This is a genomic window from Thalassoroseus pseudoceratinae (assembly GCF_011634775.1).
Classification (GTDB): domain Bacteria; phylum Planctomycetota; class Planctomycetia; order Planctomycetales; family Planctomycetaceae; genus Thalassoroseus; species Thalassoroseus pseudoceratinae.
In genome coordinates, this window is the sequence record NZ_JAALXT010000005.1 from 288,358 (window position 1) to 403,700 (window position 115,343).

Below are 115,343 nucleotides of genomic sequence, written 5' to 3' on the forward strand. Positions count from 1 at the left end.
CAGCTTCGGTACAAGTTCACTCCTGGCGAAGTCAACACGTACCAAACAACCAACAAGACCAAGCAAGAAGTTTCGGTAGCCGGGCAGGAAATTAGCAACACCGTCGATATGACGATCACCGCGACCCGTGGGGTCGAACGCAAAACGGAAGATGGGCTTTTCCGCGTCAAATCGACCAACAAACGCATCCGAGTTCAAGGCGATTTCGGTCCCGCCGGCAAATACAAGTTCGACTCCGAAGCGTTGGAACCGGAAACCGGTTCGATTCTCTCGGATTCGCTCAATCCGGTGTTCGCTAGCCTTGGTAGCGTTGAAGTCAGTTTCACCGTATCCGATCAAGGGGAAGTTCGCGACGTCTCCGGTTATGAAGAAGCCTTGGCAGGAATCGTCAAAGACGGACCAGCCGCCGCGGCATTCAGTGGCGGTGGTTCCAACGAAGCCTTCAAGTCCAGCCTGTCCGACACACTTCCACGTTTGCCGGAAGAGGCTGTCAAAGTTGGTGACAGCTGGGAGTTGCCTTACGATCTTACACTGAAAGGCTTGGGAAAGTTCAAAGGCACGCGGACTTACACACTTGACGAAGTAGCCGAAAAGGATGGGCGCCAAATCGCTACCATTTCGATGGATTTGGAACTGGAAGGCACGATCGAGCTCAAACAAGGACCGGCGAAAGTCACGGGCACATTCGAGGTTTCCGATTCGGATGCGAAATACCATTTCGATTTGGAATCCGGTCGCATCGCCTCTTCGGAATTGAAGTTCACGATCGACGGAAAATTGAACACAGACATCAACAACCAAACCATCATGACGGAATTATCGCAAGAACAAACCACGACGACGAAGCTGATGGAAAAAGCCGAATAAGCAGCGGATCCTTTGACCGTTTTGAAAATCCACACCCGGAACGTCATGATAGGCGTTCCGGGTTTTTCGTTGCCTGAAACTGAAAGTGGATTCCCCATGCATGCGCTCGGTTCGTTGGTTAGCACTTTGCTGGTGGTGTGTTGGTCGACTTTCGCATTCGCGGCCGATACCAAGTCGTCGCCAAATTTCGTCATTGTGCTCGCGGATGACATGACCTACACCGATCTCGGATGTTTCGGCAACTCAGATGTCCACACGCCGAACTTGGATCGGCTCGCGTCGGAGGGCATGAAGCTCACACGGTGTTTCTCTCCCGCGCCGATGTGCGCTCCAACTCGCTCAGCGCTTTACACGGGTTTATTCCCGGTCCGCAATGGAGCCCACCCGAATCACAGCCGTGTCCGCGACGGTGTTCGTAGCTTGCCTCATTTTTTGAAGCCGTTGGGTTATCGAGTCGCGTTGGCTGGCAAACGTCACATCAAGCCGATGAAGTCCTTTCCGTTTGAATACCTTGGCAAAGGCAAGCAACTTGACTTCCCGGCTATTCGCGAATTCGTGAAACGCGATTCTTCGCAACCGTTTTGTTTGGTTGTCACGTCGAATCACCCGCACGAACCGTGGTCGAACGGAGACCCTGCCCAGTACGACGCCGATGAATTGACCGTCCCACCGTATCTCGTCGACACCCCTGCCACACGCGACGCCCTAACGAAGTACTACGCCGAGATCACCGCGTTCGATCAACAGGTCAAACGGGTCTTGAACATCTTGGAACAAACTGGCAATACGAAGTCCACGTTGGTGAGCGTCTTCACGGAGCAGGGGTCGAGTTTCCCACACTGCAAATGGACCTGCTATGACACCGGCTTGCAAGCCGCCGGAATCGTACGTTGGCCGGGAGTTGTGAAACCCAATTCTGAATCGTCCGCGTTGGTGCAGTACGTGGATATCCCTCCCACGTTGATTGCTGCCGCCGGTGGCGATCCGTCCGAATTTGACTTCGATGGCACTAACTTTCTGCCGGTCCTCAAAGGGGACCGTTCAACGCACCGGGAGTACGTGTATGGCGTGCAAACATCGAAAGGCATTATCGCCGGTCCCGACGCCTACGGAATTCGATCCGTTCGCGATACACGGTACAAACTCATTTGGAACATCAACCACGACAACAAATTTCAGAACATCATCACGGATCGACATCCCGTATTTCAGGAATGGAAACGTCAAGCGGACGACGACAACCAATTCGCCTTGGAACGAGTTTCCAACTATCAGAAACGTCCGGAGTTCGAGTTCTACGATTTAGAAACCGATCCGTTTGAATTGAAGAACCTCGCCGATGCAAGCGAGTACCAAGCCGAAAAAGAGCGTTTGCATCGGCAACTCGACCAATGGATGAAACAACAAGGCGATACCGGCAACGAAACCGAATTAGACGCGCTCAATCGACAAGGGCGGAAAAAATAAGAACCAGTGGCCGCAACTCAGACATCGAGTTTCAACCGCATGGCGCAAGAAGACCGCCCGAACCCTCAATGGAAAATTAGGAACCCTACATGAGTGCCCCCGTCACGAAGCACGGTTTGGCGACAATTCTCGGCATCTGCTTACTTGCGACATTGCTGAGTTGCACCGCCGACGCTGCAACCGCAAAGCCGCCGAACTTTATCGTCGTGTTTTGCGATAACCTCGGCTATGGCGATATCGAGCCGTTCGGTTCGACACTCCATCGCACCCCCAATTTGAATCGGATGGCTCGCGAAGGGCGGAAGTTCACGCACTTCTGTGTCACCGCCGGTGTCTGCACGCCATCGCGGGCCAGTCTGATGACAGGCTGTTATTCGCAGCGAATCGGTCTGCACACGAATCCCCGCGACGGTTGGGTGTTGCGACCGGTCTCCCGATACGGTTTGAACCCGAACGAAAAAACCATCGCCGAAGTCTTGAAGCCTCAGGGATACGCCACCGGAATGGTCGGGAAATGGCATCTCGGTGACCAACCACCATTTCTCCCAACGCGACAGGGGTTCGATTGGTTCTTCGGTGTGCCATACTCGGATGACATGACCGCACGCGTCTGGGAGAAAGACGGCTCAAAATGGCCACCGTTACCATTGATGGACAATGAAACCGTCATTGAAGCCCCCTGCGATCGCAACGGGCTCACGAAACGCTACACCGAACGGGCGATGGAATGGATCGCCGAGCACAAGGATCAACCATTCTTCCTGTACTTCCCGCAGGCCATGCCCGGCAGCACCCGCACGCCGTTTTCGAGTGACGCATTTCGCGGAAAGAGCAAGAACGGACCGTGGGGGGATGCGATCGAAGAACTTGATTGGTCCATCGGACAGATGCTCGATCAACTGGTGGAACTCGGGATTGCGGAGAACACGCTCGTCATTTGGACGTCCGACAACGGTGCCCCGATCAACCGGGATTTGGATGACCTCAGTCGCGGTTCCAATCGCCCGCTGCACGGTCGCGGTTACACCACCAGCGAAGGTGCGTTCCGCGTGCCAACGATCGTGTGGCAACCCGGCGTCGTTCCGGCGGGAACCGTATGCGACGAAATCGCCACCACAATGGACCTACTCCCCACGTTCGCCCATCTCGCGGGAACGCAACCGCCGCAAGATCGCGTAATCGACGGGCATGATATCTCCGATCTCATCACCGGCGAAGCGAACGCGAAAACACCTTACGAAGCGTTTTATTATTATCAACAAGAGCAGTTGCAAGCGGTGCGGTCAGGTGAATGGAAGTTGTTTCTCCCATTGGACTCATGGCAAAGTCACCCGCACTTTTCGAAGAATCGGCCTGCAAAACCGTTGCTGTTCAATGTGGCCAAAGACATGGGTTGTGACAAGAATGTGGCGAGCGAACATCCGGAAATCGTGGCTCGATTGACGAAACTTGCCGAAGAAGCTCGTCAGGAACTCGGTGACACCAACCGTCCTGGTGCCGGTGCTCGCCCACGTGGTCAAATCGCTGCTGAGAAAGTCCGACCGATTTTGCTCCCTGAAACCACCGCAAAACCGACACCGAAGAAGTAGCTCATGTTTCGATGGCGTAAGCCGAGTGACGCGGAGATTGCCCGCTTCATCACCGACCAAGCCGATGCTCAGTGGAACTACACGGACGTGGGTTCCACTCGCGAGCACAATCCGCCTGCGGGGTTCATCGTCGATCACACACGGGTGAAAATCGGTGAGGGGCAAGCTGTCTACGAGGCGGCCTGCCACGCCCTGCGGCAATGGCGGCAGTTCCAACTGGGTTGGGTGTCGCTGCACCACTCCGAGTTCCCCCCGGAACCAGACCGCGTGGTGGCAGTGTTGGCACACACGCTGAGTCTTTGGGTTCTGAACGCCGCCCGTATCGTTTATGAATTGGAAGAGGATACACCAGTAAAACGCTACGCCTACGCATACGGCACGCTACCAAAGCACGTCGAACGGGGCGAGGAACGTTTTCAGATTGACTGGGACCCCGCGACAAACGCCGTCCATTACGACATCCTCGCGTTCTCACAACCACGCCACATTCTCACCAAGATCGGCTTTCTCTACACCCGCCGCAAACAAAAGCAATTCGCGAGAAACTCCGTCCAGGTCATGCAACAGACGGTCGCAAATGCCCCCACAAGAACGTAGATTCGCCCCGCCGCAATGTGCCACGAGAGTTCATTAGTCTACGAGTTTGCTCCGCAGAGTCGGCCGTCGAGGTTGGGCGGAGTCTCGGTGACTCTCGCTTCGGATTCACTGGAAACCCTCACGCGAGCATGCCCAATCATCGCGGTGATCAACAAACCGAGCAAACAGTAGGTCGGCAGGTGATAACTGTCGAGCAGGTACGTGCCCGTCTTGCCGATGAACGTGCGATTGAGCACCAATACCGTAAACACATACGCCGCCAGCAGAATGCCACTGACCTTCGGTAGCGATCGATTCGCGAGTTGACCGCGGAGCAGCAAATACAAAATCGGCAACACACCGACGCAGTGTTGGCCCCAGGTCAGCGGTGAGTACAACAAAATCATCACCGAGATCGCCGCCGCTTCCCAGAGCAACCGTGGATCATTTCGATCACTCGCGGATCGCCGGAATTGCCAAAACACACCACCCGCTAGTGTCAGCAAAATGAGTTTAATGGCCCACGCTGCTTGGTTGGGCGGAAGACTCAAGAAGTCCACGTACGCCGGGTGATCGATACGGGCATCGTGACCGGGGGGGAGCGTCATCAAGTACCGCCCCAACGCGGGCCGAAGAGCCATGTTTTGCAGCGGTTCTTCACCGAGCACACCTTGCGAAGGGTCCGTGTTCACCAACCCTCGGGAGGCGTTTTGAAACCAGACTTTGTGGACCAATGCGAAACTGTCCCACCCCATGATCAACATCGGTGAAAGCATCAACGCCGCCGTCACCGTGAGTGAACTCGCGACGATCTTCCATTGTCGTTTCCACGCAAACCAGACGATGAACAGTGCGGGCGTCATTTTGAGTGCGACTGCGAACCCCAGACAACTCCCACCGAGCACATCGCGTTTTTTCGTCCACAAATGGAATGACAACCACGCCAGCGTGACCAGTAACAAATTGACGCCGCACTCGAGCACATCTCGAATCAAAAACCGCGACGCCATCAATGTAGCGAATACCATCAGCCAGAACGCTCGGTCTTTGTCGATCGGCCAATGCCGGTCCGATAGTTTGCCGAGTGTGCGTGTCAGTCTCCAAAATGCCAACAGAAACAATGGCACCAACACCACCTGAGCAGCTCTCACGGGAAGAACCGTCAACGGAGCATGAGCCAACGCCCAGAACGGCAAGTAAGGCAAATCGGTGTTGAATTCGCCGTAAAGATATTCCCCGGCAACCAACCGCCGACCGAATTCCCAGTGGAGTTTGAAGTCACCGACTTCCTTGCTACCCACCCGCACCCACTGCACCGCAAACGCAATGAGTCCGAGCGTGATGACAACCGTCTTCCATCGCGCCGCCGCTTTCTCGGAGTGCAAACGAATCGGCGGAACCAAACGGAGCGACATGAGGGATATCCTTATCGACATTGATTGACCGTCATCCTGCGGCCATCGAAATCATTTGAAAATCGGCAGTGAAAATAATACCACCGAAGTCTACTTACCTTCCGGATAGAACGGAGTCGCATCGAAAGTCCCGCCGTTCGATTTCTTTTCCACTGCTCGCGTCGCGGAACGTGGACCGGTTTCCGTGAGTTGTCGTCCGCTGACTCGCGTCAATTTGATTACGGTGGCTTCGGGTTCGTTGCCATGGAGTTTCAACGTCACTTCAGTCGGAGATTCAACCACTGCCACACCGACCAACGTGCCATTCGCCGCCAAACCACTGAGTTCCACGTTGAACGCGTTGGGGTGATGCTTGCGTGGCTCGAGTGTTAGCCCAACTTCAAATGGTATGCTCTGATGGGTGGCGACACTCAGACCTTTCAGCTGATACATATTGACGAAAGTGCCATCGTTGGAGTTTTCGAATCGTGTGGTAAATGCGATCCAACCGGTTTCGGCACCTTGTTCGCTCACGGCCTCCCCGTCACTCAACGGCATCTTGCGAATCTCGTACGCGAAAAACCCCATCAATTGCGTTTCGGGGGCTTCGACGGCGTGAATCACCACATCCGCATTTGATTTCTTCGGCGGTGCGGCTGAGGCGACAATCGGCATGCCGCACAAAAGAACGGCACTCAAACCCAAGCTGCTGTGAAGTAATGTTGGCAACATCGGTCGAGTTCCTTGTTCCAAAGAGCATGATAGATCGAACCGAATCGTGAGATATTGCGAAAGCTAGGCGGAACGCGAAATGCTGTCAACGTGAGTTGGTCGGTGACTGTTCGAGCATTGCAAATCTCTCTATCATCGGACTCACGAAATTGGCCCCTAACGAAGGAATTACGAGATGCAGTTGGAAGGCAAGAACGCGTTAATCACCGGAGCGTCAAAAGGCATCGGCGGGGCCATTGCCATCGAATTGGCCCGACGCGGTGCGAATGTGGCGATCAACTACCACTCCGACACCGCAGGAGCCAACGCCGTCGCCGAGGAAGTGCGGAAGCTCGGTCGCCAAGCGTTGCTGCTGCAAGCGGATGTTTCCGAGCAATCGGTCGTCGAAGACATGGTCGCCCAGACGGTCGCCGAGTTCGGAAGTCTCGATCGGTTTGTCTCCAACGCGGTGTATTCCGATCGCGAGCGTATGATCGATGCGAAGATGAAGGGTTTTCGCCGTACGATCGACGTCACGATGTGGGGCGCGTTTTACGGCGTGCGGGCGGCGTCCCAGCAGATGGTCAAGCAAGGCGGAGGCGGAGCGATTTGCGTCGTCAGTTCCCCACACGCGGTGATCCCGATTCCCACCGCGATGGCCTACAACATGGCCAAAGCCGCCATCGATCACATGGCTCGCACGGCGGCGATCGAACTAACCGAGCACAAGATCAACGTCAACATCGTGCATCCCGGTTGGATCGACACCCCCGGCGAACGCAAATTCTTCTCGGAAGAACAGATTCAAGAAGGTGCGAAAGGACTCCCCTGGGGGCGGCTCGGCCAACCCGAGGAAATCGCCAAAGCGGTCGCGTATGTGCTCAGTCCCGACGCCGAATACATGACCGGCAGCACCCTCACCATCGACGGCGGCGTCTCCCTCCCCTGGTGGAGCAACCGCGACGAAGGCGCGATGTAGTGTTGGGGCCAGTGGCCAGGAACGAGAGGCCATAGCCGGAAATCGTTGAGTGCCACCCCGCCGTATTCAACATCCCTATGAATGCTCCAACGCCGAAAAATATTCCTGTTAGATCAAATCCAGTTATTGGATTGGCGTGAGTATAAAGATTTTTGTGCAGTTACCTATTCAGCAGCACGGAATGTAAACGAGGGGTAATCCCCCAAACGTTATGTCATCATCGCCCATATCTAGAACCTTCATCCTGTCTTCATGGACCGTGAGATATTCTTGATGCCGATACAATTCTCCTCGAGATCTAAGAAACCAATTTGAATATGTCACGAAAAAAACTCGGTTAGGCACAACATTGAAGAAAACAGGGTCAAGTACTAACTCATCGTAATTCTGGTCTGAATCATCAGCCATTGCGCTCCACTCGATATCGCAATGACGATGAATAAAGATGTCTACAAGCATCTCTTTTGCTCTGTCCAAAATCGCGGGTGAAGGTTGAACGTCCAGGAGTCGCTCGACCACATCACACGTGATTTTCTCGCCTCGTTCTGCGGCGTCAAAGAGCTTGGCTTTCGTGATGAGATCAAAATTCCTGGCAACTGGGTCCAGAATCTTTGCCGCCCTATTCAGATTGAACCTTCTGAGGGCTTGAATCTCTGCGTAGGCGTGAACAAGGCCAGTTTCGATGACGACTTTTAGTTCGCGAAACTGTTCTGCCAATCTGTTTTGGTACTCTTTGAGTACCTCATCATATTTTGGCATTCGATCGTACATCACTGAATTCCACGGGAGGGAAATTGTCCACCCGAGCAATCCTCAATCTTGGTCACTCACGCGGCTCGTCGTTGCGGGCGATCGGTGCGGGGTTCTTTGGTGAAGTCTCGCACGCCGCACTGAGAGTTGGTGAGCGTCAGATTCGGATTGTAGAACGGATCGCGGCCGAGTTTCTCGCCCCACTTATTCAGCATGGTTTGCTGTTCACGTTGCCAACGGGGATTGTCGGATTTGTCGGTGCCGCGTGAGGCGGATTCGTGGTGATAGAGTTCCACCTGCGGACTGTAGACGATCCGATAACCGGCTTCCCGCACCGACAAGCAGAAATCGACATCGTTGTAGGCGACCGCAAGACGTTCGTCGAACCCGTCGACTTCGTCCCAGACCTTCCGCGTCACGGCGAGACACGCCCCGGTGACGGCCGAGTAATTGCGAGTCGTCTTCAGCATCCCGAACGGACCGGGGGCATCGTGCGGTTGGAATTTGAGATGGTGAAACGCCGGTTTCGGTCCCGGTCCGTCACCTCGCATGATGATCCCGGCGTGCTGAATGGTATCGTTCGGGAAATTCAACTTCGCCCCGACAATGCCGACTTCCGACTGATCCAACCACGCGACAATCACATCCAACCAATTCGGGGCAATGATCGTCATGTCATTGTTGAGCAGCACCAGATACGGGCTGTTGCTCGCTGCCACGCCCGCATTGACCACGCGTGAGAAATTGAATTCCCCCGGCACGGGCACCATGCGGATTCGCACATCGCTGGCCCAGGATTCGAACAGCTCAAGCGTTTCCGCTTCGCAGCTATCGTTGTCGGCGATAATGACTTCGAGATTCGGATAAGCCGTCTCCGCGAGCACACTTTCGACACACGCCTTGAGCAACCCGGCTCGATCACGAGTGGGAATGACAATCGACACACGATCGCGTCGCTGCGGACGCACATGGAGCGCATGCGTGTTCGGCAGATCGGTCGGCTCCACAGTACCAGTCATGTAGCGTCTGGTGAGTGCCGACTTCGCAACCTTTCGAGCATCCCGACTCATCTCGTCCGAAGTTTGCATCGGATCGCCGCTGCCGTGAACGTCATGTCGGTGATAAACGATCTCCGGCACACGCACGACCGAACGTGCCACCTCGCCAACTCGCAACAACAAATCGTATTCCCACGCCGCTCCGGCTTCCGCACACGGGCCGCCGATTTTCCGCACGCAAGCCGTCCGCATGAGTGTCAAACGACTTAGGTAATTCTGTGACAACAGTAGTTCCGGCGACCAACTCGGTTTGTGCCACGGACTGTGTTCGCGATTGCCTTTGCTGATGCGGTTTTCGTCGCCGTAGATTAGATCGCACTCGGCATTCTCACTGATCGCCTCCGCGAATTCGATGAGTGCATCTGGCGAGACTTCATCACCGATCTCGACAAAACCGACGAAATCCGCGTTGCTCCCCGACAAGAGTTGATCGGGAGTGTGACCGGTTTGAATGTCGAGCCAGGGATAGATGATCTGTTTCAAAGACCGCTGGGTTTGCTTCCAAGCGGCCTTCTGAGATTGGTCACCCAAGACGATCAACTGCACCGACGGTGCATCGCGGAGCGAGTCGGCACGTTGTTGCAGTTCGATTTTTTCGGCGGATGTGAGTGTGCGACGCGGTGCGGCGTCGGCAGTCATGCCCAACCGATGTTTGACACTGGCGGAAACACGTCGCTTCACATAACCCACACCACGGGGAACGACCGCAAGTCCGTGTTGCATGGTCGCCGACTTGAGACGCGAAGCGGCTCGCCGGAGTCGGCTAGGGTTTGGGGTGGAATCCGTCATCCGATGTTTTCTCCCTTCCCCAGCATGGGGTGCCACTGCCCGCTCGTCCAACAGTGTTTCCAGAGACTCGCGGTCGGCTGGTGTCTTGCACTGCTAGGTAAACTAACAATGCAGGAAATTGCATATGGCGACGACAATCTCTCGCAGCCCTCGGTGCAATCAGGGCTTGGGCGACATGCCCACAGCTTAGTGTGGGCATGGGCCAGCGACGTTCGATTATCCATTCATGCCCACTTAAAGCCGAGGGCATGCCATCCGGTTCCTCACCGTGATGCAACTTCCTGTAGTGACATTCGTCAACTGAGAGTTGTTCGATCACTCGATCGAAAACCCATTAGGCAGCGCGGCGACCGAGAATCCGGTTGATCGCTTTGCCAGGATTGCGAATCGCTTTGCCAACGAGTTGCTTCATCCGACCGATGCCCATCGGTGCCGGCGGAGCAGCTTTCGCGACTGGCTCCTCGACCACGGGTTCCGGCATGGCAGCGACAGCGGCTTCCCAGGCGTCTTGACTGAAGGCGTCTTTGAGCGATTCCTTCAAGTGGCCTGCGCGAATTCCGGAAAGAACTTCCTTCGCATCGACCGCACCCGCAGCAACGGCGGCTCGGTAATCTTCTTCCCAGACGTGACGCAGCGGGTTTTCGTCGTTCTTCCACGGCTGCGTTGGCACGACGGTGTAGTGCGTCAGTTTACTGACGTCTTTTTCCCACCACTCCAAGCAATTCCACTCTGGCGGAATGCGGTCGGCGATTTCATTTTCGGGGACAATACACATCTCAAAGAGCAAATCTTGATAAGTGTATTTCTCGTCATCCATGCCCTTGATGATCTCATCGATCTTCCAATCCAAGCGTTCGCAGTCGAGCAACATCACGCTCATTTGACGACCGGGATGGAAGTGCTGACCCGGTTTCTGCCAAGCCTTCGGCGTTTCCGGTTGGTTGGTGCAAAGGATGCGTTGTTCGTTGAACGGGATGTCCCACAATTCTGCCAAGTCGGTGAAGACTTGCATGTCCGCATCGGTGTAGAGACCCCGACCGCGATACCCACAGAGTTCCGGAATCACGAAGCGAGCGAACGAAAAACCGGTGCGGCCGCGGTTCTTGTGATGCTTGGGTTTCGGGATCGGCAGGTTGAGCATCGGATGCACCGTGACCGGTCGCGTGGCGAACTTGCGGATGGAGTATTCCAACACCCGCGTGGCGACCATTTGCGATTCATCGGTGCCGACAAACACCCGCATCGGTTCGGACAGCGGAGCGTAATCGATGCCCCATTTCTTTGAAATCGCGTTGATCTCGGCGGTTTGGTTGTCGAAGCTGCCGTGTCCGTTGGCGAGCATCGTCTTGGTTTCGAGATCGGCAAATGCACCGCTGTAACCGCGTCCGCCGTCGACACCCAGCGAGCGAACTTTCTTCACACCGGCTTGGCCGAGGATATTCAACGCCGCTTCGGCACTGAAGAATTTCGCCTGAATCGTCGGCGAGTTGTCCTTCGGTTTCGCGGACGAAAGGTTGTACCAGACGAGCCGGTTTTCTTCGTCGAGTTTCTTCAGAACCGGGATTTCGGCAACGAAGTCGGCCAGGGTTTTCGAAGTCGGATCATTTTTGACATGCGGATGCCAAGGCATGACCAGATATTGACAATTGTTGTAAAGTTCGTCGGCACAGTCTTCCGCGACGTCGGCGTCAATCATGTGAGCGACGTCAACTTTGGTCTGTCGAACGACGTGATTCAGCGACAGCGTGTTGTATTCGGAGGCATCGACGTTCTTGAATTCCGAGAAAGTCGGGCCTTTGCCGAGAATCAACCAGGGTTTCTGGTGAACGGCGAACGATTCCATCCATTGGGTCAATTCGATCACGGCAGCCTCCTGCTGACTCAAGAAATCTCGCGATTTTGGCATCACGCCGCCGGAGTCCCCCCAAGCGGCCAACTGGAAAATCGCGGGATACTAGGAATCTTTCAGGATTGGATCAACCCGAATTTCACGATACAGGTGATACGCCCCAGAACGAAGCGATGGGCATGGCGAGCACGGCGTCCACGTCCCTCCGTTGATGATGTCGTGCTACTTGAGTGGTTCTCTGCAAATATGAATCAGATTGCATTGGATTTGTGACAGAAGTCAAGAAACTAGAATTCGACAAATACACATCGAACGATTCGATAAATTGCTCAACCGTCCTGTGAAAAACGACGAACCTGCTGAACAGGTTTTCTCTCCTTCTCTCCATAATTGGTAGGTAAACAGCTCTTCAAAAGCGGAATTACAACAATGTTGTACGACAACTGTCCTGAATGTAGTAGTGATCATGTAATGGCGACGTTAGATTCAAATAGCGTACTCTACGAATGCCAGAATTGTGGTTGGATGACCGTCGCGATGTCTCCGTTTTGCCTTGATGCGTGGAGCGTACGCATCCATCAAGCTTTGGCGCCGATAGACATTCTGCAATCAATGCTGGCTGACGAGGATACTGTTTCTTTTCTGAAGCCGCGGCTGAAAGGAATCTCCTATCTATCCAATACTGCTGCATGGTGCTTAAATGATTCGGCAAGTGACGAATACTTGCGCGGAGAGATGGACATCGCGAGGGATGTCTACATGCGGCAGATGGTTGTACTTGCTGCAACTTACACTCAACTTATAGTGACAGATTTTTTTCGTCACGTTTTTCTCGCGCAACCGGACCGAATGCATCAAGTATTGCCACCAGACAACAAGAAATTTGCTCAGGTGCCGCTTGCTGATGTGGTTCAGACGGGCTCAAGAGAAGAGCTACTCTCAACGCTTGCTGACCAAGCTGCATCGATCATAGGGGCTGGTGAACCCGACAAAATAATGAAACGACTCTTGGCCGAGTGTAACATCAAGACAAAGTTGTCGTTGGTTGAGGACTTGAAGAGCCTGAAAGAACTGCGAAATCGAATTGTGCATGACGATACCAATGAGAAAATCACCTTTGAACAGATCCATTCGATGTTTGGGCTTCTCTTAGCTCTCCTATACGTTCTCTCACTAGTAGCAGATAAGTACGGCCTTGCTTGTTGGGACGAAACTGGTTTTGTCCATGAATTTGAAGAGAAACTGAAGAACCGGTGCACATGAACGATATGGCGTGCGGGTGGCACGCCCTAGAGCGAACCGATGGGCACGGCGAACACGGAACCCACGCCCTTCCCATTGGTCATCGGGTTTCACCCGAGCCGATCAAGCTGAGTTTCCTCACCGTTGATCTTCGGGAATGTTGACGAAATACGCTTTGCCATCGTCGGCGGGCATCACGAGGTGGGTGCCGTCGGGCGAGAGACGACTGAGATACGTCACCTGTGGGAAATCCTGCGAGTAAACCGGTGCGGGATTGCCCGGCAACCAGACGTGTAGTCCGCCCGCGTAACCGGTGGTGATCAGCCGCGTACCGGATTTGTTAAACTGCACGGAGTAGATGTCGTCCTTGTGGCCGCTGAATTCTTGGAGCGGATCGGGGTTATCGGTGTCCCAAAGAAACACGGTGCGGTCGTTCCCCAAACCCACACCACCGGCGGCGATTTGTCGACCGTCGTCACGGAAGGCGACGGCGTAGATCGCATGTCGCGGACCGTTGTACCGCCGAACTTCCGCGCCGGTTTCGACATTGAGCAGCCGCACGGTTTTGTCGCCACCGCCGGTCAGCAGATGCGTGCTATCGGGGCTGAAAGCCAGTGCGTAAACCGCTTCGTCTTGTGTGGAAAGCGTCTTGATTTGACTCTTCTTTTCAAGGTCCCACAGCCGCACGGTTTTGTCGGCCGAGGCGGATGCAAGGTATTTGCCGTCCGGCGAGAACGCGAGCCCGTAAACACCCGCCGAATGCCCCCTTAAGTCGGCCACCTGACCGGTGGCGGCGACGGACCATGCCTTGATCGTGCCATCCGCACTCGACGTCCACGCGGTTTGGTTGTCCGGTTGGAAGACGATGCTGGTCACGGTCTTTCCATGCCCGGACATGATCTGAGCGGGATCGCGTGACGGTGGTTCAGCGGGTTGCGGGTTGAGCGGCGAGGGATCGAAACTGCGAATCTTGACGTCCGCTCCAACCGCGATCAGTTTTTTACTGTCTGGGCTGAACGCCAACTGCGTGGTTTCGGTTGGCGTAGTGTTTTTGAACTGCATCTGTCGACTGTTCGCATCCCAGAGATAAAGATGCTGACCGGCACCGGCGGCGACTTGTCGACTGTTGGGACTCATCACCACACTGGTCACTGTTCCTTCAAAGCCCTCGAACTTGCGAATCTCACTGCCATTGCCGGCATTCCACATGACGAGCCCGCTGTTCGGCCCCGTTGTGAAATGGTAGGAACTGTTGGGGGAAATCGAGAACGCATCGATCCGCTCTTCATCTGCTTGATGCGTGAACGTGACGGAGACCATGTCCTTGTGCAGCAAGTTGTCAGCACCGCTTGTAATCACGGTGCGATGATCATTCGCAAGAACGGCATCGGTGACGGCTTGGGAATGATGCACGAAGTGTTGCAACGCATTACCGGTTTTCGATTCCCATACTGTCGCTCGATCGTCATCGGTGGAGACGAGACGTTGACTGTCCCGACTGAAATACACCGAATGAACTGGCTTGCCAAACCCGGGAAACGTCTGCACGAGTTTTCCATCGCCAAGGTTGTAGATGCGAATCGCTCCGTCATCGCCCGCCGCCGCAATCTGAGAACTGTTCCACGAAACACCAACCGCATGGACCGGCGTGCCGACATCAATTTTGCGTTGTTCTTTCCCGTCACTCGTACTCCACACGCGAACGGTCTTGTCGACGCCGCCGGTGACGATCGTCTGACTGTTCGGCGAGTAAGCCACTCGCGTGACACGGCCTTGATGCCCGGTGAGTGTGCGGAGTTCGCTGGCGTCTTCGGTCTTGAAAATCTTGACGACACCGCTGGCATCCGCGGACGCCAACTCCTGCCGATTCGGATGCATACTCACCGAAGTAATGGCAGCGGCTTGGGCGGGGTATTCTTTGATCAAATTTCCGTTGTTCGGGTCGAACAGCCGCGCGATCTTGTCGACCGATCCGGTCACGAGTTGAGCACTATTGCTGCTGTAGGCGATCGTCGTCACTGGTTCTTTCAAGTCTTTAAGAACCTGGAGTTCCTTGCCATCACGTTGATTCCAAATTCGCACGGTCTTGTCATCGGCGGCTGACGCGATTCGATCACCGTTTGGATTGATTGCGATCACTCGCACAGTTCCCTCATGCCCGGTGAACTCGCTGTGTTCGGGGAACTTATTCGGCCACCGCTTGACGGTTCCGTCTTGCGAAGCACTCATTAAGTACGAGTTGTTGGAAGCGAAGCTGAGCCCGACGATTTTCGTTGAGTGGGCTCCGATGACACTTTGCAGGTCGCCATTGTCGGCATTGAACACGCGAATCACGCCGCTGGTGTCGGCGGAAGCCACTTGCTGCGAGTCCGAACGAAATGCCACACGCGTGATTGCGGCCGTGTGGCCCGTGAATTCGTGCAATTGTTTCAGAGTGCCATCGTCGACCACTTCCCAGATTCGGACAATTTTGTCTTGCCCGCCGGTCACCAGTCGTTTGCCATCTCCGTTACGATCAAGTGCCACGACTCCGCCGCCAGGTACGTCTTGTGAACGAATCGCCGAGCGTTTGGGCACGTCCCACAACTTGATATAACGATCCCCCGAACCGGAGGCGAGTTGCGTGCCGTCCGGAGAGGCCGCGATACACAACACGATTCCGGAATGGCCTTCCATCGTGCGGACCGCTTCGCGTGTGTTGGCGTCCCAGAGTTTGCAAGTGTCGTCAAACCCAGCGGTCGCGATCCATTGACCATCGGGGGTGAAGGCGACGGCGTACGCGATGCCATCATGCCCGGCCAACGGACCGCGTTCAGGCTCCGCCGCCGTTCCTGATCCGCAACACGTCCAGACCGCGAACAGAACTGCCATGCTGCATCGTCGATGGACTGAGTGAGCACTCATCGTCATTCCTCACAAGGATCGTGCATTGCCAGCTTCATCACGCATCGTGGCAGACGGCTTGCGAGTCGTCAACGGTTCAAGGATAGTTGATGCGATCTCGAAATATCGCCGATTGAACTTGTGTGCCACGGTTGTGTCAGCCGTGCTATACAGGGGATGCGTTCGGGGTCATCGCACTGACGAGACGCCAGTGGCACACGAATCAGAATTTTCATCGGGCCGCTAGGACGTCCGAGTCGCTTGGGCGAGTTGTTCGATCGTCTTTCGCAAGAGCGGTTCGCCGCCGAACTCCATCCCGAGTGCACGGATTTTTTCGGTGACGATTTGGTTCTTGGGGGACTTTGGTTCGCCATGAATTCGGCTGGAACTACCGGTGAGTTCCTTGGCAAGCGTCGCCACTTCGTATTCGGAGACGTAGCGATCGTAACAGCTGAACGCTTCGCCGATGATTTGATCCTCGTCGGCATTCAGTAACACGTCGATCGCTTTGGCGACATCGCCAGCGTGCACTTCCTTGCCACCACCTTCACAGCGGACGTCTTTGCCAGCCACGATCCGTTTGATGAGCGGGAACCATTTGCTACGGGCGACGTCTTGCATAACGCCATAAACGCCGGTCGGTCGGACCGCACAAATCGGGAAACCTTCGCCGAGTCCAAAGCTATGCACGAACTTTTCGATGGCGGCTTTGTGAGCACCGTAATGACTGGTCGCCCACAACGGGTGGGCTTCGTCGAGCGGGCGATCGTCGAGGATTTTTTCATGGACCGCACACGTCGAGACAAACACGAAGCGTTTTGCATCGGCTTCGCGAGCGGCTTGGATGAGCTGCAAGCTACCGATGATATTCTTCGTCGCGAAGTCGATCAGATCGCCCTCGCCACCACGGAAACCACCACCAGGATGATACAACGCGGCATGCACGATCGCCTCGCAACCACTGACGAACTCGGTTTCCGCACCGCCAGCGAGTTCGCCTTCGACCCATTGGACCGAGTCGGCAACGGACTTCAAACCGCTGCGGTCACTCGTCGGGCGAAACCAACATCGACAGGTGTGACCGGACTCAACGAGTCGACGAACGATGTACTGACCGATAAACCCTGTCGCACCGGTGACGGCTATCTTCATCGTTACCCTTTGTTGTCATGTGTCACATCGGCACCGCAATCGTGACACTCGGTTTCATCCGGTTCGAGAGATGAGCCGCAATAGTCGCAATTTCGCGGCGGCTTGGGTTGGCTGGCTTCCAACTCTTGTTTCATCCGCTGTTGCGCGAGCCGAAAGATCTGCCCCGATGTTGAGAACGTGCGGAACGACATGTAAATGATGAAACCAAACACAACGACGAAAAGAATCGGGAAGATACTAAACATCAGATTGAACATACACACTCCCCGTAATTCAGATTTCAACGCTCCCGAAAAGGACGGTCGAACGGAACGCTCCCCTCGACCGTGCATCGTCTCAATTTGCAAACGCCAGTTTGACCTCTTCGGATCACAGAAATCTGAATTCGAGAGATCAGCGGATGGCATGTCCCAAGCGTTCTTGTTGGTCGCGAGATCGGACGCGTTCCCAACGACTTTGTTGCCGTCCGCTATTCTCCATCCTCCGTGTTTTTTTCGGTCGATTCTTCAATCTCCACGCCGGCGGGTGTCATGACGGGTGGGAGTTCGATTTCGGTTTCGTCGTAATCGCCGACCATCCAGCGGGTGAGCATGTCGAGATCATGCGGGGAAAGCCGATCGGGCGTGTACGCCGGCATTTGATTTGAGTCGCCGTAGTGGTTGCCACTGCCGGGGTTGGTGATGAAGTCCTTCAGCCACTCAACCGAACCGTATTTGTGCAACGACGGGTAACCATAGGAGTCGGCTTCGTCGAGTGTCTGGTGATGACAGTCGAAGCAACTGTAAGAGAGTCCGTCCGCGTCGCCAGTCACGATGGCTTCCCCACGGGCGGCAAGTTTTTCGTCGATTGGTTCCAAGTCTTTCCGTTCGGAAATCTTGGCGAAGTATTCGACGATGGCTTGCACGTCTTTTTCGTTACTGCTGAGGTACTCGTGATTCTCCGCAAGATAATCACTCATCTCCGATTCACCTGGACCGGGGACGGAGCCTAAATCGTCATCGGCTTTGGCTTGCTGGTACCACCCGGCATTCTTGAGCGGGGCGAAAACCTCGTCGTAGTTGAGCAGGATATTCGTCGTCCATTCACGTGTGCCGAAGTCGCCCAGGTCGGCAGCGGTGGGCGGCGTGAGAATTTGTTTCACGTCGTCGCCATCGGCAACCGTGGAGAGCACGAACCGTCGGCGACCATCGTGACCGTTCCAACGGTGACACGCCGCACACTGCTTGGCGAAGATTTTCGGCCCTTGTGTGAACGGATCGTTCGCGAGCAGCGAGACAGCTCCCTCGACGGGAATCTTCCGAGGCAATGCAGCGAGTTCCTGCACACGTTCGCCGTCGATGTGAGCATCCTGCAACGCGAGTTGGTGTTCGATGTCGTTCTTGTCTTCGTACATCGCCAAACCGGTCAGAAAGACAATGCCGACTACCACCAGCCACATATAGATCTTGTTGAACATGTGACCGCCCTTGATATGGGCGATCAAAGGCATTGCAATCAGGATTGTGAACAGGAAACCGGGAAAGTAAATTGCTCCGAACGCCAAACCGAGATGCTCAACCCATTCGTATCGCAGGAAACGGAACAGGAACAAGTAGTACCATTCCGGACGGGCAGCCGAGTATGGTTCGGACGGATTCGCCGGCGCACTGAGTTCCGCTCCGAAGTAAACGGCGAAGAACACGACCGTCGCCAACACCGCCAGACACGCCACGGCATCTTTGAGGACTTGATCCGGCCAGAAGGTTGTTGTCGGTGCGTGGTCCGGGTCGGCGGGGGTGATGCCGTGTCGCCGGAAGACGTACAAGTGCAGCCCCAAAAACGCAATCAGCAACACCGGTAACACGCCGACGTGCAACGCAAAGAACCGGGTGAGAGTTTGGTGTCCGTATTTCGGTCCACCTTGGATAACCGTTTGGACTTCATTCCCGATCACCGGCGTCGCACCGGCGATCTTCGTCGAGACTTGCGTGGCGTAATATCCCTTCTGATCCCATGGCAGCAGATACCCCGTCAACGAAAATCCGAAGACAAGCAGCATCAGCACCAAACCGAGCCAGAAGTTGATCTCGCGCGGGGCTTTGTAGGCACCGTCGATGATGATTTGCATCAGGTGCAAGGCCATCAACACGACCATCGCTTGGGCGGCGAAGTGGTGAATGCCGCGGACGAGATGACCGAGGTACATCACGTTGTTGATGTAGTACACACTTTCCCAAGCCGTGCTGGCACTCGGGCTGTACGCGGTCCACAGGAAAATCCCCGTGATGAACTGCACGGTGAACGTGTAGACCAACGTGCTGCCCCAGACATATCGCCACCGCGAGCCGCCGGGAATGCGTTCGTAGAGCGCTTCATGCACCAAGTGACGAGTGCCGACGCGGTGATCCAACCAGTCAGCCAACCGTCCGAGAAGGTTCTTACTAGTCATACGGGAATCTTTTCTTCAGTAGCCGCTCGGAAGTCTTGGTAGTGCACCCAGATTTCGGTTTTGTTGCGAATTTCCGCTTCCAGGACATCCATCGCACGCGGCGGAATGTCGTTCTTCTTTTGGCCGTCCAAGTCGAAAGCGCTCGTGTGACAGGGACAGAAGAAATCTTGGGTGGTGGGGCGGTAATCCACGCCACAACCGAGGTGCGGACAGGTCGCGTTGAACACAATGACCTGGTCACCAATTTTGCGAACATAGACCGAGCCGATTTGCTGATGTAGGAACTTGTTCCACGCATCAACACGGTCGGCAAAAACCGTCACTCGTTGAGGAGTTCCGTCGGCGGGCAGGGCGTCGACTGTGGTTTCGAGTTTGATGAACTCATCGTCGCCGCCGTCTTTTCCCCGTCGCAAGAGAGGATCAAGGAAGAACAGCACGCCGGCAATGAGCGGAGTCAACACCGCGACCGCACCGGCACCAATGGCGATGACCGCCTTCATGAAGAACCGTCGCGGTTCGTCATTCGCAAGCGGATCAACCGTGCCTTGGGTTTCGGTTTCGACTTTGGCACTCGTCGGGTTCTCGGAAGTTGGTTCATTCATCGGAGCAACTGTCCTGAACGGTGAGGTTTTTGAGGCAATTTGTCTCAGGGGGAGTCTGGCGGGGGTTCGTGGGTTACGGCGAACATTCCATCGCTTTGAGGAATGCCGCACGCATGGTGGCAACGGCTTCGTCAAGAGTTCCCTGCAAAACCGCGCCCGCAGCTTGTTTGTGCCCGCCACCACCGAAGGGTTCGGCCAAGGCTGCCACATTCAAGTCACGTTGACTACGTAAACTAAATTTGATCGTCTTGTTGAGTTGTTCGATCGCAATGAACGCAGCTTGCGTTCCGGCGATTTTCAACGTCTCGTTGACTAAGTCTTCGGTGTCGACAGGTGTCGATTCCGTAGCTTCGAAATCTTCCTGTTTCACTTGAATCCAAGCCAACCGGCCTTCGCATTCGAGCTGCACGCGAGAGAGAACACGTGCCGCCAACCGCACTTTACCGATCGAATTTTGCTCATACAACTGTTGATATATTAAATGTGGTTGCGCGCCTAAGTCAATTAAACGGCTGATAACCCGCATGGTCTCAGCGGTGGTCGATGAAAACCGGAACCATCCCGTGTCGGTCGCGATCGCACAAAACAATGGCACGGCGACTGAAGGCGGAACGCGATACCCCAACGCTTCAGCCATGCGGAAAATCAATGCACCGGTCGCTTCGGCGGAGGTATCTTTGAATTCGACGGCATTCAAATCATCCGCACTCATGTGGTGATCGATAACGACCCGTTTCGCTGATGACTGCCGAAGTGCTTTGCCGACATCGACCAACTGCACCCACGCGCTGGTGTCGACGATGATATGCACTTCGGTATCCAAAATCTGATCAACCGTAAAGTTGCGACCGATCTTGTTGACCTTCCCTTGCGGGTCGAGAAACTCCAAGTGTGCCGGAGTTGCCGACGGATTAACGATTCGCACCGATTTGTCTTGATCTTCAAGAATCGCCGCGAGCGCTAACTCCGAGCCGAGTGCATCGGCATCGGGGCGAACGTGGCTTGAGATCAGAAACCGTTGGTGCTGATCGATAATTTCTCGCAACGGTTCCCAATTGACGCTCATACTCAAAGACCTACTTTCTTCCCATGAAACCGCAATTCAGCGTGCATCCTAACGCGACAAATAACGTTCCGCCATGCTCTGCGTTTGAGCGATGTCTTTCTTGAGTTGATCTCGCAACTCCTCGGGACCGGCGAACGTCTGTGTTCCACGAACCCGACCGAGCAGATCAACCGCCATGACACGGTCGTACAAATCGCCTTGAAAACCGATGAGATGGACCTCGAGTTTCCGCGTGTTCTCTTGAAACGTGGGATTCGATCCCAAGTGGATCGCCGCCGGGTAAGCGTCTTCACCGACTCTGGCGATCCCCGCATACACGCCGTCCGCCGGGTAAAGCGTTTCGATCTCCGCAAGATTCGCCGTCGGCCAACCAAGCGTGCGACCGCGTCCGGCTCCTTTGACGACTCGCCCTTCCATACGATACGGATGCCCCAACATTTCTACCGCCTCGGCAACATCTCCGGCAACAAGCAGTTTCCGAATGCGACTTGATGACACCATCTGATCGTCATCCAAGACCGGTTCCACGATGTCCAAACTTCGCCCGGACGCCTCGCACAATTCGCGAAGCGTGTGGACATCACCTTTGCGATCGCGACCGAAAAAGAAGTTTGGCCCTTCCACCAAGCCACGGGCATCGAGTTCGGTTTCGACGATTCGCGAGAAAAAATCTTCCGGCGAAAGTGACAGCAATTCCTGATCGGTCGGATACGCAATCACGGTGTCCACGCCGTAATGCGTCAAGAGTTCGGCTTTGCGTTGGATGTTGCTCAATCGCGGCGGCATTTGTCCGGGACGAAGCAATTCAATCGGGTGCGGATTGAACGTCAGCACGACGGCGGGCACACCATCGGCCTGGGCACGACCAGTGAGAGTGGCGATCATGCGTTGATGCCCGCGGTGCACACCATCAAAGTTGCCGATCGCCACGTAACCGCCACGATACGGTGCGGAATCTCCAAAGCCGTGAAGCAGCGTCATGCGAATCGGTCAGTGTTCGAGGATGGAAAATTGCGGGTCGTGAATCGTCGTCGGTAACATGCGTGGCACACGAAGGGGAGTTAATCATCGTCGAGTTCCAAACGGTGTTCGATTTCCTCCAACGTCACCAGCTCGCCGGTACCGGCTCCCGGACAATCTTCACAGACCTGCTGCCACGTCTGTTCGGATTCGAGATTACTCTTCCAAAACGGCCATGTCCGGCATTGCATGGGGCGAACCGGATAAATCTGGCAGCGTCGCGTGGCACCGTCGAAGAACGTACAATCGCCGTTCGCGAATTCCGTCAGCGACACACGACCACCATGCAACCGCGTATGGAACAACCGAATCTCGCCGATAGTTTGTTCGCGGTAATCCGCGATTTGTTGAAGTTCCTCATCGGTCACCCAGACCACTCCGGGATCGCCGGTGCAGCAATCACCACAACCGGTGCAAGTAAATTGCAAACCGTTCTTGTACCAGGGATCCGCGGGCGTTTGTTTTTCGTTCATACCGAGAGTTTAGAAGAGTCGTACCCACCCGGCAACTTGCCCACCCAATTGAATTTTCCCATTCGCCATCACGCCCATGAGTACACCCAACGAACACGAAAACACGCCCCCGTCCGAACCACCGCCGTTGCGACCTGGGCAACTTACCGATGAAGGAAAAGCTCGGATTTTCCCATGTGAGCAATGCGGAGCCGATCTCGAATTTCACATTGGCGTCGGACAGTTGCAATGTCCGTACTGTGGACACACGAAGGAAATCGAACTCGATTCGGAGAAGACCGTCGAGGAACAAGACTTCCACGCCATGCTGGCGAAGTTGGCCGAACAACACACCGAAGCCGTCACCTTGACGGGGGCCGATACGCATGAAATCCGCTGCGATTCCTGTGGCGGCACGGTGGTGTTCATCGGCACGCTCACCAGCCAAGACTGCGCGTACTGTGCCAGCCCGATTCAACGCGAGAACGTGCACGACGCCGTCGATCGTGTCCCGGTTGATGGCGTGTTGCCGTTCCGAGTCGAGAAGAAACAGGCGAAATCCAATCTGAAGGCGTGGGTGGCATCGTTGTGGTTCGCACCGAACAAGTTCCGAAAACGCGGTGTGAAGGGTGATTTCTCTGGCGTCTATTTGCCGTTCTGGACCTTCGATGCTCTCACGTTCAATCGTTACGAGGGCCAACGCGGTGATGATTACACCGTCGAAGTCGGCGATGGTGACGACAAACGCACTGAAACCCGCACCGATTGGACCTATGTTTCCGGCAAGTTCCAACGCTTCTTCGATGATTGCATCATTTGTGCGTCGGGTGGGCTGCCTCGAAAGATTCTCGAAGAACTCGAACCGTGGCCGCTGGACCAGTTGGTGCCGTTCAATCAACCGATGCTCGCCGGTTTGCTCGCACGGACGTACGACGTGGAACTTTCCCCCGGTTTCGAGCTGGCGAAAAAGCAAATGGAAACCGCGATTCGGCAGGAGACGAACAGCCGAATCGGCGGTGATCATCAACGCATCGACAAGCTCGAAACCCGCTACGATGCGATCACCTACAAACATCTGCTGTTGCCGGTGTGGTTGTTGGCCTATCGCTACAACGAGAAAACTTATCAAGTCGCGATCAACGCCTGTACCGGTGAAGTGCAAGGCGAACGCCCGTGGAGTTGGGTGAAAATCACGTTCGCGGTGCTGGCGGGGCTTGCCGTCGCAGCGGGTTTGGCGATAGCGTTTCAAGGATGAACACGACCGCCGAAATCGAATCCGACTCCCAAGCCCAAACCATTCGCCGTCTCAGTCGTTGGGTGACTATCGCCACTGCGGCCTTGTTGATGGTGACGTGGAAACTCTGGACGCCGCAAACCATCTTCCCACAGATTCCGTTCTTGGAACTTCTGACGGGAACACCGGGATGGGTCGATTGGGTGCTGCTGTTCGGAGTGGTCGGGGCTTTGGTGGTGACGTTATTTTCTCCGCCACCCGATCGGTTCGGAAGACTCGCGATGGGCGTGTTCGCGGTCTGTCTCACGGGATTAATTTCCCTCGATCAACACCGCCTGCAACCGTGGGCGTGGCAGTTTCTGCTGATCGCGTGGTTGCTCATCACGGTTCCCAACAAGTCGGGACTACACTGGTGTCGCTGGTTGACCGTGAGCATTTACGCCTGGTCCGCCGTTTCGAAATTGAACTACAGCTTTCTGCACGAACACGCAAATTTGTTTCTCGGCGTGATCGCGGATTGGACGGGAACGAAACTCGCCGATTGGCCGGACACAGTGCAAATGCTCGCGGCGTGGGTGTTTCCGCTGGGTGAATTACTCGTGGCGTTGCTGTTAATTCTGTGGCCCCATCGCCGAATCGGATTGTGGGCAAGTTGGCTCATGCATGGCACACTCATCGCCCTCGTGGGCCCGTTCGGACTGCAACACGAATGGGGCGTGCTGCTGTGGAACGTCTTTTTCATCGGGCAAAACGCGTTGTTGTACCCGAGACGCACCGGAGATGCATTTGGCCATCAGTTCATCAAAGAACTGCGACCGCGAGAGTTCGTTGCGTCGATCCCCATCGTCACGGCATTGGTCCTACCGCTGACATCCTTACGTGGATGGTTCGATGAGTGGCCGAGTTGGGCCGTCTACACCGGACGGGCGGAGCAAGTGCGTGTGGAGATTCGGGAGGATGTCCGTGAATCAATCCCGAAAGACCTTCCCATCTCGGATGCTTCAACAGGGGACACATTGGACTTTCAGCCGTGGCGATCGGTCAACCTGGGCCGGTGGTCTCTGGAGACGTTGGAAACGCCGATTTATCCCCAATCCCGATTTCGACTCGCCGTGGCAGCAGCCATCTCGGAACGTCTGCCGGACGAGTTTGGCATTCGTGTAACAGTCCGAAGCGCAACCGATCGCAAATCCGGAGCGAGATGGACAGAAACCTACCGCGGACGTGAAGCGATCGAACAGTTGCTCGACCGCTTTTGGCTCAACACCCAAGCTCGGCGGATTTGGTCGCCGTAGATCCGTTGGTCAGGCTGTGCAACATTGGTCAGTGGAGCAGACAGCAATGTTTGCCCCAGCGGATGCATTCCGCCAATCAATGTTCGCCGCAGAGGACTTCCAACCATTGGAAGGTGCCGGCCGGCGCGGGGAATTCATGGGGAACGAAACGGGTCGGAATGTCGATATACATCCCGCCGCCGTACGAGGTGAACTGCTCGCTTCGCCCGAACACCGCGTCGGTTTGGCCGTAGCCAATGAAGCCCATCACACCGGCTCGCACATCGTTCGGCAACGCAATGCCGGTCCAAAATCGCATGTCGAAATTGACCAACGTACCATTCTCACTGGGAACCGCGCGGAGCACGTATTGATCATCACTCGGCCGCAATCCGTTGGCTTCGATATCCGCACTCAAATTACCGATATTGAGCGTGGGAGACAGCCCGAAGTCCCAACGTGTGCCGCTGGATTCAAAATACCGCGTGACTTCCAAAGGCAACCCGATGGTCCCCGCGTACAACTGAGCTTCATCAACTCGGAAGTTGAACACGCTGGTTTCAAACGGGCTAAGAGCCTGACCATTCAGGTTCACATCGTCTTCGCCGTCCATTGAACCGTAGGTGAATTCCGTGCTGAACCCGTGACGAGCAAACCAACATCCCCCAAGCTCATGCCAGGGTTTCCAAAACGTCGTCCCGACGTGAAACCCGTTCATGCCTTCGAAGGTGTTGTCCCAAAGGTCACTGTCGAATTCCCGATAGAACGGCGTGATGACAAACCGCCCCTTCTTCTCTTCCAATTCGTGCGGGTACTCGTGGTGATGATGGTGAGCGTGGTGATGCTCCGCGTGGTGCGGTTCGTGAATCGGCTCGTGGAGTTCCTCGCCATGATGTGGCTCGAAGACTTCCTCAGGCGGATGTTCTCCCCAGTCGTTCACCGAAGGTTCCGGAACGATGGGCGATTCAGTCTCGTAGTCCGTCGGGAACGAGACGCTCGCGTTGCCGACGGGGGTATCCGTAATCGGTGCGAGAGTTTCCTCCGCCCGCACAACTCCAGCGGTCGAGATGAGTGTCAGCAGACAGACCATCTTCTTGAGCGATGTCGATTGCATGGAGGCCCTCGCTTCTCCCATAGCCGTTTCGAGCAGGTCCGGTTGGCTATCGGCGGGGAATGCCTGGTGGAATTCAATCACCCACGGGGCTTTCCAAATTCGCCACGAACCCAAAGACCGTGATCCGGTCCCAAACACCGAAGCGGTGTTATCGACTTTATCGGTTGTTGGGGTTGCTTCGGTCGAGCCTGTTCGGTCGCTCAGGCCAAGGAAATGGGAATCTTTGAAGCGATGTCAAGCCGAATTGCGATCGAGACCAATTCGGGAAGGGGTCACGGTCAACGCGGACTTTGGACCAAGCTGATTGAGTCGATCGGAGATCTCGGCTACCAGATCTTGCAGCGAACCATCTGCCCCAAAAGCTTGATCCCAAAGGGCTTGTGACTTCTGTGTTCCACTGAATTCGGTTTGACCGTTGGAATCGACCCGAAGTTGGAACTCGTCTGACGAACGGAACAGTGACGCCAATCGCTCTTGCAGTTGACTCGCAAAGCTCCGGAGTTCACCGCGTAAGAAATTTTGGGAAAGCGATTGACCGGCTGGCAACAAATCGGCTGCGGTCGCGGTGTTCGTGGGGGATGACTCGGTTTTCGCTTGGGATGCGGTCGCGGATTGCAGAAGTTGCCCGAACCCACGTCCCAGCGCAACAGCGGCTCCACCGGCAACTTGCCCGGCAAGCATCGCAGGACCGATCAACCCGATCGGAGGCAGACTCATGCACGATTCCCTGAAAAAAAAGAAGCTGACGTCATTCGATCTATCGACGTCAGCGTCCTTCAATCTTCGCACGAACCGTGCCGGTAAAATCGTGATTACCGATTTTCTACTTGGCCGCTTCTTTGCTTTTCTTCAGCAATTTGGAAAGTCGGCTCTTGGTGCGAGCGGCGGCATTGGGGTGAATCAGCCGTTTCGCAGCGGATTGATCCAGCTTTTTCACAGCTGCACGGAAGGCTTTGTCAGCGGCTTCCTGATCATCTCCGGCAGCTGCCAGACGGACTTTCTTCACGTATGTACGTAGTTCGCTCCGTTGAGCACGGTTGCGAGCTTGACGCTTCTGGCTTTGACGCAGAGCTTTCTTGGCGTTAACTGAGTTCGGCATAATTCATCGCAATTTCGAGCCAACAGTTGATTTGGTACAGGAAAGTCACGCAGTTTAGTCATCAGTGACTCGGTTTGCCAGCCCTGCGGACAACTTTTTTCTGGTTCGGGAATTGGTTATGCTCCGGAATTGATATCTATCGGCTAATTTTTGCGTTCGATGAAAGGGCCTCCATCATGGCGGCGGATCAATCTCGGCATACACAGTATCAAAATCCGTTGATCTCACGGTATGCGTCGCGGCAGATGAGCGAAGTTTGGAGTGCCCAACGTAAACACTCCACGTGGCGGAGGTTATGGGTCGCGTTGGCCGACTGTGAACGTGAACTCGGTTTGGATATCCAGCAATCTCAAGTCGAAGAACTCGCTGCGGCTGTCGATGATATCGACTTCGAGCGAGCCGCGCATCACGAACGCGAACGCCGACACGATGTGATGGCCCACGTCGAAACCTACAAGGAACGTTGCCCGAACGCAGGTGGTATCATCCACTTAGGTGCGACGAGTTGTTTCGTCACCGATAATACCGAACTCCTGCAAATCCGCGAAAGTCTCCAGTTAATCCGCGGACGACTGGGCTCTGTCATCCGTTCGCTCGCGGACTTCGCCGATCAACACAAGTCATTGCCCTGTCTTGGTTTCACTCACTTGCAACCGGCTCAACCGACGACGGTCGGCAAGCGGGCTGCGTTGTGGTGTTACGACTTAGTCTTGGACTTCGAGGAAATCGAACACCGTCTGGACCGGCTCCGTTTCCGAGGCGTCAAAGGCACGACCGGCACGCAAGCCAGCTTCTTGCAGCTTTTCGACGGCAATCATGCGAAAGTCGAGCAACTCGACCGAATGGTAGCCGCTCGGATGGGGTTCGACACGACTTATGCGGTCACCGGGCAAACGTACTCGCGGAAAGTCGACGCCCAAGTGCTGGCCGCTCTCAGTGGGATCGGGCAATCCGCTCACAAAGCCGGGTCCGACTTGCGATTATTGCAAAGCCGAAAGGAACTCGAAGAACCGTTCGAAACCAAACAGATCGGTTCTTCCGCGATGGCCTACAAACGCAACCCGATGCGAGCCGAGCGGATGTGTGCCCTGTCGCGGTTTGCGATGAGTCTTGGCCCGAATGCCGAACAAACGATGGCCACGCAATGGATGGAACGCACGCTCGACGACAGTGCAAACCGGCGGCTTTCGTTGCCGCAAGCGTTTTTGGCGATCGATGCAGTGCTGATTCTCTACGGTGATATTGTCAAAGGACTCACGGCATATCCTTCGGTGATTGCGCGACATCTGGCCGAAGAACTTCCGTTCATGGCGACCGAGGAAATCATGATGGCCGGCGTGCAAGCGGGTGGTGATCGGCAAGATCTCCACGAACGCATTCGCGTCCACTCACACGAAGCAGCCAGCCGCATTAAACAAGGCGACGGCGTGAACGACTTGCTCGAACGTCTCCAAAGCGACCCCGCGTTCGCGAAAGTCCAATTCGACGACGCCCTCGATCCGCAACGGTATATCGGACGAGCCCCGGAACAGGTCACTGCTTTGCTAAATGATGTCATTCGCCCATTGTTGGCAGGTTTGAAGGATTCCCTCACCGACGACGCCGGTGTCACTGTATAAAGAGGTGAAGCAAAGTGTGCCACGGCTCTGTGAGCCGTGGCACACTGAGACTGGTTTCTTCCGACTTTCCGATCAAGGAGCGAATCGATGACACGCGGGATGGCAATACTATTCGCCGGGTTACTGTTGGCGACGGCCGGAGTGATGTGGGCATCGGAAGCCGACGAATTGCGAGAAAAGGCGGAGCAACTGCAACGTGAAGCCGCCGAACTCCGAGAGCGTGGCAAGTTTCGAGAGGCGTCCCATCATCGGGAGCAAGCCGAGCGGTTGGTGCATGAGGCGGAACATTTGCAGCACCGTGACCACGAAAATCCCCAAGTGCGTGACTTTCATCGACAACTCGAACGATTGCACCGTGAACGTCGCGCGGCAACCGAGGCGGAAGATGGGGAACTCGCAGAGCGAGTGGAACGTGAAATCCATCGTATCCAGGGCGAGATTCGGAAGTTAACTTCTCGCGAAAAGCATCGTCAGCATCATCCGACCAGGATCAACGAACTTCGCGAACATCTCGAGCGGATGGCGATCGAACAACGTGAAGCGGCGGAATCCCGCGACAAAGAGCGAGCTGAAGACATTCAGCGCGAAATCATGCGAGTCCGCGAAGAACTGGAAGAATTGACTTCTCACCACAAACATACGGAACATCGTGAACTCGGTCCGCCGGAAAAGCGGTTGGACCACATGCGTGCGGCCATCGAACATTTGGAACACGCGGGTCTGGGGGAAATCGCCGAACACGTCAAGGAACGAGCCGAAGCCACCGAGCGGGAACTTCACGAGCATCGCCAACACCATGAGAACGGCGAACTTCGTGAAGTCATGGAGCAACTCCGCGATCTCCGTGAGGAAGTCCGTGTTCTTCGGGAACAATTGGAATCCATCAAAGAAAAACGATAAGTTTTCCGATTCCCTGCCGGTTCGATCTGGAAATTTGAGCATGGGGCCTGGTAACATAACTGAATGTTGATCCGTCCAGACCGGGCGGATTTCAACTCCTACCACCTCTCACGCTGGGATTTCCGGATGAATTCCTCGCCGTTCCTGCCAGTCGCCGCGATTCTCCTGGGATCGATTTCCACGCTCTTTGCGGACTCTCCATCACCGGCAACTGCACAGAAACCGTTGCACTTGCGAATCGATCGCCTCAGCGGTGTGGCTAACTCGGATTCCCCAACCACAGGGCAACGCTGCAATGATGCCGAATTCCTTCGGCGAATCTACCTGGATTTGGTTGGTGTCATCCCGAGCGTCGAAGAAGCCCGTGCATTCCTGGAAGACGCGTCACCTACACGTCGGCAAAACCTTGTCGACCGTCTGCTGGCTGATCCCCGGCACACTTGGCATTTGGTTGACACGTTTGATGTCATGCTGAACGAACGCCGTACCGGGAATTACGTCACGAATGCCGAATGGCGGAACTGGCTGCACAAGCAGTTTGAACAGAACACGCCGTTGGACCAGATCGTTCGCACAATTTTGTCAGCAGATGGCACCGACGAAGCCACGCGACCGGCAGCGAAATTTCTGCTCGTGCGGAAGTTGGACTCCGACCTCGTTACCCGCGATTTGGGACGGATTTTGCTCGGTCGCGACATGCAATGTGCCCAGTGTCACGACCATCCAATTGTCGTCGACTATTTGCAGCGGCATTATTTCGGCCTCTCGGCTTTTGTGAGCCGATCGTATGTGTTCAATGACAAAAAGAAGAAACGCAACATCATCGCTGAGAAAGCGGAAGGTAAAACGACGTTCGCCTCGGTTTTCACAAACGAAAAGGGTGAGACTGGCCCGCGAATCCTCGATCTTCCGCCCATCACCGAACCCGAAACGGAGAAGGAACCGTACCAAGTTAAACCTAGCAAGACCGCCGGGGGCGTGCCGAAGTATAGCCGTCGTCGGCAACTCAGCGACGCGATCACCGACCCGGCAAACGTCGCATTTCGACAGAATTTCGCGAATCGGTTGTGGGCAATGATGCTCGGTCGCGGATTGGTGGAACCGCTCGACATGCACCACAGTGAGAACCCGCCGACAAACCCGAAACTCCTCGATCTGCTCGCGGATGAGCTTCATCACAATGGTTATAATATCCGTTTGATGATCCGAGAAATCGCGTTGTCGGAAGTCTATCAGCGATCAAGCAAGTTGCCGGAAAACGTGCCGATGGACAGTTTGCAACCGATGGCCATCGCGGAGTTAGAACCCCTGACGCCGGAACAACTCGCTTGGTCGACCCTGGAAGCGGTGGGTATGTCGGCGACTCAACACACCAAAGCCAGCGAACAGGCCAAGAAGAACAAGTCAAACGCAGCAACCGAACTTCGCAAGTTGCTCGGTTCTCAGGCGGGTGTACTGGTGAAAACCTTTGCTCCGAAGTCACCGACGGCCGGTTTCGATGCCACCGCCGAACAAGCGTTGTTCCTGATGAACGCGGCGACTTCGCAAAATTGGCTTTCCCCACGGACCGGAACCCTCGTCGATCGGCTGGAGAAAACGAAGGACGTTTCCGCGATGGCGGAAGAGTTGTTCCTGAGCATGTTTTCTCGATTCCCCACCGACGAAGAAATCCGCTGGGTGGCCGAGGCCATCGAAAACCATCCGCAAGAACGGCTCAATGCGATTCAAGAACTCGTGTGGGCTACCATGACCTCCGCTGAATTTCGACTCAACCACTGACCTTCCGGACCAAATCTCCCGCCCATTGGAGCTCCGCTATGCGACGCAACACCGGATGCCAGCCCCTCGATCATCAACTGTCTCGCCGAAGCTTCCTCGCTGGTTCCGCATTGGCGGGCACGGTGGCTGGTGCCGGGCAAGCCATCCCCGCGTTGGCTGGTGAGCAAATCGAGCAAAAGCACAAACAGGTGTTGCAGGTCTTTCTGCAGGGCGGCGTTAGTCAATTGGAATCATGGGACCCGAAACCCGGCACGAAGTACGGCGGTCCGTTTGGTGCGATTCCCACGTCTGTGCCCGGCGTGCACATTTCCGAACTGCTGCCGGAAACCGCTCGGCAAATGCATCATTTGTCGATCGTGCGAAGCGTGAACATCAAAATCAACGACCACGGGCAAGGTCGGATGTTCATGGAGAAAGGCCGCCGTGCGGGGGACTACCCGTATGTCGGTTCGGTGGCGGCGAAGTACCTCGGCCCTGAGGACTCACAGTTACCGAAGTTTATCACCATTTCCACCCGCGGACTCCGGGACCAATCGGCGGCGTTTCTCGGAGCGCGATATTCTCAGTTGAAGCTTTCTGGAGCCAAAGCGCCGGACAATCTCACTCTGCCGAAAGGCATCGACAACAGTGCCGAACAACGTCGGCAACAACTGCGACTCGCCATGAACGACCGGTTCGCCAGCGGACGTCGGAAAGCGGAAATCGAAGCTTATAACGCCTCGTTCGAGCAAGCTCAACGAATGGTCAAGCGACGTGACGTGTTTGTGGCGGAGCCGAGCGCCACGGACCTCGAACGCTACGGTCGACATGAATTCGCTAAGAACTGTGTGCTCGCTCGCACGCTGCTGGAAGAGGGCGTGACGTGTGTGAAGGTGTCCCATCATGGATACGACACGCACGCCGAGAACTTCAACTTCCACCTCGAACAACTCGGCGAATTTGACCGCCCGTTTGCCACACTCCTGAACGATCTGGCTAATCGGGGAATGCTGGAACACACGTTGGTCATGGTCTATTCGGAGTTCGGCCGCACGCCGAAAATCAATGTTCGTTACGGTCGGGATCACTGGGGAACCGCTTGGTCGGTGGCGCTCGGGGGGTGTGGTATCGTGCCGGGTGCGGTCGTGGGAAAAACGAACGCAGAAGGCACCGCCGTGGCCGATCGGGAAGTTGACGCGGGACATCTCTTCCACACTTATTTCTCGGCACTTGGGTTGGATACCGCCGCCGATCATGATGTGCCCGGCCGATCGATTCCAATCGGTGATCCCGCTGCCGATCCAATCAAAGAACTGTTGGCGTAATCGAAATTTGTCGCCAAGACTTCGCACGGCTTCCGAAGCCAGGACACACTTTCCTCCACAATTGTTGCCGTTTTGGGGTGTCACATTATGACGAATCAACCCGCCATCGCTCAGTCGCGACCTGCAATCGCCGAGCCATCTGTGCGTCCCAAGCAAACTCGTGAACTGCAATCGTTCAAGCATGATCGTCCGCTGACGACTTGCCGAGTTGACTCGCAAGCCCGATTCGCATTCGCGGGTGCGGAAGATTTCTTCGTGCACCGTTGGAACCTGCAAACCGGCGAGAAAACCACACTGGAAGGGCCGCAAAGTTGGGTGCGGTGTATCGACATCTCACCGGACGATGAAACCATCGTCGCGGCCGACTGGCGAGGGCGGCTGTGTTGGTGGCGAACATCCGACGCAAGCACGAAACCGATCCGCACGGTGCAAGCCCATCAGGGGTCGTGTCGCTGGGTGCGGTTCAGTCCTGACGGCAGCCAACTCATCACGTGTGGCAACGACTTGCTAATCAAACTTTGGCAGGCTGACGGCACGCCCATCGCGGAGTTTGCCGGTCATGAGCGGTATCCGTATGCGGTCGTGTTTCATCCACAACGCGCGGAACTCGCGTCTCAAGACCTGCTCGGCAACGTGAAGATTTGGGACATCGAAAAACACGCCGAGAAAAAAACGATTCCGGTGAAGGTGATGACCGGCTATGACAAAGTCTTTGCCGCCGACATGGGGGGCCCACGTGACCTGCAATTCGATCCTGCCGGCGAGCGTCTTTTGTGTACCGGCATCACGAATGTGAAGAACGCGTTTGCTGGAGTTCAAGACCCCATTCTCGTTAGTCTCGACCTGAACACCGACGAACTTAAACCGATGAAAGTCGCCAAGAACTTTCAGGGAATCGCCTGGGGCGGACGATTTCACCCCGCCGGTTTCGTGATGGGCTGCGGAGCGAACCGCACTGGCAAAGGAGCGATTTGGTACTGGGAAGTTGGTCAAGATCAGCCGTTTCACACGCATGATCTCAAGTCTGCCGCCCGCGGAATGGATCTCACGCAACACCACCAAACCGCCGTCATTGCACACGCCGATGGCTCCCTGAAAACGTACTCACTCGTTCCCAAGACCGCCTGAAGTTGATCGAATTCCGGTTCAATGTCCGGAATTCTCATTGCGGCCAGAGCTGTCGGAAAGGTGGCGTTTCGCGAATCGCACGACGTCGCGACGTTCAATCAACCCGACGAGTGTCGGAACGTCTACTGAAGCAACCACGAGAATGACACCATCAGGGTTCTTCTCGAATGCACGCAGGGCATCGTCGATCGACTGTTCCGGCAACAACTGCGAACGCGGGGGAATGCACAAGTCCTCTGCTCGCACCAATGAAGCGACTGCGGGATCGAACAGGTTCGAGCGAATATCCCGATAACGAATTGTCCCGACGACATCGCAATCGTTGTTCACCACAGGGTAAACGAGATCCCGGCTATGCTCGATAAAATCGAGCACTTGCAGAAAATCGGCCGATGAAGGAATCGACTTGACGTTCTGCCGCATCAAGTCGTGAACCTTCAATTCGCCTTGCTGACGCTTCGCGAGTGGGTCTTGCCCCAGGGAACGCCGGAAATGCCGGATCAAATTGGTCATCGACTCCCGCCAGCTGGGTCGGTCTGGATGCACCAAATGAGCGACCGGAACTTCCCCGGCCCGCACGATCGCCCAGCGTGTCAACAACGGACCGACGACTTCGAAGAACACCACGGTTCCCACAACAATCGTCTTCAAATGATCGCCGAGTTCGGGATCACGAGCGGCGGCAACTTGAACTAATCCAATCGCGGCACCGGCTTGCGCGATGAGCGTGGCTCCCAGCCAATTTTGCACCGACTGCGGTTCGCCCCGCATCCAGGCCACCGCCCGCACGCCGAGATATTTGCCAAGACATCGCATCACGATGTAGGTGGCTCCAATCGCGCCGACCGCTTTGAGAGCCATCAGGTTCAGTTCCGCACCGGCGGACACAAAGAACAACACATAGAGCAAGGACGAAATCGGCGACAATCCCGCGACAATTTCTTTGGCTCGCGGCGACGTATTGGCCAATGAAACGCCCATCGCCAGGAAGGCCAACAGGTAGGGCATGCCGGTTTTCTCGCAAAGCCCCAGCAGCAACAACGCCGCCGCGAATACGGCCAGATTCCGTTTTCGCTCGGCCACCCGAGTCTCGGCCAAACTGACCACGATCCCTGCCACAGTTCCCAGCGTGACCGAACCAACCAAGTCGATCGCGAGCCATTGCAGTCGACTGCCCATATCGACATTTCCACGACCGCCAATCATGTTCGCCGCCACGAACAGAACTTCAAACGCCACAATCGCAACGAAGTTATTCAACGCAACCAGCAAATACGTGTAGGCTGTTACGGGGCCGTCGGAGTCGTAGTCTTGCAGGACGACAATGGTGGTCGCTGGAGCGGTTGCCAACGCCAACCCACCGAGCAGCAGAGCCGCTTCGGGCGATTCGCCGATGAGATACGTCCCTAGCGCGACCAGTCCAAAAGTACAAACGATCTCGCCCAATGAAAGCGGCACGGCGGCCTTCATGATGCGTCGAAAGGACACCAGGGTGAAGCGACTGCCAATTTGCATCAACACAATGGCCAATGCCAAATTCAGCACCGGTTCTAATTCGTGCAAATGCTCGTGGGGAATCCAATCAAGTGCGGATGGCCCAAGCAATAGGCCCATGACGATAAACAGCGTGACCCTTGGAGTTCCAATCCAACCGGCAATCACTCCACCGATCAAACCGGCCGTCAAGAGTATGCCGAGGCTAATTGTCAGTAGCAACGCGTTTCCCTCCGCAATTGACTCAGGTGTATCGTTTGGTCACTACGCTGAGCACAAAACATCGGTTGTAGAGCGTCTACGTGGAACTCAAGTGTTCCAGGGGGAAACAGTTTACGGTTTCCCCGTCACTTCTCCTAGCCTTTCCGAAAGCATCCCACAAATTATCAGAAGTTGATTTCTGAACGTCCGCGGTCGTACGTCTTCACGCGACGCGTCCGCCTGGATAATTTGAGTGACACCCGTTACGGTTTGTGGTTCCAATTGTGGTTCAAACGCCATTTTTCATCCTCAAGTCTCCACGGAGTTATTCCTGTGTACCGTCAACTTACGTTTTTCGCCGCCAGCCTTGTGTGCTGTGTGCTGACCGCTCGGTTTGCCCATGCCGACGACGCTTACAAAGTCGTTGTGGAAGATGGAAAACACGCCGACATTGTGGGTCCGAATGGTAACCCCCTGGTGCGGTACGTGTTCGTCCGTGATACCTCAAGTCCCGAACGCACGTTCGACACCGCCAAGGTCTTCGCCCACGTGATGGCTCCCGGCGGAGACGAAACTATCACCAAGGGACCGGGCGGAAAATTCCCGCATCACCGCGGAATCTTCATCGGTTGGAACCGCATCGATCATGGCGGCAAACGGCACGACTTGTGGCACGTTCGCAATACCGAACAAAAGCATCAGGACTTTGTGACCACCCAAGGTGACGAAGACGGCGGAACCATCACCAGCAAGATCGACTGGATCGGCACCGATGGCAAACCGCTGATCAAAGAACAACGAACTTATCAGGTAGTTCACTCGCCCGAGGCGTACGCCGTGATTGATTTCGTCAGTAATCTCACCGCTGTGAATGGCGACTCGACACTCGACGGCGACCCCGAACACGCCGGCGTGCAGTTCCGCCCGTCGCAGAAAGTCGCCGACAACAAATCGGCCAAGTACACGTTCCACGAAGATGACATCGACCCCAAGAAGCACAAGGATCTCCCGTGGGTCGCATGTACGTTTCGCATTGGCGATCAAACCTGGACGGTTCAACACATGAACCATCCATCGAATCCCAAAGGTGCAATTTGGTCGGCGTACCGGGATTACGGCCGTTTTGGTCCTTTCCCGAAATTCAAAATTGCTGATGGCGACACTAAAACGCTGAAATTCCGATTCCGCGTAACAAAGGGTGAAGCCCCGTCACGATCGGAATTGGCCAAGCAGTACGAAGACTTCGCGAAGTAACACCGGATTGCTGTCGATGCCGATCATGCTCATAATGGGAGCATGATCCACAACCGCATTCCGACGACAATTGCTTTCTTTCTCGGCTTTTCGGTTTCCGTCCTAAGTGGGGCGGAGACCCCTTCTTTCAATGCCGATGTTCGTCCGCTGTTGGCAGCGAAGTGTTTCGCGTGTCATGGTCCCGATGAAGAAGCCCGCGAGGCCGACTTGCGATTGGACCTGCGGGATCATGCGGTCGCCGCAGGTGCGATCACCCCGCATCAACCCGACGCGAGTGAACTTCTTGACCGCATCAATTCGGACGATGAATTCCTGCGGATGCCGCCGCCCGAAGCTGGCGAACCGCTGACCGTCAAAGAGCGAAACATTCTTCGCGAGTGGATCGCCTCCGGTGCCAAGTACGAGCAACATTGGGCTTTCGTTCCGCCGGTCCGACCTGATGTTCCGGAGATCGACAATCCCCGTTGGCAGGCGTGGTCACGCAATCCAATCGACCGATTCGTACTCAACCGGTTATTGACGAACGAACTTTCGCCATCGCCTGCAGCTGATCGCTACACGCTCGTGCGACGGGTGTATCTTGATTTGATCGGTCTTCCCCCAACACCGGCCGAAGCGGATGCGTTCGTGAACGACGCCGATCCGTCCGCGTATGAGCGACTCGTGGACCGATTGCTCGCTTCGCCAAGATACGGTGAGCACTGGACGCGTCCCTGGTTGGATTTGGCGCGATACGCCGACACGAACGGATACGAAAAAGACCGCCCACGTTCGGTTTGGCCTTATCGGAATTGGGTCATCGAGGCTCTCAACGCCGATAAGCCGTTCGATCAGTTTACGATCGAACAACTCGCCGGTGACATGCTACAAAACCCAACGACCGACCAACGGATCGCCACCGGGTTTCATCGGCAAACAATGCTCAACGAGGAAGGCGGGATCGATCCGTTGGAGTTTCGGTTCTATGCAATGGTCGATCGTGTGGCGACCACGGGAACCGTGTGGATGGGACTGACGCTCGGGTGTGCTCAGTGTCACACCCACAAATACGATCCCATCACTCACACCGATTACTACCGTTTCATGGCGTTACTCAACAATGCCGACGAACCCGATCTTGCCGTGCCGATCTCGCGAATTGTCGAACGAAGGCAAACCATTCAGAACCGCATCGACAAGTTGGAATCGAAACTGGCAACGGAATTTCCCTCTGAAAAAATGAGTCTGCAACAGGCTCTCGAAACATGGATAGAACAAGAACGTCAAACCGCGACCGATTGGACCGTGCTTCTACCGAGTTCCATGCGGACAAATCTGCCGAAGCTTGAACAACTCGACGATGGTTCCATTCTCTCAACCGGTGATATCACCAAACGGGATGTGTTCCAGTTGGCGTTCGATCTCAAAGGTTTTGACCAACCGATCATCGCATTGCGTTTGGAGGTCTTGCCGGACGAGCGACTGCCGGCTCGAGGTCCTGGTCGGGCGTATTACGAAGGCCGCAAGGGCGATTTCTTTCTCAGTGAAGTGACGGCTCAAAGCGATGGCCAACCGATTGCGTTCGGTTCCGCGTCGCATAGTTATGGCAAGATCAGTGTCGGCAGCGGATCGGCGGATGCGGCGAACGTCATCGACGGCGAAGGCTCAACTGGATGGTCAACCTCCGGCGGTGAAGGGGAACCGCATCAACTGGTGCTGATTTTCGAGGAACCATGGAATCCCAGCGGAACACTCGAAATCCAAATGCTCTTTGAACGCCATTTCGCCGCGAGTCTGGGACGATTTCGAATCTCCGCCACCACCGACACTCACGATGTCCAAGCCAAAACGCTGCCCGTTGATGTCGAGCGAATTCTAGCCAACGATCCAACGACTTGGACGGTTCACGACCGTCAAATGCTTCGTCAACAATTTCTTCGCGAAACACCACTCCTGGCAGACGCTCGCAAACCAATTGATACTTTGCGAAAGCAGTTGCCGGATTTGCCGGTCACGCTCGTGATGCAAGAACGCGATCCCGAAAATCCACGCGCAACGCATCGGCATCATCGTGGAGAATATCTCTCGCCCCGTGAACCGGTCTCGCCGGGCGTGCCGAGCATCTTTGCAGAGAACTCCGGCAATCAGCCGAATGACCGATTGTCGCTGGCCCGATGGTTGGTCAGCGATCGCAACCCATTGGCATCACGGGTGACGGTCAATCGTGATTGGCGGGAGTTTTTCGGTGCGGGTTTGATGCGAACCAACGGCGACTTCGGCACACAATCCGAACCGCCAACTCACCCGGAATTGCTCGATTGGTTGGCTCGCGAGTTTGTCGATGGGGGATGGTCCCGCAAGCGGTTGCATCGGTTGATCGTCACCAGTGCGACGTATCGGCAGGCGTCCGAACTCACCCGCGAAATGCAGGAACGCGATCCTGGCAATCGTCTGCTCGCTCGTGGTCCGCGATTCCGTGTGCGAGCGGAAACGGTTCGTGACATCATGTTGCAAGCCAGCGGGAGGTTGTCATCGAAGATGGGCGGCCCAAGCGTGTACCCACCGCAACCGAACAGCGTGACGGCTTTAGCGTATGGAAATACCAGTTGGACACCGTCACAGGGCGATGATCGTTATCGACGTTCGCTGTACACGTTCCTCAAACGAACCGCTCCGTTCGCGGCGAATGCGGTCTTCGATGCCCCGTCCGGGGAAACGTGTCTTGCTCGACGCGACCGCAGCAACACGCCGTTGCAAGCTCTCACGTTACTGAATGACGAGATGTTCCTCGAACTTTCTCGGGCACTTGGGCGTGAGGTTGTTCGCACTCATCCGCAGTCGCCACATGACGCCGCGACACGAATCTTTCGACGGCTCCTCACACGACCGCCAACGGATGCGGAATTGCAATTGTTGCTCGACTATTACGCCCAGCAATTGGCACGGCTGCAGCGAGGTGAACTCGATGCCGCCAGTATCGCAGCCGATCCCCAAGCCACGCCAGAAATCGCAGCATGGATGATGGTGGCCCGAGCCGTTATGAATCTCGATGAGGTGATTACAAAGTCATGAGTCCAACGCTTTCCGAACTTCAGAAAACTCTTGACCGTCGGCACTTTCTAAGCAATTGCGGCGTGGGTATTGGCCAACTCGCGCTGGCGTCGTTGATGGCAAACTCCACGACCGCCGGCCCGACAAATGCCAAACCACCGCACTTCGCCCCGAAAGCGAAACGAGTGATCTACTTGTTTATGGTGGGGGCTCCCAGTCAATTGGAGTTGTTCGACCACAAACCGAAGTTGGCCGAGTTGGAAGGGCAACCGATTCCGCCGTCCGTGATCGAAGGACAACGCTACGCCTTCATTCAACCAGACGCCGCCGTGCTCGGACCACGATTCCAATTCGCGAAACACGGTGAATCGGGCGCGGAACTCTCGGAAATGTTGCCGCATTTGGCGACGGTGGTGGATCGCATTGCGTTCGTGAAGTCCGTGCACACCGATTTGTTCAATCACGCGCCGGCTCAACTATTTGTGAACACCGGCAGCGGAATTCCCGGTCGGCCGGCGATGGGTTCGTGGCTGAGTTACGGACTCGGTAGCGAGACTGAGAATCTGCCCGCGTTTGTAGTGCTCAAGGGTGGCGGCACTGTGAGTGGGGGAGCTGCATTGTGGAGCAACGGGTTTCTGCCGGGCGTTCACGCGGGTGTTCCGTTTCGCAGCCAAGGCGATCCGATTTTGCACATCTCCACCCCCAATGGATACGACCGAAAAGCCCAGCGAGACACACTCGACCTTGTCGGAAAGCTGAATCAAACGCAACTCGATGCGGTCGGCGATCCAGAAATCCGAACCCGCATCAACGCCTACGAAATGGCGTTCCGTATGCAGACCGAAGCCCCGGATCTCGTCGATTTCACTCAAGAAACACAAGCCACGCTCAACGAATACGGTGCGAACCCGACGGACGGCAAAGCAGCGTACGCAAACAATTGCCTGCTCGCTCGTCGATTGGTGGAACGGGGCGTTCGATTTGTGCAGGTATACCACGGGGGGTGGGATCATCACAGCAACGTGGAGGGCGGTGTCCGCAGGCAGGCTCAACAAACCGATCAAGCCTCGGCGGCACTCATTCGCGACCTCGATCGACGTGGGTTGTTAGAGGACACGCTTGTCGTGTGGGGCGGCGAATTTGGACGCACGCCGATGGTCGAAGCCTCCGCCGCTCTCGGACGCAAACAGGGACGCGATCACCACCCGCAAGCGTTCACGATGTGGTTCGCTGGTGGCGGTGTGAAACCAGGAATCACAATCGGCCGAACCGACGAACTCGGTTTTCACCCCGTCGAACGTCCCGTCCACATGCACGATGTGCAAGCCACGATTCTTCAACTCCTTGGCCTCAATCACGAGAATCTGACCTTCCGTTCTCGCGGTCTCGACTTCCGTCTCACCGGCGTGGAGAAACACCACCCGGTCAGCGAGCTAATTGATCGCTAATCTGTCACTCCCATTCCAGGGCAGTTGATGCTCATTCCATTCCGAGCACACCGGTTTCAAGGATTGTACCAATCGGGGTACTAATCCTTACGGATTTTGATCCGAAAGCCCCATCAACCCCGACCAACATGTTGAAAAAAAACAACAATTTCAAAGGCTGCCGCAACATCCATTCGATGAGATATTCCGTATCTCATGTAAACACTGGAACTTAAGTCCACCACCCCCGGACGACAACCCTATTTGATACTAAAACATATGTCCCCTGGATTCTGCTTGCAAAGAGTTGTAACGCCTGTATAAGGTAGACCCTAACTCTCTCTTCTTTTCGCGAAATTATCCATTTTCTCTTGCGAGTTCGAGATTTTTTCGTCTCAGCGTCTCTTTCTGCACACAGGTGGCTTCGTGTATTTGCGTCATTGGCTCGAGCAGCTCGCCCAATCTAGCTTCGGTCGCGTGCATCGTCTTCGTCAGAGTTCACAACGATTAATTCGTCGCCACCCGGTTTCGAATTCGCTGCCCAACGCGGTTGAGGTCTTTGAAGACCGCACATTGCTATCGGCTGTTGCGGTTGGTTCGTTTGAGGGTTCGCTGAACGGTGAAGTCGCGGCCCCGTTGGAGCAAACGGCCTCGAACAACGACATCCAATTGGAGTTCACCGAAGACACGGGTTGGGGCGAGCATCACTACGTGTCTTCCAACTTCGGGTCCGATCCATTTTCCGGGATCGACGTGAATGCGCTCATCGGAGCCGACACGTTCTACGACGCTGGTTTCACGGGCAGCAACGCGATTGTCGCCAACGTCGAGGCCGGTCATGTTTGGAACCAGCATGAGACACTTGGCGGCGTGACCACGTTGGTCCAAGAAACGAACAATGCCGGTCCGCAGACGGGTGATGTCGACAAGCACGCGACTTGGGCGGGTCAGCTGATCGCTGGGGAATCGTTCGACCTGTCCGATGGTCGGGAATATCAACGCGGCGTCGCCTACGGAGCGGAAATGTTCTCGGGTTCGATCGCAACCCAATGGAACGGCAGCCCATATTCCTTGAGTTTCTCGTTCAATACCAGCACGTTCATCGCCCCTTATCGGGATTTCATGGTGACCGGTGCCGGCCCGTTGAACCAAACGGTCGACGTCATCAACAGTAGCTGGGGAAACAGCGACACGACCGGCGCGGCTTTCGGCACGTTCTCGCGAGGGATCGATGCACTCGTCAACCAATCCGGCAAGACCGTGGTCTTCTCGGCCGGCAACAGTGGACCGGGAGCGAACACCGTTGGCGGGCCAGCGGCTGGTTACAATGTCATCTCAGTCGGTGCATTGGGATCGGATACCGACAATCCGCCGTATCAAACGGTGAGCAGTTTCAGCAGTCGCGGCGCGAATGACCTGTTCATTCCGAATGATCCAACCTCGCAAAGCGGTACGACGCTTTCCGAAGTGCGGTCGACAGTCGACATCGTTGCTCCCGGTCAGAACATCACCGCGGCTTTGTACGGCGGTGCAACGGGTGGCAACATTGGCGGTACCGACAATCCGCAGTCGAATTTCTATTCCTTCAATATCGCCGGAACGAGTTTCGCCGCCCCCACAGTTGCCGGTGGGGCAACGCTGATTGCCGACGCTGCCCGCACGGTCCTGGGCACCTCGACGAACGCCCTCGATGGGCGAGTCAACAAAGCCATTCTGCTGAACTCGGCCGACAAAATCCCAGGTTGGGACAACGCACAATCCGATGTGAATGGCGTAATCACCACCACGCAGTCGCTCGACCTCGACAGCGGGGCCGGTGCGATGAACCTGACAACCGCCTTCGATCAATTGCTCCTTGGAACCACGGACCTCCCGGGGTTGGGTGGTGGAACGGTCGACGTCATCGGTTGGGACTACGGTGCCGTCGGCCAAGCGGCGAGTACCGATTACATCATCGGCGATTTTCTGGAAGGCGGCACGGAATTCACCGCGACCCTGTCTTGGTTTGTCGATCGCAGCATCAACTTGGGCAACAACTCCTCTACGGAAGATAGTTTCGACGATTTGGACCTCGAAGTTTGGGAAGTCGTCAACGGCACACCCACAACGAAGGTTGCCGAGTCCATCAGCGATTACAACACGGTGGAACACCTGAACTTCACCGTGCCCGCGACCGGCCAATACATGATTCGCACGGTCTGGGACGAAGAACACTGGGATTTCGTCGCCGACACCAACACGGAACTGTACGGCTTGGCGTGGTCAGGGACGGCGGCGATGATCGTCGACGACCACGGAGACAATGCGATCGAAGCCTCCTCTGTCAACGCAGCTACGACGACTGCGGGAGAGCTCGAAATCTCCGGTGACCAAGACTACTTCAGCTTCAACGCTCAAGCTGGTACCGAATACACATTGAGCACGACTCTGCTCACGTTGCCCGACTCGACGCTCACCCTTTACGACACCGACGGCGTCACGGAACTTGAATTCGACGACGATGGCGGCACAGGTCTGGCATCGGAAATTGTCTGGACGGCTCCAGCCGACGGCATTTACTTCGCTGCTGTTCAAGCTGAAGATAATGTGTCTACAGGAACGTTTGAGTTCAATCTCGATGCCGTCACCAACCTGTCCGGTGTGGTTTGGGACGACGTCAACGGCGACGGTGTGTTCGATGCCGACGAGAACCCACTGATTGGATGGGAAGTTTATCTCGATACCAACGACAACGGTGTGTTGGATGGGGGAGAACAAACACAAACCACCCTCAGTGACGGATCATACATCTTCACCGATCTTCCCTCGGACACCTACACCGTTCGAACCGTTCTGCAAGCCGGATACGAACGCACTTCACCCGTCAGTACCAGTCCTGTCAGCACCGTCGTGTGGGAGCCGTTAGGACCAGGGCCGTCACTGTTTGGTCAAGTCGAGAACATCGCGGGAGGTGATGCGGTCGTGGGAGCAATTCACACGGCTGCGGCTCATCCAACCAATCCCGACATCCTTTATATCGGCAGCACCAACGGCGGGATTTGGCGAACCACCAATGCAACCGATCCGTCACCGGACTGGACACCACTAATCGACGACCAGGAATCGTTGTCGATCGGTGCGTTGGAATTTGATCCAACCGATCCCACGGGGAATACGCTTGTTGCCGGGATTGGCCGTTTCAGCAGTTTCGGTCGAATCGGTGGTGAACGAACCGGCCTGCTGCGGACAACCGATGGCGGCGACACCTGGACGAGTTTGGACGGCGGAGGCCTACTCGACGGAAAGAACATTTCCGGCGTGGCGGCGAGAGGAAACACGATCGTCGTTTCCGTGAATGTGGCAGACGCCTTCACCTTTGGCAACGTTGGCATTTTCCGTAGTGTCGATGGCGGTGCCACGTTCACACAGATTGCCGTCGGCGACGGGTCCGGAACCGGATTGCCCGGCGGCGTCTCGTACGATCTGGCCGCCGACCCAACCGACTACTCAGTCCTTTACACCAGCGTTGCATTCTCGGGTATCGTGAGTGGGCAGGTCGGCGTTTACAGGTCCACAGATACTGGAGCGACTTGGACAAAAGTCAGTAACTCCACGATGGACGCACTCATCGAAGACGGTTCCAACGGAACGGGAACCAGCAACCTGGAAATCGCCGTTGGAAACAGTGGCGAAGTCTATGCGGCGATCATCAATACCGGCGATCTCGCAGGTTTCTTCCGGTCGGGTGATGGTGGAAGTACCTGGGTCGCCATGGACATCCCTTCGACCAACGAAAACGGAACCGATGTCGGCCTGAATCCACGGGGCATCAAAGGTCCCGATGCCAGTGCGGCTCCCTCGGAAATTGCCGGCGGCCAAGGCAGCATTCACTTCTCTTTGCGACCCGACCCAACGGATTCCAACATCGTGTATGCCGGTGGGGACCGACAACCCCGCACATTCGGTGATGCCGGCACGTTCCCGAATTCGATCGGTGCCACAGACTTCACCGGCCGACTTTTCCGTGGAGATTTCAGCCAACCCTCGGGAAGTCAATGGGTGCACTTGACCCACTCCAACACGTTGGGCGCCGCTGGCGGTGGTACCGCGAGCAGCAGCGCTCCGCACGCGGACTCGCGGGAAATCGTCTTTTCGGCCAATGGTGATTTGATCGAAGTCGATGACGGCGGCGTTTATCGTCGCACGGATCCCCGGTCGAACACCGGCGATTGGTTCTCACTCAATGGCAACTTGCAGGTGACCGAAGCCCACGACGTCGCTTGGGACAGCGTGTCGGACATCGCCATGACCGGCAACCAAGACACCGGCACCACCCAACAAGAATCGACCGGCTCATTCACCTGGGTTAGTGTTTCGACCGCCGACGGTGGTGATGTCGCCATCGACGATACAAGTACCCCCGGACGATCGTTCCGCTATTCCAGTTTCCAAAACTTGGGTGCCTTCCGCCGTCGTGAATACGATGCGAACAACAACCTCCTTGACGAAACCTTCCTGCCGGGCATCAGTGATGTGCAATTCGTCACACCGGTTGTGCTGAACGCGGTGGATGCGACGCGACTGGTCATTGGTGGTTCTGGAACCATCTACGAATCTTTGAATCAAGGAAGCTCCAATACGGCCGTTCCTGGCAGTACCGGAGTGAACGCTTTCGATGGAAAACCGTTGGTCTACGGTCATATCACCAATCCCGATTTGATCGTCGCGGGTGACGGCAGCACTGTGAGTATTCGCACAGGAGCTCCGGGTTCCTCGATGGCAACCACGACAACCGCGTTCCCCGGTGGCACTGTCCGTGACATCGTGCTCGATCCGACCATTGCCAACACATTCTTCGTCGCCGACTCCGATCAGGTCTTCATGACGACCGATCTCGGTGGCAATTGGACCGAGGTCACCGGTAACTTGGCAGGAATCTCGGGGGTCGATTTCCACGATGTGGAATACATCGAAGGCCCCGCGACTGACCTGCTGGTTGTCGGAACCGGGGAAGGCGTTTTTTACAGCACCGCCATCACCGGCTTTACGGTTTGGTCGGAACTGTCAACCGATCTGCCGACCGTTGACGTCTTCGATATGGAATATGACGCAGCGGACGACGTGCTTGTGGTCGGGACGCTCGGGCGGGGAGCTTGGATCCTCCGAAACGTCTCCACCACATTCGGCGTCAGCACGAAGACTCCTGAAGATGGTTTCTGGACCGTTGATCTCGTCGACGGGAACTCAATAGCCGAAGTCGATTTTGGCAGCCGCCTGATTGAACTCCCGGAAATCACGATCACCGTGTCTCCCGACAGTGTCCTTGAAGACGGTGTGACCAATCTGGAGTACACCTTCACGCGGTCCGGTGTGAACACGCAACCGCTGACCATTGATTTCAGTGTCGGTGGGGATGCCGTATTCGGCAACGATTACACGCAGACCGGAGCAGCCACCTTCGCAGACAGCCTAGGATCGGTGACCTTTGCGGCTGGCGTCTCCACGGTGACAGTGACGATCGACCCGACCGCCGAACTCGCTGTCGAGTCGAACGAAGATGTGGTGCTGACGCTTCTGCCGGGAACGAACTATACGGTCGCAACCCCGAGTGCAGCGACCGGAACGATCGAGAACGACGATACCGCCACCATCACGATCACGGAACTCAATGCCGACCGCGATGAACGCAATAGTGGCATCACCAGTTACACATTCAGCGTGACCCTCGATGGCGAAGTGGAGGGTGGGTTCGATCTTGCGTACAGCACCCAAGACGATTCCGCCACCGTCGCCGACCAAGATTACGTCGCCCAAACCGGCACATTGAACTTTGCAGGAACGGCGAATGAGTCGCAGACGCTTAGCGTCCTTGTGCGGGGCGATACCGATGTGGAAACCGATGAAGTTTTCCAGGTCATCCTTGGGGCCATCAGCGGTTTGAACCCTGGGTTTGATCCCGCGGATATCAGCATTGCCAACGGAGGAATGGCCGAAGGCACGATCGTCAACGACGACTCTGCCACTCTGTCGTTCGCGGCGGTTTCGGCATCAAAAGATGAAGGGGATGCCGACACCACCGAGTTCACGTTCGAAGTCACTCTTGAGCAGGCCGTCAATGGCGGGTTCAATGTGGCTTACACCACCGACGACGGAACCGCCACCATCGCGGACGGCGACTACGTTGACAACGATGGCACGTTGACCTTCGTTGGGAACGAAGGCGAGGTGCAGACGATCACGGTGGAAGTCAACGGAGACTTGACGGTCGAAGCGGATGAGATGTTCCAAGTTGCATTGGGCATGCTCAGCGGATTCAGTGGCGGTATTTCGGCCAACAGCGTCGTCGTCGTGGATGGTACGCAGACCGGGACGATTCTCAATGACGATATTGGCCGACTCACGATCGACGACATCAGCCAGAACGAAGATGACGGCCCGATGACGTTCACCGTCTCGCTCGATCGGTTCGCCGACCAAGATGTGACCGTCCGATATGCCACGTTCTTCGGAACTGCGGATACCGACGACTTCACAACCGCCAATGGCAGCGTGACGATTGCCGCCGGCTCGAACTCGGCAACGTTCGATATTGGAATCACCGCCGACACGATCGTGGAACTCGATCAGGAATTTGAGGTTCAGCTTTCCAATGTGGATGCCGCGGGTCGTGACGTCATTATTGGTGACGGTCGCGGTGTGGGCACGATCGTCAACGATGATGCGGCCTTGATTTCTATCGCCGATGTCGCTGCCAACGAGGATGACGGCACAATCACGTTCACCATCTCGCTGGACCAAGCGGCGGACGCGGATGTGTCCGTGGACTTTGCCACATCCCCCGACACCGCTGATCTGAACGACGTCCCATCGCAATCGGGCACCGCCACGATCGTGGCTGGAGCACTATCGACGATGGTGACGCTCGATCTCACACCGGACCAGGTCGTGGAACTCGACGAGCGGTTTTTCGTCGACCTCTCCAATGCCCAGTCGTCCGGACGAAATGTTTCCATCGGTGATTCGCAAGGAATCGGGACGATTCTCAATGACGACACCGCGAACCTCATCATCGGCGACGCCACACAATTCGAGAACGATCCCAACACGATTTCGTTCTCCGTTTCGTTGAATCGTATCGCGGATGCGGATGTGACGATCGACTTCACGACGCAACCCGATTCCGCCGACAACACCGATTTCACCGCGAGCACGGGAACTGCCACCATTGCGGCAGGTCAGTCTTCGACGACCATTGAAATTGAAATTCTCGATGATGACATTGTCGAATTGCACGAGCAATTCTTTGTGCAACTGTCCAATGTCCAAGCCGACGGACGGGACATAGTGGTGGCCGACAACCAGGGTCTTGGAACCATCGTCAACGACGATACGGCTCGTATTTCGATTGACGATGTTTCCATCTTCGAACGCACTGCGGGCGTTCAGGAACTCAACTTTACCGTCACGTTAGATAAAGCGGTTGATAACGCGGTGTCTGTCGAATTCAGCACAGCCGACAAGTTCGCCGAAGTGGCCGATAACGATTACCAAGCCAGCTCGGGCACGCTGGATTTTGTCGGCCTCGCTGGCGAAACGCAGACGATCACCATCGCAGTGAACAGCGACACGAAGTTCGAAGCCGATGAATCGTTCGTGTTGGATCTTCTGGACGTGCAATCCAACGGGCGATCGGTTGTCATCTCCGACGCACAGGGTGAGGGAACGATCCTGAATGATGATTTACGATCGAACTTGGCAACGTTGCGTTCCAATTCGATCCCGGCGACTTCGATCAATGGAAACGATTTCACCGAGTTCTTCAGCGGAAACTTCGATGGCATCCCCGCGTCGTTGGAAACCGAGGATGACCTGTTCTTCTGGAATCCGACCACCGGAGCCAACCGATTAATCTTCGGCAACGGCACCCTGCAGGACAACCCGTTCCCCGTGTCGGCCCTCAACGGGAACGACTTCACAGAGGTGTTGATCGGCGACTTCGATGAAGACGGCAGCCACGATTTGTTCTTCTGGAATCCGGTCACTGGTCGAAACCGTCTGCTCCACACCACAGTCGCAACGAACGATTTGGGAGCCGGTTTCGAAACGAATGTCATCCCTTCGACCGCCATCAATGGCAACGACTTCACCTCTGCAGTTGTCGGAAACTTTGACGGCGGCGGACCGGATGATTTGTTCTTCTGGAACCCCGTTACTGGTCGAAACCGTCTTACCCACTTCGTGACCGAGTCGGTTGGTAGTGACACGGGGCTGATCGGAATTCAAACCAATGTGGTTGATACAACACTGATCAATGCCGATTTTGAATCGTTGCACGTGGGCCAATTCGAAGAAGGTGGCTTGGACGAGATCGTCTTCCTCAACCTCGAGACCGGCAAGAACCGGCGAATTTCCTTTGCCATCGACACACCGGGCCAATCGACCGTCATGGACGGTTTCGTGGACAGCCTCAATGCCCAATCCGGCTTCAACGGTTCCATGTTCCAGTCCGTTGTCGTAGCTGACCTCAATGGTGACGGGTTGGACGATATCTTCCTGTGGAACTCTGTCACCGGTGAGAACCGCACGGCTTTGACGGATATCCGCAAGTCCGCTAGCCCGGTCTTTGTGGACAACGTCTTCCGACCGCAATCGATCAACAACGAGTTCAGCCGTGTGATTCGCTTGGTCGACGATGTCTTCACGGAAGCCGGTGCCGACGACTTGTTCTTCTGGAACCCAACAACCGGATCAAACCGAACCGGCGGCATCTAGAGCGTATTGGGGTGTGCTGCATCCACGACGGAAGCGAAGAAGTCACTGGTTTCTGAGCTTCCAAGTGGCAGCACCCACTACTTGGAAAAGACGACTGATCGAAAGATGAGCCTTCCGTTCACAAGATGGGAGGCTTTGTCGTCTCAGCGATTCCAGCCGTGCGAATGAACGTATCAACCGCAAGCTGTAGAACCAGATCGGCGACCCCTGAGTGAATCGGCCATTGAGACCAGATTTGAGGCCATTGTATCTGCAATGGACGCGAAGAAGCTGTGGTTTCTATTGAGCCGCTCCGCTGCGATCAACAGTCAACAGTTCTAACTGTGATCGACGGAGTGAACTTGGCGACCGAAGATCATGCGGCCAGCACTTGATTGCAGCACGCTGGTGACAATTACACCGATTTCTTTGCCGACCATGTTTGCGGCGTTCTCACAGACGACCATCGTGCCATCGTCGAGATAACCCACGCCTTGCCCCACGGACTCACCTTCCTTGATGACTTTGATCTGCAACCGTTCGCCAGGAATGTAGCGTGGCTTCAACGCGTTGGACAGATCGTTAAGGTTGATCACGTCCACACCTTGCAAGTTGGCGACCTTGTTCAAGTTGTAGTCGTTCGTGACGACCCGGCCACCATTCTGCTTGGAAAGGGCGATCAACCGTTGATCCACTGGTCCGGTGGCGTCACCCGACTCATGTGCGTCCAACATTTTGACATCGACATGCGGGCTGTTTTGCAGCTTGCTCAGAACGTCGAGTCCCCGACGCCCTCGGGTTCGGCGTTGCTTGTCGTTGCTGTCGGCGATTTCCTGAATCTCATGCAGAATGAAATCGGGCACGACCAACTGCGAGTCCAAAATCTTCGTATCCATAACGTCGGCAATGCGGCCGTCGATCAGAGCGGAGGAGTCGAGAATCAGCGGTTTGCCACCTTTGAGTTCGCGAGAGAATTCGACATAAGGAATCACGAACCGGAAGTTGTCGCGAGTTTGCAGCAGCAAGGTCACGCAGACATAGGGAATCATCAAGGTGGCGAGCATTGTTACCAAGCCTTCGGCTCGCGCATCGCCGCCCAACAGCGGTGCCAACGCTTGCATCAACAGCACGCTGAGAATGAAACCAATAATCAACCCGAAATACACCGACGAAATGATCTTGATATCTTTGCGGGGAATCAGCAAATCAATCAGGGTCGCTAGTTGGGTAATTGCGAGCAGCACCAAGAACCAAATGAACGGCCTTGCCGAAATGATCGGGTGGGGCGCGCCTTGGCTGATGTACGTCGCAATCGCTCCGGCACACGCCAGTAGAAAGACGATCCGTACAAACAACAATAACATCGTGTTCACTTGCCTTGAAAAATCGAAGTGTGTCGCCTCAACCGTATGCCCGCTTGAGACTTACTCAAATTAGCGATCATAGAGAGAACGAATCGGATTTGCTAGCGGATGTTGGCTTGCTCCGACGCTGCACTGTAGCCGGAACCAAGCACTCTAAACAAGCGATCCCCAGCCGTTCCGTCAATAAGGGATGTTTCAGAGACGTTCGTCGTTCAACTTTATAACGGAATTAGCGGTTCGCGTTCTGGAATTTGGGATTCTTCCACGGGATTGAAGAGGAATCACGCACGCCACGCCATCATCCCATACCGACCGGTTGTAGCGGACATTTGGTGGCCACGAAAGATTGCACGCGACCGTCATCAAATTCAATGGTGACTTTCCCCCATCGTCCGCCGCCGTCGGCTTTTGTCACGGTACCAAGTCCGTATTGGGGATGCCGAACCTGCTGACCGACGGAAAACCGGGGCTTTGTGTCGGCGCCACTCGACAACAATTGCGATCCGGTCATCAGTTTCGGCAACTTCTTCGGTTGGGGTTTCTGTTGTGGTTGCACCGCCTCAGACGCGATCGGTTCGGATTGAGTTTCCTCAGATACCGGTTCCGGAGGATTTTCCGCAAAGTCGTCGGTTGGCAGTTCCTGAGTGTATTCGTCGTCGGGGAAATCATCGTACAACATCGACTTCGGTTCTTCGGCGAGCGTGCGTTCGTTGACGTCGATCTCACTGAGAAACTGGCTGCGAATCGTCATCAGTCGCCGCCCACGAAAGTCACGTTGCCGAGTGTGCGTGAGAATCAACCGCTGTTCGGCCCGTGTGATGCCGACGAAAAACAACCGGCGTTCTTCCTCGATCGCCCGTCCATTGTTGTCTTCTTGCAGCGAGCGTTCGTGCGGCAGCAGGTTTTGCTCAACGCCCACGATGAACGCAATCGGAAACTCCAAGCCCTTCGCCGCGTGCAGCGTCATCAACGTGACCGTGCCGGAAGATTCATCGAGCGAGTCAACCTCGTTGACCAAGCTCGTCACTTCGAGAAAGTTTTCGAGCGATCCGTCCGCTTCCATCGTGAGATCATACTGCCGCGCCGCTGTGAGCAATTCTTGCACGTTGGCGGCACGTTGTTGATCGTCTTCGTTGTCACTACCTCGGTACAGATCGAGATAGCTCGTCCGTTCCAAGACCCGCACAAGAAGTTTCTCGACCGGTCCCACGGAAAGATCGGTGAACTCCTCGATCATTTCGGCAAAGGCGTAAAACGATTTCACGGCTCGGCTGGTGAGTCGCGGGACTTCCTTGGCCCTTTTCGCCGCTTCGAGCAACGTGATTTCCTCACGGTCCGCCCAATTGATGAGCCGATTGAGACTCGTTTTCCCCAATCCGCGAGCCGGTTTGTTGACGATCCGTCGAAACGCCACCGTGTCGCTGGGATTATGCACGAGATGCAAATACGAAAGCGTATCCTTGATCTCCGCTCGCTCGTAGAACGCCACGCCTGCCGCGACTTGCAGCGGGATTCGCTCCCGCGTCAACGCCTGCTCCAACTCCCGTGAAAGCGCATTCACCCGGTAAAAGATCGCAAAATCCGACCACGGACGATTTTCCGCTTCGGCAATTTCACGGACGGTCTTCGCGATCGTTTCCGCCTCTTGTCGCCCGTCTTCACAGTACAGCAACTCGACCGGTTCGCCCTGCGGATTCTCTGTGATCAGCTCCTTGGCTTTCCGATGGACGTTGTGCACGATGAGGCTATCCGCAGCCAACAGAATTTCCTTGGTGCTGCGGAAGTTTTGTTCCAATCGCACGACTTTCGCCTGGGGAAAATCTTGCTCGAACCGGAGAATGTTCTCGATCCGTGCCCCGCGCCAACCGTAAATGGACTGGTCGGGATCGCCGGTCACACACAAGTTCCGATGTCCCGCCGCCAACGCCGCCACAATCCGGTACTGAGCGGCATTCGTGTCCTGATATTCATCCACGAGGATATATCGAAACCGCTCACCAAACCCTTCACGGAGTTCGGGATTGTCGTTCAACATCTGCACGACATGCAGGAGCAGATCATCAAAATCGACCGCGTTGGCTTCGAGCATCTTCTGTTGATACAGCGGATACACCTTCGCCACGACGGCGTCCCAGTGCGTGCCGACGGCGTCTGCATGTTCCAACGCGAATTTCTCGGCGGTGATGAGATCGTTCTTCGCTCGGCTGATCCGATGCAACACCCGCGACGGCGAAAAGTGAACCGCGTCCAAATCCAAATCGCTCAACGCATGACGGACGATCTGTTGTTGATCGCTGGTGTCGTAGATGCTGAAGTTCGTTTGCAGCCCGACGGTCTCGGCTCGTTCCCGCAGCAGCCGCGCACAGAAGCGGTGAAACGTACTGACCCATACCCGCATCCCGGGCGCAAGCCGTTCGACCCGCTCGGCCATCTCGTTGGCGGCTTTGTTCGTAAAGGTGATCGCCAGAATCCGCCGGGGATCGATGCCATGCTCGATCATGTGAGCAATCCGGCGGGTAATCACCCGTGTTTTCCCCGACCCAGGACCGGCCAGCACCATCAACGGGCCTTCGTGATGCGTGACCGCGGTGCGTTGCGGAACAGTCAAATCCGAAAGATCGTCCGGCACTCCACGCCTTTCGTTTCGTGTTTCAATGTGATGAAATGAACGTACACTCGCCAAATCCAATCGGCGAACACCTTCACCTTATTCCGCACGCACGCAGAACACCATGCCGACGCTGGCCGAATCTTTGGAAGTCGATGGCTTCGCAATTGTTGATCCGTTTCTCGCAGACGACGAACTGCGAACACTCAGCGATTCCATCAACCGGCTTCCAAGTACGGAAACCACCAAACGCGGACAATACGCCGCCCGTCAACTCGCGGAACGGGTGCCAGAAGTTCGAGGGTTCGCAGAATCGCCCATACTTCACAGATTGCTGGAACCGCTCGTGGGTTCATCGCCTCGGCTGACGCGTTCGATTCTGTTCAACAAAACGCCTGCCGCGAATTGGGGCGTGTTTTGGCATCAGGATTTAACAATTGCCGTCCAAGAACGTCATGACATTCCCGGCTTCGAACAGTGGTCTGTCAAAGACGGCATTCCCCACGTGCAACCGCCTGTGGAAATCCTCGAACACATGCTGACTGTGCGGTTCCACCTCGATGCGTGTGACGAAACCAACGGAGCGCTCCGCGTGCAACCGGGAACTCACCAACACGGCCGCATTCCGCAAGCGAACATCATGGATCACGTGAATCACACGACAGCGACAAGTTGCCACACGAAAGCCGGCGGAGCGGTTCTGATGCGACCGTTGCTATTGCACTCATCCCGCAAAATGACCAACCCCACCCAACGCCGAGTCATCCACCTCGAATTCACCACGCAAGATTTACCCGCACCACTCACCTGGCGTGATACAGCCTGCACGTTCAGCTCTACGAAACCGAGTCGCAATCATGAGCCCTGAAACACTCTTCAAAATCTTCAACACCGCTGTCTTGCCGGGGTGGGTAATTCTGTTGTTTACGCCTCGTTGGCGGATCGGTGTGGAGTGGATTGCCGGGATGATTCTGCCGGCGGTATTGGCAATTGGCTATCTGGTGTTGTTCGTCACGCAGATTGGCCATATCGAAGGTGGGTTTCAAACACTCGCCGGTGTGCGACAACTCTTCAGCAACGAATACGTGCTGCTCGCCGGCTGGGTGCATTACTTGGCATTCGACTTGTTTATCGGCAGTTGGGAAGTGCAGAACGCTCAACAGAACGGCATCTCCCACTGGTTCATCGTACCATGCTTGCTTTTGACGTTCTTCAGCGGACCAATCGGTTTGCTGTTGTACCTTGTCTTATGCACCGTCAGAATCGCCCGACAGAAACCGTAGGCAGGGTCACAAACCTGCCTACCGATCGTGCATCACCCCCCCGGACCTCAGTGCATCGATACGGCTGCAAGTCGTGTGGCATGCCCACAGCTTGGGGTGGGCATGGGCCAGAGAAGCTCGAATGTCGAATCATGTCCACGCAAAGTCGTGGACATGCCACCCTGTCCATCTTGTCAATGCAAAACCGGACACGCCCCAGCCTCCCGAGTGGCCCATGATCACTCGGGACCGTATTACGACTCGACCGACGCTGGTGCCGGGGTTTCGCGTAACTCGCGGGCTTGGGCGGCGGAGGTATCGAGAGACAGGCGAATCGTCACACCCCAGCGGCCGGTTTCGTCGGCGGTGATGTGCCAATTCGGTAGGACCATCGTGCTTTGATGGACCAACTCGTATCCACCTTCGGATTGGCTGATGGTTTCGATGGGAGCGGTCCACACCGTTGCCGCTTGCGAGATTTCCAGCCCTGCGTCCAAACCAAGCCATTCATCGACCAAGCCGATGCGTTTGCAATCGTCCAGTGTCAATCGCGTTTCGAGTTGGCCGAGTTGGCGACCACCCGCGTCATAGAAATACCGATCCGGTGCCCCGGCGGCCATTCCGGCGAAGTTGAATTCCACACCGAATTGAATCGGCTGACCGACCGGCAAGTTTTCCAGTAGGTAATTGAACTCCAGCACGTTTCCGCTGGCAGAATTCAAGCCGACCGTCTTCGTTAGTTGCACGGCGTGTTCGCCCACGTAACTGGTGCGGGTCATCACGCATTCGGCTCGCGTTTCGGAGCGTCGGAGCTTGGTTTCGTACGCACCGCTGGCGAAATCACTGATGATGCCTTCACTGCGTTGGAACTGCTCCGCGGTTGTCCCTGGTTGTAGGAAATGATCGACCAACGACTTCCGCCGCCAATTGTCGTAGACGATTTTTTTGTCGAGATCGGGCTGCTTGAATTTCACCGAACCGTGAATGCTGGCAATGTCGCCCGCATCCGTGTTCCCGGCTCCGGCGGCACGGATCAAATCGTGATACGGTTCCGGTCGCCGATCAAGCGTCGCCAGCAAGTTGTGCTTGATGCTCCGCAGATCGAGTTCGTACAAGTGCCCGCCTGTCGCCGGTGCCAACCACGCCACCAAGCGGTCACCCGACAACTTCACTTCCTGACGGGCATCGAGATCGTAGTCGGCGGATTGAATTTCCACCCAACGCCCAGCGTGATTGCGAGCCTTTTCGAGCAAATTGTCGGCCGAGATCAAATGCTTGTAGATCGCGTTTCGCAAGTGCGGCAAATACAACCCGCCAAACGCACCATGCCAATACGGGCAATTGCATTGACCGCGATACAACTCCTGCCGAGCTTCCTGCACAAGACCCGGTACGTCTTCACTTTGGCCGGTTTGATGCAGGTCTTCCAACCGTTGGCTGACGTCCAACATGCGGACGTACATTTCGTTGGTTTCCGGGTACTTCACGCGGAAGTTCCGCCAAAATCCGCCTCGCAAAAACGGCTTGAGCAAATGCCAATCGGCGTCGTGTTCGCGTTGGTTTCGTACACGGAGATACTGCACCTGCCGATCCGTCGGCAACGCCCACTCCGTCATTTCGCGATAGCTGGAATCCGGCAGATAGATCGTTCCAGTCGGCGTGACCGCATCGACGGCTTCGGAAGCTGTGCAGACCTGCAACCATTCCTGATTGTGCATTAGTTCATCGAAGAACCGTCGCAACCAATTGTCGCCATAGACGTGCTGATGCGTTTCCGGCCAACTGCCAAGTTTCTCGCCGTCATCGCCGAAGGTGCAGATTGCATTTGGCGAACGTTCGGCGACGTGCCGGAGATAGTCGATCGTCTCGTGCGGATCGCGGAAGGGGATCGTATACCGCAGCGTTTCACTGACCGGGAAGATCTTCAGCGTGTTGCCTTCGTCCTCGGTCAGGTAATAGCCGTCGAGTTCGTGCTCGTGCAGACCGGCGGCGCGGAAGTGCGTATCGTCGAGAATCGTGTATTCGATGCCGCTACGAGCAATGTCACCGGCAAAGGATTGCTCCCAAACCCGCTCGGGAACCCACATGCCCCGCACATGCGAGCCGAAGAGTTGCTTCAGATAATTCGCGTAGGAAACAATCTGACCGACGCGGTCCCGACGGGGAATGCTGGCCAAGATCGGTTCGTAGAACGGCCCACCGAGGATTTCGATCTGTCCCCGCTCGACAAGGGCTCGGACGCGGTCGATGTATTCCGGTCGGGCCTCGACAAGCCATTCCAGCAAACTCCCGGAGGTGTGCAAACACACGGGAATTTGTGGATAATCTTCGAGGACATCCAAAAACGGTTCGTAGGCGTCGGCGTAGGCGGCCTCGAACACGTTTTCAAAGTTGCCGATCGGCTGATGATTGTGAACGGCCAACACAAGCCGGACGCGGCAGCTCATCGATGACATCCTTTCCGCCCCCAAAAATCGTGGGCGCGATTCAAAAAACTTGAGTGTATTCTTGTTTCGGCCGACCGTTTAACAAAACCCGACCGGAATTCACCTATTGGACCGATTTTGCCACAAAAGGGAAATCCCGGAATGCGAGTTTTCGGGTGAACACCAAGAATCGCTCAGGCGAAAGCTCGCAGGCAACGCAAATCACCCAGATTCACACAGGCGTTTCAACGCCCTAATTTTCCCGACTCTTTTCGATGGTGCTCACGATGAACAACAAACTGATCTGGATGCTTTCCCCGGCAATTTATGCCTTGCTTGGGATGCTGGCAGCGTACTTGGCGGACGACCGAAACATGGTGATGGGTTCCGCGTTCGGCGGTGCGATCGCCGGAGCCATGGTCGCCGCTTTCGCGACGGCGGGGGAGAAGGATTGATTCACGAAAATTCCCTAGACGGTCGGTTCTATGGACGATGTCGAACCTGTGACAACCTCCGTCTGCCGAGCAAAGATGCGAACGGATTCCTCTGCGAGTGCAATTTCCGTGTAGTGTTTGCGGACGTTTTCGTAACCGGTTTTTGCGAGTGCTAGTCTTTGATTTTTGTCTCGCACTAGTGTTTGGAGTTGGTCTGCGAGTTCCTTAGTGTTCGTTGGTTCGAAGAGCAAACCGCCGCCGGTGGTTTCGATGAGTTCGGGGAAGGCGCCGTGACGGGGTTGAACGACGGGTGTGCCGTTGGCGAGGGCTTCGAGAACCGGCAAACCTTTTGGTTCGTGATAGTCCGTCGGCACACTGAGCACATCAAAACTTTTGAAAAGCGCGACTTTCTCAGTGACGGAATCCGGGCTGCCAGCGTAGTGAATCGGTAGGTTTTTACTCGCCGCGGATGAGAGCAATCCCTTGAGGTATTTGCGGTCGCGTTTGCCGAGATATCCGGCGGCGACGAGACGAGATTTCGGTTGTCGTTCGTGGAGATCCTGGAACGCATTGACGAGATTGTGCAATCCCTTCTCTGGGCAGATGCGGGCGAAGTAACCGATGGTGAAATGTTCGTTCTCACGGTCGGTCGGTAAACCATCGTGTTCGCTGACATCGATCCCCAAGGGCACGCGGTGAAAACGATCGATCGGCAAATCGAGCAGGTTTGCCATGTAGTCGCGGTAGTAATGACTATGCGTGAGGAAACCGTCGAAGTCCCGGCACCGTTCGTGAATCTTGGCAATCGCGGCGGTACGGAATTTCTCCAGCAGGTCCATCAGGAAAATGTCGTCGCCCTGGAGCATGCAGAAGATCTTGACGGAATCGCCCAGTCGTTCCCGCAAGGTTCGCACGACACCGACGAGGAGCGCGTTGCTGAAGACGATGACATCCGGAGCAAGGTCTTTGACGAAGTCCGCGAATTCGTTGATCTCGCGGCGGTTCGGCCCTTCTTCACCATCGAGCATCGCTAGCGTGAGCGGGCCGAGTTGGGCGGCATCGTTGGAGACACCGAACTTCGTCGCCCAACGGATGACTCGCGGCGAATCCAACCATCGCACCAGCGGACGCGGAATCTTTCGCCACAACGGCAGACGGTAATCCAGATACACATTGATTCCGCCGAGGAACACTTCCGAGACGGATAGGTTTTGTTCATCGACGCGAATCGGCGTGTACGTGGGGATCAGCGAAACTTCGTGCCCGGCATCTTGAAGGGCTTTGGCCCAGGTGTTGTCATGCATGCAGGAGCCGCAGAACATGCCCGCTCCGCCCGCAGTGACAATTGCAATGTGCATAACGTGCTCGCCTCTCGCCCGGAAAATCGCCTCAGAACGCAGGTTCTGTTCTCAGAGATTGTGAGCGTGGCGTCAAGGGAACGCCTGCCGAAGCGGACTTCGGTGGACTGTCGTCATCTTCTACGACTTCACGAACGAGTAGCAAACAACTCCTTGATTGGTCCGCAAATACAGTCGACCATCGACGAAGGCGGGGGAAACGCAATCGCGAGGTCGGAAGCGAGTCACCTGGGTTTTCCAGAGTTTAAGAGCTTCGAGTTGCCCGTCGGCTGTTTTTTCCAGTTCCGCGATACCCAGTTTCTCGCGAATGGCTTCGACCGGAGTCAGCGTGCCGTCTTCGCTGATGCGGGCATCGTAAAGTGGAGCGAACTCATCCGCCAAATTTGACACACACATCACCCCGCCGAACGTGTAGAAAACAGAGTCACCGACGGCGATCGGGGACGTGAACCGCGGGCGATCTTGATCAATCGGACCTTGCCAAATCAGTTCGCCGTCTTCCAAATTCACGCAAACGAAATCAGCTCCACCCTGGGCATAGACTCGGTTGCCGACAACCACCGGGCTTGAGCCTTGATCGGAGATGCGTCGATACATCCATTCGAGTTCCGGGCCGTCTTCGGACAATCGATAGCATCGCAAACCGCCTTTACGACTGGTCGCATAGGTCACGAGTTTGTCGCCCGCGATGATCGGCGTTGATTGTCCGCCGCCACTGTCGATCCGCCATTGTTCGTTCCCGGTTTGAGCATCGACACAAACGACGCCCAAACTGGGGACATTCACGAGAACCCTCGAACCGTTCGCGTTTTGCCATGCGACCGGACTGCTATGGATGGCATTGTCTTTCGAGAATTCACTCTTCCATCGAAACGATCCACTGGTTTGATCGAAAGCGACCAGTCGCTCCGCCATCACAACAATGAGACCATCGACCGCCAACGGCGACGAACAAATTGGTCGTTGATCCCCTTTCTCAAGCGGAATCGGCGTGGCCCATTCGATTTCCCCGCTGTCACGACCGATGGTAACCAGTTGTCGATCGGCTCCGACGTAGACCACGGCTTTCTTAGTCACCGTCGGCGTGCTGGATTGACGCCATCGCGTCGGGGCACTCGGACGGTCCGACTTCCAGAGCTGTTCGCCAGTCTCGGCATTGAGGCAGACGACCCGGTCCATGACCTGATAAAGTTTCTTCTGCCGTTCAATGCTTTCTTGTCGTCGCTTTTCGTCGTATTGTTGTCGCTCCGCGTTGGTGAGTTTCGCTTCGTCCTCTTCACTGAGGTTGGGATATTTCGGCGGTGGCAGCGTGACGCCTTCCCGCCGCTCACGGGCATGACAATAAACATAAACGAAGCCATCGGCGACCACCGGGCTGGACCACCCGCCGTTGCCGGCGAAGTCTTCCGTGTTGAACCACACCGGTTGCAGACCTTGCTCGGGAAGTTCGGTCAGTAGTGTTTGATCGGTCTGAATATGTCCGTCGCGGTTGGGGCCACGCCATTGGGACCAGTTTTCCGCGTGTGCGGAGATTGAAATTGTGCCGCCGAGCAGGAGACACAGTCCTCCGATCATGGGGCCAAGCGATTGCGGCATCAGTCAGTTCCTCGAAGCGATTTTGCAATGGGTTCATTCGATTTCCCAGATGGAAACTGATTCCACTCCATGCAAGAATTGTTCCCAGGTCGTAAATTTCGAATCAACAACTGAGAATGCGTTTTGTTCTTGGTTGCAGTCGACGATTGATCGGTCAGCCAGGGTTCAAGTTGGCTGGCGGACGGTCAACCTCACGAGAAATAGGAACTGCCCATGTCGCCCCTCAAACCGGAAACTCGTTACCCCTGGCGAGTCGGAGATAAGTCCTTCGATTGGACGGAGTTGCCGACGTTGATGGGCATTGTCAATGTCACGCCAGATAGTTTTTCCGACGGCGGCAGTTGGCTGGATGTCGATCGGGCGGTCGAACATGCATTGAGTTTGGTCGAACAGGGCGCGGGAATTCTCGACATCGGCGGAGAATCGACCCGACCAGGGGCCGATCCGGTTTCATTCGATGAGGAACTCCGCCGCGTGTTGCCGGTGGTTGAGGAGTTGTCCTCACGGACGGATGTACCGATCTCGATCGACACCACCAAAGCCGAAGTCGCCCGGCAAACGCTCGCCGCAGGGGCGTCCATCGTGAATGATATCTCCGGTTTGACGTTCGATCCCGATATGCCCGGCGTTTGTGCCGAGGAAAATGCCGGTGTGGTTTGCATGCACATCCAAGGCACGCCTCAAACAATGCAGAACGAACCTCACTACGAGGATGTCTTACGCGAAGTGCTGGAATTTCTTGAACACCGAATGGAAGTCCTCGAATCCGCCGGCATCCCACGCGAGCGAATCGTGCTTGATCCCGGCATCGGTTTCGGAAAAACGGCGACCCACAATCTGGAGTTGCTGTCGAACATTGCAGCGTTGCGGTCCACTCAACGGCCGGTGCTCATCGGGCATTCGCGGAAGCGGTTTTTGAAAGCAATTCTTGGTCGGCCTGTCGAGGAGCGGTCTAGCGGAACGATCGGCGTTTCGATCGCGTTGGCGGACCAGGGTGCGGACATCCTCCGTGTGCACGATGTCGCTGCCGTCCGCGACGCCCTCACCGCGTGGCACACACTGAAAACCCCTCCCACAAACAAACGCTGATGTTTTTTTGCGGTTTTCATTGGACATTTGACAACCGAACCAGCAATATGAACGGACGTTTCGGCTACTGCGGTGGTCGAAGGATTTCGAGTGTCCAATTGAAAGGGCCAAAATCGTGCGTCAATTTGTCATTGTTTTGGGATTGGTGGTTGGAACCACAGGATTGGTTTCCATTGCATGGACACAGGAAGTGACCACGAAGAAACCGGTTGTGTCATCGAACGCTAAAACGCTCCCGCCAGGTGCGGAACGTACCAAGAGCGGTAAGATCGTTTTTCGTGGACGACTGCCAAACGGCTGGGGGAAACTCGGCATTCTGTACGATCAGAAACAGACCATCTACAAGGTCCAAGCGCAATACAACGCCGAAATTGATGAACTCGAAGCGCAAATCGAGAAACTCAAAGCCGAACGCGATGCCGCCATGCGGGACGCGTTGACAGATGCTCAACGGAAAAAACTCGACGATGCGTTATCCAGCAAGTGATGAACCGGCGATCGGCGACTTTCGAGTTGTCGGAATGACGAAGCTCGTTGCATTCTGATTTCGTGCGGATACGATACACGTTGCACTGGAATCCGATCCGACCGGTTTAGCGATCACAATCCGTAAGCCGGTCGACTCGCACTGACTTAGGAAGTTTTGATGACTGCATCGAGTCCCGATCGCTCATACACATTGCCCGCACTTGGTCAAAACCCAGCGACAACCGGAGACGGCACCACACCGGGCAGCTTCGCGAAGTCGCCGAATATCGCCCCTGGCGTGGCGGGTCGCTACACATTTTCCTCACCTGATACGCCTGGAATGCCCGCGCCGTCTGACAAAACCGCCTGGGATTTCCTACCGGAAGGGTGGTGGACGACACAAGGTGTCGAGGAGCCAGTCGAACATCAAGCCGACATGACTCACGCCCAATTCGAGCAGGCTGACGGCAGCCTCCGAGTCGTCGGTTACCCCGCTGGTTTTGAGCCGACAACGCAACTTGAGTACGCTCGGTTGGGCATCGTCACGAAACAAATGGAACGGGTGGCCGAACGCGAACCGCATTTGACGGCTGCTCAAATTCGCGATGAAGTCGCCGCCGGGCGAATGGTCATTCCGGCAAACCTGGTTCACTTGGGCTACGAACTCGATCCGATGGCGATTGGTCGGGCTTCAAAGACCAAGGTCAATGCGAACATGGGTGCTTCGCCGGTTTCCTCCGGGACCGACGAAGAAGTTGAAAAACTGAAGTGGGCCGAACGCTGGGGTGCGGACACGGTCATGGATCTTTCCACCGGTGGCGATCTCGACGCCTGCCGGGAAGCAATCATTCAGAACAGCCATGTCCCGATCGGCACCGTTCCGATTTATTCGATGATCATTGGTCGAAGAATCGAAGATCTCGATCGCGAAATGATCTTGGAAACGCTGGAACACCAGGCGAAACAGGGGGTCGATTACTTCACGATCCACGCTGGCATCTTGCAAGCCCATCTGCCATTCGTGAAGGATCGGTTGATCGGCATCGTCTCCCGCGGCGGTTCGCTGCTAGCAAAATGGATGATCCATCACGACAAGCAGAACCCCATGTACACTTACTGGGAAGACATCTGCGAGGTGATGCGGCGGTACGATGTGACATTCTCGATTGGCGACGGACTTCGCCCCGGCGGTCTGGCCGATGCCACCGACGAAGCTCAGTTGGCCGAGTTGCAAACGCTCGGGGAACTCACCGAACGGGCTTGGCGTCAGGGCGTTCAAGTGATGATCGAAGGGCCGGGGCATGTGCCGCTCGATCAAATTGAATACAACATGAAGCTGGAACGGACTTTGTGTCACGGGGCACCGTTCTATGTGCTCGGACCGTTGGTCACGGATATCTTCCCCGGTTACGATCACATCACGAGTTGCATCGGAGCCACGAACGCGGCGTACCACGGAGCAAGCATGCTGTGCTACGTCACGCCGAAAGAGCATCTTGGTTTGCCGAAGAAAGATGACGTCAAACAGGGCTGCATCGCGTACAAAATCGCTGCCCACTCCGCAGACGTGGCATTGGGGATTCCCGGTACACGCGATCGGGATGACGAATTGACCAAGGCACGAGCCGCGTTGAACTGGGAACGGCATTTCGAGTTGTCGTTCGATCCCGATACCGCCCGCGCGTATCACGATGAGGATTTGGACGTCGATACCGACTTCTGTGCGATGTGCGGTCACGATTGGTGCAGCGTGCGGATCAGCAAAGAAATCCAAGAATTTGCTAGTGGGAAGTCCGAATCCTACCAATGGGATCGGGCGAAAGTCTCGCAAGCATTGACGGCTGAACAAAAGGAAATCCTCGAGAAACGGGGCGTACTCTCGCCGGAGGAAATCCATAAACTCGCTAGTAAGACCGCTGGTTCTGTGAGTCCTGCGACGGATGACGGTAAAGCTGCCTGTCACAGCGATTTCGTCGACGCCGATCAGGCGAAGCGGCTTCAAGATGTTCGTTTGGAGGTCATCGAGTCGAATTAGGTCGCATTCGAGGTCCAATTATTGGTCATCTTCTCAGAAATTCGCATTCCTGACGTCTCTCGATCGCCGGGAATGCGATCTTCTGGTGTTGTTAACAATTCGCGCTTTGCCAAGCTATCGTTTGGGAAGATATACTGGGATGTAGAGAAACTGGGCCGTTCCTTACATCCTTTGAGTTGTGGACTGGTGAATGCCACCAAAACGTGATTCCCGTAAACCGACACCTGCCGGAAAAGCAAAACCGACAAGCGGCGGGAACGGTGCGGCTCGTGGAGATGCCATCCAGCGGGATTCGGCCGGTGCATACATCGGAAAGTACCGCTTGATCAAGAAACTCGGCTCCGGTGGGATGGGAGCTGTGTATCTCGCGGAAGATACGGACTTGGGTCGGAAGATCGCACTCAAGGTGCTTCCACGTGATAAAGCCCGCAACCCCACGTTGGTGGCACGGTTCAAAGCGGAAGCGAAAGCTGCGGCGAACTTGTCTCATGACAATATCGTGGCCGTATACGAAGCCGGTGATGCCGACGGCTATCTCTATATTGCTTTGGAATACGTCGACGGAACCGATGTTTTCGAGCTGGTCAGCAAGCACGGGCCGTTGCCGGTCAAGCGGACCATTAACATTATTCGGCAAGTGACGTCCGCCCTGGATCATGCTGCGGAACGGGGGATTGTCCACCGCGACATCAAGCCAGCGAACTTGTTGATTCGCTCCAACGGGACTGTCAAGCTGACCGACTTGGGGTTGGCACGGTCAATAGAAGCCGCCTCGGATGCCGGAATCACACGGGCCGGGCACACGGTCGGAACGGTAGACTACATGCCGCCGGAACAAGCTCGCGACAGCAAATTGGCGGATGTGCGAAGTGATTTGTACTCTCTCGGTTGCACATGGTATTTCATGCTGACCGGAAGCGTCCCGTTCCCGGACGGCGACTTGATGAACAAGTTGTATGCCCACGGGCACGATCCACGTCCCGATCCGCGTGAGATGAATGCCAAAATTCCCGAGGGTGTGGCGGCCGTGCTCGAACGGATGATGGCCAAGTCACCGGAATCACGACACCAAACGCCGAAGGAACTATTGCGGGATCTCGATCACTCGATGCTCACGAACGACGCCGTCGCTGGTGGGGTGTTAGCGGCCTTGGAGGACGACGACGTCAACCCAAACCAAGTCTACGAGCAACGACAGTTCAAAGGTGGTCGACGAGATGCCCCGCCGCCGTCACAGCGTTCGAAACTGCCCCCCGGCACAGGCGACCCGCAAGACAGCGATGCCGATGTGCACGAAGAATGGGTCGTCAAGATCGACGCACTCAAGCTTCTGCCAGCATTGTTGGTGATCGCGGGCGGGATTGTGGCCCTCGTTTACGTGCTGCAGTTCTTGAACTCGTGAGTCACGTCCCGGTCATGTGCGGGCTTGTTCGTAGACGGTCAGGTAGTCGTCGGCTTTCGTCGCCCAGGAGAAGTCTTTTCGCATTCCAGTCTCGACAAGTTGTTTCCACAGGGTTGGTGTGCGATACGCCGAACACGCCCGGTCGATGGTATCGAGCAGGTTCTGTGACGTGTGATTCCGAAAACCAAACCCGGTGGCGACACCTTCATTCACGGCTTTGGAATCGGCATCCACCACGGTATCCGCGAGACCACCGACCAATCGCACGATCGGAACCGTGCCGTACCGCTGACTATACATCTGATTGAGCCCGCACGGTTCAAACTGGCTGGGCATGAGAAACGCATCCGCACCGGCTTCGATGAGGTGAGCTTTCGGTTCGGAGAATCCGATTTTGATCGCACATTTCTCCGGGTATTTGCGTCCCAACTCCTCCAGTTGCGATTCAAATTCCTGGTTGCCGGTTCCCAGCAAGACCAGTTGCACATCGCGGGAGAAGAATTCCTCACCGATTTCGAGAAGCAAATCGATGCCTTTTTGCTCGGTTAGACGGCTCACAATGCCGAACAGTGGCACATCGGGCCGTTCCGGCAGACCAAATTCGCTTTGGAGGTGCTGCTTCACCGCCGGTTTTCCGCTGGATTGGCTCCAGTTTTCGACATTGAAGTGGCTTGGCAACAACGGATCGGTGGCGGGATTCCATTCGTCGGGGTCGATCCCGTTTGTGATGCCAACGAGGTCGTCTTTCCGCGAACTCAGCACCGCTTCCAATCCGCATCCGAATTCGGCTGTCTGGATCTCTTCCGCATAGGTCGGGCTGACCGTAGTGATCTTGCGAGCGAACGTCACACCGGTTTTCAACAAGTTGATCTGCCCGTAATACTCCATGTGCTGCATGGTGAAGTACTGGGAGCCAAGACCAGTCAACATCAACGCATGCTCCGGGAATACCCCCTGAAATGCGAGGTTGTGAATGGTCAGAATGGAAGCCGCCGACGCCAGTTGCGGGACCGAACGGAACTTTACGTCGAGCAATGCGGGGACGAGGCCGGTTTGCCAATCGTTGGCGTGAACGATGTCGGCATGGAAATCCAACTGTTGGCAGACGCTCAGAACGGCATGGCTGAAGAAGCTGAATCGTTCGCAATTGTCGCCGAAATCGAGGTTGTCGACGCCGTATAGACCGGGACGGTCAAAATACAACGGGCAACTGACAAGAATGATCCGCACATTGGAGTTCTCTCGGCGGACTTCTAGCAATTTGGCGGTCACGTCGCGTTTGCCGATGGGAACACGCACTGTTTCGGTCAGCGGCGTGAGCGTGTAGCCCTTCCAGCCGTCGTCACTGCGGAGACTGGGGTAGTCGGGCAAAACAAGTAAAACATCATGACCATTGGCAGACATTGCGTGTGCCAGAGCGGAGGTCACGTCGGCCAAACCGCCGGTTTTCGAGAAGGGAACCGCTTCCGAGGCCGTGAGCAGGATCTTCATGGGATTTCTGTTTCGAGCTAAGAGATGTCATTCGGCAGTATGCGACTGACGTTGAACCGTTGGGGGTTCCGTCTTGCGGAAGTGTTGTTTTTCGCAAGCTTTCCGCATCGATCGCGAATCTAGTCGATCGTGTGCGTTCTAGAATCACAAGCGGAAAGGAACTTCGCAAGGGCACACGGTTGCCGTCCGTGCAAGGCGACCCGCACAATCCAGACAACAGGCAGAACCATTACGACCCAAATTAATCTCCCAACCCGCAAACTTTAACTCAACCGAACAGGCTGCCCGATCCGAATAAAGAGATGAAGCCGTAAATCGAAGCGGTGGGCGTTTCTGCGTCTCGCGATCGGAAAATCTGATGAAAACACTCTGCCAACGGAAACTCCTCCTATTCTGCATCCTGGTGTTGGGACAGGCAGTACGGGGGTTTGGTCAAGAAACACCGGCGCCCGCGCCGGCTCCGGATTTGTCCGGATACGGGCCAGCCCCGGAGTTCGTCGAATCGTCTGGAAGTTTTCCGAGTATGCTGAATCTCGGACGCCAAACACCATTCGGTGCCTTCATCATTACCGATACACGAATCGGTCAGAACTACGGATTTGAGGATTCGTACCAAAACGGTCGAGTCTTCCTGCCACTGCACCTGCAACCGGGAACGAACATGTTCTTCGGGTCGCTTGGGGGCTCGGTGGACGCCGATGGCGACTTCGCCGGGAACTTCGGCGGGGGCTACCGGCACTTTGTCCGCGAGGCCCAACGGATCTATGGGATCTCCGGTTGGTACGACATTGACGACTCGGGGAATCAAACCTACGAGCGGGTCGGTGTCAGCCTGGAGACCATGGGGCAGTATTTCGACGTCCGCGCCAACGGTTACGTGGTCATTAGCGAAGATCGAGATGTCCTCAGCCAAGGGCTCGACATCTTGTACCGCGGCCGATCGCTGCTGTTCAACGACTTCCTCATCGCCGAGAACGCCTACAGCGGTGGTGATGTGGAAATCGGGGGCTTGATGCCAGGGCTCGGTCGTTATGGGGTGTACGGCTACCTTGGCGGATACCACCTCACATCAGACGAAGGTGGCGACACGACAGGGGTGTCTCTCCGGTCGAACACCGTGGTGACCGAAAACTTCAATGTCGGAACCACCTTCACCTACGACGAGAAATTCGGAAGCAACTTCTTCACGAATTTGGTCTTCACCTTCCCGATGAAGCGGCCAAAACGCTTGTTCTCGCCGAAGACGATGATTCAACGGCTGGCCGAACCGGTGGAACGAACACAGCGTATCCCGGTTCACATCGAACGCGAAGACAACTTCAGCTTGGCCGTCGACTCCAAAACCAACCGAGCGATTCAGGTTTTGCATGTCGACCCCAACAATACCCAATCGGGTGACGGTTCGTTCGAGAACCCATACCGCGATGTCAACTCGCTGCATGCGGACAACAATTCGGATATCAGTATCATCCGTATCATCCCGCATGACTTGAACACCGGCATCAACCTCGCGTTGTCGCAAACGCTGGAACTCTACGACTTCCAACGATTGCTCGGTGCATCGCTGCCACACAATGTGCTGACCACACGTGGTAGCTTCAGTCTGCCCGGTCTTGTCTCTGGTGAGCGTCCAGTGCTCTCACACGCAGGCGGAGGCGACATCGTTCGATTGGCAGATTGCAACGAGGTGTCCGGCTTCTTCTTCCAAGGCAATGCACTGACGGCAGGGCGTGCGATTGTCGGGAACGAAATTGACACCTTCAACATCAACCGCAACATCGATCCCGATGCCCGCTTGGGTGTGGACTTGGTTGACGCCGTCGGTGTCGGCTTGATCTCCAACAACATTTTCCGAGGCAACCGCGAAGGTGGTGTGCGAATCGCGAACAACACCAACGCCAACGGACCACTGTCGCTAACAGTCGTCAACAACGACTTCGAAACCAACGGTGGAGCGGGTTTGAACGTCATTCTTCGCAACGACGCGAAAGCCGCCGTCACTGTTGACGGGAACATCGTGCAGAACACGCTCGATGACAACACCGAAGATACGCGAGTCGCCGGGGACGCGTTGGCGTTCCAGTTGGAAGGGTCTACCAACCTCGAAAACGCGACGGCTGAGTTCACCGAGCTGTTCATCACCAACAACATTATTGGTAGCGATACCGACACCGAGTGGGGGAACGACCGACACGGGATCTTCATCCACTGGGAAGAAGAAACCAACTTGCAGGACGTGTTCATCGCGAACAACCTGATCTCCCGCAACGGACGTTTCAACAGCACCTTGGTGGATGATCGCTTCTCCGGTGGGGACGGGATTCACTTCCGCCGCTTGGACAACGCCACGCTGACACGAAGCGGTCGTTACGACAGCATCACCAGCCCGGCAACGATCTACGCCAACAGCATCATCAACAACGGTTTCGGTGCCACGATCGCAACGCCAACCGGCTTCAACCCAGTGACGGAAACCAACACCATCACCGGAACGGCAAGCATCTACGGCAACGGGATTGGCATTCGTGCCAGCGAAGGTGGCGAAGATCGTCTCGACTTCGAAATCTTGGACAACGACATCTACACGAACAACCGTTACGGGATCAGCATGTACGTGCAAGCGGATGCCCGGATCAAAGCCGACATCCGTCGCAACTTGATCAACCAAAACGGTCTCACCGGGATTTACACCAGCGAACGTATCGGTGCTGAAGCCGACCTGCGGGAGATCGGTGGAACCTGGATGGCCAACCGCATCATCGGTAACGGTGTTGGCGGTGTCACCGGGGACTACCTCACCGGTGGTGGTGGTATCCGATTGGATGCGACAGTCACGAACATCTTCAACGTGATCGATCCAGACGAAGATGCCGGCCGCTTGAACATCCTCGGCAACCTGATCGCCGACAACGGCCTGGACGGGATCGAAATCAACGCTGGCGGTCGCATCCTGATCGACAGCAACGAAATCAAGAACAACGGAACCAACGCTGGAGCATCGCTCTCGTCTGAACAAGCCCTCTTGGTGCTCTCAGACACTGGGGTCGAAGTCTTCGACACCGTGCGAGGCCGAATTGTTGGGGAAGACAACGGGAACGGGATCGACATCAACGCCGTCATGCGTGGCAACAACGGTTACATCTACAACCAAGCCGCGTATGAACCGGAAGACATGGTCAGCCCGACATTCTTCGGTGTCTACACACCACTGCAAACCACGACACCACTGTTCGTGGAAATCTATCGCAACTCAGTCCGAGAAAACCGCAACGACGGCTTGGAAATTCGCCACGCGAACAATCCTTCCGAGTTGCACGACGCTCCACTTCACGCCGGTCACTTCCCGGTCAACGTGGTTGCTCGAGACAACACGATCGAAACCAACGGTGGACGCGGCGTGGACATCTTGAACCAAGGTGGTGGACGAACCCCGGAGAACGTCAACGACTTCTTGCCGGAAACCGGTGCGAACACCAGTGTTAATCCGCCAAACTCGACGGTCGCAGGGACTTCCAACCAATTCAGTCCGACTGATACGACCATCAGCTTGGTGGGGAACAAGATTGCCTCGAACGCCAAAGAAGGGATTTACGTGGTCAACACGGCGTCGCTCACCCAAGGTCAAGCGGGGAACACTCCGATTCCTGGTGGCGAACCATTGTTGAACGATACGGAAGACCCAACCCGTGGTCTCAACAACGACGGGGAAATCGATTCCGTCGCTCGGTTGGCCTTGGAAGTCGATGGCAACTTGGTCATCAAGAACGGTCAACAACTCGGGACCGATTCCGAGTCTGAGCAAAACATCGACACCATCACCGGTTCTGGTCTTGTGATTCGTGTTGGTACGCAGGATCAAGGAGCTGTCTCCTTGTTAGCTGAGACGGTGCCCAACACCAACCCGGTTCAAATCCTGGCGTTCCGCGACTTCGCGAGTGCACCAGCAGGCTTTGCGAACGCCGATGTGAGTCTCTACGGTGAAACCGGCTTCCGCAACGCGGACGAAATCTTGGCACTCACCACGGAAGAGTATCAAACCCTCGGATTCTTCAACATCTTGCAACCCGGCGGTGTGATCGGCAAAGTGACCAACAACGGTCTAGATGAGTCCGGTAACTTTGACCCTTACACGGGTTTCGAAGGCAACTTCGGTTCGGATGTCTACATCGAATCGTTCACCTCGACGCCTTCCGGTGGGGCCAACCCGGTTATCGCTCGCTTCGACTTGCTCTTCGAGAACAACCGCGGGGATGCCTTGGACGTGACCAACTTCGGAGCCTTCTACGGTGCCGGCGGATCGCGTGAGAACGCTCAACGTCTCGCAGGTGCGGCGAACTCCGGAAGTCTGTTCCAACCTATTCTCGGTCGCGTGGTCGGTGTGCACCGTGGTGCCGTGTTCGACTTCGATCCGAACGACACCAACCCAAGCACCACTCAGTTCGACGTGCTCGACGAGCTTGATCCGGGTGCCAACACCCCGATCGACGACCGAACCGGTGGTATCTACGACGGACTGTTGGTCGAATTCGGTGTGAACCAGTTGTCGAGTGCGACGGCTGCAGGCTACGCATCCTCGACCATCGTCGACAAAGGAAACCTGACCGACATCGATCCAAACACACCAGGACCACAACGCGGCAGCCGCTTCACCGTGGCTCCGGCATTCGGAACACCGCAAACTGGTGCCTTCCAAATCCAACTGTCGCGACCTGATGTGTTCGACGTGGTCTACATTGACCCCGCCACCGGCAACCCATTGACGGCTGCTCAAGTTGCAGGTCTTGCAGGCACCGGAACGTTGGGTGGTCAGAACCTGGTTGTGCGATTCTTGGATGAAATCGACTACAACGGTGACGGCACCGACAACGCCTTCGACGACACCTTGCAACCGACCGCTGCCATCAACGCAGCTCCGACACTGGTCAACAACTGGCTGTTGAACAACGGGCAAGTCCCCGCCAACCCAACGCCAGCAGACTTGGCTAACCCGAACCGCTTCCACGTGGACGGCACGAACGTCGTCGACAACATCGGGATCGGTGTCCGAGCTGGGGAAACGGCTGTGGCCAGCTCTGGCGAACAACTGCCAACCGGAACGACAGCACAGAACACCTTGCAAGTTGCAGGTTCGGCTGTTGCTCCTCGGGACGGCAACTTGTTCATCATCACTCAGGCATTCGGGTCCGGTCCTTCGAGCTTCCGAGTTAGTGGTGCTCAAACCGGTCCGAACATCGGAGTCGAAACCAACCAGTTCACCACAGGTAACCTAGGCTTCGACGACGCTGTCTCACTCGAATCCGGTGGTGCTTCGACAACCAACGAACTGCCATTCGAATGGGATGAACTCCCAACGGATAACCGTCAGCGAATCCTCGATATCTTCGAGAGCTACAATCGCGGACCACTGCCGAACGCTCCTATCGAGACGTTCCGGGATTGGCAACGAGATGGTCGCTAACTGAACTGACGGATTGATCTCGACCACGAAACACGGGTCGCTCGGAAACGGGCGGCCCGTTTTTTTGTGGTTGGGCACTGGAAAATCGACCGTTCGCAGTGCCGACGTGACATGCCCGCCCCAACTCGACTACAATGATGCGTCTCACGTCCTTCGTTGCATTCGGAGCCCGTCGGTATGGCTGCGCATTCTGCTCGATTTAATCATACGGCCCGCACCGTCCTGCGAATACCATTCGTTGCCGGTTTGCTTTGGGCTGGGCTCGCTGTTCCGGGGTTTGTCCGAATCGGGCATGCGGCGGGGCAATCGACCGAGCGGAAATCCCCGACGCACGGCATTCAGATCATTTACGACAGCCGATGGGCGGGAACGCGGCATGGAGGGTATTACCCGGTCCGCATGCGACTGACGAACACCGCCGAAACCGTGCAAATCGGCATCAAGTTCATCCCAGACAACGCCGGTGAACTCCCAGTTGTCGAAGAACCGCCGTTTGAATTGGCCGCCAATGCCAGTGAGGATGTCACACTGTTGATTCCACTTCTCGGATACGGTTCGACAGGGCGGCTTGAGGTGACGCTCGATGGCGACCGGATCGAACTACTCGAAACGCGAATTAACCTCCCCGATGTCCCGTACGAGATGCCGCAACCATCGCTATTGATCATCTCTCGGAACAACATCAACGGGCAAGAATTTACCAAGTTCACCGCGGCTCTGAACACGACGAGTTATTTCAACTCCCCCGATGACTTCGTCAGCCTTCCCCCCGTTTTGCTGCCGACGAATTGGCTCGCTTACAGTGGTTTGGACTATGTTGCGATTCCGTTGCGGGAGCTGTCCGGGTTGGGTAGCGAGGAACGAGCAGCGATCTTGCAGTGGGTTCGAACCGGTGGCCAACTGATCGTCTTCAACATTCAATCCGATCCCGCCACCTCTGAGGAACTCTCGAAACGACTCGAATTACCTGCCGACACTGCCGACGAATGGAAACGGCCGTCGACAGCCACTTGGAAAGATGTGCTGGTCGTTGACGAAACCACAATGCACTCCCACGATCCCGACTCGTTCCAAGAGGCCCTGGAATTCACCAAAGGATCGAAATGGGATCTCAACGAGAATCCGTTTTCCCATCGACCGATGTTGCTCGGGCATATCTTTGCGTTTGCCGGCAATCCGTTTCCGGGCACACCGTCGGATTGGGCTTGGATGGCATCCACACCCGAAGCCCAACAATTCACATGGCCGAACCGTCGGGGCGTCACTCCGCGACGCGAAACCACGAACTTTCTCGAATTCCTGATTCCCGGCGTGTCGTCGGTTCCGGTTTATGCCTTTCTGATTTTGATGACGCTATTCACCATCGTCATCGGTCCCCTGAACTACTTTTTCTTTCGCAGTCGTCGGCAGATTTACATGCTACTGCTGACCATTCCGGGATTGGCGTTTGCCACCAGTCTCACGCTGTTCGCGTATTCGCTGGTTTCCCACGGATTCGATGTGGATAGCCGCGTGCGAAGCCTGATTATGGTCGACCAACGGACCAATCAATCGGTGATTTCCAGTCGGGTCGCCTTGTTCGCAGGGATGGTGCCGTCCAGTGGATTGCGTTTCAGCCCGGAAACGGAAATTGCCTCCGTTTGGCCATCACACGATTCGATGAACGCAGGCCGAGTGATTTGGTCTGGCGAGCAAGTCGTCACCGACGGATTCTTCCGGGCTCACACGCGAACTCAGTTCTATACACTCACACCGATGCCCCAACGAGGGCGATTGGTGATCGAACCGAATTCCGATGGCCGACTCCGCGTAGACAACGGATTCGAATGGGAGATCGAACAACTCATCATCGCCGACGAAACCGGCAAGATGTTTATGGCGAGCGATCTCCAACCCGGTGGCAGCGAATTCGCCGGCGTCGCTGAACAGGAACAACGCCGTGAGTTGGCCAACCGACTCAAAGAGGAACCGCTCGAGATTCCCGAAGGGGCGGTTGTCTCGGGAGGTCGACGCGAATGGCATTATGGTCACTATCAACATAATGCCGAAGTGCTCGTCAACTCGCAGGCCAGCCAAGTCGAAACCCTGATCCGCGGATTTCAAACGCTCGCGGATGCCGACGACGTTTTGCCTCCCAAGACTTATTTAGCGGTTCTCGCAGGTCCTCCAGATGACGATACAATGCAAATCATCACCGGAGTGGAAGACACAACGGTGCAATCGGGCTACTTCTTAATTTATGGTCGGTATTGAGAGTTCCAACGGACGGACAGAAATAAACCATGATTGACCTCAAACGAATTTTGCTACCCACAGATTTCAGTGACACCTCGCTCGCCGCCGCAAACTACGCGATTGCGTTGGCAGAGAAGTTCTCGGCGGAAGTGCATCTCGTGCATGTGATCGAGGAATTGCACACCACGATTCCGCTGTTGGAAACCTACGGGGCTCCCACAAAAGAAGAGTATGAAGCCAAGGCACAGGCCATGCTCGACAATTGGCCGTTGCCTGACGGAGCGGAAAATTTGACGATCGTTCGTCGATTCCATCATGGCAGTCCGTATGTGCAACTCCTGCGAGACGCCCGGGATCACGATATCGACCTCATTGTGATCGGCACGCACGGACGCGGCTTGACGGCTCATCTCCTGATGGGGAACGTGGCCGAACGTGTCGTACGAAAAGCAAGTTGTCCGGTGCTCACGGTTCGGCCGGACGGCCATCAATTCGTGCACCCTGGCCAAGAGTAACGTCAAACCCATCCCTAAACCGGAGACACTCGGCGACCAGCCGATGTGTTTCCTTCTCGCGATTTCTGCACTCTGTCGACCGAATACTGATTTCAAAATCAGGCCGTTCCTTGCGCTCCACGAACGAGAAGAAGCATGGCGTCTACGTCGGACATCAATGAATCCACGGATTCTCGGTTGCCCCTGTTCGGGCGAATTCTGGGATTCCTGTTGTTCGGCTTGGTTTGGTCGCTCCCGGCCGACACCTGGGAACTTTCGCGACCGGCTCAGAATTTGGCCGCCGTCAGTGTGTTGATGGCTGTCTTCTGGTTGACGCAAGCCTTGCCGATGTCCGCAACCGCGCTTGTGCCGTTGGCGATGTTTCCGCTGCTGGGAATTCAATCGGCCACGTTGGTGAGCAAGTCGTACATCGACCGCAACATCTTCTTGTACTTCGGCGGGTTCATCATCGCGATGGGGATTGAACGATGGGGGCTTCATCGTCGAATGGCGTTGCACATTGTCCGGCGAATCGGCACTAGTTCCGCGCGGATTGTGCTCGGGTTCATGTTGGCGACGGCGTTTCTCTCGATGTGGATCAGCAATACCGCATCCAGCCTGCTGATGTTGCCGATCGCGTTGGCTTTGGTGAATTCGCTTGGCGATTTGCCCGCCGAAAATGAAGACGCAGCGAAAACGCGGGATCAGGCAATTAATCGGCTCGTGGTCGTGCTGCTGTTGGGAGTGGCGTATTCGGCGAGCATCGGTGGATTCACGTCGCTCGTGGGTACACCGACGAATCTGACTTTCACACAAATCTTTGAACGCCGCTTCCCCGAGGCTCCAGACATCGCAGCCGGTCAGTGGATGATCGCCGTCGTTCCGGTCGGTGTCGTGATGCTGGCAATTTGCTGGGGGATTCTCACGTTTCGCTTGCCCTCGATCCAAATGCCCGATCAAGGTGGAGCGAATTATTTCGACGATCGTCTGCGAAAACTCGGCCCACCCACACGGGCGGAGAAGTCGATGTTTCTCATCTTCCTGGCTACGGCATTGTTGTGGTTATTCCGCACGGATTTGTCGTTCGCGGGAACCACGCTCGTGCCGGGCTGGGGGAACTGGGTCGAAACCACGTTCCAAACCGCCGAGATTCACGACTCCACCGTTGCACTTGCGATGGCGTTGTTGATGTTCCTGATTCCCGCCCGTCGGAACGAAAACGGACGCACCGAACATCTGATGGACTGGGAAACCGTCGAGAACATGCCCTGGGGAATCTTGATCCTGATCGGCGGCGGTTACGCATTGGCGGGGGCGTTTCAATCGACCGGGTTGTCCGAAGACATCGGCCGAATCTTCGCGAGCCAACTCGCTGGCCAGTCCGCTTGGCTGATCGTGGGCGGCACTTGCTTGCTGCTGACGTTCCTCACAGAATTGACCTCGAACACCGCCACCGTCGCAACCTTGATGCCCGTGTTGGCAGCGACGGCAGTGGCAATCAACATCGATCCGCTACTGATCATGATTCCGGCCACGATCTCGGCGAGTTGTGCGTTCATGCTACCGATCGCGACACCACCCAACGCGATCGTCTTCAGCTCGGGACGCATCTCAATGCGACAGATGGCCCGCTACGGAATCTTGCTCAACCTCGTGGGTGTAGTCGTCATCACCGCGTTCATGTTCTGGATCATCGGGCCGCAATTCAATGTGAAAAGTGACTCACTTCCCGAATGGGCCACCCCATCCGCGAGTGAACTTTCCACCGAGAAACCGTAGAACTTCGTGATCTACTCGCCTTGGTTTCCTTGATCCGTTACGATCGAAGCTTCTGATTGATGAGCGCATCTTTGAACGGAGCGGGGCCTGTCTCGCGGGAAACCGTGATCGCAGAACAATCCGCTCGCACCGCGGATACAGAAGACCGTGATACGGTCATGAGTCGACTATGAATGAACCGAACGATTCGGACGAGATCGTCATCCCGCCCAAACCGAATTTCCGTGAACCCAAATCGGCGGAACAAGACGCCCGCGAGCAGGAAGCCCAAGCCATCAAAGGATTGAGTGCCGCCTATTCCCGGATGCGGCAGGAAATTCGCAAGGTGATTATCGGCCAACAGGACATCGTCGATCAGATGTTGATCGCGTTGTTCTCGCGGGGACATTGTCTGTTAGTCGGTGTGCCGGGATTGGCGAAGACGCTGTTGGTCAGCACAATCGCTCAGATCCTTGAACTCTCATTTCGTCGAATTCAGTTCACACCCGACCTGATGCCGTCGGACATCACCGGGACCGACGTGCTGCAAGACGATCCGGAAACCGGCCGGCGAACGTTTCAGTTCATGCAAGGGCCGTTGTTTACGAATGTTCTGTTGGCCGACGAAGTCAACCGAACGCCACCGAAAACGCAAGCTGCACTCTTGGAAGCGATGCAGGAACGACACGTGACCGTCGGAGCGCACACGTATCGGCTGCCAGCTCCGTTCTTTGTGCTCGCCACACAAAACCCGATCGAGCAAGAAGGTACGTATCCGCTCCCGGAAGCCCAACTCGACCGGTTCATGTTCAACGTGGTGGTGAAATATCCAACGGCGGCCGAGGAACTTCGCATCCTCAAGAGCACCACCGGCAACGAGAAACCAAAACTCGAAACCGCGTTGACGGGGTCACAGATTCTGGCGCTTCAGGAAGTGGTTCGACGGGTCCCGGTTTCGGAGCACGTCTTCATCTACGCCCGAGACTTGGTGCGAGCCACCCGCCCGAACGAACCGGAGGCCCCCAAGTTCATCCGTGAGTACATTTCCTGGGGAGCCGGTCCGCGAGCTGGTCAAAACTTGATTCTCGGTGCGAAAGCTCGCGCGATTCTCGAAGGGCGATTCGCCGTCAGCACCGGCGACATCGCTGCCGTCGCTCACCCGGTCTTGCGTCACCGGATCGTAACCACATTCCAAGCCGATAGTGAAAACATCTCCGCCGATGATGTGATCTCAATGCTGCTCGACAAGATTCACGTCCCACTGCAAGAAAAAGCCCAGAAGATGCGACGCGGATGAAATCGTTGTCGATAGATGGTGAGTGACAACCACAAGCAACAGACAACCAATAAATATGCTCGCCTTCAAATGCTGGATCTGTGGTCAACCAGTTGATCTCTCGCAAATCAACGTGATGGCGGCCTACGAACGCTACTTGATTTTGACCTTCCTGCTCAGTTTGCTGATGCGGTTTCAACAACACCGCACGAACCTGAGTTTCGCTTGGCAGTTTCCGCAGCGATGGCCAAGTGTGCTGGAAGTCGTCAAAGCTCACAAGGGAATCTTTCTGACTTGGACAACCTTGCTCCCCGTGGGGGTGACGCTTTCAGTATTGCTGGCTCACAGTTTGTGTTACCGCCTCATCTGGCAAGCCGCTGATGTTACCCCGACCACACTCGGCAACGAGTGGTATTTGTTACCGTTCTTGGTGTTGGTATGTCTGACGATGCTTGCACTCGACGTGCACGCATTGTTTTCCGCGGCACAAACCGACTTCGATGAAATCGAGACGGCCCTTAGTCGTGGCGAATACGTGCTTTCGTCTCGGGCGATGGTGGCTCTGCGGGTGGGATCGTTCGGGCTGTTCAGTCCGAAGCAGTACATCGAAAACCGAATCGAAGAAAGTCTGCAAGCGGTACGGTTGGTGTTGCTGACGCAGCTACGTCGCTGGTCGTTTCACACCTCCGTGCGGATCGCGTTTGGCTTTCTGTTATGGTTCGCCTACGCGTTGATCAACGGATTCATTTCGATCGGCATGTATTGGGTGAACGCCGCGTTTATTCTGTTCGGCTTAGGGTGTGCCTACTGGTGGGCACGACAACCGGTGACGACGGAAGACCTCGAAGCGGAATCAGAGACTGCGTAGGAATTCCAGCAGAGCCGCCAAGTCCTTGGGTTTGATTTCAGTCCCGAGCGGATGGCGATGCTCTTTGAAGACGGCTTCCAATGATGTGGCCGAGTTATCATGGAAGAACCGCTGACGCTGACTGACTCCCAAGAGCGACGGCGGATTGTACTCGTGTCCGCCGCGACCGTCGTCGATCCCCACATCCACAACCTTGCGGGATGTATACGTCGGCGGGCGATGACACTCCACACACCCCTCAACCGCAAACACTTGCCGACCTTTCTCGATTGCCGCCGCATCCAAAGTTCCCCGCGCGACATTCAACCCCGGTGGCGGTTGCAACGTATTCATGTAATCGACGAGTGCTTCCACGTCGGCATGATTTAACTCATCGCCTTGCATTGTTTGGGTGACGGATTTCTGCACCTGCTGCGAGAGCGTTTCCGATGTGCCGTTCCAAGCCCAAGGCGACGAATGAGCCGCCCCTAACAGTGACAATACACGTTTCGGAGCCCCGGTCGATCCGTCCCCGAAATTGTCGTTGAGCCGATCCGTCGTGTGCCCGCCGGGATGACAACTCTGACAACTGAACCAACTATCGAGTGACAACTTCGCCGAGTGAAACAGTTCTTCACCACGCTCCCACGAAGCACGTTCAACCGGCGGACCGAGCGGAATTGTGGTCGCGATGCGTTTGGAATTGAGGTCCAAAACGGAAATGGTGTCGTCAGAGGTATTTGCAATGTAAACGGTTTTCTGATCGGGACTGGCCGCCAGTTTGGTGGGGCGTCGTCCAACGGTTTTTCGCTCGAAGGGCAAGCGTTCGTTGCCGCGAACCGCGATTTCGTTGACGCCGGAAACCGCCAATACGGTTTCGCCACTGGGGAGAATCAGCACATCGCCCGGATCACCGGTGCCATCACCAGGACTGCCCAGTGAATACGCTCCATAGTATTCTCCGGTATCGGGGTATTCGTCATCAGACGGTTCCAACAACGATGCCACGGTTCGCGACCGCAGCACATTCTGCATCACGCTGCCCCAGAAAATGTGGTCGTAGGTTGTTGCCCGATTCGAGTTCAACACCTGATGAGCCACAAACACGTTCTCGCCGTCGGCACTCAGACTCAAGCCGCGAATATTCGTCGCGGGAATCTCATGTTGAGAGACCAAGGATTTCTTTTCCGAATCGACAACCGCGAGCGTTCCTCGAAAAGCATCTGCGACGAGCAATCGATTCTCGATCGGCAACCACAACAGTTCTTGCGGTGCAAATTCCAAGTCGACCATGCCGAGCGGTTTTAGTTGCAAAGTCGGCTCACGGTCGATGTGTAAGAACGTGATCCGTCGCGACCACAACGAGGACACCGCGATCGTTTCGCCATCGTCGGCAACGATCGCACTGACCGGATATTGAGCCACCGTCGCTTGCGAGGCGATCGAGACGTTCCGACCATCAACCCGAAGCACCTTGACAGCGTGCTCATCACGATCGACCACCAAGCAGAATTCGTCGTTCAAGGGCGTCAAATCGCTGAGTCGTTTTCCGACGGGCACCTCGTTGACCACACTTCGGCTGGCTGCATCAATCACTGAAACCGTGCCTGTGCGTTCGTTCGCCACGAGCAACACATTCTGCATCGCAACCAAACCGGCAGGGCGTCGCAATTGTGCTGGCGGTGCAAAACTGGTTTTCGGATCGGCTTTCTTCAACGGTTTGATGCGGATGTTACGGTACGAGGCTTCCGCAGGCGCTCCACCGTGAATTTGTAATGCAATCTTGCCGGTGAGAGGAATCGCTTTGTCGTCTTCGGTGTAGTCGACGGTTTGCACACCGTTGACCCAAATCTGAATTCGTGGCCCTTCGCAGCGGATGACCAATTCGTTCCAACCGTCAGATTTCAATTTCTTCAACAGTGGTTTTTGTTCGCCGAGCGCCAGGAATTTCCGCCGTCGCGATTCGTCGTACAAAGCCCCCCAGATGCACTCGTTCGGAGTGAATCCGATGTCGCATTGATACCCCACGACTTCATGATGACCGTGAATTCGCTGGCTCCGAAACTGCACGCCGGCGTTTTTTCCCTCGCCAACGAGCTTGGCTTCCAAACGCAACTCGAAATCTTCGAAGTTCTTTTTCGTGCAAAGAAACTCGTTCCGTGGGATGCGTTCATCGAGCGTGCCCGCGACGATTTTTCCGTCTGCAACACGGAACGTTTTCTCATCGCCTTCCCAACCGGCGAGCGTCTTTCCATCGAACAGCGGCCGGAACCCATCGTCCTCCGCAGCCAGCGAAGTACTCGTGACCAGCAAAACCAGCAAGGAACAACATAATCGCATAGCGACCCTCAGTGCGCGCATTTCAAGAAAGCCCATCGTTCGACGATACGCCGAGAGCCGTCCGATGACAAGATTGATCGCATCAAAGACTTCTGATCAGCGTGCGATTTTCGAGCGGTGGTGTCTCAGGCGACACGTCGCATTCGGATGAGATCTTCGACGATTTCCACCAATCGCGGGCCTTGAGTATGGAGCGAATAGTGGTCCTCCACGGTTTGCCGACCGGCTTGCCCCAGGCGTTTGCGGAGTTTAGGAGTGCTCATGAGACGCGTGAGACCAGCTTCCCAGTCGGCGGGCGTACGAGCCAGCACACCGGTTTCGCCATGCGTGATGATCTCGCAGTTCACCCCCACCGGACTGCACACCGCCGGAATTCCCAGTCCCATGTATTGCAGGGCTTTGAAGCCGCATTTTCCACGGGTCCAGGGATCATCCGGCAAGGGCATTAGACCGGCATCGAACGTGGCCGTCTCACGGACTTCCACGTCCGGCGACCAGGGCACGAACGTGACCGGTAACCCGTTCAACGTGGAGTAATCCAAACCCGTTTCCGAATCGGAAAGGAACTTGAGTTCCGCTTGATCTCGAAACTTCGCCAGAATCGGAAAGAGTTCGTTTAAATATCGGTTCGTACTTGTGCTGCCAGTCCAACCGATGGTGAATCTTTTTGAGTCCGTCGGTTCGGATGACGTCGGGCGGAGTCGCGGATGGAATACCTCTGTGTCGATGCATGTGGGGACCACCGTCACTTGTGAGGTGTACTCTCCCGCGAAATCGGCAAGGTATTTGTTCCCGCAGACGACGTGATCGGCGGCGTGCATCATGATCTGAAAACGTCGGCCGCGTCGTCCGTCGAGTGTCCCACGATCGTTCAGGAACACGGCATCGTCGACATCGTACACCAACCGCTTCGACGCTCGGCGGAGAATATACAACTCCGCGCGACTCACAAGCCGCTTTTGCAGAAAGACGACATCGAAATTCGACAAGTCGCGGTACTGCCGAAAGCGGGACCATGCCGATCCGGCCAGGAATCGCACTTCGAACCTGTGCCCGGCCGCGGTAAACATTGGCAACATCTGCTCGACACGGAACCGAAAGCTGGCTTTGCCCGGTCTTGTGGCGAGAAACGCGATTCGCAGTGATTTCATGAATCGTCCTTGATTCTACGACGCCGATTTTCGACGCTGCACTTGCCGAACACGGCGGGCCAATCGTCGCCAGATCGGTTGCCAATCGCGATCCGTCAAACCGGATGCCGCGAGATATGCCTGAAGGAATCGCAACCGGACTCCATGCGTGAGTTCGATCGAGGTCTCCGCCCCGACAACGAACCGGGCCAAATTTCGGAGTCGTGCCCACAACGGAACCCGCCACCATTCGGAAACGCCATCCAGGTCGATCACGGCAGATTGCAACCGACCGGCTCGCGGAATGACCATCACATTGCCGGCTTTCAAATCCCGATGGCTGAACCCGGCGGCGTGCAAACGGCCGATGAGTTGCCCCAAAATTTCCGCCGCCTCGCAGAGTTGGCGAGCACGGTCACGGGGGGCGAGTTTCTTCAATCGATCCCCAAGTTGTGTGATGTTCTCGCCACCAACGATCCATTCAGTCACGATGTAAGATGGTTGATCAGGCCGATACCATCGCGGAGTCACCACGGCCAACGGACGAGCCGTCGGAATATCGGCGGCAAGCAGCTTTCTCCCCATCCGCCAAGATCGCAGTGTCCGATTCCCCCGCAAAACGGCGGTCAGGACCTTCACGAATGTCCGACGGTGAACCTGTTTATACGCAACCGACACCATCCGGGAACCGAATGGCATGTCGGCACGTACGACAACCGCCGTCCGCCCGGCTTTGATAATGTCCCGTGTTTGGGCTCGCAACGGCAATTCTGGACAGTCGATCAGCCGAATCAGCACGTCACGCGGCAGATCCGCCGATGCCCGTCCAACGCCCCGACTCCGCCGCAGATGCACGATCTCGTCGGAGGAACTGCTCGACCCGAGCGGGATCAAACGTCGTAACCTCGAGCGTCTTAAGAACTTGAGACTTGTGGGTCCCCAAGGTGTGGTCATAAAGTTTGTCTCGCGCTTTTCAGCGATAATTGGTGATTCCCCCTGATGGAACCCGTTGATTTTACGAATGTTTCCCAAACGGCCCACCCCAGTTTCCAGAATGCCATGATCTGCCGACAATCCCACAAGATGGGGTAGAATCAGATGCATTCCCCCCGTAGGATTGGGGGTTCCCTAATTTATTTAGATGTCCTTTGCTAGCGAGATTATCAATATGTCGGAAGGTTCGGTTGCAGTTTCCACACCGGATACGGAAACAGTGGAAGCATCTGAGGAGGAGTTGATTTCCCGTGCTCAGATGGCGGTCAGCCAGTGCAATTGGGTTCTCGGCGAATGTGCGGCGGCTTGGACGCAGCGTTATGCTCGCGGTCGTACCGACGCCGATTTTGGTCAAATGGTCGGCTTGAGTAGTGATCAAATCTACCAGCGTCGTCGAGTTTGGGAGACATTTGGCGATGTCTACCAAAACTATTCGCAGTTGAAATGGTCGCACTTTTACGTCTCGCTCAACTGGGATGATGCCCCGGAGTGTCTGCAATGGGCCATCGAAAACGAGGCGACCGTTGCCGAAATGAAGGCTTGGCGACGGGCACTGCGTGGGGAAGATTTGACGCAGGAACCGCCACTCGATTCCTTCGCGGGTGATCCGGCGGCCAGTAAGATGGTCGAGGAATCCCGACCGATCCAAGCACCAGAAGGTTTTGACGCAAACGGTTCCGGTGGCTCGGTTTCCGAACGGGACCAAGACTCCGACCAGCTCGATGCGGCCTACGCTCCGTACCGAAAAGATGCCGGTTCCCCGGGTGAGTCCGAAGAGGACTCCGGCCCGAAAAACTCTGCTGAGAACATTTCGAGTGATCAAATGCTTAAACGCATGACCCGTGCGATCGAGCGGGTTGTGTCCGCACTCACGGATCATCGGTTGGACGAAATGGCGGAACTCCCCGAATCACTCCGGGGCCCATTCATTGATGCCGTCATCGACTTGCAAGACCGGGCCAAACGATTGGGTTTGTAGAAATCGGTCTTCCGAGATTTCTCGCATGCCATGGCCGGTCAGGATGGGTCACGCCGGAGTTTCCACCGGTTGAAAACGGGCGACGAGTTCGCGGGCGGTGCGTAATCCATCGACAGCGGCGGTGACAATTCCGCCTGCGTAACCGGCTCCTTCGCCGATCGGGTACAAACCGCCGATTCCGGGACATTCGCGGGTTTGGCGGTCCCGATCGATTCGCACCGGCGAACTTCCCCGCATTTCCGGTCCAACGAGATTCGCCCCTCGCAGAAAATCGCCCCGCCATTTGCGATCCATCACCGGCAATCCCTTGCGGATCGCGGTGGAAATCACGTCCGGCAGGACCTCGTTGAGATTCGTCGGAACCAATCCACGTTCATAAGATGACTTGGGTTGAAAGTTCGAAGTCGGGCTCTTGCCTGCGATGAAATCCTGAGCGGATTGAATCGGACAGAGATAATCGCCCCGTCCGATTCGGTACGCCATCGCCTCGAACTTCCGTTGTACTTCGACTCCCGCGAGTGGGTGGTCGCTGCCGAAATCGCTGGGCTCCAACGTCACCACCAAACCGCTGTTCGCGTACGGCGTATCGTGACGGCTGTTACTCATCCCGTTGGTGCAGAACATGTTCGGTTCACTAACGCTGGGAATCACGATTCCACCGGCACACATACAGAACGTGTACAAATCCCGTTGGCCCTTGGCGACTAACGTGTAATCCGCCGCCCCGAGGATTTCCTGATACTCCTCGCGGCCGTATTTGTGTTGATTGACGATTTCCTGTGGTTGTTCGATCCGCAGACCAAGTTGAAACGGTTTCCGCTCCATGGGAACGCCCACTTGATGCAACATTTCGTAAGTATCGCGAGCACTGTGTCCGATGGCCAGAATGACGTGCTTCGTGCGAATCTCCCCGGATGACGTGCCCACCCCCACCACTTGGCCGTCTTCGATGAGTAGCGATTCCATCCGGCAACCAAACCGGTATTCCCCGCCGAACGCTTCGATCTTCCGCCGAAAATTGCGGCAGATCATCGGAAGTTTGTTGCTGCCGAGATGGGCACGGTTTTCGTAGACCAACGACTCCCGACCGCCGCACTCGACAAACCGATCGAGCACCCAATCGACATCCGGCCCAGTGATACGGCAGGTCAGTTTGCCGTCGCTAAAGCACCCCGCACCGCCTTCACCGAATAGGTAGTTATTCTCGTTTTCGAATTCACCACCGCGATCGAACCGCCGAATCGCCGGCACCCGCTCCTTGACGGGTTCACCACGCTCCAAGAGCAACGGACGATATCCCCGCTTCGCCAAATAGTAACCGGCTAGCAGTCCCGCCGGTCCCGTGCCGACAATCACAGGACGATCGTCCATTGACTCCGGTCCGGGATCAGGGTCGTTGAACGGCACTGCCTTGTAGGGCATCACGCCGTCGAGATGTTCGAAACGGCTGAGGGAAATCGAGGAATCGGCCAGTTCGACGGCGGTCGAATACACGAATTCCAAATCGTGACGGGACCGGGCATCGAGACTTTTCCGCAGAATCGTCCAGCGGCCCAAGTCCGACACCGGCATTCCGAGACGGTCGGCGATATGATCGGTCAACGTGGATTCGGTTGCCTCGACGGGCAACCGCAAATTGGTCACTTTCAACGGCATGGATCAAGCACCGCGGATTGGCAAGCAAAAAGATGGCTTCGGTAACATTCGAGAATCTCTCCAAAACTTTTACGGGCCAGACGCCCGCCGTCAACGATGTTTCGCTGGAAATCGCCGATGGTGAGTTTTTAGTGCTCGTCGGACCGAGCGGATGCGGGAAATCCACGTTGTTGCGGATGATCGCCGGATTGGAAACGCCATCCGCCGGAACAATTCGAATTGGCGATCGCATCGTCAATGATGTTCCGCCCAAGGATCGCAACTTGGCGATGGTCTTTCAAAACTACGCATTGTATCCCCACATGAGCGTTCGGCAGAATCTGGGCTTCGGTTTGAAACTCCAGAAAGTCCCCAAAACCGAAATTCGCTCGCGGACCGATGACGTCGCGAAGCTGCTGCAAATCACAGATCTCCTCGACCGCAAACCCGGTCAAATCTCTGGCGGACAACGGCAACGGGTCGCGGTTGGACGAGCGATCATGCGACAACCGGCAGTGTTCCTGTTTGATGAACCACTTTCGAATCTCGATGCAAGCTTGCGTGGGGAGATGCGGCGGGAATTGGCAGCACTCCATCGGCGTTTGCAGACCACGATGATTTACGTCACGCACGACCAAGTCGAAGCGATGACGCTGGGCGATCGGATCGTGGTGATGAAAGGCGGTATCGTACAGCAGGTCGGTCCGCCGTTGGCACTTTACCATCATCCAGTGAACCGATTCGTCGCAGGTTTCCTCGGTTCACCGCCAATGAATCTGATTGAAGGCACTTTGGATTCGAAAGCGGACACGCCCACCTTCCGTTTCGGTTCGCAGTCGGTCCCGATTCCCGAATCGGTGGCCACAACCCTCAATCACACGGACGCACCCCTCACACTGGGCGTGCGGCCCGAACATCTCCGACTACAGCCAAATGCTAGTACAAATAACGTTGTCCGAATGGCCGGTGTGGTCGAAGAAATCCAACCGCTCGGCAGCGAAAGCTTGGTTCATGTGCTGATTGAAAACCAATCATGGATCGCGAAAGTGCCTTCCACCGATTTGACGATCGGAGCATCGACAAATTGTGAAGTTTCGGCAGATCACATCACATGGTTCGACACCAGTGGCATCGCGTTGCCAAACCGGTGACGATGCTCGTGGGAGTCGTGCAAACGAAAACACCCTCGACTTGGGCCAGCCGAGGGTGAATGTTGTTGGACAAGGTCGGTTTATCCGAAGATGCCGGCAATGTCATCGGTGAAGGAAAGCCGATTGTTGCCGGTCAATGGGTCCCAGAAGAACAGCGAGTTGGCAAACGCCAGATCGGGGCTGCTGAACAACGGTGTCACGACGCTGAAGTCTGATCCATTGATTTGCGTGGGATCAACGAGGGAATCGAGGATCGAGAACCCATCGGTCGAGTCGCCTCGGAGAAGTCGATTCGCTCCGCTTGCTGCATCGAACGCAAACAAGTCGTCGATGCCGTCCGCATTGAAATCACTGACAGTCAGGTTAGCTCCGAGTCCGCCATTGATCGCCGTCGAGGCCACGAATTCGGTGAGGATATCGCCCACGGAAGTCAATCCGGTTTCGGTAACCGTTTGCAGATTGACCAACCGATTCTGACCGGTATCGGAATTGACGAACAGCAGTTGTTCCAACACTTGGCCTTGGAATTGGCCGACATGCACGTCGGTAAAGTCGTTGCCGTTAATGGCAGCGGTCGGAACGAAATCAGTCTGCAGGGACGCGACACTCGTCACCGCATCGGCCGCGGAGAAGCTCAGGTTTGCCAACCGGTTCTGTCCCGTCTGTGGATTCCAGAAGAAGAGGTCATCGGCCCCGAGACCATTGAGGTCGCCGGACACCACCTCGACGAAATCATCGCCATTGATGGCAGCCGGAGCCACGACATTGGTTTCGAATGTTGTCGACAGTTCGGAGTTGGCATCGAGCGTAAGACGCACAATACGGTTCCGCCCGGTCGTGGATGACCAGAAGAACAAGTCATCTCCACCGGCTCCATCGAAGTTTCCAATCGTGCTGCTGGTGAAATCATTACCGTTGACGACCGTGGGGTCGATGGCGTTCGTCACCATGCTGCCATCACCGAGAAGAATGCGGTTGGCACCGGACTCGGGATTCCAGAACAACAAGTCATCCGCCCCGCGTCCGATTCCATCAAAGTTACCGCTGATGACTTCGGAGAAACTGCCGTTGATCGCAGTTGGTTCAATCAACGAATCGACCAACCCCGACAGCGGCAGACTTGAAGCGGTATCGGTCAGGCTGGAAAGTTGACTGACCAGGAACAACAACCCGGCTGGACCGTTCGAATTCAGTAAGTTCGCAACATTGTAGACGAGATTCCCAAGGATTTGCCCTTCGCCGGTTTCCGCCAACAGTTCGGCGTCGATATCGCTCGTGGTGATCTCCAAACCGAGCAAGTCGACGAAGACCGGCGGGCTGTCGTCCTGAGACGCAATCAGAAGATCGAGCACTGAAACGGTCGAACCCGGTTCCGCTGCGATCAAGTTCGGTAACGAGAGGGTTTCAAACACGCCGGACAGTACCGACTCCAGACCTCCGGTCGGCAACTCGATGCTGGAGGCATTGAGCACTCCGACCACCTGAGCCAGCACTTCGTTCAAGTTGCCGCTGAGTTCGCTGAGTTCTTCCGGCGTGGCGTCGAGTGTGTTCAGCACGCCGGTCAGGACGTTACCCAACAGAGCCCCATCCCCGCTGACCGCATCCGCGTTGACCGTGATCGGCTCGGTTTGCAGAAGCAGCCCCAACAAATCGAGATCGATCGCCGGCACCGTCAAACTGACAATGCGGTCTTCGTTGAACATCGTCGGCGGCACGGTCGCGGGATCGATGCCGGGAAGTTGAGTGGTGAGGTCTTCCAGCAGTTCATCGAGTCGCATGTTGATGAACTCCAGATCGAGTTCATCGGGAAGCGGCGGATTAAAGACGTCGGACACAGCCGTCAACACATTCCCGAGCAACAACCCTTGCCCCGCCTGTGCGGACACGGTCAGAGTGATCGGGCTGGTTTCCACCAAGACGCCGAGCAAATCCAGTTCGATCGGTGCGACCATCACTTCCAAGACCGGCGTGGTTTCCACATTCGCGGTGTCCAATGCCCCTTCCGTGATTCCGTCCACATTCAGATTCGTCGAGTTCACAATGGTCACGACGGTTCGCAGAATGTTGTTGACGGCGTTGTTGATGTTCTCGGTATCAATCAACGTGGAAAGCCCAGTCAGCGCGTTGCCGAGCAAGTTGCCTTCGCCTTGCTGAGCCGATGCCGTCACGGTAATGGGGCTGGTTGCCACCGTGACGCCGAGCAGGTTCACATCCAACGGAGGCAATTGAAGGTCCAACAACGGCGTGGTCGCAGTGCTCGTTGTTGTCGACGTGGTAGATTCTTCCAGCGGTTCGGTGATCGTCTCGCTACCGGACGCCAAGTCCGTCACTAGGAAGATCAAGCTCGCCGGTCCGCTGGGGTTCAGTAGATTCGCCACATTGTAGAGCAGGTTCCCGAGGACTTGTCCTTCCCCGGTTTCAGCGGTCAGTCTGGCGTCGATATCCGTCGTCGTGATTTCCAAGCCGAGCACGTCGACCATCACCGGTGGTGTGTCATCCTGGGAAGCGATCACAAGATCAAGAATCGTCGTCGAACTGCCCTCTTGCGGAGCAATCAGTTCCGGCAACGCCAGCGTTTGCAGCGGTTCGGTCAACGGGTCCAATGCATCGGATGGCAACGTCAGGGTCGAGGCGTTCAACACACCGACAACCTTCGCCAACACATCGTTCAAGTTCCCGCTCAGTTCGCTGAGTTCATCGGGGGTGGCATCGAGTGTGTTCAACACAGTTGTCAGCACATTCCCCAGTAGCAACCCATCGCCCGTTTCCGCGGTCGCATCGACGGTAATCGCATCGGTTTCGAGGTTCAAACCGAGTAGATTCAGATCGATAGCGGGAACGGTCAGGCTGAGAATCTCGCCGTCTTTGAGCATCGGATCCGGAGTGTCGGCGGAACTAATGTCGGGAATTTGCGAGTTCAAATCATCGAGCAGACCTTCCAACTGATCATTGATGAAAGCTAAGTCGAGTTCATCCGGAATCGGTGGATTGAACAAGTCCGACAAGGCCGTGACGGCGTTGCCCAGAACCAGTCCATCGCCGGCATTCGCTGTGATGGTCAAGCTGATCGGGCTGGTGTGAACGATCGCGCCTAACACGTCGAGTTCCACCGGGGCGACCATCAGTTCCAACACGGGTGTCGAGCCGGTTTCACCCGTCGAGAACACCCCGCTGCCAACGCCTTCCACTTCCAAATCGACACTGTTGACGAGTTCAACGACGGTTCCCAACACGTTGTTCAGAGCGTCGTTGACTTCCTGCAAATTAACGATCGACGAAACCTGGTTCAGCAAGTTGCCGACCAACCGCCCATCACCGGATTCGGCAGACACCGTGATGGTGATTTCACTCGACTGCACTTGCAGACCCAACAAATCCACATCGAGCGGGTCCAGATTGAGGGTCAACAACTCATCGCCCGATGTGTCGGCGATCGCGACCGGAGTGGTATCAGCGACGGCCACGGCCGTGTCTTCGGTTGCGATCGCCGAGGCCGAAAGGAGCGTGCGATCCTCTAAGAATTCCGCGACCTCGGCAAATTCAGTACAGGTTGCTTGCCGAACTCGGCGTTGATTTTCACGTTTTGAGCGTCGGTTCCACATAGAAATCGGCCCTGGTTTCAATTGGGAAATGGTCGGCATAGCGGCCAAATGTCGCCGCTATGATCTGGAATCATGTTTGAATGCATTGGGCGCAAAGCAAACACAGTGCCAGGACCAACTGAAACCAAGCCGGTGAGTTAATAGATAGGCAATCTGGGGGGGCTTATGAACCCCGGCCTTTGACAGCAATCAAAGACGCTGGTCGACCAAGCCTCTGTCTGGTCACAAATCGACCAGCTGCCAGAAACGACGGCTATGCAAGAATCTCTTGGACGACGCGACCGTGAACATCGGTCAAACGGAAGTCTCGCCCGGCGTGTCGGTAGGTAAGACGTTCGTGATCGAGACCAAGCAGATGTAGAACGGTCGCGTGGAGATCGTGCACGTGCATTTTGTTTTCGACGGCTTTGAACCCGAATTCGTCGGTTTCGCCGTAGGTCATCCCGCCACGAACACCACCACCGGCGAGCCACATGCTGAAACCGTGATGATTATGGTCGCGTCCGTTGCCGTTCTCCGAAGTCGGCGTACGACCAAATTCACCGCCCCAAATCACAAGCGTATCGTCGAGCAATCCTCGTTGTTTCAAATCACCAAGGAGTGCCGCGATCGGTTGGTCGATCGATTTGCACAGGTTTGGCACTTTGTCGTCGTGTCCGGAGTGTGTGTCCCACGGTTGACCGTTCCCGTAATACACCTGCACGAACCGCACACCGCGTTCCACCAACCGCCGAGCCAGCAAACAGCCGTTCGCGAAATGACCTTGCCCATAACTTTCCCGAATGGACTTGGTTTCGCGGTTGAGATCGAAGGCATCCGTGGCTTGGGTTTGCATCCGGAACGCGGTTTCCATGGACTGCACACGGGCATCGAACTGGGAATCTTCCCCTTGTTGTCGTTGGACTTCCTCATCAAGTTGGCGAAGTAGATCCAGTTGGCGTCGTTGCGTGTTGTGATTCCACTGCGGATTCGCCAGGTTGGGAATCATCGCCGATGGCTTGATCTTCGAGTGATTGATGTACGTTCCCTGATGCGCTGACGGCAGGAACGCACTGTTCCACAGAATCGAAAACCGCACCGGTCGACCGGGACACAACACGACATAACCAGGCAGATTCTGGTTCTCCGTTCCGAGGCCATACAGAAACCACGCTCCCATACTTGGACGAGTCGGCAGAATGGTGCCGTTGTTCATTTGCAGCAGTGCCGGTCCGTGGTTGGGGTTGTCGGCGTGCATGGATCGCAAGACGCAGATGTCGTCGATGTGTTCGCTCAACTTAGGCAGCAACTCGCTGACCGGCACACCGCTTTCACCACAATTGCGAAACTTGAACGGCGAAGGCAACAAGCCACCGGTCGGGCGTTCGGTTGTGAGATCTGCACCGGCAGGGCGTTCACCGGCGTACTTTTCGAGTTCCGGTTTGGGGTCGAACAAGTCGCCGCCGAATGGTCCACCGTTCATGAAAAGGTGAATCACGCGTTTGGCACGTGGCGCGAAATGACATCCCATGGCCTGTGACGCGGCGGCCTCGCTCAAACTTTGTTGCGACAAAAACGCCGTCGCCCCGATCATGCCGGGAATGCTGCTCGAACGTGCGAGCAACCCGCGACGTGTCAGCGGTTGTGAAGAGAACGGATTCATCGGTCAACTTTCAATCTTCGCGGAGGGCACTGGATGCGAGCGGTCAATTCACGAATAGGAATTCATTCGATGCCAACAATACGTGGGCGTATTGTGTCCAAGCGGCATCGTTGGGGGAGTCGGTCAGGAACGCCAGACCGATTTCGATTTCCTCAGGTGAGGGGTCCCGAGCGTACAACAACCGATACGCCAAGCGAATGCGTTCGGTGAAGTCGTCGGGTTGGTCGGTCGCCAAACGAGTCGCCAAAGTCTTCGCCCGATCGAGCAACAACGGACCATTGAGCGTATACAGACCTTGCAGCGGAGTCGTTGTCGTTTGCCGTCGAGGACTGTGAGACGTAGGGTCGGGGAAATCGTGCATCAGCAGAGTGGTTGACATATCCCGCCGATGAATCGTGGTGTAAATCGTGCGGCGATCGTTTTTCGCATCGGTCAATGCGACGGATGGACCGCCGATCGTCAAATCCAAATCACCACAAGCCGCAAACATGGCATCCCGCCAGGCTTCGACTTCGAGTCGCTTGCGGTTCATGCGTGAGAGCCAACGGTTGCCGGGATCGAGTTCATCTTGCGGTCGGTCCGAGCGGCTGGATTGCCGATAGGTTGCCGACAAAACAATTTCCCGGTGCAACCACTTGAGTGACCAACCATTTTCGATGAACCGGGCGGTCAAATCGTCAAGCAATTCCGGATGCGTCGGTCGGTCACCGGACTGTCCGAAGTTACTCGGTGTGGCGACGATACCGTTTCCAAAATGCTGATGCCACATCCGATTCACGATCACCCGTGCGGCCAACGGTTGGGCATCGTTTGTGATCGCCCGCGCCAAATCCAACCGACCGCTGCCGGTTTGGAAGGGCTGCGATGTTTCGTCCGAAAGCACCGTAAGAAACCGGCGGGGCACCAATTCGCCAAGCCGATTCGGATTGCCGCGGATGAAGACATGGAGATCACGCGGGGTCGGTTTGTACGTCAACTTGGAACCGCTGTCCGGTCGTTCGCCCTTCCGTTCCACATACAACGATTCCTCCACCACGCCTGGAGTTGTAGGCGTGTCGAAGTGCGGTGTGGCCTTGAGATCGGCGATCTTCTTGGTGAGTTCCTCGATTTTCTCTGTCGGTTGTGGCTTCTGTTTTTTTAGCTTGGCCAACTGAGTCTCGAGCGACTTGACTTGCTTGCGAGCCTCCCGAACCGGGGCGAACAACTTTTCGTCGATCAACGGTCGCTCGCCGAATCGACAACTGGCGAAGACACCGGCCAGTGCGTAGTAATCTTTCGTCGTGATCGGATCGAACTTGTGATCATGACACCGGGCACATGCGACAGTTAGGCCAAGAAACGTCCGCGAGACGGCATCAACGCGTTCTTCCCATTCATCCGCCACAATGACTTTGATAATCTCCGACGGAAGTTGAAGTTCCTTCCAATAATTCGGACTGAGTCCGAGAAACCCGAGCGCCGGCATGTCTTCTGGTCCGGTTGTCGGCATCAGATCGGTCGCGAGTTGTCGATGCACGAATTCGTCGTAGGGAACGTCGTCGTTCATCGCTTGCACAACCCAATCGCGGTACCGATACGCATCGCCGGTGGAATCGAGCCAACTGGCGGTGCGGTCGGTGTAGCGAGCCATGTCCAACCACACGCGTCCCCAGCGTTCGCCGAAATGCGGACTGTCGAGCAAACGGTTGACTTGCTTCTCGTAGGCTTTCGGATCGGGGTCGTTCACGAACTCATCCACTTCCGCCGGAGTGGGAGGAAGTCCGGTGAGATCGAAAGTCAGCCGCCGCAACAGCGTGGCCCGGTTCGCCATCGGCGACGGTTCCAAACCCTCTCGTTCCATCGCCGCAAGAACGAAATGATCGATCCGCTGTCGTGGCCAATCCGGTGCGGCAACACTGGGCAGAGGATGTGTTTTCACCGGCTGAAACGACCAAAATTTCTTGGCCGCGGCGAAGTCAATTTCTTCATTGGCCGGACGGACGGGGGTGGAGTCCTTCGGAAACGGAACTCCGCGACGCACCCACTCTGTAAAAGCCGCGATGGCTTGGTCCGGCATTTTGCCCTCGGGCGGCATTTGAATTTCCGAACCCGGAGCGTAGCTGATCACCTCGATGAGTGAACTCTCCTCCGGCTTGCCGGGTGTGACGATCTTGCCACCGTCTCCGCCGGCGAACACATCGTGAGCGGTGTCCAACTTCAGCCCCGCGAACACCGGATCGGAATTTTGCGAATGGCATTCGTAACAGTGTTTCGCCAACAGCGGGCGAATGGTTTTTTCAAAGAACTCGATGTCTTCCGCCGACGCGGTCTCCGTTTGCGGTTGCTCAGCCGATCCATTGGCCACCGGAATGAGCAAGCCACACCCGATCAGAAGAATCCGAAATCGATCAGTCATCAAGAAACGCCTCGTTCAATCCCATCATTCAGTAGCGCAGCCACATTCCATCAGTGAATTCTGATGGAAACACGGACCCACCGCAAGATTCGAACGCCGACTTCTTACGATTCTGGCAACTTGCCACGGTTCGAGTTCCGAATACGGCCCCGAATCCGGTTATAATTCGTGCAGAGTCATGAAATTCGGAGTGGAGTTGCAACAGTGCTCGTAGCAAGTGTGATGGTGACGGCAAGTTTTTTGTGGGTCGAACCGGCGGAAGTGGTGCTCAATCGCCCGCTGCCGCGTCGCCGGACCGGACGGGACTTCGAGCAAGTATTGCGGCAACCGGTGAGTGTGTCGAACAAGTTCGATTCGCTACGAAGCGTGCTGACGAATCTCTCGACAGCCTACAACGTGGCGATTGTGTTGGACCGCCGAATCGATCCCACGAAAACGCCGACGATCGATCTGCAAAACCAGCCGTTCGAGATCGCAATCAAATCCATTGCCGAGACAATCGGTGCGGATGCCGTCGTCGTTGGCAATACGATTGTCATTGGCCCATTGGACGCGATCGGGAACTTGCCGAGTTTGATCAAACAACGCTCCAGCGAGATTCCGTCAGCCGAAATCGGGATCAGTCGTTTGCGGCGGTCGGAACTGACCAACCGTCGGTTGACGATCCATTGGAACGATCTCGATGAACCGCGACCACTTCTCATCGCCACCGCTGATCGGTTTGGGTTGAAGGTCGATAACCCCGATCGAATCCCGCATGACCTATGGCCGGGAAACACGATTCCCGAGGCATCGGCGTCCGAGGCGTTATCGCTGTTGCTCCTGCAATTTGGCCTTACCTTTGAATGGCTTGATCGTGGGCGGACGATCCGGCTGGTTGACGTTCCCAAAGTCGTAACAACCGAGAAGCTGTATCTCCCTCGCGATCCGAAGCATCTGGCCATCCGTAACCGTCAGGAGCGAGCCGAAACCGCTGCTAAGGATTGGCAACAACAGATTCCGGGACTCGTCGCCGAACCGGATGGTTCCACCGGTCGTGTGCTCGTACAAGCGACGGCCGCCGGACACAAACGCCTGACCGCTCTTCTTAATCCCGAAACCGACGAACCTGAACCCAACCCAAACATCGAACCCGCGATCCCGCTCAATCGCAGGCGTTTTCTCTTGAACGTCGAGAACGTTCCGGCTATCGCTGTGATGAAAAAGCTCGAAGAGAGTGGTGTCCGCTTTACATACGACAAAGACGAAATGGCGGAAGCGGGAATCGACTTCAATCAGCGGATCAGCATTAATGTCACCAACGTCAACGCGAACGTCTTTTTGAAAGCATTGTTCGAACCGTTAGGAGTGGCCTTCAAGTACCAAGGCACCCGGGTCACTCTCTCACCTAATAAGTGACACTACTACCTCCTCAATCCAAAGAGATAGCTCCCGAGCCGGCAACGTGAACGAATTCCGTATGGGTAGAAACCCTGACCACAATGAATCGTTGACGTAAAAATCCGAATGGAGGAACCAAGCGACTGTAAAGAATTTGCGAACATGACAAGGTCTTTGTTGCCCAGCGTGGAATGGATTGGTACGTTTGATAGGTATTGACGACTAGATGAAAGACCGTTTCAGGTTTTGATCGATACACACAATTCGATCCTATACCGGTCACTCTGACCGGATGGGGACCCGACAAATCCGTTGGAATTCCTCGACTTAATCTCTCGTTCGTTAGCAAAATCTAGGAGTTGTCATGATGGGGCATCGAAACGCGGCTGGCGGAACCATCCGCAGAGGATTTACGTTGATCGAACTCTTGGTGGTCATCGCGATCATCGCCATTCTGATTGCTCTCTTATTGCCAGCGGTGCAACAGGCGCGAGAGGCCGCCCGACGAACGCAGTGCAAGAACAACATGAAGCAACTCGGTCTGGCGTTGCATCAATATCACGACACCTACAACAAGTTCCCGTTTTCCTACATGCTAGGCGACGACTTAAACGTCTCGAGTTTCGGCGTGCAGATTCTTCCGTTCATTGAACAAGGCAACCTGTGGAATCGATGGGATTCCAGAGTCCCGGCATTTAATGAAGCATCGTCCGCGGGATTCCCGGCCGCCGCTGTCGATCAAAACCTTGAAGTTATTGCGACTCCGATTGACGCCTTCATGTGCCCCTCGACACCCGGCGAAGAAGTTCATGATTACTCATTGCCCGCTAATGCAGGCGGGTCCGGCGTGCCACCATTCGATTTGACGTGGACAGCCGCCCGTTCGGATTACTGTGCCGCAAGTGGTGTTCGCGGAGTCTTCGGTGACTTGGCCTATGCCGGAAACCAAGGCGGACAGCGTGGTGGAATTTTCGCCGAACCGAATGAGTGTGCGCAGTTCCGCGATGTGACCGATGGCACGTCCAACACCATTTTGCTCGGCGAACGAGTTGGTGGAAACGTTGTCTATCGAAACGGGCAAATCGACCCCTCACTCACAAGTTCGCTCGGCCCCTCTCAAGGTGGTGCCTGGGGAGACTTCCTCCTTGGCGAGCATTGGCCGGAAGGCTCTTTGACCGATGGCACACCCGGTGGTGGTCCTTGTGTCATCAATTGCACAAACATGCGAAGTACGGGCTTCATGAGTTTTCACCCCGGCGGTGCTCAGTTCTTGCTAGCCGACGGATCGGTTAAGTTCCTTTCCGAGAACATCGACTTGGCAACTCTCGCTGGCCTCATCACTCGTGGTAAAGGTGAAGTCCTCGGCGACTTCTAAAAGCGGGATTCGCTCGATCTTATCGTATTCGTCTCAATCGCGGAGTTGTCCGCTAGTATTCAAAGTCTGTGGCGACAACTCCGCATTCAAATGCCTGAGAGACCAGCAGCGGACTTCGTCCGTTTTTCCGAGTCGCTTGTTTTTCGACGAAGTTGATTGAAGAATACGATGCATTGATCGGAAGCGTTTTCTAATGTCTTCATCCGAAGACCCGTCCGCATCTTCTATGGTGCACACGCGATTGAAAGGCAAGGGAACGGACATGCTGTCAGAGGACAGGGCAATCAAAAATCAGCGTGCGATGTTCGTGTATGCTGGCTGTCTACTTTTACTTGTCGGCTGCGGAGGCGGCGACGAACCGTACCGGAAACCGACAGCACCCGTAACGGGTATCATCACGATTGACGGGCAGCCGCCGAAGAATCCTGTCAAAATCACCACACACCCTGTGGACGGGATGGATCAAGAACACCCGTCGTTTTCGCATTGTATGACAGGCGAAAATGGGGCCTTTGAAATCTCCACTTATGAGACCGGCGACGGTGTTCCGGAAGGTGAGTATCGGCTGACTTTTCAAGCCGGCCAAATGAATCTCGTCTCGCGAAGTTACTCGGGAGACTTGTTCAAAGGACGATACTCCGACCCTGAGAAGTCCGAGTTCACCTTGACGGTGTCCGGCACCGACCCGATCGACTTGGGAACGATCAATCTTTCGACTTCCGGTCAGTGAAACTCATCTTCGATCGCGTTCATCCCCACCACTTAAGTTTTTAGAATTTCGGACCCGTTATGCCCATCAAATTGACCAGACTGTCGGCATTCGTCGTTTTACTTGCTATCGTTGGCGGCGTGACCGGTCCCGATGTCGCTGTAGCCGAGGATAAAAACACGACCACAGCGTTGCACACATACGTCAATGCGAAAGACGACAGCTACAAATGGAACTTGGTTAAGTCGGAAAAACTACCAAACGGTTTAGGCCAACTACATACCTTGAATCTCGTTTCGCAGACTTGGCAAGGAATTGTTTGGAATCACGTTCTTGCTATTTTCGAACCCGCCGATCTCAAGTTTCCTGAACACGGTTTGTTATTCGTGACGGGCGGCCGAACGGGAAGTGAACTGCGAGACGGTGATAAAGCCATGGGTGCCGAACTAGCACGCCTGACCGGCACGCGATGCATGATCTTGTTACAAGTGCCCAATCAACCATTGTTCGGTGATCACTACGAAGACGATCTCATCACCGAGACATTCTTGAAGTATCTCGACACTCACGATGCAACGTGGCCGTTGTTGTTCCCGATGGTCAAGAGTGCCGTCCGGGCGTTCGACGCGACGGCTGAATTTTCCAAGGAAACTAGTGGGCATGAGGTCAACAAGTTCGTCGTCACCGGTGCTTCGAAACGGGGTTGGACGTCTTGGCTAACGGGCGTAGTTGAGCCTCGTGTGATCGGGATTGCCCCCATGGTGATCGATACCCTGAACTTCGCAAAACAGACGCGGTATCAGATCAAAATCTGGGGGAAATATAGTGAGCAAATCAAGGACTACACAAGCAAAGGACTTGTCGATCTCATCGAAGAAGAACCGCAGAATCCGCTGTTTAGTTGGGTCGATCCCTACACCTATCGGAAGCGGCTTACCTTGCCAAAGTTATTGATCAACGGAACCAACGATCCCTATTGGGTTGTCGATGCACTCAACAACTATTGGGACGATCTGCAGGGTGAAAAGTTCATTCTCTATATTCCCAATGCGGGACACGGCCTCAAAGGCGGTCGCGAAAAAGTTGTGCGTACGGTTGCTGCGTTTACATTGCATCAGATGACACAAACGCCGCTACCGAAACTCAGCTGGAAATTCTCTCAATCCGGTGACAAACTCAAACTTACAATCGAAAGTTCGTCCCCAGCTGAGAATGTTTCTTTGTGGACAGCTAATTCTGATGACCTGGACTTCCGAGATGACCAATGGTCATCGCAAGCTATGAAGCAAACGAAATCTGGTGCATACCAGGCTTCGACTCCATTGCCCGCCGAAGACAACATTGCTGCCTACGGCGATCTTGAGTTCAAAATTCACGGCGTGCCTTACTCCCTTTGCACGCAAATCCGGCGAACTCGGGCGAACCTTGCTCTTGGGCAATAGAATCACAATCGCATTGCGGATCCAGCCTATTTCTCTGGATCAGCAGGTTTGCCGACGAAGTGCAAAGTGAGGGTTTTCTCGGCGTTGGACAACTTGAGTCGATCGCCGAGAATCTCAAATTGGGAGATGTCACCAAACGCCGTCGTGAAGCGTTGTTCCTGATCCATGACGTCCGGCCGACAGGCTTTTCTTGTGGTGATCATAGGGCCGAATGTCATCGTCTTTTGCTCGATTTTGGCTTGCGTCTGATATTGATTGCATCCCGTCGATCCACTGGCTCGCTTGGATTGAATCACCAACGTAATCGGAGCGTTTTCGAGGACAGGAATCGCGGTGACGGTCGCTGAGTCACCTTTGCCGCTGACTGTTTCAAAGGTTTCTAGCGTCCAATTTGTGCCTTCGAGGGGCAACGGTTTGGGCGGCGCGTAGGGCACAAAGACGGCTTGATTCTTGCCAGCCTTGTCAGCCAACACGAGCTGTTTTGATGTTTTTGAGAACTTAGTAACTCTTGAAAGCAGCTTGGAATAGTCGGCATCGAGTTTTTCGAGTGCGGGATCATCACAGGCCATCTCTGTCCAACCGAGTTCATGGAACTGAATTTTGTTCGGCTTTGATGTCTTCACACGACCACTGAAGGAATTGCATCCGCCATCTCCCAAAGCACGGCCGGCTTTCAGTTCCAGCGTTGCCGCGACTGATGAGTCAATTGGACGTTTCTTCCCGTCCAAAGTCAGTGATTGCAAAGTCCATTTGCCGTTCAACGAAACCGCTGTGGCGGCATCGTTTTCTTCGCATCCGGTTGCTGGCACACAGGTCGTCATCAGTAGAATCGCACTAAACAAGGGTTTCATGGAACACTTCCGTTGGTATGAAATTCGTTGCGAGGAATGATGGTGATGCATTCAACTGCATCGCAGAGGGGAGACGGCATTTCCCACGGAATTGTTCCCAGTTTTTCGCAATCGATTCCCCAAAGATGACGACATCGTCATTGGGACCATAAAAAAACACTGCCGGAACAATCACGTTCCAACAGTGTTAATGATGGCAAGTGGCCCTTTGAGATCACCAGCGTTACTCGGGGATGTCGAATGTGTATTCCGATGTCTCGCTGGGAATGGTGAGGTGGAAGGGCGTCGTCTTCGCACTTCGATAAGACGCCGGGATCTTGAGAATGTTTGGAGCCGCGGCCGACGGACTACCTTCGGTTGGTGGCAACGGATCGGCTGGCGGCGGTAGAACCACGACTTGATAAGTCCCATGAGCGACATGCTCCAATTCGACAGTACTCTCGGCATTCAGCACACCGCCGCCGCCTTCACCGGTTGCATCGTTGACGAGATTCAACTCGGCACCGGGAAGCAATTGGCCGTTCCGTGTCACCGTCACTTGGACCGCACTTCGCGGCTTGTCCGAGTGTGGCACGGATGCACCACATCCGGACACGACGAACACCAACGAAATGACACCGAGTATCGTAAGTCGCATTCCGAACTGATGCACATGAGGAATCATAAGCTGTTGAATCTCCATCGCTTTTTGTTTTCGGCAAGTTGAACGGGCAGGGAATTGAGTTCGCATGGGTTACAGCTCGTTCGTGATGACTTGGCCATCGTCCCGCACCGAAAGCCTCCGGAGGGTATCCATGTCGATACTCTCAGGAATGAAGCGAACCGAACCATCGGTCAGGAGAATCTGAATCCCACCGGGGTGGAACGAATTCAAAATCGTGTTGACTTCAAAGCCGTGTTCACTCGATGCCGGTGATGGGGCACCGCTCAACCAGTAGGCGTTTGGCGGATACCGAACGGTGGTCAGACCGCCGGTGTAGCCGCTGCTGTAGGTGAGATTGGAAATTGCCAAGCTGGGTGTCCAGGCGTTGGAACCATCGGTCGTGTTGACGGTGTTGGTCGCCAACCCGTGCCAACCACCAAGTGGATTGTTGCTCTTTTCTTCACCATCGACTTGCCCGGATTGTTCGGCGACGATCATCGTGTTGGATGCGCCGTCGATGCAGTCCCGAAGTCGCTTGCTGCGGAAGACGACGAGCATGCCGTTCTCACAGTACGTTCCACCTTGGACGGCGTTGTCGGCGGAACAAACTGAGGTGCGGCCGGCGGGATCCGGTGTTGCACCGGCAATACCCACGTAATCCGGTAGTTGGCCGTTGCTGTCGGCGTACTGCATTTGAGCGTGGTTGTCCGCCGGGAACGGGCTGGACGGGCACTGAAACGCGGGAACGACAAGCGTTTCCAGAACTTCGTTTCCACCAGAGTACGCATACGAGTACCCCCGGAAGTTGCCGGTGGAGTGGTTCATCGAATCGTACGCGTTTTTCTGTTCCAGATAGGGCAGCAACCCGATTCGCCAGTTGGGTTTGACTGTGCTCTCGCGATTGCCGATCGGAAACGCCGAATGGGTCCCATGATAGTTGTGCAACGCCAGCCCGATCTGCTTCATATTGTTCTTACACTGCGTTCGCCGGGCAGCTTCACGGGCCTGTTGAACAGCGGGGAGCAGCAACGCGATCAGAATGGCGATAATCGCAATCACCACTAAGAGTTCGATCAGTGTGAATCCACTTCGGTGTGGACGGTGTGCGTCAGGCGGGCACGGCATGGGTGGCATCCCAAAGGTGAGAGTTCAAGGCAGTTGTTACTGTCTTCGAGAAGTGTCTCTCGAAGAAGCGGGGGTTGTATACATCTGCAACTCACATGCCGAGACCAACACCCTTCACCCCAATTCCCACAAACCCATTTCACAAAACACCTTATGTCATTCCGCAAAGAACACCGTCGTTTCATGGTGCCTATTTGTGCGGCGAAGTGCCACGAACTCATGCACAACAACTGATTCTTTGATACGTCTCCCTTCCGAGTGATTAGCGAAGTTCCGATGGCAAAAGAAAAACCGCCGGGGAACCGGCGGTTTGACGAGTTGCACCTTGAGATGTGAGTTACCCGATGAACTCCAAGGCGACCGGGTTTGGAATGACACCTGCATCGTGGGCTTGTTTCAGCAGTTCAGCCACAGCTTCGCGGCCGCGTTCGCCGAAGTCGAGCGTCCAATCGTTGACGTACATCCCCACGAATTTGTCGGCTTTGCCGGTGTCCAAATCGCGACCGTATTGCAGGGCGTAGTCGAGGGCTTCCTGACGGTGATCGAGCCCATACTGAATGCTCTGCTTCAGCAATACCGTCACTTCTTCCATCACTTCTTGGCCAAGGTCTTTGCGAATCGCGTTCGCTCCCAACGGCAACGGCAAGCCGGTTCGCTCGTACCACCATTGGCCCATGTCGACAACCAAATGCAACCCCTGATCCCCATAGGTCAACTGACCTTCATGGATGATCAAACCAGCATCGACTTTCTCTTGCTCGACGAGATTCAGAATTTCATCGAAGGGATGAACTTCCGGAGTGAAATCGTCACCGAGCAAAAGTTTGAGCGTCAAGAACGCTGTTGTCAGTGTGCCAGGAACGGCAATTTTTTTGCCGCGGAGTTGTTCGATGTCCATCGGTTCCCGCGTAACGACCATGGGGCCGTATTGATCCCCCATGCTTGCCCCACAGGCGCACAGTGCGTAGCGGTCGGTTAGGTAGGCATAACCGTGCAAGCTGACGGCGGTAAGTTCCAACTCGGCATTGAGTGCCCGACGGTTCAGCGTTTCAATGTCTTGCAGCGTGTGCGTGAACTCGTACCGTCCGGTTTCGATTTTGTCGTTTGCCAACGCATGGAACATGAACGCATCATCAGGATCCGGGCTATGGCCGACGTTAATTTGGATTTTGGTTTCGGTGGCAGTCATGGTGATCTCGGCCTGTCTTTCACAGTTCGAACGGGAGACACGAAATATGGAGAGGGTAGAGAGTGGTGGGTCGAGAGTGCAAGAACTCGATCGTCTCCACACTCGACCCTCAACTCTCCACCTTCGCCGCAACGGCGGCTTGTCGGATTCTAGGCCAATCCGATACGATAGCCCACCGTGTTGAGCTGGAAAGTTGGTTTTCACACCGGATTGGACCGCAGGACGCGTCGATGATTTTGCTCACTGTTCGTGATTTGTCTCGGCAATTTGACCGCGATCCGGTGTTCTCCGGCGTGACATTCGATGTCCGCCCCGGTGAACGCATCGGGCTGGTGGGGCCGAACGGCACTGGAAAATCGACGTTACTCAATGTCCTTTGTGGAATTGATCATTCCGATACCGGCAGCATCGAGAAACATCCTGCCGCCGAAATTGCCAAGCTCGAGCAGGAAGCTCATTTCGAGCCCGGTCGAACATTGATCGAGGAAGCCCGCGCGGGGTTGGCACATCTGTACGGCTTGCAGCAGGAATCCATCGACATCGCGGAGAAGATGGGGACCGTTAGCGGAGTTGAATTGGAGCGACTCCAAAAACGGTACGATGTGCTGCAACACGAACTCGAAAAACACGATGCGTACCACATTGATCACCGCGTCGAGGAAGTTTTAACGGGGTTGGGCTTTTCGCCGGAAGAGTACGATCGGCCGCTGGTGAGTTTCAGCGGCGGACAGCAAAACCGGGCGTTGTTGGCTCGGCTGTTGCTCCGGGCTCCCGAATTGATGTTGCTCGACGAACCCACAAACCACCTCGACATCGCCGCGACCGAGTGGCTGGAAGGATGGTTGGCCCGCACGAACGATCGCGGTTTGATTCTGGTCAGTCACGATCGCTTCTTTCTCGATCGGGTGACGAATCGCATTCTCGAACTGCACGGTGGGAAACTCAACGATTACAAAGGCAACTTCTCCGCCTACTGGCAGCAACGCGGCGAGCGGCAGAAAGTCGCTCAGCGAACGGCCGAGAAACAGCAGGAATACGTCGCTCGTCAAGAAGACTTCATCCGCCGCAATCAATATGGGCAAAAACATGCGCAAGCGGCGGATCGAAAGAAGAAGTTGGAACGGTTGGAAACAGTCGAGACCATTGACGATTTCTTCGAACTTCCAATGGGCTTTCCCAAACCAACGCGAGCCGGTGATTGGGTGATCGACACCGAAGATGTCTCGCAGGGGTTCGACGACAATCCGCCGCTGTTCCAAGATTTCACCCTCCGCATTCTGCGAGGAAACCGCGTGGGGATTCTCGGCCCGAACGGCAGCGGCAAAACGACTTTGCTGCGAACACTCATCGGGGAATTCCCTCCAAAGACCGGCAACATTCGGTTCGGGGCGAATGTGCAGATCGCGTATTACGACCAGCAGTTGAGTAGCGTCGATCCAAGCAAATCGGCAATTGAAGCGACACGCCCCGCGAATAAACCGGAAATGACACCCGGCGAGCTCCGCAGCATTTTGGCCCGGTTCGGCATCCGTGGCGAGCAGGCTCGGCAAGATGTCGGTAGCATGAGCGGTGGTGAGAAAAGCAAAGTCGCACTCGCCAGAATCGCGGCCCTCGATGCGAATTTGCTCATCCTCGACGAACCGACAAACCACCTCGATTTGTGGGCGAGATCGTCGCTGGAAGAAACGCTCAAGACGTACGAAGGGACGATTCTGTTCGTCAGCCACGACCGGTATTTCGTCAATCAAGTGGCGGAAAGTGTGATCGTGTTGGAGCCAGATGGTTGGCGGTATCACGAGGGGAATTACTCGGATTTCACCGCCTTCCGGGAAAATCGTGCGGCTGAAGCGGCGGCCATCGAAGCGGCTCAGAAACCACCCGAGAAGAAACCCGCCCAAACGCCGCAATCGTCCACAGAGAAATCCTCGAACAACAAGAAGCGGAAACGAAAGTTCGCCTATCGGAAAGTTTCCGACTTGGAAACCGACATCGCCGAGACCGAGGAACTCATCGAGCGACTTCAGGCCGAACTCAGTGACCCCGAGACGCATCGCGACGGCGACCGTGTGAAAGAAACAATGGAAGCCTACGACGACGCCACCAATCGGTTGGAAGAGCTTTATGAACACTGGGAAGAAGCGGTGGAGTTGAACTAATGCCCCAAACTTACGATGCAATCGTGCTTGGCGTCGGTGGTGTGGGCAGTGCGGCTTTGTACCAACTCGCTTCGCGTGGACTGCGGGTCCTGGGGATCGATCGCTTTGGCATCGCCCATGACCAAGGCAGTTCGCATGGGGAAACTCGCGTCATTCGACAGGCGTATTTTGAGCATCCCGATTATGTCCCGTTGCTGCGACATGCGTATCGGTTGTGGGATCAACTAGAGAAAGAAGCGGAGTCGGAACTCTTTCACCGAGTCGGTTTGATGCTCTGCGGACCAGCCGACGGCGAAGCGATTCCAGGCGTGAAGTTGGCGGCCGAGCGTTACGGTGTGGATATCGAAACGCTCTCGATGACCGATGCCCAAAAGCGGTTTCGTGGTTTCCAGTTTCCGGAAGAAACCGAAGTCATCTTCGAACCGGACGCGGGGTTTCTCGAAGTCGAAAACTGCGTTCGAACCCACATTGAGCTGGCAAAGCAGAAGGGGGCGCAACTGCGTGTCGGGGAGAGCGTCAAGGGATGGCAGAGCGAATCGAATAGCAGCGTCCGCGTGACGACAACCACTGGCGAATACCACGCCGGTTCGCTGATCATCTCAGCCGGGGCTTGGGCGAGTGAATGGTTGAACGCTCTGGAGATTCCTTTGACCGTCTTGCGGAAAGTCATGCTCTGGTTCGCGGTGCAAACCGCCGAGTACGACGAAATCCAACGCACGCCGGTGTTCTACTTTGAACGCCCTGACGGCACCTTCTTCGCACCGCCGTGTTCCGATGGGCAGACGATTCGACTGGTGAAACACGACGGCGGCGAAACCGTGACCAATCCGTTGACGGTCGATCGGGACCTGAAACCAAACGATGTCAAACCCCTCGTCAAATTCGTCCGCGAGACACTGCCGGGCTTGGATCCCCTCCCGACGCGACACGGCGTATGTCTCTACACCATGTCGCCGGATGGGCACTTTCTTGTCGATCGGCACCCGGATCACGAAAAAGTCGTCTTCGCCGCCGGACTTTCCGGGCACGGCTTCAAATTCGCCAGCGTCCTGGGAGCCGCCCTTGTAGACTTGGCAATCGACGGCAAAACCGACTTGCCGATCGGATTCCTCGGGACCGACCGATTCCAAAACTTATAAGTCCAAATGGACACCTCGCCAGCCTTACGCTTTTGCGAGGAGTGTTTCAATTCCGCCAGTGAGAATGGTATCGATCTGCGGATCGCACCACGCCACACTCACGGCATAACCACCTTGCGGGTACGCTTCCTTGGTCGGAATGTACCACGGACCGCCATCACCATAGGCGGCACATGCAACGAACCGCTTCGGTGCGAATTTCTGTGCCCGCAACTGGTATTCAATGAAACTCTCCGAAGGCAAATGCAGCAGCGAAACATCGTTGACATGCAATCCGGAAAGCGTGATCGGAATCTGTTTCTGATATCGACGAATCCATGCCACCGTGTAGGACGGACGATTGCGACTCACCACACGGTTCGATGAATCCTCGATCTGTTTCATGATCTCGTCTTCATCGAATCGCGGATTCGGCGGCGGCAAAATATCCTCTGTGACCCACGCCAACGATGTGATCGGCTCCGGCTTCAACGCGGCTTCGGAGGCAACCATGCCATCGTAGATTCGTTGAGTCAGAACGGGACGCATTTCCTTGGAGCCATCGTTGTATTTGCCCGCCCCGATGTTCCCGCCGCAACCGTTGAAGTAAAGGTGCGTGCAATTCGGTTCGTCTTTCTGACGACGCTTCCGAGCCAGTCCGCAGAAGTCGGAACTCACGCGACCGTCACCGTAGTAACTCATCGGATGACAGGCGTAGTAATGGCAAGCGGCGATTTTCTCGTCGCCATCGTAGAACGCGACCGTCTTCAATTGCGGATCGATTAACCCTTCCGGCAATTTCTGATGTTCCGGATTTCGCGATGAACTTCCCCGTTGCGAGACCACGGTGCCATCCGGCCCTAGAATGCGACGGTTCCCGGCCACTTTCTTGACTTTGGCTTCACCGCTGGCGATGTGCGTCACCTTCCGAGGATTCTGCACGGCTTCGGCGATGGCTTTCCGTCCCGCGTCCAAGCAGCGATTGAAGAATCCCAGCTCGACGATGTGCGGCAAATCTCCCTGAGCCAACACAATGCGTTCGGCTTCCAAGCATGCAAACGGTGCATTGTGCTGATGGACGCAGTGAACCGTCACGCGATCCACCGTCGTCCCGGCGGCTTCGGCCAACGCGGTTTTCCAAGCCACATGGGCTTCGTTGAGCAACCCCGTCCAATCGACCACACAGAACACGATCGGTTTTCCCGCCCCCAGAAGCACGAAGCCGATCGCTTCGAGTGGGTCATCCACGCCAACCACAGGTTTGATCCAACCACCGCAAAGCGAATGCCCCATCGGTGGCGTGACATCGAACCGGAACGAAGCCAAATGCAGATCGGACGGGTTCTCCGATGAGTCCTCGGAAAACGCAGCGTTGTTTGCCAACCATCCGGCCGATAACGCCGCCGAAGCCGTGCCCAAAAACGTCCGTCGATCAAGACGATGATTCATCATTTCATTCCTACGTTGATCGCGAGAATATCCGCGATTTCTAGCAGATTCAGAGTACAAGAATCCGCGTGAGTCAGTACGCATCAACAATATGTTATCCGACATTACAGCTGTTGAAAACGCCGGACGATAGAGACTGAACTTTCCAATCGGAATTCCATCACAGTGATGTCAACGACGACTCCGGCTGATTCTCGGCGGTGTCGGATGAGGTCGGTTGGGACTGCGAACCAGTGTTATCGCTGAAGACAATACACATCGAAACGAGAAGTGCCGTCGAAGCAAACCAAACGGCCCGAGGAATCGTGTTGCTGGCGACCAGAAACTCGACTTTCTCGCCCGGCAGCAACGTTGACATGCACATCACATAACAGACCCCCGCCAAACCACCGCCGACAACTCCGCCCACAATCGAAGAGAAAACCGCCTTCCATCCGCGAACGACGAAACTCCGGGCCAGTCCCGCACCGAGTCCCGCCATCGCGACCATGGCAGCATGGGCCTGCAGAATGCCTTTCAAATCGCGGATAGATTCGGTCTCGTTTTGCATCAAGTAACTCCCCGCGAATCCGCCGCCGACTCCACAGGCAAGACTGATTACGGCTCCCAGAATCGTTAATCCGATCGCCTTACCCCAACCGACACGGCAACAACACGTGCAGATGCTGAGGGTCACGGCAAGTCCGAGACTCGCCATCGCGGCAACAAAGGCCGTATTCCGGGTTTCGACTTCGATGAAAGAAGCATCGTAACGGCCTTTCACCTCCGCGGGCACATCGGAGGAAAGATCGTCGAACTTCTCCGACAATGTAAACACCGGATAAACAGCCTCGACAACGGCAAACACCACGCCCATCACAGCAAGCGCGGCCAGAACCGAGAGCCATTTCCGTTTCGCAGAACATTCGATCATCAAGTCAGCCCTTTCAATGCAAAAGCGCTTTCTTCGCGGTCGAAAATCGATCGTATGCCGATGGACGCAACTCAGTTCACCGGCCACTCGAATCGAAGAATGCAGAACCGTTTATGCCATAACTCGATACGGGAAACCAGTGTGGATGTGCCGCAAAAGCAAAAGGAAGGACGGCGACAAAGCATTCACGTCGTTTCGACCGGGCGTGGGTCGACTGAGAAGTCGCAATGCGTTGGAGTCATTCAAGCGTCGCAAGCAACCAGAGCCTGTTTCGGCTCGATGATTCGTGCGAACAATATGCTGATCAGACGGGGTTCGATCTGCCTTGCCGGAAATGCGTCGGAACCATCACTCCGGCATCTCAACGGTCTTTTCAACCAAGGCCGATCTCGACGAGAATCGAGATCGCCTCTGGCACAAATGGGGAAACCGGTGGTGTGCCAAGGCATGTCCCACATGCACCCGCCGGTCGTGTCACAAAAAAACGAGACTTGGCTTAGTAATCGCCGATTACCTCGCCGTCATTCCGAGCCCCGAGATTTCGCCACGTTTGCAAATTGATGGAATCACTGACCGATCGCGTCGAACCATCCATCAACAAAACTTGAACAATGCCCGGATGATAGCTGCGAGAAGTCACCGCCGCCCGGACCGCACTGCCGCAACTTTTGTCTTCCCGACAGCTGGTGTAGTCGATGTCGTAGGTATTCGAGCCATCCGTGTGGAGAACTTCGGTATTGGGCGTGAACGTGGTGGTGAAGCCGGTTTGATGGACACGACCATCAACCCATTCCGTGTGACCAGTTTCCGTCTTGAAGCTACCACCAAGTCCGCTGATGGTGCTGGGATCAGTCGGCACAGCGGCGGGACCACTGCCACCATCTCGAAGATACGGAGTGAAGGCTTTGACTTCAGCAAGGCCGATTGTGTTCGAGGTTCCGTCGGTGAAATCCCGAGGCTTCGTTTTACTATTGGGGAAGAAAGCACCATCGCCGCCTTGTCCGGTGGCGGGATCATACACCTGCCAGGTTCCACCATTGAAACCGTAGCAAACGGGGTAGTGAATGGCGGTTCCGCTGGAATCGGTTCGTTCGCGGTCGCCGGGATCGCTTGGGCACAACAGGACGTCAACTCGCCGAGGAGCCACAAGTCCCGCGTTGGTTCCGGCATCGTACGGGATGTTGAAATCGATATTGTTGAACAAGTTGCCTTGTTCCAAGAACGGCAAGATGCGTGCTTGCATTGACCATTCCCCACCCGTGCCGTCCACACCATCGACGCAGAAACTTGGAGGAAACGAGCGAGCGGTATCCAAATAGTTATGAAGTGCCAATCCGAGTTGCTTCAAATTGTTCTTGCATTGCGTACGGCGGGCGGCTTCGCGTGCTTGCTGAACAGCCGGGAGCAACAGAGCAATCAGAATTGCAATGATTGCGATGACCACCAACAATTCAATCAGGGTGAAACCACGGGAAACACCATGCGGACGAACACTGCGAGACATCGCGTAACTCCAAAGGCGGGACGCCAGAAAGATGGAATCCGGGAGCACGCATGGCGGTTGGCTAGCGAGACTTGCCGGCGAATACTGAGACTCTATCTCAGAAACGTGCCACGCAGTCTAACCCGTTTTGACTCTTAGTCAACGCTATCCGCGCGATTTTTGATTCGGTTTTACACCAATGGTGCCCGTTCACTACCAAGCGTACACCCAAGGTCTTCGAGTCGAATCTCCGGCCGATAACCGATCAGCAATTCCGCGCGAGAAAGATCCCAACGTCGCTGGGAACTTTCACCAACGAGCGTGATCAACTCAAACGATGACGGTTCGAGATCCGACCGCAACGCCAACTTGTAGGCACGCATCAAATCGGGAATGGCGATCCATTGGGGACGAATCGGGTGCGTTTGAAGAAGGGGATTGTCGACTTCAACTGGCTTGGCAATCCGTAATCCAAGAATACTCAGATCCCACTGTCGTGCGGCTTCGGCACACGCGACTTCCCCCAACATCTTGGTGATGGCGTACGTGCCAACCGGCTTGGCGGGAGCGTCGCCGGCCACCCACTCTGGGGGTTCGTAGCCCCACACAACCATGATGCTACTGGTGTGAATCACCCGTTTCGCCCCGGCATCGGCCGCGGCTTTTAAGACGTTGAACGTGCCACGCACGTGCACATCAAACCGAACTTGATTGAACGCATCGTCTTCGATGCTGCCTTCCAATCCCGACGCCATCGCCAAATGCAGCACCGCATCGACGCCCTCCATCGCGGCTCGCACGGATGCCGGGTCCGTGATGTCGCAAGAAATCCAGCGTGGATCGTCCATCGATTGAATATCCCCCAACCGAAGGTCGAAATGATCGGAAAGCGACCGGGTCACATGCCGCCCGACAAACCCCGCCGCACCGGTGACGAGTACCCGCATTCCCAACCTCGTTTCTCAACTCACGCCGCATTTTCTTGACGTTGAGCTTCACGGTAAGCCTTGCGAATTTTCCGCTTCTGGCTTTTGCTCAACCCGCGCAGCATATCATCGGTCAACGGCTTCGATGGGTCAAACAATTCGCCACCTGCAGTCCGTAACTCCTGTGATTGAGTATTTGACGGCATCTTGATGACCGATGGTTGCGGGGAATCCGATGCGGTCTCTTTATCTTTATCTGTCACAGACTCCGACGGGCTTTTCGCTGGGGCAGTTTTCGATTCTGACCGAGTCTTCTTCATATCACGAGCGGATTGTTTTGCCGCTGCCGCCTTTGCTTTCGCCACCTGACGTTCTTCCTCTTCCGCCTTTCGGGCCTTTTCTCGTTCTTCCCGTTCAGCTTTCCGTTCGGCTTCCGCCTGGGCTTTGGCTTCTTCTTTTGCCGCAATGGCATCGAGTCGGGCTTGTTCCTTAGCTGCGGCTTTCTCGGCTTTCGCCTGTTCCGCGGCCGCTTTCTCCTCGGCCTTGGCTCGCTCCACTTCGGCTTTTTGTTCGGCTTTCAACCGTTCCTTCTCAGCGATGGCATCGGCCTTGGCCTGACGTTTTTCTTCTCGCTCTTGAAGTTGCCGCTCCCGCTGTGCTTCACGTTCGGCTCGCTTAGCTTCTCGACGAATCTTCCGCTCCGCCCACCAACCAGGAGATGCATCCGACTGTTCTTCCGAAACACTGGATTTCTTCTCCGCTCGTTTTTCCGCACGGGCTTTCAAGAGGACTTCCGGCGGATCGGTGGAAACGTGCAACACATGACGAGCGTGATGCAGCGTCGCTCCGAGAATCGCCCAACCGATCATTACCAACGCGACCGCCTCCGCGAGAATTCGAGCTTCCACCGCGATCGGCCAAGTCCAGAGATCAAGTTTCCAACCAATCGACGCGAAACAACTGGCTCCCGCCAAAAGCAGAAATAGGGAACTCGTTCGTGAAGCCCGCATGTCACGAAGCAGACGCACGGCAATCGGCACCGTGAAAACGGCCATCGGAACTAGCCAACACCACGTTTCCCGATGCGGAAACCGAGCCGCCCAGAGACGGCATACGATTTGGCTCCACACCAAATGCACCTCAGAGATGGCGACACATCCCAGCACGAACAGCGACGTCGATGCCCACATCCAGACTCGGAAACTACCGCTGAAGTCTTTCGGACTGCGAGACCGAATCCAGTAGATCAATCCAGACACCTGGGCGGCGAGAATCAAACACGCGGCACACAACAAAATTGGTAAACGCCCTGACTGCAGATGCACCAACCGCACGACACGCGGGCCATAGTTTGTCGCTGACGGACCAAATTCCACGGCTCCCCAGAGCGTAGCGGCAATGACAGCCAACACCACGAGCACGACCGACCAGATCTTCCATCGCCGTGGCGAAATCAGTTTCCGCAATGGGAAATGTGTGATCTGAAGTTGCGGTTCCTCCACCGGTGGCGATTGCGTCTTCGACCGCCGAGTTCGTCGCGATTTTGGTTTGACCTCATCCACGGCCTCGGTCGCCAAACGGCGGCGGCGGCGATCGTCGAGCGAACGAGAACCGGCGAAACGTGTAGACATAGAAGAACCAAGCAGCCGAAGGGAACGCGAGTCGAGATGGGAGCCTGCTGATAGTGTCGGTCATCTCAGCCAGCGAATTCGCGAACCCCACTCCCACCCGGCACAGCTTCTCTAACCAGGATGACAAACCGGTCCGCGCCAACACATTCAACCGAAGAAGATTCACCAAGACTGCCAACATGACACCACACGCAAACACACGCCCAAACCATGCCATATTGTCACAAACCCAGGTAGCCCACACGAACACCACACTGCCTTTTTGTCAAAGCACTTATAAACTTGAACTAAACAATAGACATTTAACGCATTGAAAACACACACCTTAAACAAACCAACTCAATAAAAAACGTCAAAAAGCAACGCAAAAGAACAATTCGGCACGCGAAATGCATATGGGGATTTCGCAGTGACGAAAAGCATGGTTCAATCGGTCGAAGGACGATCAATGAGCCTTGCTTTGCGGTCACTATTACAGAATGCCAATTTGACAGTTTGTACGTCAAACGCTCAATTAAAGGAGTCCTAGAATGACAAGTCGAACTCAAAAATTTGATCTGTGGCAAGATTTTGGTCAGCTTCAGAACGAGATGACCCGCTTGTTCAGCCGTAATTTGGGAGAGGTCTTCCAACGCCCGGCGATCTTCCCGCTGGTGAATGTGCGGTACAACGATGACGAAGTCGTGTTGACGGCGGAAGTGCCGGGCTTGGAACCCGAGGATCTCGATATCACCGTGACCCGCGATCAGGTCACCCTGAAAGGAACGCGTCAAGCAGACGAATTGCAGGATGGCGAATCGTTCTTCCGACAAGAACGCCCCAAAACCGAATTCGAACGCACGGTGAAATGGCCCGTCGAGGTCGATCCACAATCGCACGATGCCAAACTCGCTAACGGCATCCTCACACTGCGATTGCCTCGCCCCTCGGAATTGAAACCGCAGAAAATCAGCATTCAAGCTGGATAATCAATCGGTTTCGTGCGAGTCACATTTCCAACCATTCAACAATCAGGAGGACATAT

At 55.6% G+C, this 115,343-nt stretch carries 78 protein-coding genes (1 of these 78 running past the window's edge); 39 read left to right on the plus strand and 39 right to left on the minus strand.

From position 1 onward, the window contains the following. From G6R38_RS18920 to G6R38_RS18935, 4 genes are all read left to right on the plus strand, one after another. Positions 1-867: the 3' portion of a DUF6263 family protein gene (locus G6R38_RS18920; protein WP_166829843.1), read on the plus strand. 78 nt of this gene lie to the left of the window's left edge; only the last 867 of its 945 coding nucleotides appear in the window; the start codon falls outside the window, past its left edge; the stop codon is at positions 865-867. 96 nt (positions 868-963) lie between these two features. Beyond that, positions 964-2,334: a sulfatase family protein gene (locus G6R38_RS18925; RefSeq protein ID WP_166829846.1), complete on the plus strand. Its 1,371-nt coding sequence runs from the start codon at positions 964-966 to the stop codon at positions 2,332-2,334. Positions 2,335-2,423: 89 nt separating this feature from the next. Continuing rightward, positions 2,424-3,923, plus strand: coding sequence for a sulfatase family protein (locus G6R38_RS18930; RefSeq protein ID WP_166829849.1), 1,500 nt, complete (start codon positions 2,424-2,426; stop codon positions 3,921-3,923). 3 nt (positions 3,924-3,926) lie between these two features. Continuing rightward, a complete protein-coding gene (locus tag G6R38_RS18935) occupies positions 3,927-4,520 on the plus strand; it encodes a DUF1990 domain-containing protein (RefSeq protein WP_166829852.1) in 594 nt (197 codons plus the stop codon). Between the two features lie 38 nt (positions 4,521-4,558). Here the strand turns inward: G6R38_RS18935 and G6R38_RS18940 are convergent, their stop codons facing one another. Beyond that, entirely contained in the window at positions 4,559-5,914 is a 1,356-nt protein-coding gene (locus G6R38_RS18940) for a glycosyltransferase family 87 protein (protein WP_166829855.1), read from the minus strand. A gap of 90 nt (positions 5,915-6,004) precedes the next feature. Beyond that, positions 6,005-6,625 carry a hypothetical protein gene (locus G6R38_RS18945; RefSeq protein ID WP_166829858.1) on the minus strand — a complete coding sequence of 207 codons (621 nt, stop codon included), beginning with the start codon at positions 6,623-6,625 and terminating at the stop codon, positions 6,005-6,007. Between the two features lie 175 nt (positions 6,626-6,800). On the opposite strand from G6R38_RS18945, the gene G6R38_RS18950 reads away from it, so the two are divergent. Continuing rightward, positions 6,801-7,583 carry an SDR family NAD(P)-dependent oxidoreductase gene (locus tag G6R38_RS18950; protein WP_166829861.1) on the plus strand — a complete coding sequence of 261 codons (783 nt, stop codon included), beginning with the start codon at positions 6,801-6,803 and terminating at the stop codon, positions 7,581-7,583. A 168-nt stretch (positions 7,584-7,751) separates the two neighbouring features. Here G6R38_RS18950 and G6R38_RS18955 read toward each other — a convergent pair whose 3' ends face one another. From G6R38_RS18955 to G6R38_RS18965, 3 genes are all read right to left on the minus strand, one after another. Then, positions 7,752-8,354 carry a hypothetical protein gene (locus tag G6R38_RS18955; RefSeq protein WP_166829865.1) on the minus strand — a complete coding sequence of 201 codons (603 nt, stop codon included), beginning with the start codon at positions 8,352-8,354 and terminating at the stop codon, positions 7,752-7,754. Positions 8,355-8,410: 56 nt separating this feature from the next. Then, a complete protein-coding gene (locus G6R38_RS18960; protein ID WP_166829868.1) occupies positions 8,411-10,180 on the minus strand; it encodes a glycosyltransferase family 2 protein in 1,770 nt (589 codons plus the stop codon). Positions 10,181-10,514: 334 nt separating this feature from the next. Continuing rightward, complete coding sequence (locus G6R38_RS18965; RefSeq protein ID WP_166829871.1) at positions 10,515-12,044, minus strand: glycosyltransferase; 1,530 nt, start codon at positions 12,042-12,044, stop codon at positions 10,515-10,517. Positions 12,045-12,554: 510 nt separating this feature from the next. Between G6R38_RS18965 and G6R38_RS18970 the strand changes: the two genes are divergently transcribed. Next, positions 12,555-13,292, plus strand: coding sequence for a hypothetical protein (locus G6R38_RS18970; protein WP_166829874.1), 738 nt, complete (start codon positions 12,555-12,557; stop codon positions 13,290-13,292). Between the two features lie 117 nt (positions 13,293-13,409). On the opposite strand, the gene G6R38_RS18975 is transcribed toward G6R38_RS18970, so the two are convergent. The 8 genes from G6R38_RS18975 to G6R38_RS19010 form a co-directional block, all read right to left on the minus strand. After that, on the minus strand, positions 13,410-16,175 hold the full coding sequence (locus G6R38_RS18975; protein WP_166829877.1) for a WD40 repeat domain-containing protein: 2,766 nt from the start codon (positions 16,173-16,175) through the stop codon (positions 13,410-13,412). Positions 16,176-16,397: 222 nt separating this feature from the next. Further along, complete coding sequence (locus G6R38_RS18980; RefSeq protein ID WP_166829880.1) at positions 16,398-17,306, minus strand: NAD-dependent epimerase/dehydratase family protein; 909 nt, start codon at positions 17,304-17,306, stop codon at positions 16,398-16,400. Between the two features lie 2 nt (positions 17,307-17,308). Next, a complete protein-coding gene (locus G6R38_RS18985) occupies positions 17,309-17,563 on the minus strand; it encodes a hypothetical protein (RefSeq protein ID WP_166829883.1) in 255 nt (84 codons plus the stop codon). A gap of 212 nt (positions 17,564-17,775) precedes the next feature. Further along, positions 17,776-19,734: a cytochrome b gene (locus G6R38_RS18990; protein WP_166829886.1), complete on the minus strand. Its 1,959-nt coding sequence runs from the start codon at positions 19,732-19,734 to the stop codon at positions 17,776-17,778. Next, positions 19,731-20,336 (minus strand): Rieske 2Fe-2S domain-containing protein, encoded by a 606-nt coding sequence (locus G6R38_RS18995; RefSeq protein ID WP_166829889.1) that lies wholly within the window; start codon positions 20,334-20,336, stop codon positions 19,731-19,733. The genes G6R38_RS18990 and G6R38_RS18995 overlap by 4 nt, the downstream gene beginning before the upstream one ends. Before the next feature lie 73 nt (positions 20,337-20,409). Then, the gene (locus G6R38_RS19000) at positions 20,410-21,402 is read right to left on the minus strand and encodes a DHH family phosphoesterase (protein ID WP_166829892.1); all 993 of its coding nucleotides are present in this window, start codon (positions 21,400-21,402) and stop codon (positions 20,410-20,412) included. Positions 21,403-21,450: 48 nt separating this feature from the next. After that, positions 21,451-22,383: a bifunctional riboflavin kinase/FAD synthetase gene (locus G6R38_RS19005; RefSeq protein ID WP_166829895.1), complete on the minus strand. Its 933-nt coding sequence runs from the start codon at positions 22,381-22,383 to the stop codon at positions 21,451-21,453. A gap of 80 nt (positions 22,384-22,463) precedes the next feature. After that, the gene (locus G6R38_RS19010) at positions 22,464-22,895 is read right to left on the minus strand and encodes a YkgJ family cysteine cluster protein (protein WP_166829898.1); all 432 of its coding nucleotides are present in this window, start codon (positions 22,893-22,895) and stop codon (positions 22,464-22,466) included. 76 nt (positions 22,896-22,971) lie between these two features. On the opposite strand from G6R38_RS19010, the gene G6R38_RS19015 reads away from it, so the two are divergent. Beyond that, positions 22,972-24,129 carry a hypothetical protein gene (locus G6R38_RS19015; RefSeq protein WP_166829901.1) on the plus strand — a complete coding sequence of 386 codons (1,158 nt, stop codon included), beginning with the start codon at positions 22,972-22,974 and terminating at the stop codon, positions 24,127-24,129. Beyond that, positions 24,126-25,403, plus strand: coding sequence for a MauE/DoxX family redox-associated membrane protein (locus G6R38_RS19020; protein ID WP_166829932.1), 1,278 nt, complete (start codon positions 24,126-24,128; stop codon positions 25,401-25,403). Before G6R38_RS19015 ends, G6R38_RS19020 begins: the two co-directional genes overlap by 4 nt. A gap of 76 nt (positions 25,404-25,479) precedes the next feature. Here G6R38_RS19020 and G6R38_RS19025 read toward each other — a convergent pair whose 3' ends face one another. The 3 genes from G6R38_RS19025 to rpsT form a co-directional block, all read right to left on the minus strand. Beyond that, positions 25,480-26,577: a hypothetical protein gene (locus G6R38_RS19025; protein ID WP_166829935.1), complete on the minus strand. Its 1,098-nt coding sequence runs from the start codon at positions 26,575-26,577 to the stop codon at positions 25,480-25,482. A 153-nt stretch (positions 26,578-26,730) separates the two neighbouring features. Next, positions 26,731-27,213: a hypothetical protein gene (locus G6R38_RS19030; protein WP_166829938.1), complete on the minus strand. Its 483-nt coding sequence runs from the start codon at positions 27,211-27,213 to the stop codon at positions 26,731-26,733. Positions 27,214-27,319: 106 nt separating this feature from the next. Next, entirely contained in the window at positions 27,320-27,595 is a 276-nt protein-coding gene (rpsT, locus tag G6R38_RS19035; protein WP_166829941.1) for a 30S ribosomal protein S20, read from the minus strand. A gap of 176 nt (positions 27,596-27,771) precedes the next feature. On the opposite strand from rpsT, the gene purB reads away from it, so the two are divergent. The 5 genes from purB (at position 27,772) to G6R38_RS19060 (ending at position 34,325) form a co-directional block, all read left to right on the plus strand. Then, complete coding sequence (purB, locus tag G6R38_RS19040) at positions 27,772-29,214, plus strand: adenylosuccinate lyase (protein WP_166829944.1); 1,443 nt, start codon at positions 27,772-27,774, stop codon at positions 29,212-29,214. An 87-nt stretch (positions 29,215-29,301) separates the two neighbouring features. Next, a complete protein-coding gene (locus G6R38_RS19045) occupies positions 29,302-30,114 on the plus strand; it encodes a hypothetical protein (protein ID WP_166829947.1) in 813 nt (270 codons plus the stop codon). A 126-nt stretch (positions 30,115-30,240) separates the two neighbouring features. Then, on the plus strand, positions 30,241-31,893 hold the full coding sequence (locus G6R38_RS19050; RefSeq protein WP_166829950.1) for a DUF1549 domain-containing protein: 1,653 nt from the start codon (positions 30,241-30,243) through the stop codon (positions 31,891-31,893). 38 nt (positions 31,894-31,931) lie between these two features. Further along, entirely contained in the window at positions 31,932-33,197 is a 1,266-nt protein-coding gene (locus G6R38_RS19055) for a DUF1501 domain-containing protein (protein ID WP_166829953.1), read from the plus strand. 87 nt (positions 33,198-33,284) lie between these two features. After that, positions 33,285-34,325: a WD40 repeat domain-containing protein gene (locus G6R38_RS19060; protein ID WP_166829956.1), complete on the plus strand. Its 1,041-nt coding sequence runs from the start codon at positions 33,285-33,287 to the stop codon at positions 34,323-34,325. A gap of 18 nt (positions 34,326-34,343) precedes the next feature. Here G6R38_RS19060 and G6R38_RS19065 read toward each other — a convergent pair whose 3' ends face one another. Continuing rightward, positions 34,344-36,041, minus strand: coding sequence for a cation:proton antiporter domain-containing protein (locus G6R38_RS19065; RefSeq protein ID WP_166829976.1), 1,698 nt, complete (start codon positions 36,039-36,041; stop codon positions 34,344-34,346). A gap of 312 nt (positions 36,042-36,353) precedes the next feature. Here G6R38_RS19065 and G6R38_RS19070 point away from each other — a divergent pair, with 312 nt between their 5' ends. The 4 genes from G6R38_RS19070 (at position 36,354) to G6R38_RS19085 (ending at position 50,482) form a co-directional block, all read left to right on the plus strand. Next, positions 36,354-37,274, plus strand: a complete 921-nt coding sequence (locus G6R38_RS19070) for a DUF6807 family protein (RefSeq protein WP_166829979.1) — start codon at positions 36,354-36,356, stop codon at positions 37,272-37,274. Between the two features lie 42 nt (positions 37,275-37,316). Continuing rightward, positions 37,317-40,325 carry a PSD1 and planctomycete cytochrome C domain-containing protein gene (locus tag G6R38_RS19075; RefSeq protein ID WP_166829982.1) on the plus strand — a complete coding sequence of 1,003 codons (3,009 nt, stop codon included), beginning with the start codon at positions 37,317-37,319 and terminating at the stop codon, positions 40,323-40,325. Next, positions 40,322-41,752, plus strand: a complete 1,431-nt coding sequence (locus G6R38_RS19080) for a DUF1501 domain-containing protein (RefSeq protein ID WP_166829985.1) — start codon at positions 40,322-40,324, stop codon at positions 41,750-41,752. Before G6R38_RS19075 ends, G6R38_RS19080 begins: the two co-directional genes overlap by 4 nt. A gap of 405 nt (positions 41,753-42,157) precedes the next feature. Beyond that, positions 42,158-50,482 carry a Calx-beta domain-containing protein gene (locus tag G6R38_RS19085; protein WP_166829988.1) on the plus strand — a complete coding sequence of 2,775 codons (8,325 nt, stop codon included), beginning with the start codon at positions 42,158-42,160 and terminating at the stop codon, positions 50,480-50,482. A 317-nt stretch (positions 50,483-50,799) separates the two neighbouring features. On the opposite strand, the gene G6R38_RS19090 is transcribed toward G6R38_RS19085, so the two are convergent. Both G6R38_RS19090 and G6R38_RS19095 read right to left on the minus strand, forming a co-directional pair. Further along, positions 50,800-51,825, minus strand: coding sequence for a PIN/TRAM domain-containing protein (locus G6R38_RS19090; RefSeq protein WP_166829991.1), 1,026 nt, complete (start codon positions 51,823-51,825; stop codon positions 50,800-50,802). Positions 51,826-52,123: 298 nt separating this feature from the next. Next, positions 52,124-54,454 carry an ATP-dependent helicase gene (locus G6R38_RS19095; RefSeq protein ID WP_166829994.1) on the minus strand — a complete coding sequence of 777 codons (2,331 nt, stop codon included), beginning with the start codon at positions 54,452-54,454 and terminating at the stop codon, positions 52,124-52,126. A 103-nt stretch (positions 54,455-54,557) separates the two neighbouring features. Here G6R38_RS19095 and G6R38_RS19100 point away from each other — a divergent pair, with 103 nt between their 5' ends. Both G6R38_RS19100 and G6R38_RS19105 read left to right on the plus strand, forming a co-directional pair. Continuing rightward, on the plus strand, positions 54,558-55,301 hold the full coding sequence (locus G6R38_RS19100) for a phytanoyl-CoA dioxygenase family protein (protein ID WP_166829997.1): 744 nt from the start codon (positions 54,558-54,560) through the stop codon (positions 55,299-55,301). After that, a complete protein-coding gene (locus G6R38_RS19105) occupies positions 55,291-55,716 on the plus strand; it encodes an ABA4-like family protein (RefSeq protein ID WP_166830000.1) in 426 nt (141 codons plus the stop codon). The genes G6R38_RS19100 and G6R38_RS19105 overlap by 11 nt, the downstream gene beginning before the upstream one ends. Positions 55,717-55,949: 233 nt before the next feature. Here G6R38_RS19105 and G6R38_RS19110 read toward each other — a convergent pair whose 3' ends face one another. Then, a complete protein-coding gene (locus G6R38_RS19110; protein ID WP_166830003.1) occupies positions 55,950-58,142 on the minus strand; it encodes an alpha-amylase/4-alpha-glucanotransferase domain-containing protein in 2,193 nt (730 codons plus the stop codon). 266 nt (positions 58,143-58,408) lie between these two features. On the opposite strand from G6R38_RS19110, the gene G6R38_RS19115 reads away from it, so the two are divergent. Then, positions 58,409-58,576, plus strand: coding sequence for a hypothetical protein (locus tag G6R38_RS19115; RefSeq protein WP_166830006.1), 168 nt, complete (start codon positions 58,409-58,411; stop codon positions 58,574-58,576). A gap of 14 nt (positions 58,577-58,590) precedes the next feature. On the opposite strand, the gene G6R38_RS19120 is transcribed toward G6R38_RS19115, so the two are convergent. After that, a complete protein-coding gene (locus tag G6R38_RS19120; RefSeq protein WP_166830009.1) occupies positions 58,591-59,913 on the minus strand; it encodes a glycosyltransferase family 4 protein in 1,323 nt (440 codons plus the stop codon). 120 nt (positions 59,914-60,033) lie between these two features. Then, positions 60,034-61,509: a PQQ-binding-like beta-propeller repeat protein gene (locus G6R38_RS19125; protein ID WP_166830012.1), complete on the minus strand. Its 1,476-nt coding sequence runs from the start codon at positions 61,507-61,509 to the stop codon at positions 60,034-60,036. Positions 61,510-61,722: 213 nt separating this feature from the next. Here G6R38_RS19125 and folP point away from each other — a divergent pair, with 213 nt between their 5' ends. From folP to G6R38_RS19145, 4 genes are all read left to right on the plus strand, one after another. Beyond that, a complete protein-coding gene (gene folP, locus G6R38_RS19130) occupies positions 61,723-62,598 on the plus strand; it encodes a dihydropteroate synthase (protein WP_240928286.1) in 876 nt (291 codons plus the stop codon). Between the two features lie 115 nt (positions 62,599-62,713). Further along, a complete protein-coding gene (locus G6R38_RS19135; protein WP_166830017.1) occupies positions 62,714-63,085 on the plus strand; it encodes a hypothetical protein in 372 nt (123 codons plus the stop codon). A gap of 159 nt (positions 63,086-63,244) precedes the next feature. Then, entirely contained in the window at positions 63,245-65,101 is a 1,857-nt protein-coding gene (gene thiC / locus G6R38_RS19140) for a phosphomethylpyrimidine synthase ThiC (protein WP_206028640.1), read from the plus strand. Positions 65,102-65,291: 190 nt separating this feature from the next. Then, a complete protein-coding gene (locus G6R38_RS19145) occupies positions 65,292-66,503 on the plus strand; it encodes a serine/threonine-protein kinase (RefSeq protein WP_166830020.1) in 1,212 nt (403 codons plus the stop codon). A 12-nt stretch (positions 66,504-66,515) separates the two neighbouring features. On the opposite strand, the gene glgA is transcribed toward G6R38_RS19145, so the two are convergent. Next, positions 66,516-67,994 carry a glycogen synthase GlgA gene (gene glgA, locus G6R38_RS19150; protein ID WP_166830023.1) on the minus strand — a complete coding sequence of 493 codons (1,479 nt, stop codon included), beginning with the start codon at positions 67,992-67,994 and terminating at the stop codon, positions 66,516-66,518. 358 nt (positions 67,995-68,352) lie between these two features. Here glgA and G6R38_RS19155 point away from each other — a divergent pair, with 358 nt between their 5' ends. The 6 genes from G6R38_RS19155 to G6R38_RS19180 all read left to right on the plus strand — a co-directional run bounded on the left by G6R38_RS19155 (position 68,353) and on the right by G6R38_RS19180 (position 80,083). Then, the gene (locus G6R38_RS19155) at positions 68,353-73,452 is read left to right on the plus strand and encodes an inverse autotransporter beta domain-containing protein (protein ID WP_166830026.1); all 5,100 of its coding nucleotides are present in this window, start codon (positions 68,353-68,355) and stop codon (positions 73,450-73,452) included. 177 nt (positions 73,453-73,629) lie between these two features. After that, positions 73,630-75,705: a hypothetical protein gene (locus G6R38_RS19160; protein WP_166830028.1), complete on the plus strand. Its 2,076-nt coding sequence runs from the start codon at positions 73,630-73,632 to the stop codon at positions 75,703-75,705. A 29-nt stretch (positions 75,706-75,734) separates the two neighbouring features. Beyond that, positions 75,735-76,202, plus strand: a complete 468-nt coding sequence (locus G6R38_RS19165) for a universal stress protein (protein ID WP_166830030.1) — start codon at positions 75,735-75,737, stop codon at positions 76,200-76,202. A 135-nt stretch (positions 76,203-76,337) separates the two neighbouring features. Next, positions 76,338-77,960 (plus strand): SLC13 family permease, encoded by a 1,623-nt coding sequence (locus G6R38_RS19170; RefSeq protein ID WP_166830032.1) that lies wholly within the window; start codon positions 76,338-76,340, stop codon positions 77,958-77,960. A gap of 304 nt (positions 77,961-78,264) precedes the next feature. Continuing rightward, positions 78,265-79,236 carry an AAA family ATPase gene (locus G6R38_RS19175; protein ID WP_240928308.1) on the plus strand — a complete coding sequence of 324 codons (972 nt, stop codon included), beginning with the start codon at positions 78,265-78,267 and terminating at the stop codon, positions 79,234-79,236. A 55-nt stretch (positions 79,237-79,291) separates the two neighbouring features. Then, complete coding sequence (locus tag G6R38_RS19180; RefSeq protein WP_166830036.1) at positions 79,292-80,083, plus strand: hypothetical protein; 792 nt, start codon at positions 79,292-79,294, stop codon at positions 80,081-80,083. Here G6R38_RS19180 and G6R38_RS19185 read toward each other — a convergent pair. The 3 genes from G6R38_RS19185 to G6R38_RS19195 form a co-directional block, all read right to left on the minus strand. After that, complete coding sequence (locus tag G6R38_RS19185; protein ID WP_166830038.1) at positions 80,069-82,402, minus strand: family 16 glycoside hydrolase; 2,334 nt, start codon at positions 82,400-82,402, stop codon at positions 80,069-80,071. The two genes, G6R38_RS19180 and G6R38_RS19185, sit on opposite strands and share 15 nt — an antisense overlap. A gap of 125 nt (positions 82,403-82,527) precedes the next feature. Further along, the gene (locus tag G6R38_RS19190) at positions 82,528-83,553 is read right to left on the minus strand and encodes a glycosyltransferase family 4 protein (RefSeq protein ID WP_166830040.1); all 1,026 of its coding nucleotides are present in this window, start codon (positions 83,551-83,553) and stop codon (positions 82,528-82,530) included. 15 nt (positions 83,554-83,568) lie between these two features. Continuing rightward, positions 83,569-84,486 (minus strand): lipopolysaccharide kinase InaA family protein, encoded by a 918-nt coding sequence (locus G6R38_RS19195; RefSeq protein ID WP_166830042.1) that lies wholly within the window; start codon positions 84,484-84,486, stop codon positions 83,569-83,571. A 214-nt stretch (positions 84,487-84,700) separates the two neighbouring features. Between G6R38_RS19195 and G6R38_RS19200 the strand changes: the two genes are divergently transcribed. Next, a complete protein-coding gene (locus G6R38_RS19200) occupies positions 84,701-85,504 on the plus strand; it encodes a hypothetical protein (RefSeq protein ID WP_166830044.1) in 804 nt (267 codons plus the stop codon). Positions 85,505-85,552: 48 nt separating this feature from the next. Here G6R38_RS19200 and G6R38_RS19205 read toward each other — a convergent pair whose 3' ends face one another. Next, a complete protein-coding gene (locus G6R38_RS19205; RefSeq protein WP_166830046.1) occupies positions 85,553-87,160 on the minus strand; it encodes an NAD(P)/FAD-dependent oxidoreductase in 1,608 nt (535 codons plus the stop codon). 32 nt (positions 87,161-87,192) lie between these two features. Here G6R38_RS19205 and G6R38_RS19210 point away from each other — a divergent pair, with 32 nt between their 5' ends. After that, positions 87,193-88,290, plus strand: coding sequence for an ABC transporter ATP-binding protein (locus G6R38_RS19210; RefSeq protein ID WP_166830048.1), 1,098 nt, complete (start codon positions 87,193-87,195; stop codon positions 88,288-88,290). 80 nt (positions 88,291-88,370) lie between these two features. Here the strand turns inward: G6R38_RS19210 and G6R38_RS19215 are convergent, their stop codons facing one another. The 3 genes from G6R38_RS19215 to G6R38_RS19225 form a co-directional block, all read right to left on the minus strand. Next, on the minus strand, positions 88,371-91,892 hold the full coding sequence (locus G6R38_RS19215; RefSeq protein WP_166830050.1) for a hypothetical protein: 3,522 nt from the start codon (positions 91,890-91,892) through the stop codon (positions 88,371-88,373). Between the two features lie 253 nt (positions 91,893-92,145). After that, complete coding sequence (locus G6R38_RS19220; RefSeq protein WP_166830053.1) at positions 92,146-93,534, minus strand: DUF1501 domain-containing protein; 1,389 nt, start codon at positions 93,532-93,534, stop codon at positions 92,146-92,148. 43 nt (positions 93,535-93,577) lie between these two features. After that, positions 93,578-95,929: a PSD1 and planctomycete cytochrome C domain-containing protein gene (locus G6R38_RS19225; RefSeq protein WP_166830056.1), complete on the minus strand. Its 2,352-nt coding sequence runs from the start codon at positions 95,927-95,929 to the stop codon at positions 93,578-93,580. A 204-nt stretch (positions 95,930-96,133) separates the two neighbouring features. Between G6R38_RS19225 and G6R38_RS19230 the strand changes: the two genes are divergently transcribed. From G6R38_RS19230 to G6R38_RS19245, 4 genes are all read left to right on the plus strand, one after another. Next, complete coding sequence (locus tag G6R38_RS19230) at positions 96,134-97,327, plus strand: hypothetical protein (protein ID WP_166830058.1); 1,194 nt, start codon at positions 96,134-96,136, stop codon at positions 97,325-97,327. A 346-nt stretch (positions 97,328-97,673) separates the two neighbouring features. After that, positions 97,674-98,684 (plus strand): DUF1559 domain-containing protein, encoded by a 1,011-nt coding sequence (locus G6R38_RS19235; RefSeq protein ID WP_240928288.1) that lies wholly within the window; start codon positions 97,674-97,676, stop codon positions 98,682-98,684. 193 nt (positions 98,685-98,877) lie between these two features. After that, positions 98,878-99,414, plus strand: a complete 537-nt coding sequence (locus G6R38_RS19240) for a hypothetical protein (protein ID WP_166830060.1) — start codon at positions 98,878-98,880, stop codon at positions 99,412-99,414. A 59-nt stretch (positions 99,415-99,473) separates the two neighbouring features. Next, on the plus strand, positions 99,474-100,835 hold the full coding sequence (locus G6R38_RS19245; protein ID WP_166830062.1) for a PhoPQ-activated pathogenicity-related family protein: 1,362 nt from the start codon (positions 99,474-99,476) through the stop codon (positions 100,833-100,835). Positions 100,836-100,861: 26 nt separating this feature from the next. Here the strand turns inward: G6R38_RS19245 and G6R38_RS19250 are convergent, their stop codons facing one another. The 4 genes from G6R38_RS19250 to G6R38_RS19265 form a co-directional block, all read right to left on the minus strand. Continuing rightward, on the minus strand, positions 100,862-101,686 hold the full coding sequence (locus tag G6R38_RS19250) for an META domain-containing protein (protein ID WP_166830064.1): 825 nt from the start codon (positions 101,684-101,686) through the stop codon (positions 100,862-100,864). 223 nt (positions 101,687-101,909) lie between these two features. Then, complete coding sequence (locus G6R38_RS19255) at positions 101,910-102,416, minus strand: hypothetical protein (protein WP_166830066.1); 507 nt, start codon at positions 102,414-102,416, stop codon at positions 101,910-101,912. A gap of 3 nt (positions 102,417-102,419) precedes the next feature. After that, a complete protein-coding gene (locus tag G6R38_RS19260; protein WP_166830068.1) occupies positions 102,420-103,454 on the minus strand; it encodes a DUF1559 domain-containing protein in 1,035 nt (344 codons plus the stop codon). A gap of 337 nt (positions 103,455-103,791) precedes the next feature. Beyond that, positions 103,792-104,643: a menaquinone biosynthesis family protein gene (locus tag G6R38_RS19265; protein WP_166830070.1), complete on the minus strand. Its 852-nt coding sequence runs from the start codon at positions 104,641-104,643 to the stop codon at positions 103,792-103,794. A gap of 230 nt (positions 104,644-104,873) precedes the next feature. Here G6R38_RS19265 and G6R38_RS19270 point away from each other — a divergent pair, with 230 nt between their 5' ends. Together G6R38_RS19270 and solA are read left to right on the plus strand one after the other, a co-directional pair. Then, positions 104,874-106,799, plus strand: coding sequence for an ABC-F family ATP-binding cassette domain-containing protein (locus G6R38_RS19270; RefSeq protein WP_166830072.1), 1,926 nt, complete (start codon positions 104,874-104,876; stop codon positions 106,797-106,799). Beyond that, the gene (gene solA, locus G6R38_RS19275) at positions 106,799-107,938 is read left to right on the plus strand and encodes an N-methyl-L-tryptophan oxidase (RefSeq protein WP_166830074.1); all 1,140 of its coding nucleotides are present in this window, start codon (positions 106,799-106,801) and stop codon (positions 107,936-107,938) included. Before G6R38_RS19270 ends, solA begins: the two co-directional genes overlap by 1 nt. 24 nt (positions 107,939-107,962) lie before the next feature. On the opposite strand, the gene G6R38_RS19280 is transcribed toward solA, so the two are convergent. The 5 genes from G6R38_RS19280 to G6R38_RS19300 all read right to left on the minus strand — a co-directional run bounded on the left by G6R38_RS19280 (position 107,963) and on the right by G6R38_RS19300 (position 114,319). Further along, positions 107,963-109,369, minus strand: a complete 1,407-nt coding sequence (locus G6R38_RS19280) for a hypothetical protein (RefSeq protein WP_166830076.1) — start codon at positions 109,367-109,369, stop codon at positions 107,963-107,965. Positions 109,370-109,526: 157 nt separating this feature from the next. Continuing rightward, on the minus strand, positions 109,527-110,279 hold the full coding sequence (locus G6R38_RS19285; RefSeq protein WP_166830078.1) for a hypothetical protein: 753 nt from the start codon (positions 110,277-110,279) through the stop codon (positions 109,527-109,529). A 496-nt stretch (positions 110,280-110,775) separates the two neighbouring features. Next, complete coding sequence (locus G6R38_RS19290) at positions 110,776-111,783, minus strand: DUF1559 domain-containing protein (RefSeq protein ID WP_166830080.1); 1,008 nt, start codon at positions 111,781-111,783, stop codon at positions 110,776-110,778. A gap of 170 nt (positions 111,784-111,953) precedes the next feature. Further along, entirely contained in the window at positions 111,954-112,709 is a 756-nt protein-coding gene (locus tag G6R38_RS19295; protein WP_166830082.1) for an NAD-dependent epimerase/dehydratase family protein, read from the minus strand. A gap of 20 nt (positions 112,710-112,729) precedes the next feature. Continuing rightward, the gene (locus G6R38_RS19300; protein ID WP_166830084.1) at positions 112,730-114,319 is read right to left on the minus strand and encodes a hypothetical protein; all 1,590 of its coding nucleotides are present in this window, start codon (positions 114,317-114,319) and stop codon (positions 112,730-112,732) included. Positions 114,320-114,849: 530 nt separating this feature from the next. Here G6R38_RS19300 and G6R38_RS19305 point away from each other — a divergent pair. Continuing rightward, positions 114,850-115,287 (plus strand): Hsp20/alpha crystallin family protein, encoded by a 438-nt coding sequence (locus G6R38_RS19305; protein WP_166830086.1) that lies wholly within the window; start codon positions 114,850-114,852, stop codon positions 115,285-115,287. The last annotated feature ends 56 nt before the right edge of the window (positions 115,288-115,343 follow it).

Bases quoted from the DNA above. Each gene is read 5' to 3' on its own strand.
- G6R38_RS18995 (WP_166829889.1), bottom strand. From the start codon at position 20,336: ATGAATGAACCAACTTCCGAGAACCCGACGAGTGCCAAAGTCGAAACC.
- G6R38_RS19265 (WP_166830070.1), bottom strand. From the start codon at position 104,643: ATGACTGCCACCGAAACCAAAATCCAAATTAACGTCGGCCATAGCCCG.
- G6R38_RS19245 (WP_166830062.1), top strand. From the start codon at position 99,474: ATGCCCATCAAATTGACCAGACTGTCGGCATTCGTCGTTTTACTTGCT.
- G6R38_RS18925 (WP_166829846.1), top strand. From the start codon at position 964: ATGCATGCGCTCGGTTCGTTGGTTAGCACTTTGCTGGTGGTGTGTTGG.
- G6R38_RS19295 (WP_166830082.1), bottom strand. From the start codon at position 112,709: ATGCGGGTACTCGTCACCGGTGCGGCGGGGTTTGTCGGGCGGCATGTG.
- G6R38_RS19305 (WP_166830086.1), top strand. From the start codon at position 114,850: ATGACAAGTCGAACTCAAAAATTTGATCTGTGGCAAGATTTTGGTCAG.
- G6R38_RS19235 (WP_240928288.1), top strand. From the start codon at position 97,674: ATGATGGGGCATCGAAACGCGGCTGGCGGAACCATCCGCAGAGGATTT.
- G6R38_RS19055 (WP_166829953.1), top strand. From the start codon at position 31,932: ATGCGACGCAACACCGGATGCCAGCCCCTCGATCATCAACTGTCTCGC.
- G6R38_RS19220 (WP_166830053.1), bottom strand. From the start codon at position 93,534: ATGAATCCGTTCTCTTCACAACCGCTGACACGTCGCGGGTTGCTCGCA.
- rpsT (WP_166829941.1), bottom strand. From the start codon at position 27,595: ATGCCGAACTCAGTTAACGCCAAGAAAGCTCTGCGTCAAAGCCAGAAG.
- G6R38_RS19010 (WP_166829898.1), bottom strand. From the start codon at position 22,895: ATGAACGAAAAACAAACGCCCGCGGATCCCTGGTACAAGAACGGTTTG.
- G6R38_RS18975 (WP_166829877.1), bottom strand. From the start codon at position 16,175: ATGAGTGCTCACTCAGTCCATCGACGATGCAGCATGGCAGTTCTGTTC.
- G6R38_RS18970 (WP_166829874.1), top strand. From the start codon at position 12,555: ATGACCGTCGCGATGTCTCCGTTTTGCCTTGATGCGTGGAGCGTACGC.
- G6R38_RS19240 (WP_166830060.1), top strand. From the start codon at position 98,878: ATGTCTTCATCCGAAGACCCGTCCGCATCTTCTATGGTGCACACGCGA.
- glgA (WP_166830023.1), bottom strand. From the start codon at position 67,994: ATGAAGATCCTGCTCACGGCCTCGGAAGCGGTTCCCTTCTCGAAAACC.
- thiC (WP_206028640.1), top strand. From the start codon at position 63,245: ATGACTGCATCGAGTCCCGATCGCTCATACACATTGCCCGCACTTGGT.
- G6R38_RS19100 (WP_166829997.1), top strand. From the start codon at position 54,558: ATGCCGACGCTGGCCGAATCTTTGGAAGTCGATGGCTTCGCAATTGTT.
- purB (WP_166829944.1), top strand. From the start codon at position 27,772: ATGGCGGCGGATCAATCTCGGCATACACAGTATCAAAATCCGTTGATC.
- G6R38_RS19050 (WP_166829950.1), top strand. From the start codon at position 30,241: ATGAATTCCTCGCCGTTCCTGCCAGTCGCCGCGATTCTCCTGGGATCG.
- G6R38_RS19060 (WP_166829956.1), top strand. From the start codon at position 33,285: ATGACGAATCAACCCGCCATCGCTCAGTCGCGACCTGCAATCGCCGAG.
- G6R38_RS19180 (WP_166830036.1), top strand. From the start codon at position 79,292: ATGCTCGCCTTCAAATGCTGGATCTGTGGTCAACCAGTTGATCTCTCG.
- G6R38_RS19280 (WP_166830076.1), bottom strand. From the start codon at position 109,369: ATGATGAATCATCGTCTTGATCGACGGACGTTTTTGGGCACGGCTTCG.
- G6R38_RS19020 (WP_166829932.1), top strand. From the start codon at position 24,126: ATGAACACGACCGCCGAAATCGAATCCGACTCCCAAGCCCAAACCATT.
- G6R38_RS19030 (WP_166829938.1), bottom strand. From the start codon at position 27,213: ATGAGTCTGCCTCCGATCGGGTTGATCGGTCCTGCGATGCTTGCCGGG.
- G6R38_RS19110 (WP_166830003.1), bottom strand. From the start codon at position 58,142: ATGAGCTGCCGCGTCCGGCTTGTGTTGGCCGTTCACAATCATCAGCCG.
- G6R38_RS19145 (WP_166830020.1), top strand. From the start codon at position 65,292: ATGCCACCAAAACGTGATTCCCGTAAACCGACACCTGCCGGAAAAGCA.
- G6R38_RS19000 (WP_166829892.1), bottom strand. From the start codon at position 21,402: ATGAGCGTCAATTGGGAACCGTTGCGAGAAATTATCGATCAGCACCAA.
- folP (WP_240928286.1), top strand. From the start codon at position 61,723: ATGTCGCCCCTCAAACCGGAAACTCGTTACCCCTGGCGAGTCGGAGAT.
- G6R38_RS19190 (WP_166830040.1), bottom strand. From the start codon at position 83,553: ATGAAATCACTGCGAATCGCGTTTCTCGCCACAAGACCGGGCAAAGCC.
- G6R38_RS19115 (WP_166830006.1), top strand. From the start codon at position 58,409: ATGAACAACAAACTGATCTGGATGCTTTCCCCGGCAATTTATGCCTTG.
- G6R38_RS18960 (WP_166829868.1), bottom strand. From the start codon at position 10,180: ATGACGGATTCCACCCCAAACCCTAGCCGACTCCGGCGAGCCGCTTCG.
- G6R38_RS19080 (WP_166829985.1), top strand. From the start codon at position 40,322: ATGAGTCCAACGCTTTCCGAACTTCAGAAAACTCTTGACCGTCGGCAC.
- G6R38_RS19160 (WP_166830028.1), top strand. From the start codon at position 73,630: ATGGCTGCGCATTCTGCTCGATTTAATCATACGGCCCGCACCGTCCTG.
- G6R38_RS19015 (WP_166829901.1), top strand. From the start codon at position 22,972: ATGAGTACACCCAACGAACACGAAAACACGCCCCCGTCCGAACCACCG.
- G6R38_RS19105 (WP_166830000.1), top strand. From the start codon at position 55,291: ATGAGCCCTGAAACACTCTTCAAAATCTTCAACACCGCTGTCTTGCCG.
- G6R38_RS18985 (WP_166829883.1), bottom strand. From the start codon at position 17,563: ATGTTCAATCTGATGTTTAGTATCTTCCCGATTCTTTTCGTCGTTGTG.
- G6R38_RS19250 (WP_166830064.1), bottom strand. From the start codon at position 101,686: ATGAAACCCTTGTTTAGTGCGATTCTACTGATGACGACCTGTGTGCCA.
- G6R38_RS19120 (WP_166830009.1), bottom strand. From the start codon at position 59,913: ATGCACATTGCAATTGTCACTGCGGGCGGAGCGGGCATGTTCTGCGGC.
- G6R38_RS19200 (WP_166830044.1), top strand. From the start codon at position 84,701: ATGTCGGAAGGTTCGGTTGCAGTTTCCACACCGGATACGGAAACAGTG.
- G6R38_RS18980 (WP_166829880.1), bottom strand. From the start codon at position 17,306: ATGAAGATAGCCGTCACCGGTGCGACAGGGTTTATCGGTCAGTACATC.
- G6R38_RS18930 (WP_166829849.1), top strand. From the start codon at position 2,424: ATGAGTGCCCCCGTCACGAAGCACGGTTTGGCGACAATTCTCGGCATC.
- G6R38_RS19175 (WP_240928308.1), top strand. From the start codon at position 78,265: ATGCGGCAGGAAATTCGCAAGGTGATTATCGGCCAACAGGACATCGTC.
- G6R38_RS19195 (WP_166830042.1), bottom strand. From the start codon at position 84,486: ATGACCACACCTTGGGGACCCACAAGTCTCAAGTTCTTAAGACGCTCG.
- G6R38_RS18990 (WP_166829886.1), bottom strand. From the start codon at position 19,734: ATGACTAGTAAGAACCTTCTCGGACGGTTGGCTGACTGGTTGGATCAC.
- G6R38_RS19255 (WP_166830066.1), bottom strand. From the start codon at position 102,416: ATGCGAACTCAATTCCCTGCCCGTTCAACTTGCCGAAAACAAAAAGCG.
- G6R38_RS19205 (WP_166830046.1), bottom strand. From the start codon at position 87,160: ATGCCGTTGAAAGTGACCAATTTGCGGTTGCCCGTCGAGGCAACCGAA.
- G6R38_RS19285 (WP_166830078.1), bottom strand. From the start codon at position 110,279: ATGATCGAATGTTCTGCGAAACGGAAATGGCTCTCGGTTCTGGCCGCG.
- G6R38_RS18955 (WP_166829865.1), bottom strand. From the start codon at position 8,354: ATGTACGATCGAATGCCAAAATATGATGAGGTACTCAAAGAGTACCAA.
- G6R38_RS19075 (WP_166829982.1), top strand. From the start codon at position 37,317: ATGATCCACAACCGCATTCCGACGACAATTGCTTTCTTTCTCGGCTTT.
- G6R38_RS18945 (WP_166829858.1), bottom strand. From the start codon at position 6,625: ATGTTGCCAACATTACTTCACAGCAGCTTGGGTTTGAGTGCCGTTCTT.
- G6R38_RS19005 (WP_166829895.1), bottom strand. From the start codon at position 22,383: ATGACGCTGCTTCACGGCTTTGGAGATTCCGCACCGTATCGTGGCGGT.
- G6R38_RS19225 (WP_166830056.1), bottom strand. From the start codon at position 95,929: ATGACTGATCGATTTCGGATTCTTCTGATCGGGTGTGGCTTGCTCATT.
- G6R38_RS19090 (WP_166829991.1), bottom strand. From the start codon at position 51,825: ATGTTATTGTTGTTTGTACGGATCGTCTTTCTACTGGCGTGTGCCGGA.
- G6R38_RS19260 (WP_166830068.1), bottom strand. From the start codon at position 103,454: ATGCCGTGCCCGCCTGACGCACACCGTCCACACCGAAGTGGATTCACA.
- G6R38_RS18940 (WP_166829855.1), bottom strand. From the start codon at position 5,914: ATGTCGCTCCGTTTGGTTCCGCCGATTCGTTTGCACTCCGAGAAAGCG.
- G6R38_RS19300 (WP_166830084.1), bottom strand. From the start codon at position 114,319: ATGTCTACACGTTTCGCCGGTTCTCGTTCGCTCGACGATCGCCGCCGC.
- G6R38_RS19125 (WP_166830012.1), bottom strand. From the start codon at position 61,509: ATGCCGCAATCGCTTGGCCCCATGATCGGAGGACTGTGTCTCCTGCTC.
- G6R38_RS19290 (WP_166830080.1), bottom strand. From the start codon at position 111,783: ATGTCTCGCAGTGTTCGTCCGCATGGTGTTTCCCGTGGTTTCACCCTG.
- G6R38_RS19155 (WP_166830026.1), top strand. From the start codon at position 68,353: ATGAAAACACTCTGCCAACGGAAACTCCTCCTATTCTGCATCCTGGTG.
- G6R38_RS19045 (WP_166829947.1), top strand. From the start codon at position 29,302: ATGACACGCGGGATGGCAATACTATTCGCCGGGTTACTGTTGGCGACG.
- G6R38_RS19170 (WP_166830032.1), top strand. From the start codon at position 76,338: ATGGCGTCTACGTCGGACATCAATGAATCCACGGATTCTCGGTTGCCC.
- G6R38_RS19270 (WP_166830072.1), top strand. From the start codon at position 104,874: ATGATTTTGCTCACTGTTCGTGATTTGTCTCGGCAATTTGACCGCGAT.
- G6R38_RS19185 (WP_166830038.1), bottom strand. From the start codon at position 82,402: ATGCGATTATGTTGTTCCTTGCTGGTTTTGCTGGTCACGAGTACTTCG.
- G6R38_RS19165 (WP_166830030.1), top strand. From the start codon at position 75,735: ATGATTGACCTCAAACGAATTTTGCTACCCACAGATTTCAGTGACACC.
- G6R38_RS18935 (WP_166829852.1), top strand. From the start codon at position 3,927: ATGTTTCGATGGCGTAAGCCGAGTGACGCGGAGATTGCCCGCTTCATC.
- G6R38_RS19210 (WP_166830048.1), top strand. From the start codon at position 87,193: ATGGCTTCGGTAACATTCGAGAATCTCTCCAAAACTTTTACGGGCCAG.
- G6R38_RS19215 (WP_166830050.1), bottom strand. From the start codon at position 91,892: ATGTGGAACCGACGCTCAAAACGTGAAAATCAACGCCGAGTTCGGCAA.
- solA (WP_166830074.1), top strand. From the start codon at position 106,799: ATGCCCCAAACTTACGATGCAATCGTGCTTGGCGTCGGTGGTGTGGGC.
- G6R38_RS18950 (WP_166829861.1), top strand. From the start codon at position 6,801: ATGCAGTTGGAAGGCAAGAACGCGTTAATCACCGGAGCGTCAAAAGGC.